General features: G+C 71.5%; 102 protein-coding genes, 1 tRNA gene and 1 pseudogene (1 of these 104 only partly in view). 67 read left to right on the top strand and 37 right to left on the bottom strand.

What is annotated here, in order from left to right:
- The 10 genes from ACIBCU_RS15420 to ACIBCU_RS15375 form a co-directional block, all read left to right on the top strand.
- Window positions 1-269: the 3' portion of an ATP-binding protein gene (locus tag ACIBCU_RS15420; RefSeq protein WP_362927173.1), read on the top strand. It extends 181 nt beyond the left edge of the window; only the last 269 of its 450 coding nucleotides appear in the window; its start codon lies off the left edge, out of view; it ends in the stop codon at window positions 267-269.
- A 365-nt stretch (window positions 270-634) separates the two neighbouring features.
- A complete protein-coding gene (locus tag ACIBCU_RS15415; protein ID WP_399231783.1) occupies window positions 635-3,088 on the top strand; it encodes a sodium-translocating pyrophosphatase in 2,454 nt (817 codons plus the stop codon).
- Window positions 3,089-3,367: 279 nt separating this feature from the next.
- Window positions 3,368-4,015 carry a small secreted protein gene (locus tag ACIBCU_RS15410; RefSeq protein ID WP_362927171.1) on the top strand — a complete coding sequence of 216 codons (648 nt, stop codon included), beginning with the start codon at window positions 3,368-3,370 and terminating at the stop codon, window positions 4,013-4,015.
- A gap of 175 nt (window positions 4,016-4,190) precedes the next feature.
- Window positions 4,191-5,696, top strand: coding sequence for a methyltransferase (locus ACIBCU_RS15405; protein WP_362927170.1), 1,506 nt, complete (start codon window positions 4,191-4,193; stop codon window positions 5,694-5,696).
- Window positions 5,697-5,969: 273 nt separating this feature from the next.
- The gene (locus ACIBCU_RS15400) at window positions 5,970-6,167 is read left to right on the top strand and encodes a hypothetical protein (protein ID WP_362927169.1); all 198 of its coding nucleotides are present in this window, start codon (window positions 5,970-5,972) and stop codon (window positions 6,165-6,167) included.
- Window positions 6,168-6,446: 279 nt separating this feature from the next.
- A complete protein-coding gene (gene topA / locus ACIBCU_RS15395) occupies window positions 6,447-9,314 on the top strand; it encodes a type I DNA topoisomerase (protein ID WP_399231780.1) in 2,868 nt (955 codons plus the stop codon).
- A gap of 202 nt (window positions 9,315-9,516) precedes the next feature.
- Window positions 9,517-12,630: a dTMP kinase gene (tmk, locus tag ACIBCU_RS15390; RefSeq protein WP_399231778.1), complete on the top strand. Its 3,114-nt coding sequence runs from the start codon at window positions 9,517-9,519 to the stop codon at window positions 12,628-12,630.
- A 115-nt stretch (window positions 12,631-12,745) separates the two neighbouring features.
- Complete coding sequence (locus tag ACIBCU_RS15385; RefSeq protein WP_362927166.1) at window positions 12,746-13,951, top strand: DNA polymerase III subunit delta'; 1,206 nt, start codon at window positions 12,746-12,748, stop codon at window positions 13,949-13,951.
- A gap of 107 nt (window positions 13,952-14,058) precedes the next feature.
- A complete protein-coding gene (locus ACIBCU_RS15380) occupies window positions 14,059-15,588 on the top strand; it encodes an alpha/beta hydrolase (RefSeq protein ID WP_362927165.1) in 1,530 nt (509 codons plus the stop codon).
- A gap of 98 nt (window positions 15,589-15,686) precedes the next feature.
- A tRNA-Thr gene (locus ACIBCU_RS15375) sits at window positions 15,687-15,760 on the top strand.
- 11 nt (window positions 15,761-15,771) lie between these two features.
- Here the strand turns inward: ACIBCU_RS15375 and ACIBCU_RS15370 are convergent.
- Window positions 15,772-15,954 carry a hypothetical protein gene (locus tag ACIBCU_RS15370; protein WP_399231775.1) on the bottom strand — a complete coding sequence of 61 codons (183 nt, stop codon included), beginning with the start codon at window positions 15,952-15,954 and terminating at the stop codon, window positions 15,772-15,774.
- Between ACIBCU_RS15370 and ACIBCU_RS15365 the strand changes: the two genes are divergently transcribed.
- The 3 genes from ACIBCU_RS15365 (at window position 15,946) to ACIBCU_RS15355 (ending at window position 17,845) form a co-directional block, all read left to right on the top strand.
- A complete protein-coding gene (locus ACIBCU_RS15365) occupies window positions 15,946-16,488 on the top strand; it encodes a hypothetical protein (protein WP_399231773.1) in 543 nt (180 codons plus the stop codon). The two genes, ACIBCU_RS15370 and ACIBCU_RS15365, sit on opposite strands and share 9 nt — an antisense overlap.
- Entirely contained in the window at window positions 16,481-17,344 is an 864-nt protein-coding gene (locus ACIBCU_RS15360; RefSeq protein ID WP_399231771.1) for a sulfurtransferase, read from the top strand. The genes ACIBCU_RS15365 and ACIBCU_RS15360 overlap by 8 nt, the downstream gene beginning before the upstream one ends.
- A gap of 147 nt (window positions 17,345-17,491) precedes the next feature.
- Window positions 17,492-17,845, top strand: a complete 354-nt coding sequence (locus ACIBCU_RS15355) for a hypothetical protein (protein ID WP_362927159.1) — start codon at window positions 17,492-17,494, stop codon at window positions 17,843-17,845.
- A gap of 11 nt (window positions 17,846-17,856) precedes the next feature.
- On the opposite strand, the gene ACIBCU_RS15350 is transcribed toward ACIBCU_RS15355, so the two are convergent.
- The gene (locus ACIBCU_RS15350) at window positions 17,857-20,331 is read right to left on the bottom strand and encodes an FtsX-like permease family protein (RefSeq protein WP_399231769.1); all 2,475 of its coding nucleotides are present in this window, start codon (window positions 20,329-20,331) and stop codon (window positions 17,857-17,859) included.
- Entirely contained in the window at window positions 20,325-21,065 is a 741-nt protein-coding gene (locus ACIBCU_RS15345) for an ABC transporter ATP-binding protein (protein ID WP_362927156.1), read from the bottom strand. Before ACIBCU_RS15345 ends, ACIBCU_RS15350 begins: the two co-directional genes overlap by 7 nt.
- A gap of 134 nt (window positions 21,066-21,199) precedes the next feature.
- Here ACIBCU_RS15345 and ACIBCU_RS15340 point away from each other — a divergent pair, with 134 nt between their 5' ends.
- Both ACIBCU_RS15340 and ACIBCU_RS15335 read left to right on the top strand, forming a co-directional pair.
- Window positions 21,200-22,489, top strand: coding sequence for a sensor domain-containing protein (locus ACIBCU_RS15340; RefSeq protein ID WP_362927155.1), 1,290 nt, complete (start codon window positions 21,200-21,202; stop codon window positions 22,487-22,489).
- A 7-nt stretch (window positions 22,490-22,496) separates the two neighbouring features.
- Window positions 22,497-23,141 (top strand): response regulator transcription factor, encoded by a 645-nt coding sequence (locus tag ACIBCU_RS15335; protein WP_362927154.1) that lies wholly within the window; start codon window positions 22,497-22,499, stop codon window positions 23,139-23,141.
- Window positions 23,142-23,181: 40 nt separating this feature from the next.
- Here ACIBCU_RS15335 and ACIBCU_RS15330 read toward each other — a convergent pair whose 3' ends face one another.
- Both ACIBCU_RS15330 and ACIBCU_RS15325 read right to left on the bottom strand, forming a co-directional pair.
- The gene (locus tag ACIBCU_RS15330; protein ID WP_362927153.1) at window positions 23,182-23,862 is read right to left on the bottom strand and encodes a phosphotransferase; all 681 of its coding nucleotides are present in this window, start codon (window positions 23,860-23,862) and stop codon (window positions 23,182-23,184) included.
- 43 nt (window positions 23,863-23,905) lie between these two features.
- Window positions 23,906-24,955, bottom strand: a complete 1,050-nt coding sequence (locus ACIBCU_RS15325) for a DUF2804 domain-containing protein (protein WP_362927152.1) — start codon at window positions 24,953-24,955, stop codon at window positions 23,906-23,908.
- A 299-nt stretch (window positions 24,956-25,254) separates the two neighbouring features.
- Here ACIBCU_RS15325 and ACIBCU_RS15320 point away from each other — a divergent pair.
- Window positions 25,255-25,493: pseudogene (locus ACIBCU_RS15320) on the top strand (carbohydrate-binding protein); the annotation flags it as partial.
- Between the two features lie 101 nt (window positions 25,494-25,594).
- Here the strand turns inward: ACIBCU_RS15320 and ACIBCU_RS15315 are convergent.
- Window positions 25,595-27,301: a bifunctional 3'-5' exonuclease/DNA polymerase gene (locus ACIBCU_RS15315; RefSeq protein WP_362927151.1), complete on the bottom strand. Its 1,707-nt coding sequence runs from the start codon at window positions 27,299-27,301 to the stop codon at window positions 25,595-25,597.
- 131 nt (window positions 27,302-27,432) lie between these two features.
- Here ACIBCU_RS15315 and ACIBCU_RS15310 point away from each other — a divergent pair, with 131 nt between their 5' ends.
- From ACIBCU_RS15310 to ACIBCU_RS15300, 3 genes are read left to right on the top strand one after another with little or no spacing between them, the layout of a single operon-like run.
- Window positions 27,433-28,362: an NADP-dependent oxidoreductase gene (locus tag ACIBCU_RS15310; RefSeq protein WP_362927150.1), complete on the top strand. Its 930-nt coding sequence runs from the start codon at window positions 27,433-27,435 to the stop codon at window positions 28,360-28,362.
- 39 nt (window positions 28,363-28,401) lie between these two features.
- Entirely contained in the window at window positions 28,402-29,577 is a 1,176-nt protein-coding gene (locus ACIBCU_RS15305) for a DUF2786 domain-containing protein (RefSeq protein ID WP_362927149.1), read from the top strand.
- A gap of 53 nt (window positions 29,578-29,630) precedes the next feature.
- Entirely contained in the window at window positions 29,631-31,712 is a 2,082-nt protein-coding gene (locus tag ACIBCU_RS15300; protein ID WP_399231764.1) for an FUSC family protein, read from the top strand.
- Between the two features lie 7 nt (window positions 31,713-31,719).
- On the opposite strand, the gene ACIBCU_RS15295 is transcribed toward ACIBCU_RS15300, so the two are convergent.
- The gene (locus ACIBCU_RS15295) at window positions 31,720-32,202 is read right to left on the bottom strand and encodes a hypothetical protein (protein WP_399231762.1); all 483 of its coding nucleotides are present in this window, start codon (window positions 32,200-32,202) and stop codon (window positions 31,720-31,722) included.
- Between the two features lie 276 nt (window positions 32,203-32,478).
- Between ACIBCU_RS15295 and ACIBCU_RS15290 the strand changes: the two genes are divergently transcribed.
- On the top strand, window positions 32,479-32,721 hold the full coding sequence (locus ACIBCU_RS15290) for a DUF397 domain-containing protein (protein WP_033296523.1): 243 nt from the start codon (window positions 32,479-32,481) through the stop codon (window positions 32,719-32,721).
- A gap of 100 nt (window positions 32,722-32,821) precedes the next feature.
- On the opposite strand, the gene ACIBCU_RS15285 is transcribed toward ACIBCU_RS15290, so the two are convergent.
- A complete protein-coding gene (locus ACIBCU_RS15285) occupies window positions 32,822-33,382 on the bottom strand; it encodes an ATP-binding protein (protein ID WP_399231761.1) in 561 nt (186 codons plus the stop codon).
- Between the two features lie 317 nt (window positions 33,383-33,699).
- Here ACIBCU_RS15285 and ACIBCU_RS15280 point away from each other — a divergent pair, with 317 nt between their 5' ends.
- The 5 genes from ACIBCU_RS15280 to ACIBCU_RS15260 all read left to right on the top strand — a co-directional run bounded on the left by ACIBCU_RS15280 (window position 33,700) and on the right by ACIBCU_RS15260 (window position 38,686).
- Window positions 33,700-34,584 carry a helix-turn-helix transcriptional regulator gene (locus ACIBCU_RS15280; protein ID WP_362927146.1) on the top strand — a complete coding sequence of 295 codons (885 nt, stop codon included), beginning with the start codon at window positions 33,700-33,702 and terminating at the stop codon, window positions 34,582-34,584.
- Window positions 34,585-34,638: 54 nt separating this feature from the next.
- On the top strand, window positions 34,639-36,096 hold the full coding sequence (locus ACIBCU_RS15275; protein WP_362927145.1) for an aldehyde dehydrogenase family protein: 1,458 nt from the start codon (window positions 34,639-34,641) through the stop codon (window positions 36,094-36,096).
- A gap of 97 nt (window positions 36,097-36,193) precedes the next feature.
- Complete coding sequence (locus tag ACIBCU_RS15270) at window positions 36,194-36,835, top strand: PadR family transcriptional regulator (RefSeq protein ID WP_362927144.1); 642 nt, start codon at window positions 36,194-36,196, stop codon at window positions 36,833-36,835.
- Between the two features lie 85 nt (window positions 36,836-36,920).
- Entirely contained in the window at window positions 36,921-37,883 is a 963-nt protein-coding gene (locus tag ACIBCU_RS15265; RefSeq protein WP_399231758.1) for an ATP-binding cassette domain-containing protein, read from the top strand.
- Entirely contained in the window at window positions 37,880-38,686 is an 807-nt protein-coding gene (locus ACIBCU_RS15260; protein ID WP_399231756.1) for an ABC transporter permease, read from the top strand. Before ACIBCU_RS15265 ends, ACIBCU_RS15260 begins: the two co-directional genes overlap by 4 nt.
- Before the next feature lie 2 nt (window positions 38,687-38,688).
- Here ACIBCU_RS15260 and ACIBCU_RS15255 read toward each other — a convergent pair whose 3' ends face one another.
- The 3 genes from ACIBCU_RS15255 to ACIBCU_RS15245 are packed head-to-tail and all read right to left on the bottom strand — an operon-like array spanning window position 38,689 to window position 41,149.
- Entirely contained in the window at window positions 38,689-40,113 is a 1,425-nt protein-coding gene (locus ACIBCU_RS15255; protein ID WP_362927141.1) for a glutamate decarboxylase, read from the bottom strand.
- An 11-nt stretch (window positions 40,114-40,124) separates the two neighbouring features.
- Window positions 40,125-40,748, bottom strand: a complete 624-nt coding sequence (wrbA, locus tag ACIBCU_RS15250; protein WP_362927140.1) for an NAD(P)H:quinone oxidoreductase — start codon at window positions 40,746-40,748, stop codon at window positions 40,125-40,127.
- A 35-nt stretch (window positions 40,749-40,783) separates the two neighbouring features.
- Window positions 40,784-41,149, bottom strand: a complete 366-nt coding sequence (locus ACIBCU_RS15245; protein WP_399231753.1) for a YbjQ family protein — start codon at window positions 41,147-41,149, stop codon at window positions 40,784-40,786.
- A gap of 149 nt (window positions 41,150-41,298) precedes the next feature.
- Between ACIBCU_RS15245 and ACIBCU_RS15240 the strand changes: the two genes are divergently transcribed.
- Window positions 41,299-42,654 (top strand): DedA family protein, encoded by a 1,356-nt coding sequence (locus ACIBCU_RS15240; protein WP_399231751.1) that lies wholly within the window; start codon window positions 41,299-41,301, stop codon window positions 42,652-42,654.
- 60 nt (window positions 42,655-42,714) lie between these two features.
- On the opposite strand, the gene ACIBCU_RS15235 is transcribed toward ACIBCU_RS15240, so the two are convergent.
- Window positions 42,715-44,424, bottom strand: coding sequence for a threonine/serine exporter family protein (locus ACIBCU_RS15235; RefSeq protein ID WP_362927138.1), 1,710 nt, complete (start codon window positions 44,422-44,424; stop codon window positions 42,715-42,717).
- 195 nt (window positions 44,425-44,619) lie between these two features.
- Complete coding sequence (locus ACIBCU_RS15230; RefSeq protein ID WP_362927137.1) at window positions 44,620-45,114, bottom strand: inorganic diphosphatase; 495 nt, start codon at window positions 45,112-45,114, stop codon at window positions 44,620-44,622.
- Between the two features lie 86 nt (window positions 45,115-45,200).
- Between ACIBCU_RS15230 and dacB the strand changes: the two genes are divergently transcribed.
- The 7 genes from dacB to ACIBCU_RS15195 all read left to right on the top strand — a co-directional run bounded on the left by dacB (window position 45,201) and on the right by ACIBCU_RS15195 (window position 53,146).
- The gene (gene dacB, locus ACIBCU_RS15225; protein WP_399231749.1) at window positions 45,201-46,688 is read left to right on the top strand and encodes a D-alanyl-D-alanine carboxypeptidase/D-alanyl-D-alanine-endopeptidase; all 1,488 of its coding nucleotides are present in this window, start codon (window positions 45,201-45,203) and stop codon (window positions 46,686-46,688) included.
- Between the two features lie 48 nt (window positions 46,689-46,736).
- Entirely contained in the window at window positions 46,737-47,882 is a 1,146-nt protein-coding gene (locus ACIBCU_RS15220) for a zinc-dependent metalloprotease (protein ID WP_399231747.1), read from the top strand.
- A gap of 189 nt (window positions 47,883-48,071) precedes the next feature.
- Window positions 48,072-49,145 (top strand): tRNA lysidine(34) synthetase TilS, encoded by a 1,074-nt coding sequence (tilS, locus tag ACIBCU_RS15215; protein WP_362927135.1) that lies wholly within the window; start codon window positions 48,072-48,074, stop codon window positions 49,143-49,145.
- Window positions 49,146-49,242: 97 nt separating this feature from the next.
- A complete protein-coding gene (hpt, locus tag ACIBCU_RS15210; RefSeq protein WP_014155504.1) occupies window positions 49,243-49,782 on the top strand; it encodes a hypoxanthine phosphoribosyltransferase in 540 nt (179 codons plus the stop codon).
- A gap of 229 nt (window positions 49,783-50,011) precedes the next feature.
- Window positions 50,012-52,060 (top strand): ATP-dependent zinc metalloprotease FtsH, encoded by a 2,049-nt coding sequence (gene ftsH / locus ACIBCU_RS15205; protein WP_362927134.1) that lies wholly within the window; start codon window positions 50,012-50,014, stop codon window positions 52,058-52,060.
- 181 nt (window positions 52,061-52,241) lie between these two features.
- The gene (folE, locus tag ACIBCU_RS15200; protein ID WP_362927133.1) at window positions 52,242-52,847 is read left to right on the top strand and encodes a GTP cyclohydrolase I FolE; all 606 of its coding nucleotides are present in this window, start codon (window positions 52,242-52,244) and stop codon (window positions 52,845-52,847) included.
- 14 nt (window positions 52,848-52,861) lie between these two features.
- Window positions 52,862-53,146 (top strand): hypothetical protein, encoded by a 285-nt coding sequence (locus ACIBCU_RS15195; RefSeq protein ID WP_399231744.1) that lies wholly within the window; start codon window positions 52,862-52,864, stop codon window positions 53,144-53,146.
- Between the two features lie 33 nt (window positions 53,147-53,179).
- Here ACIBCU_RS15195 and ACIBCU_RS15190 read toward each other — a convergent pair whose 3' ends face one another.
- The 6 genes from ACIBCU_RS15190 to ACIBCU_RS15165 all read right to left on the bottom strand — a co-directional run bounded on the left by ACIBCU_RS15190 (window position 53,180) and on the right by ACIBCU_RS15165 (window position 57,614).
- Window positions 53,180-53,665 (bottom strand): DUF3180 domain-containing protein, encoded by a 486-nt coding sequence (locus ACIBCU_RS15190; RefSeq protein ID WP_362927132.1) that lies wholly within the window; start codon window positions 53,663-53,665, stop codon window positions 53,180-53,182.
- A gap of 83 nt (window positions 53,666-53,748) precedes the next feature.
- Window positions 53,749-54,360 carry a 2-amino-4-hydroxy-6-hydroxymethyldihydropteridine diphosphokinase gene (gene folK / locus ACIBCU_RS15185; protein ID WP_362927131.1) on the bottom strand — a complete coding sequence of 204 codons (612 nt, stop codon included), beginning with the start codon at window positions 54,358-54,360 and terminating at the stop codon, window positions 53,749-53,751.
- The gene (gene folB, locus ACIBCU_RS15180; RefSeq protein ID WP_362927130.1) at window positions 54,357-54,716 is read right to left on the bottom strand and encodes a dihydroneopterin aldolase; all 360 of its coding nucleotides are present in this window, start codon (window positions 54,714-54,716) and stop codon (window positions 54,357-54,359) included. Before folB ends, folK begins: the two co-directional genes overlap by 4 nt.
- 193 nt (window positions 54,717-54,909) lie before the next feature.
- Window positions 54,910-55,392 carry a nuclear transport factor 2 family protein gene (locus ACIBCU_RS15175; RefSeq protein WP_362927129.1) on the bottom strand — a complete coding sequence of 161 codons (483 nt, stop codon included), beginning with the start codon at window positions 55,390-55,392 and terminating at the stop codon, window positions 54,910-54,912.
- The gene (gene folP, locus ACIBCU_RS15170; protein WP_362927376.1) at window positions 55,389-56,186 is read right to left on the bottom strand and encodes a dihydropteroate synthase; all 798 of its coding nucleotides are present in this window, start codon (window positions 56,184-56,186) and stop codon (window positions 55,389-55,391) included. Before folP ends, ACIBCU_RS15175 begins: the two co-directional genes overlap by 4 nt.
- Window positions 56,187-56,438: 252 nt before the next feature.
- Entirely contained in the window at window positions 56,439-57,614 is a 1,176-nt protein-coding gene (locus ACIBCU_RS15165) for an ABC transporter ATP-binding protein (RefSeq protein WP_399231741.1), read from the bottom strand.
- Window positions 57,615-57,755: 141 nt separating this feature from the next.
- Between ACIBCU_RS15165 and ACIBCU_RS15160 the strand changes: the two genes are divergently transcribed.
- From ACIBCU_RS15160 to ACIBCU_RS15145, 4 genes are all read left to right on the top strand, one after another.
- Window positions 57,756-58,475 carry an ABC transporter permease gene (locus tag ACIBCU_RS15160; RefSeq protein WP_362927126.1) on the top strand — a complete coding sequence of 240 codons (720 nt, stop codon included), beginning with the start codon at window positions 57,756-57,758 and terminating at the stop codon, window positions 58,473-58,475.
- A gap of 3 nt (window positions 58,476-58,478) precedes the next feature.
- Window positions 58,479-59,156, top strand: a complete 678-nt coding sequence (locus ACIBCU_RS15155) for an ABC transporter permease (RefSeq protein ID WP_362927125.1) — start codon at window positions 58,479-58,481, stop codon at window positions 59,154-59,156.
- Between the two features lie 53 nt (window positions 59,157-59,209).
- A complete protein-coding gene (locus ACIBCU_RS15150) occupies window positions 59,210-60,190 on the top strand; it encodes a glycine betaine ABC transporter substrate-binding protein (RefSeq protein ID WP_399231738.1) in 981 nt (326 codons plus the stop codon).
- A 126-nt stretch (window positions 60,191-60,316) separates the two neighbouring features.
- A complete protein-coding gene (locus ACIBCU_RS15145; RefSeq protein WP_399231736.1) occupies window positions 60,317-61,345 on the top strand; it encodes a hypothetical protein in 1,029 nt (342 codons plus the stop codon).
- A gap of 38 nt (window positions 61,346-61,383) precedes the next feature.
- Here ACIBCU_RS15145 and ACIBCU_RS15140 read toward each other — a convergent pair whose 3' ends face one another.
- Complete coding sequence (locus ACIBCU_RS15140) at window positions 61,384-62,526, bottom strand: NADH-quinone oxidoreductase subunit D (RefSeq protein ID WP_362927122.1); 1,143 nt, start codon at window positions 62,524-62,526, stop codon at window positions 61,384-61,386.
- Window positions 62,527-62,598: 72 nt separating this feature from the next.
- Complete coding sequence (locus tag ACIBCU_RS15135) at window positions 62,599-63,597, bottom strand: SAM-dependent methyltransferase (RefSeq protein ID WP_399231734.1); 999 nt, start codon at window positions 63,595-63,597, stop codon at window positions 62,599-62,601.
- Window positions 63,598-63,693: 96 nt separating this feature from the next.
- Between ACIBCU_RS15135 and ACIBCU_RS15130 the strand changes: the two genes are divergently transcribed.
- On the top strand, window positions 63,694-64,902 hold the full coding sequence (locus ACIBCU_RS15130; RefSeq protein WP_362927120.1) for a sensor histidine kinase: 1,209 nt from the start codon (window positions 63,694-63,696) through the stop codon (window positions 64,900-64,902).
- Window positions 64,903-64,921: 19 nt separating this feature from the next.
- Window positions 64,922-65,596 (top strand): response regulator transcription factor, encoded by a 675-nt coding sequence (locus ACIBCU_RS15125; protein ID WP_362927119.1) that lies wholly within the window; start codon window positions 64,922-64,924, stop codon window positions 65,594-65,596.
- A 54-nt stretch (window positions 65,597-65,650) separates the two neighbouring features.
- Here the strand turns inward: ACIBCU_RS15125 and ACIBCU_RS15120 are convergent, their stop codons facing one another.
- The gene (locus ACIBCU_RS15120; RefSeq protein WP_362927375.1) at window positions 65,651-66,763 is read right to left on the bottom strand and encodes a DUF5937 family protein; all 1,113 of its coding nucleotides are present in this window, start codon (window positions 66,761-66,763) and stop codon (window positions 65,651-65,653) included.
- A 104-nt stretch (window positions 66,764-66,867) separates the two neighbouring features.
- On the opposite strand from ACIBCU_RS15120, the gene ACIBCU_RS15115 reads away from it, so the two are divergent.
- Window positions 66,868-67,026: a hypothetical protein gene (locus tag ACIBCU_RS15115; RefSeq protein WP_399231731.1), complete on the top strand. Its 159-nt coding sequence runs from the start codon at window positions 66,868-66,870 to the stop codon at window positions 67,024-67,026.
- On the opposite strand, the gene ACIBCU_RS15110 is transcribed toward ACIBCU_RS15115, so the two are convergent.
- The gene (locus ACIBCU_RS15110; RefSeq protein ID WP_399231729.1) at window positions 67,017-68,183 is read right to left on the bottom strand and encodes a threonine aldolase family protein; all 1,167 of its coding nucleotides are present in this window, start codon (window positions 68,181-68,183) and stop codon (window positions 67,017-67,019) included. The two genes, ACIBCU_RS15115 and ACIBCU_RS15110, sit on opposite strands and share 10 nt — an antisense overlap.
- 169 nt (window positions 68,184-68,352) lie before the next feature.
- Between ACIBCU_RS15110 and ACIBCU_RS15105 the strand changes: the two genes are divergently transcribed.
- The 10 genes from ACIBCU_RS15105 (at window position 68,353) to ACIBCU_RS15060 (ending at window position 76,574) form a co-directional block, all read left to right on the top strand.
- Entirely contained in the window at window positions 68,353-69,327 is a 975-nt protein-coding gene (locus tag ACIBCU_RS15105; RefSeq protein WP_104786914.1) for a Rossmann-like and DUF2520 domain-containing protein, read from the top strand.
- Window positions 69,324-70,337 carry a pantoate--beta-alanine ligase gene (gene panC / locus ACIBCU_RS15100; RefSeq protein ID WP_362927114.1) on the top strand — a complete coding sequence of 338 codons (1,014 nt, stop codon included), beginning with the start codon at window positions 69,324-69,326 and terminating at the stop codon, window positions 70,335-70,337. The genes ACIBCU_RS15105 and panC overlap by 4 nt, the downstream gene beginning before the upstream one ends.
- Window positions 70,334-72,100 carry an L-aspartate oxidase gene (locus ACIBCU_RS15095; protein ID WP_362927113.1) on the top strand — a complete coding sequence of 589 codons (1,767 nt, stop codon included), beginning with the start codon at window positions 70,334-70,336 and terminating at the stop codon, window positions 72,098-72,100. Before panC ends, ACIBCU_RS15095 begins: the two co-directional genes overlap by 4 nt.
- 2 nt (window positions 72,101-72,102) lie before the next feature.
- Window positions 72,103-73,152: a carboxylating nicotinate-nucleotide diphosphorylase gene (nadC, locus tag ACIBCU_RS15090; RefSeq protein WP_399231726.1), complete on the top strand. Its 1,050-nt coding sequence runs from the start codon at window positions 72,103-72,105 to the stop codon at window positions 73,150-73,152.
- Window positions 73,152-73,949, top strand: a complete 798-nt coding sequence (locus ACIBCU_RS15085; protein WP_031091045.1) for a type III pantothenate kinase — start codon at window positions 73,152-73,154, stop codon at window positions 73,947-73,949. Before nadC ends, ACIBCU_RS15085 begins: the two co-directional genes overlap by 1 nt.
- Window positions 73,950-74,089: 140 nt before the next feature.
- Entirely contained in the window at window positions 74,090-74,686 is a 597-nt protein-coding gene (locus tag ACIBCU_RS15080) for a hypothetical protein (RefSeq protein ID WP_362927374.1), read from the top strand.
- Window positions 74,687-74,751: 65 nt separating this feature from the next.
- Window positions 74,752-74,931, top strand: a complete 180-nt coding sequence (locus ACIBCU_RS15075) for a hypothetical protein (RefSeq protein WP_104786906.1) — start codon at window positions 74,752-74,754, stop codon at window positions 74,929-74,931.
- Window positions 74,932-75,032: 101 nt separating this feature from the next.
- On the top strand, window positions 75,033-75,467 hold the full coding sequence (locus ACIBCU_RS15070) for a BlaI/MecI/CopY family transcriptional regulator (protein WP_362927111.1): 435 nt from the start codon (window positions 75,033-75,035) through the stop codon (window positions 75,465-75,467).
- A gap of 129 nt (window positions 75,468-75,596) precedes the next feature.
- Window positions 75,597-76,094 (top strand): amino-acid N-acetyltransferase, encoded by a 498-nt coding sequence (locus ACIBCU_RS15065; protein WP_104791746.1) that lies wholly within the window; start codon window positions 75,597-75,599, stop codon window positions 76,092-76,094.
- Window positions 76,095-76,238: 144 nt separating this feature from the next.
- A complete protein-coding gene (locus ACIBCU_RS15060; protein ID WP_362927110.1) occupies window positions 76,239-76,574 on the top strand; it encodes an Lsr2 family protein in 336 nt (111 codons plus the stop codon).
- Here the strand turns inward: ACIBCU_RS15060 and ACIBCU_RS15055 are convergent.
- Complete coding sequence (locus tag ACIBCU_RS15055) at window positions 76,553-77,137, bottom strand: SCO3374 family protein (RefSeq protein WP_362927109.1); 585 nt, start codon at window positions 77,135-77,137, stop codon at window positions 76,553-76,555. The genes ACIBCU_RS15060 and ACIBCU_RS15055 overlap by 22 nt on opposite strands.
- Before the next feature lie 429 nt (window positions 77,138-77,566).
- Here ACIBCU_RS15055 and ACIBCU_RS15050 point away from each other — a divergent pair, with 429 nt between their 5' ends.
- Window positions 77,567-80,092: an ATP-dependent Clp protease ATP-binding subunit gene (locus tag ACIBCU_RS15050; RefSeq protein ID WP_099173600.1), complete on the top strand. Its 2,526-nt coding sequence runs from the start codon at window positions 77,567-77,569 to the stop codon at window positions 80,090-80,092.
- A gap of 78 nt (window positions 80,093-80,170) precedes the next feature.
- On the opposite strand, the gene ACIBCU_RS15045 is transcribed toward ACIBCU_RS15050, so the two are convergent.
- Both ACIBCU_RS15045 and ACIBCU_RS15040 read right to left on the bottom strand, forming a co-directional pair.
- Window positions 80,171-83,431: an NACHT domain-containing protein gene (locus ACIBCU_RS15045; RefSeq protein WP_399231722.1), complete on the bottom strand. Its 3,261-nt coding sequence runs from the start codon at window positions 83,429-83,431 to the stop codon at window positions 80,171-80,173.
- Window positions 83,428-83,787, bottom strand: coding sequence for a trypco2 family protein (locus ACIBCU_RS15040; protein ID WP_399231720.1), 360 nt, complete (start codon window positions 83,785-83,787; stop codon window positions 83,428-83,430). Before ACIBCU_RS15040 ends, ACIBCU_RS15045 begins: the two co-directional genes overlap by 4 nt.
- A gap of 453 nt (window positions 83,788-84,240) precedes the next feature.
- Here ACIBCU_RS15040 and ACIBCU_RS15035 point away from each other — a divergent pair, with 453 nt between their 5' ends.
- On the top strand, window positions 84,241-84,963 hold the full coding sequence (locus ACIBCU_RS15035; RefSeq protein WP_362927107.1) for a M23 family metallopeptidase: 723 nt from the start codon (window positions 84,241-84,243) through the stop codon (window positions 84,961-84,963).
- 20 nt (window positions 84,964-84,983) lie between these two features.
- Here ACIBCU_RS15035 and ACIBCU_RS15030 read toward each other — a convergent pair whose 3' ends face one another.
- Window positions 84,984-85,568 carry a helix-turn-helix domain-containing protein gene (locus ACIBCU_RS15030; RefSeq protein ID WP_362927106.1) on the bottom strand — a complete coding sequence of 195 codons (585 nt, stop codon included), beginning with the start codon at window positions 85,566-85,568 and terminating at the stop codon, window positions 84,984-84,986.
- 136 nt (window positions 85,569-85,704) lie between these two features.
- On the opposite strand from ACIBCU_RS15030, the gene ACIBCU_RS15025 reads away from it, so the two are divergent.
- Complete coding sequence (locus tag ACIBCU_RS15025) at window positions 85,705-87,297, top strand: MDR family MFS transporter (RefSeq protein ID WP_399231718.1); 1,593 nt, start codon at window positions 85,705-85,707, stop codon at window positions 87,295-87,297.
- Between the two features lie 82 nt (window positions 87,298-87,379).
- Here the strand turns inward: ACIBCU_RS15025 and cseC are convergent, their stop codons facing one another.
- The 5 genes from cseC to ACIBCU_RS15000 form a co-directional block, all read right to left on the bottom strand.
- Entirely contained in the window at window positions 87,380-88,702 is a 1,323-nt protein-coding gene (gene cseC / locus ACIBCU_RS15020) for a two-component system sensor histidine kinase CseC (RefSeq protein WP_362927103.1), read from the bottom strand.
- Window positions 88,699-89,409 carry a two-component system response regulator CseB gene (gene cseB, locus ACIBCU_RS15015; protein ID WP_399231715.1) on the bottom strand — a complete coding sequence of 237 codons (711 nt, stop codon included), beginning with the start codon at window positions 89,407-89,409 and terminating at the stop codon, window positions 88,699-88,701. The genes cseC and cseB overlap by 4 nt, the downstream gene beginning before the upstream one ends.
- A gap of 12 nt (window positions 89,410-89,421) precedes the next feature.
- On the bottom strand, window positions 89,422-90,036 hold the full coding sequence (locus tag ACIBCU_RS15010) for a hypothetical protein (RefSeq protein ID WP_362927101.1): 615 nt from the start codon (window positions 90,034-90,036) through the stop codon (window positions 89,422-89,424).
- A gap of 71 nt (window positions 90,037-90,107) precedes the next feature.
- On the bottom strand, window positions 90,108-90,692 hold the full coding sequence (locus ACIBCU_RS15005) for a SigE family RNA polymerase sigma factor (protein WP_362927100.1): 585 nt from the start codon (window positions 90,690-90,692) through the stop codon (window positions 90,108-90,110).
- Window positions 90,693-90,875: 183 nt separating this feature from the next.
- A complete protein-coding gene (locus tag ACIBCU_RS15000) occupies window positions 90,876-91,778 on the bottom strand; it encodes an A/G-specific adenine glycosylase (protein WP_362927099.1) in 903 nt (300 codons plus the stop codon).
- Between the two features lie 262 nt (window positions 91,779-92,040).
- Here ACIBCU_RS15000 and ACIBCU_RS14995 point away from each other — a divergent pair, with 262 nt between their 5' ends.
- Complete coding sequence (locus ACIBCU_RS14995) at window positions 92,041-92,871, top strand: hypothetical protein (RefSeq protein ID WP_362927373.1); 831 nt, start codon at window positions 92,041-92,043, stop codon at window positions 92,869-92,871.
- A 176-nt stretch (window positions 92,872-93,047) separates the two neighbouring features.
- On the opposite strand, the gene disA is transcribed toward ACIBCU_RS14995, so the two are convergent.
- On the bottom strand, window positions 93,048-94,172 hold the full coding sequence (gene disA, locus ACIBCU_RS14990) for a DNA integrity scanning diadenylate cyclase DisA (protein ID WP_033296474.1): 1,125 nt from the start codon (window positions 94,170-94,172) through the stop codon (window positions 93,048-93,050).
- Window positions 94,173-94,252: 80 nt separating this feature from the next.
- Entirely contained in the window at window positions 94,253-95,665 is a 1,413-nt protein-coding gene (gene radA, locus ACIBCU_RS14985; RefSeq protein ID WP_399231712.1) for a DNA repair protein RadA, read from the bottom strand.
- Between the two features lie 135 nt (window positions 95,666-95,800).
- Here radA and ACIBCU_RS14980 point away from each other — a divergent pair, with 135 nt between their 5' ends.
- Entirely contained in the window at window positions 95,801-97,642 is a 1,842-nt protein-coding gene (locus tag ACIBCU_RS14980) for a hypothetical protein (protein WP_362927098.1), read from the top strand.
- 93 nt (window positions 97,643-97,735) lie between these two features.
- Here the strand turns inward: ACIBCU_RS14980 and ACIBCU_RS14975 are convergent, their stop codons facing one another.
- A complete protein-coding gene (locus ACIBCU_RS14975) occupies window positions 97,736-98,578 on the bottom strand; it encodes a hypothetical protein (protein WP_362927097.1) in 843 nt (280 codons plus the stop codon).
- A gap of 32 nt (window positions 98,579-98,610) precedes the next feature.
- Here ACIBCU_RS14975 and ACIBCU_RS14970 point away from each other — a divergent pair, with 32 nt between their 5' ends.
- The 5 genes from ACIBCU_RS14970 to ilvD all read left to right on the top strand — a co-directional run bounded on the left by ACIBCU_RS14970 (window position 98,611) and on the right by ilvD (window position 104,514).
- Window positions 98,611-99,558 (top strand): Ppx/GppA family phosphatase, encoded by a 948-nt coding sequence (locus ACIBCU_RS14970; RefSeq protein WP_399231709.1) that lies wholly within the window; start codon window positions 98,611-98,613, stop codon window positions 99,556-99,558.
- Window positions 99,559-99,654: 96 nt separating this feature from the next.
- Entirely contained in the window at window positions 99,655-100,467 is an 813-nt protein-coding gene (locus tag ACIBCU_RS14965; RefSeq protein ID WP_187355968.1) for a sugar phosphate isomerase/epimerase, read from the top strand.
- On the top strand, window positions 100,464-101,087 hold the full coding sequence (locus tag ACIBCU_RS14960; RefSeq protein WP_362927094.1) for a TetR family transcriptional regulator: 624 nt from the start codon (window positions 100,464-100,466) through the stop codon (window positions 101,085-101,087). The genes ACIBCU_RS14965 and ACIBCU_RS14960 overlap by 4 nt, the downstream gene beginning before the upstream one ends.
- A 154-nt stretch (window positions 101,088-101,241) precedes the next feature.
- Window positions 101,242-102,522, top strand: a complete 1,281-nt coding sequence (locus tag ACIBCU_RS14955) for a PQQ-binding-like beta-propeller repeat protein (protein WP_362927092.1) — start codon at window positions 101,242-101,244, stop codon at window positions 102,520-102,522.
- Between the two features lie 141 nt (window positions 102,523-102,663).
- Window positions 102,664-104,514, top strand: coding sequence for a dihydroxy-acid dehydratase (ilvD, locus tag ACIBCU_RS14950; protein WP_362927091.1), 1,851 nt, complete (start codon window positions 102,664-102,666; stop codon window positions 104,512-104,514).
- Window positions 104,515-104,544: 30 nt separating this feature from the next.
- Here ilvD and ACIBCU_RS14945 read toward each other — a convergent pair whose 3' ends face one another.
- Window positions 104,545-106,701 carry a PQQ-binding-like beta-propeller repeat protein gene (locus ACIBCU_RS14945; RefSeq protein WP_399232305.1) on the bottom strand — a complete coding sequence of 719 codons (2,157 nt, stop codon included), beginning with the start codon at window positions 106,699-106,701 and terminating at the stop codon, window positions 104,545-104,547.
- Between the two features lie 123 nt (window positions 106,702-106,824).
- Between ACIBCU_RS14945 and ACIBCU_RS14940 the strand changes: the two genes are divergently transcribed.
- From ACIBCU_RS14940 to proC, 6 genes are all read left to right on the top strand, one after another.
- Entirely contained in the window at window positions 106,825-107,157 is a 333-nt protein-coding gene (locus tag ACIBCU_RS14940) for an SH3 domain-containing protein (RefSeq protein ID WP_399231705.1), read from the top strand.
- A 34-nt stretch (window positions 107,158-107,191) separates the two neighbouring features.
- The gene (locus ACIBCU_RS14935; protein ID WP_362927088.1) at window positions 107,192-107,746 is read left to right on the top strand and encodes a hypothetical protein; all 555 of its coding nucleotides are present in this window, start codon (window positions 107,192-107,194) and stop codon (window positions 107,744-107,746) included.
- Window positions 107,747-107,797: 51 nt separating this feature from the next.
- Complete coding sequence (locus tag ACIBCU_RS14930; RefSeq protein WP_362927087.1) at window positions 107,798-108,568, top strand: methyltransferase domain-containing protein; 771 nt, start codon at window positions 107,798-107,800, stop codon at window positions 108,566-108,568.
- A 64-nt stretch (window positions 108,569-108,632) separates the two neighbouring features.
- A complete protein-coding gene (locus tag ACIBCU_RS14925) occupies window positions 108,633-109,424 on the top strand; it encodes an ABC transporter ATP-binding protein (RefSeq protein ID WP_399231702.1) in 792 nt (263 codons plus the stop codon).
- Entirely contained in the window at window positions 109,421-110,179 is a 759-nt protein-coding gene (locus tag ACIBCU_RS14920) for an ABC transporter permease (RefSeq protein ID WP_362927085.1), read from the top strand. The genes ACIBCU_RS14925 and ACIBCU_RS14920 overlap by 4 nt, the downstream gene beginning before the upstream one ends.
- Before the next feature lie 63 nt (window positions 110,180-110,242).
- Window positions 110,243-111,061 (top strand): pyrroline-5-carboxylate reductase, encoded by an 819-nt coding sequence (gene proC / locus ACIBCU_RS14915; RefSeq protein ID WP_362927372.1) that lies wholly within the window; start codon window positions 110,243-110,245, stop codon window positions 111,059-111,061.
- A 40-nt stretch (window positions 111,062-111,101) separates the two neighbouring features.
- Here proC and ACIBCU_RS14910 read toward each other — a convergent pair whose 3' ends face one another.
- On the bottom strand, window positions 111,102-111,683 hold the full coding sequence (locus tag ACIBCU_RS14910; protein WP_362927084.1) for a cysteine hydrolase family protein: 582 nt from the start codon (window positions 111,681-111,683) through the stop codon (window positions 111,102-111,104).
- Window positions 111,684-111,757: 74 nt separating this feature from the next.
- On the opposite strand from ACIBCU_RS14910, the gene ACIBCU_RS14905 reads away from it, so the two are divergent.
- Window positions 111,758-112,750, top strand: coding sequence for a GlxA family transcriptional regulator (locus ACIBCU_RS14905; RefSeq protein WP_399231699.1), 993 nt, complete (start codon window positions 111,758-111,760; stop codon window positions 112,748-112,750).
- Window positions 112,751-113,073 lie beyond the last annotated feature (323 nt).

Raw genomic sequence — 113,073 nt, 5'->3', positions numbered from 1 at the left:
CCCCGGTCACGGTCGTCCTGACCGAGGAGGAGAAAGCGTTCTCCATCGAGGTCGGCGACGGGCACGTCGCCCCGGGGAGCGACGCCTCGGTGACGGGAGCGCTCGGCGATGGAGGCCCGGACGAACCGGACACCGACGCCGACAGCGAGGACGAGATGGGCCTCGCGGTCATCAGCGGACTGGTCGACGACGTGGAAGTCCGCACGGGTGCGGACGGCGGAGTGATCCGCATGTCCTGGCCGACGACTCCCGCCGTAGTGCTTCCCTGAGCCCGCGCCGCCCCGCCCTGCCCCTGCCCTGGCCCACGGCCCTTGGCGCGGCCCCTGCTCTGCCCGGTGCCGCCCCCATCCCGCCGACGCCCCGTCCGCGTCGTCCGCACTCGTCGGGTGGCAGGTGTGATCACGTTTTCCGGCCCTGCTGAGCAGGGCCTTTTTATTTGCGCTTGATCAATGATCTACGGCAATTCCGTGTGTGCCATGCGTCTGCCCCATTACTGCATTCGGGTTCACGTGCGAGCGAGATCATTTGCCATTGGGCGGACGGAAGTCGATTTCATTGACCACCCACTGTTTTGATCAGGCTTCGCTCCCTACAATCCGTCCACGTCTTGAGCGCTCAGCGTCAAGGAGGACGTATGGCGGAGTTCTTCAACACCCCACTGGCAGAACTGACGCACGTTCCCGTACCTTCCGGCCGGTCCACCTCACTCGCAGCCGCAATACTCACCGACAGCAACAGGCTGATCGTCGTCGTCATCGCGGTCGTCGCCCTTGCCGCGCTGGTCGTGGCCCAGTTGCTCGTACGCCAGGTGCTGGCGGCGGGTGAAGGCACCGAACGCATGAAAGAGATCGCGGCGGCCGTCCAGGAAGGCGCGAATGCCTATCTGGCCCGGCAGCTGCGTACGGTCGGCATCTTCGCCGTCGTCGTGTTCTTCCTGCTCCTGCTGCTTCCGGCCGACAACTGGTCGCAGCGCGCGGGGCGCTCGCTGTTCTTCCTGGTGGGTGCGCTTTTCTCGGCGGCCACCGGATACATCGGTATGCGGCTCGCGGTACGCAGCAATGTGCGTGTGGCCGCCGCCGCGCGTGAGGCGACTCCAGCGGAAGGAGAACCGGAGAAAGATCTCACCACCGTTTCGCACAAAGCGATGAAGATCGCTTTTCGCACAGGTGGTGTGGTCGGCATGATCACGGTGGGCCTCGGCCTGCTCGGTGCTTCCTGCGTGGTGCTCGTCTACGCCGCCGACGCGCCCAAGGTGCTGGAGGGGTTCGGCCTCGGCGCCGCGCTGATCGCCATGTTCATGAGGGTCGGGGGCGGCATCTTCACCAAGGCCGCCGACGTGGGTGCCGACCTCGTGGGCAAGGTGGAGCAGGGCATCCCCGAGGACGACCCGCGCAACGCCGCCACCATCGCCGACAACGTGGGTGACAACGTCGGTGACTGCGCGGGCATGGCCGCCGACCTCTTCGAGTCGTACGCCGTGACGCTCGTGGCCGCGCTCATCCTGGGCAAGGCCGCCTTCGGCGACGCGGGGCTCGCCTTTCCGCTGATCGTCCCGGCGATCGGGGTGATCACGGCGATGATCGGGATCTTCGCGGTCGCCCCCCGGCGCGCGGACCGGAGCGGGATGAGCGCCATCAACCGCGGATTCTTCGTCTCCGCGGTGATCTCGCTCGCCCTCGTGGCCGTGGCCGTCTTCGTCTATCTGCCGTCCTCGTACGCCGGGCTGGACGGGGTCACCGACGACGCCATCTCCTCGCACGGCGGCGACCCGCGCGTCTTCGCCCTGGTCGCCGTGGCCATCGGGATTGTGCTCGCCGCACTGATCCAGCAGCTCACCGGCTACTTCACCGAGACCAGCCGGCGTCCCGTCCGGGACATCGGCAAGTCCTCGCTGACCGGCCCGGCCACCGTCGTGCTCGCGGGCATCTCCATCGGCATGGAGTCGGCCGTCTACACCGCGCTCCTGATCGGTCTCGGCGTCTACGGGGCGTTCCTGCTCGGCGGTACGTCGATCATGCTCGCGCTTTTCGCGGTCGCCCTGGCAGGGACCGGCCTCCTCACCACCGTGGGTGTCATCGTCGCGATGGACACCTTCGGCCCGGTCTCCGACAACGCCCAGGGCATCGCGGAGATGTCCGGGGACGTCACGGGTGCGGGAGCCCAGGTCCTCACCGACCTGGACGCCGTCGGCAACACCACCAAGGCCATCACCAAGGGCATCGCGATCGCCACAGCGGTCCTGGCCGCGGCCGCGCTCTTCGGCTCGTACCGGGACGCCATCGCCACCGCGGTCGACGATGTGGGGGCACGGGCGGGGGAGCTCGGGCTGAGCCTGGACATCTCGCAGCCGAACAACCTGGTCGGCCTGATCCTCGGCGCCGCGGTCGTCTTCCTCTTCTCCGGGCTGGCCATCAGCGCGGTCTCCCGTTCGGCGGGGGCCGTGGTCTACGAGGTGCGGCGGCAGTTCCGGGAGCACCCCGGGATCATGGACTACACGGAGAAGCCGGAGTACGGCCGTGTAGTCGACATCTGCACCAAGGACGCGCTGCGCGAGCTGGCCACGCCCGGGCTGCTCGCGGTCCTGGCGCCGATCGCGGTGGGTTTCACCCTGGGGGTCGGTGCCCTCGGCTCGTATCTCGCGGGCGCGATCGCCACGGGCACCCTGATGGCCGTCTTCCTCGCCAACTCCGGTGGCGCGTGGGACAACGCCAAGAAACTCGTCGAGGACGGCCACCACGGCGGCAAGGGCAGCGAGGCCCATGCCGCGACGGTCATCGGCGACACGGTCGGCGACCCGTTCAAGGACACGGCGGGCCCCGCCATCAACCCGCTCCTCAAGGTGATGAATCTCGTGGCACTCCTCATCGCCCCCGCGGTGGTGCAGTTCAGTTACGGGGACGACGCGAGTGCGGGCGTGCGGGCCCTGGTGGCCGTCATCGCCATCGTCGTCATCATCGGCGCCGTCTACGTGTCCAAGCGGCGGGGAATCGCCGTGGGTGAGAGCGACAGCGGTGGCCCGGGCGGCGACGGCGGTGACGACGGCGGGGGCGGCCCCGCCAAGTCCACCGACCCTGCGGCTGTTTCCTGACGCGAGAGGTCATGGGCGGAGCGGGCCCGTATCCGACACCCGCTCAGTACGGCGGCGGGCGGCGCGTTCTGATGCGCCGTCCGCCGACCCATGTCCCGGCGCCTCGCTGCCCGCAGGACGAGTCGGACATGTGTCCGAGGGGGCAGGTGAGTTGTATCTCCCTCGTTACCCTTGGTGCAAATGGCTGCAAAAGAATATATATCGGATGCCCGCCGCCTGATTGTCGCCCGCTTGGCGTGTAAGTTCCGGGGCCGAGAGCCTTGGAAGGGACCCAATCCGGTGAACAAGAAGCTTGCAGCCGCACTGTCCGGCGGTGCGGTACTCGTACTGACGCTGTCGGGCTGCAGCGACGACAGCGACAACAAGGTGAACGACTGGGCGAAGAAGGTCTGCGACCAGGTTCAGCCGCAGTTGCAGAAGATCGCGAACGCCAACGCCGCGATCCAGCAGCAGACGGCTGACAACAGCAAGCCCGCTGACGTCCAGAAGACCGACTCGGCCGCCTTCCAGCAGATCTCGGGGGCCTACAAGGCGCTGGGCGCGGCCGTGCAGTCGGCGGGTGCACCTCCCGTGGACGGCGGCGAGACCACCCAGAAGGAGGCCGTGAAGGAGCTCAACGCCTCCTCGGTGGCCTACGCGAATCTGAAGACGAAGGTCGACGCGCTCGACACGAAGGACCAGGCGAAGTTCGCCGACGGCCTCAAGGACATCGCCGACGAGCTGAACAAGATCAGCACCAACGGTGACCAGGCGCTGAAGAAGCTTCAGTCCGGCGAGGTCGGCTCCGCGATGGCCAAGCAGAAGGGCTGCCAGAAGCCGACAGCCTCGGCCCCGCCCGCCTCCGCTCCGTCCGCCCCGGCGTCGCCCTCTGAGAGCGAGAAGGCGAGCGACGAGAAGGCAGGCGACAAGGCGAGCGAGGAGTCGTAACGGCGGACAGCGCCGGACGAGGGCAGCGGCGCGCAGCCGTCGTGGCGGACGAGCGCCACCGCGAGCTGGCGTGACAGCGCGAAGCCCCCGTGGAGGAGTCCTCCTCGCAGCGGCCGGCCGTCCTCGTGGGCGCCCGGCCGCTGCCGTTGTCGGCGGGAGCGGACACAATGGGCGGGTGAGTACGTCCAGCCTTCCCGCATCCGACCGTGCCCCCCGGCTCCGCGAAGCCCTGATTGCCGCCGCCTTCACCGCCGACGGCCTCCTGGAACGCCTCGGCGCGCCCGCCTACACGGCGCTCGCCCGTAGCGAGACCGTCCCGGCGCTCCGGGCCACCCGCGGGGGCTCGCCGCTCGACACGCTGGTGCGGCTGTTCCTTCTGCAGCGCCCTGTTCCGGCCCCCGCGGCCGCCGCGGCCCTCCCGCTGGAGGAGTGCGTGGAGGACGGCTGGGTGGTCCACGAGGGCGACCTGGTCAGAGCGACCGTCGACGTGCGGCCCTACGGCGGGCCCGAGGGCCAGGACTGGTTCATCGTGTCCGACCTGGGATGCGCCGTCGGTGGGGCCGGCGGCATCGGCTCGCACGACGAGGGCGTCGTCCTCGGCGTCGGCGGTGCCTCCACCACGCTCGCGGGGATCACCGTGCGCAGGCCCGTGGCCTCCGCCCTCGATGTCGGTACGGGCTCCGGCATCCAGGCCCTGCACGCCGCCCAGCACGCCGTCAAGGTGACCGCCACGGACGTCAACCCGCGCGCCCTGGAATTCACCCGCCTCACCCTTGCGCTGTCCGGAGCCGCCCCCGCCGACCTGCGGGAAGGCTCCCTCTTCGAACCGGTCGGTGCGGAGACGTACGACCTGATCGTGTCCAACCCGCCCTTCGTCATCTCGCCCGGCGCCCGGCTGACCTACCGCGACGGCGGCATGGGCGGCGACGATCTGTGCCGGGCTCTCGTGCAGGAGGCCGGGGACCGGCTCAACGAGGGCGGATACGCGCAGTTCCTCGCCAACTGGCAGCACGTGGAGGGCGAGGAGTGGCAGGACCGGGTGCGCTCCTGGGTGCCCGCCGGCTGTGACGCCTGGATCGTGCAGCGCGAGGTGCAGGACGTCACGCAGTACGCCGAGCTGTGGCTGCGCGACAGCGGCGACCACCGCACCGAACCCGCCCTGTACACCGAGCGGTACGAGGCGTGGCTGGACGAGTTCGAGGCACGCAGCACCAAGGCCGTCGGCTTCGGCTGGATCACACTCCGGAAGTCCGCCGCGGCCGCCGCCGGGAATCCCTCGCTCGTCGCCGAGGAGTGGCCGCACTCGATCGAGCAGCCCCTCGGGCCCGCCGTCGAGGCCCATTTCGTACGGCAGGACTACCTGCGCGAGCACGACGACGCGGCGCTGCTCGCCGCGCGCTTCACCCTCGCCGAGGAGGTCGTACAGGAGCAGGTCGGGCTGCCCGGGGCGGAGGATCCCGAGCATGTGGTGCTGCGTCAGCACCGCGGTATGCGCCGGGCGACCAAGGTCGACGCCGTCGGGGCCGGGTTCGCGGGCGTGTGCGACGGATCGCTGCCCGCGGGGCGGATCCTGGACGCCATCGCCCAGCTGATGGCCGAGGACCCGGTGCTGCTGCGCGACCGCACCCCGCAGGCGATCCGGCTGCTGGTGGAGGAAGGCTTCCTGGACCCCGTGCGGTGACGCGGCCGCCGGGTCACCGGCTTCCCCGGTCCTCCGCCGCGCTCCGCTCCGTATGTCCGAGCCTCGCACTCCTGCGCTCAACACCCCTCTGACCAGGGCCTGCACATCTGCTCGCGCACCGTCCCGGTGCGGTGCGCGCATTCCGCTCACGGTCGTTCGCCGGGTGGCCGCACGGCGTTCATCCGGGGTTCGCGCCGAGGCCTTCCCGGCGTGGCAGCCTCCCCTCTGCCGAGGGCCGAGGCGCCCGCAGGCCCGAACGTGGGGGGTACGGACATGGAGAGTGTCACCGCGGTCTTCGCCGGTGCGGCCTTCGCGCTGTTCGGTGCCGCCCTCCTCGTCTGGACGGGGGCGCGAACGATCCAGCGCGCGCCGGTCGCGCTCGGTGTGAGCCCTGTCGCCTCCACCGCTCTCGCCACCCTCTTCGGCGTACTCTTCCTCGTCCTCGGCGTGTGGTGCTTCAGCCGCGTCTGATCCGCTTGTCCGGCGGGGCATCGGCCGCCGGCCGGCCGTCCCCGCAGGTTCCCCCGCAGGGCCGCGAAACCCGCAGGCGACAGCCGTGCGCGGAGCGGAGCGGGCGGTCCGGGCGGCAGGAATGGCGGAACTCGGGTTACCGTTCGAGTGGCCGTTGCGGGCTTTTGCCGTTTGACACGGGGGCGGGTTGTACCGTCACACTCCGCAGCGACAGCACCGCGGGCAGCGCAATACCGCTGCCCGGATGCCCACGAGTGCCGACCGGAGAGAAGAGCGAAGTTGTCCCCGACCAGCGAGACCGCAGGCCGCCGACTCGTCATTGTCGAGTCGCCTGCCAAGGCGAAGACGATCAAGGGCTATCTCGGCCCCGGATACGTCGTCGAGGCGAGCGTCGGGCACATCCGCGACCTGCCGAACGGCGCCGCCGAGGTGCCGGACGAGTACACCGGTGAGGTACGCCGCCTCGGCGTGGACGTCGAGAACGACTTCCAGCCGATCTACGTCGTCAATGCAGACAAGAAAGCCCAGGTCAGGAAGCTCAAGCAGCTCCTCGCCGAATCCGACGAACTCTTCCTCGCCACCGATGAGGACCGCGAGGGCGAAGCCATCGCGTGGCACCTGCAGGAAGTCCTCAAGCCCAAGGTCCCGGTCCACCGGATGGTCTTCCACGAGATCACCAAGGACGCGATCAGGGCCGCCGTCGCCAACCCGCGCGAGCTCAACCAGCGCATGGTCGACGCCCAGGAGACCCGCCGTATCCTCGACCGCCTCTACGGCTACGAGGTCTCGCCGGTCCTGTGGAAGAAGGTCATGCCGCGGCTCTCCGCGGGCCGTGTCCAGTCGGTCGCCACCCGCCTCGTCGTCGAGCGGGAGCGCGAGCGCATCGCCTTCCGTTCCGCCGGGTACTGGGACCTGACCGGCACCTTCGCCACCGGACGCACTGGTGACGCCTCCGACCCCTCGACGCTCACCGCCCGCCTCAGCGCGGTCGACGGGCGCCGTATCGCCCAGGGCCGCGACTTCGGTCCCGACGGGCAGCTCAAGCAGGGCTCCGCCCAGACGCTGCACCTGGACGAGACCAACGCCCGCGCCCTGGCCGCGGCGCTCGCCGACTCCGCGTTCGCGGTCCGCTCCGTCGAGTCGAAGCCGTACCGCCGCTCGCCGTACGCGCCCTTCCGCACGACGACCCTCCAGCAGGAGGCGAGCCGGAAGCTGGGCTTCGGGGCCAAGGCCACGATGCAGGTGGCGCAGAAGCTGTACGAGAACGGCTTCATCACCTATATGCGTACGGACTCCACGACCCTCTCGGACACCGCGGTCTCCGCGGCCCGGGCGCAGGTCACGCAGCTGTACGGTGCGAACTACCTGCCCGACAAGCCGCGCACCTACGCCGGCAAGGTCAAGAACGCGCAGGAGGCCCACGAGGCGATCCGCCCCTCCGGCGAACGCTTCCGCACCCCGGCCGAGACCGGCCTCACCGGCGACCAGTTCCGGCTCTACGAGCTGATCTGGAAGCGGACCGTCGCCTCCCAGATGAAGGACGCCACGGGTAACTCCGTGACCGTGAAGATCGGTGGCCGGGCGAGTGACGGCCGTGACGCCGAGTTCTCCGCGTCCGGCAAGACGATCACCTTCCACGGCTTCATGAAGGCGTACGTCGAGGGCGCGGACGACCCGAACGCCGAGCTGGACGACCGTGAGCGCCGTCTGCCGCAGGTCGCCGAGGGCGACGCGCTGACCGCCGACGAGGTCACGGTCGACGGGCACGCCACCAAGCCGCCGGCCCGCTACACCGAGGCCTCGCTGGTCAAGGAGCTCGAAGAGCGCGAGATCGGCCGTCCGTCGACGTACGCCTCGATCATCGGGACGATCCTGGACCGCGGCTACGTGTTCAAGAAGGGCACGGCCCTGGTGCCGTCGTTCCTCTCGTTCGCCGTGGTCAACCTGCTGGAGAAGCACTTCGGCCGGCTCGTCGACTACGACTTCACCGCCCGCATGGAGGACGACCTCGACCGCATCGCGCGGGGCGAGGCCCAGTCCGTGCCGTGGCTGAGGCACTTCTACTTCGGCACGGGTGACGACACGACCGGCGCGGGCGCGGCATCCGCCGCGGGCAACGGCGACGGGGACCACCTCGGTGGCCTGAAGGAGCTCGTCACCGACCTGGGCGCCATCGACGCCCGGGAGATCTCCTCGTTCCCCGTCGGGAACGACATCAAGCTGCGGGTCGGCCGGTACGGCCCGTACATCGAGCGGGGCGAGAAGGACACGGAGGAGCACCAGCGCGCCGACGTGCCGGACGACCTGGCGCCCGATGAGCTGACCGTGGAGCACGCGGAGGAGCTGCTGGCAGCTCCGAGCGGTGACCACGAACTCGGCACCGACCCCGAGAGCGGCCACGAGATCATCGCGAAGCTCGGACGCTACGGCCCGTACGTCACCGAGGTGCTGCCCGAGGGCACCCCGAAGACGGGCAAGAACGCGGTGAAGCCGCGTACCGCGTCACTCTTCAAGTCGATGTCGCTCGATACGGTGACGCTGGCCGACGCGCTCAAGCTGATGTCCCTGCCGAGGGTCGTCGGGGAGGACGCCGAGGGCGTCGAGATCACCGCGCAGAACGGCCGCTACGGTCCGTACCTCAAGAAGGGCACGGACTCGCGGTCGCTGACCTCCGAGGACCAGCTCTTCGACATCACCCTCGAAGAGGCGCTGGCGATCTACGCCCAGCCGAAGCAGCGCGGGCGGGCCGCCGCCAAGCCGCCGCTGAAGGAGCTGGGCACGGACCCCGTGAGCGGGGCCCCTGTGGTCGTGAAGGACGGCCGCTTCGGCGCGTACGTCACCGACGGCGAGACGAACGCGACGCTGCGGACCGACGACAGCGTCGAGGACATCACGCCGGAGCGCGGCTACGAGCTGCTCGCCGAGAAGCGGGCCAAGGGGCCGGCGAAGAAGAAGACGGCGAAGAAGGCTCCGGCCAAGAAGGCGACCGCGAAGAAGGCGACGGCGGCGAAGAAGACGACCGCCAAGAAGGCCACCGCAACCAAGACGACGGCCGCGAAGAAGACGACCGCCGCCAAGAAGGCACCGGCGAAGAAGGCGACCGCCGCGGCGAAGAAGACCGCTTCGGCCGCGTCCGAGGAGAGCTGACCGCGGGCTGATCGCGGGCTGAGCTGCCGGCGCTCGGCTGCGGGAGCCACGAGGAGCAGGCGGTCAGGCGTGCACGTACGCCGGAAGGGCCGGGGGAGACCCGGCCCTTCCGGCGTTGTCGCGAGGTGCGGACGGCGTTCCCGTTGGGCATATGTTCGGACGCGCCCCCCGGGCACCGCACCGCTCCCGATAGGCTGGGCGGATGACGCGAGCCGAGCAGCCACCGGTCGTGAGCCCCACCTCCGACACACTTGCCGCAGACTCACGCGAGCGCGCCGTACGAGCCCTGTTGCGTGTTCCCCCGCTCAGGCGGTTGTGGAGCGCCCAGCTCGTCGGCAGTATCGGCGATTCACTCGCCCTTCTTGTGCTTGTGCTGTTGTCGCTGCAGGCGGCGGTCCTCGAGGGCTCCTTCGGGGCCGGATACCGCGGGGCGGCCTTTGCCGTCGCCGCCGTGTTCGGTGCCCGGATTCTTTCCACCGTGCTCTTCGGAGCCGTACTACTGGGACCTCTGACGGCGCTCACGGCGCCCGGCGGGCCGATCGACCGGCGCTGGCTGATGATCGGGGCGGACGCGCTGCGGCTCGCTGTGCTGGTCGTGGCGCCCCTGTGGATCGACTGGATGCCGGACAAGGCACTCATGATGATCCTGATCACCGTCTTCGTGGCAGGCGTCGGCGAACGGCTGTGGGCGGTGGCCAAGGAGAGCGCGGCTCCCGCGCTGCTTCCCGCCCCGCCCCCGGAGGGCGCCGCCGTGCGCCCGCTGCCGGACCACCTCGACGCCCTCCGCAGGCTCTCCCTGCGGACGAACTTCCTGTCGGTCCCCGCGGCCGCGGTCGTGCTGGTGGTCGCCGCGCTGATCGGTGAACTGCTGGGCACCGGCTTCGACTGGTTCTCCTTCCACCAGGCCGCCCTCGGTTCCTACATCGCGGCGGGGCTCTTCTCCGCCTCGGTCGCGACGCTGTACTTCCTCGAGATTCCGGCCACGCAGACGCCCCGCCCGCGCTCGCCCCTGGAGGGCCTGCGCCGGCCGGCCACCGGAACGGGGTCCGACAAGGGCCGCACCGGGAGCATCCCGCTGGTCGTCGCCGCGTGCTCCGCGGTCGCCGGGGCCATCGCCGCCGCGGCGGGCGTCTCCGTGCTGCACGCCGCCGACCTCGGTGGCGGACCCGCCACCTTCGGCCTGCTGATCCTGGCTCTGACCGGTGGCACCGCGCTCGGTATCCGTACGGCGCGGAAGGTGCTGCCCGCCCTGTCGCGCCGCCGGCTGCTGGCCCTGGCGGTCGCTGTCACGGGCGTGGCGCTCCTCGCGCTCGGCCTGGTGCCCGACACCGCCACCGGGCTGCTGATCGCGCTGCTCGCCGGTTACGCGGCGGGGGTCGCCGCCAACATCGGGCATGCGGTCATCGACCAGGAGACGGAGGCGTTCCGGCAGGCCAGGGCCACCGAGCACCTCCAGGCCGTGGTCCGGGTGCTGGTCGCGCTCGGCGCGGTGGGCGGACCGCTGCTCGCCGCCGCCATCGGACGGCACCGCCTGGGGTCCGGTGACTTCGTCTTCGCGCACGGTGGCGCGGCCTTCACGCTGATGCTCGTCGGCGCGCTGCTGCTGCCCGTCGCGGTGATCGTCCTCGCCAGGACCGACGACCGTGCCGGTGTGCCGCTCCGCCGCGACCTGCGTGAGGCGCTGCGCGGTGGCGACCCCGCCGTCGCGCCCGCGGCGAACGGTTTCTTCCTCGTCCTGGAGGGCGGCGACGGAGCCGGCAAGTCCACCCAGGTCGAGGCGCTCGCCGAATGGATCCGCGCCAAGGGCCACGAGGTCGTCGTGACGCGCGAGCCGGGGGCGACCCCGGTCGGCAAGCGCCTGCGGTCGATCCTGCTGGACGTTTCGTCGGCCGGTCTGTCGAACCGGGCCGAGGCGCTGCTGTACGCCGCCGACCGAGCCGAGCACGTGGACTCGGTCGTCCGCCCGGCACTGGAGCGCGGCGCGATCGTGATCTCCGACCGCTACATCGACTCCTCCGTGGCCTACCAGGGCGCGGGCCGGGACCTCGCCCCGACCGAGATCGCCCGGATCTCGCGCTGGGCGACGAGTGGGCTCGTACCGCACCTGACGGTCCTTCTGGACGTCGACCCGGAGACGGCACGGGAACGCTTCACCGAGGCGCCCGACCGGCTGGAGTCCGAGCCGGCCGAATTCCACACCCGGGTGCGGTCCGGTTTCCTCACCCTCGCGGCGGCCGACCCGGCCCGCTACCTGGTGGTGGACGCCGGGCAGGAGCCGGAAGCGATCACCACGGTCGTACGCCACCGGCTCGACCGGCTGCTCCCGCTCTCCGAGGCTGAGATCAAGGCCCAGGAAGAGGCACGCAGGGCCGCCGAGGAGGAAGCCCGGCGCAAGGCCGAGGAAGAGGCCGCACGCAAGGCCGAGGAGGAGCGGCTGGAGCGCGAGCGGCAGGCTCAGCTCGCCAAGCTCCGCGCCGAGGAGGAGGAGCGCAGGCGCCGCGAGGAGGAAGAGGCGCGGCAGCGCGAGGCCGAACGGCAGGCGGAGGAGGCACGGCAGCGTGCCGAGGAGGCCCGCCGCCGCGCGGAGGAGGAGCGGGCCCGTCTCGAGGCCGAGGAGCGGGCGCGCGAGGCCGAGCAGGAGCGGCTGCGCCTGCAGGCCCAGGAGGAGGCGCGGCTGCGCAAGGAGGCGGAGGAACTGCGCCTGGAGAAGCAGCGCAAGGCGGAGGAGGCGCTGGTGCGGGCCGAGGAGGCCCGCCGCCGTGCCGAGGCCGAGGCTGCTGCCCGGGCGGAGGAGGCAGCTGCGGCCGCCGCCGCGGAGCGTTCCCAGGAGTCCGGCTCCGGGTCCACCGGGCCGTCCGTGCCGGACAACGAGCTCACCGTCCCGACTCCGGTCGTGAACCCGAACGAGATCACGCAGCCCGTGCCGGTCGCCCGGCCGGACCGCCCTACGCCCGAGGCGGACGAGACGACTGTCCTGCCGCCGGTGCGTGACGCGGACGAGACGGCTGTCCTGCCGCCCGTGCGCGACGGGAACCCGTCGGACCGGGTTCCGCCGGGCGTCTTCCGCGACGAGCGCGGGGCCTCCCGCCCCGAGAGCGAGAACGAGCGCACGCGTGAACTGCCCCAGATCAGCGACGACCCGCAGGCGGGACCGGCGGCTCAGGGCGCTTCCGGCCGCCAGAAGCGCCCGCGTCCCGACTGGGCCGAGGAGACGCCGCTCGACGATCTGCCGTCCCTGGCAGACGAACTGCTCGGCGGCAACGACGACGACGACCAGGGCGGCTCCGGACGGGGCGGGCGCCGGCCCCGCCGCTGACGGACGGACGCCGGGCGGGGGCACGGAACGCCGGGACTGTCGGACCCTTCCCGCACAATAGGGAGGCGCCGGGGTTCCGGCGTTCCAGCACCACACCACCGGAAGGGCGGTGACCATGACCGTTTGGGACGACCTGGTCGGACAGGACCGGGTGCAGGAGCAGCTCGGTGCCGCCGCCCGGGACGCCGATGTCCTGGTCACCGCCATCTCCGAGGGCGAGCCGGTGCCCCCCGGCTCGAAGATGACGCATGCCTGGCTGTTCACGGGCCCGCCCGGCTCGGGCCGGTCCACCGCCGCCCGCGCCTTCGCCGCCGCGCTCCAGTGCACCAGCCCCGACCGGGCTCTGGGCGGGGCTCCCGGCTGCGGATTCTGCGACGGCTGCCACACGGCCCTGATCGGGACCCACGCCGACGTCGAGGTGATCCGGACGGATCTGCTCTCGATCGGTGTGAAGGAGACCCGTGAGCTCGTCCGCCGTGCCCAGCTGTCCCCAGCCGTGGGCCGCTGGCAGGTCATCGTCATGGAGGACGCCGACCGCCTCACCGAGGGCGCGGGCAACGTCCTGCTGAAGGCGGTGGAGGAGCCCGCGCCCCGCACGGTGTGGATGCTCTGCGCGCCCTCCCTCGAGGACGTGCTGCCCACGATCCGCTCCCGCTGCCGTCACCTCACGCTGCGTACGCCTCCGGTCGACGCCGTGGCCGATGTGCTGATCAGGCGGGACGGCATCGACCCCGAGCGTGCCGCGTCGGCCGCCCGTGCCACGCAGGGGCACATCGGCCGGGCGCGCCGGCTGGCCACGGACGAGCGGGCGCGTGCGCGCCGCGCCGCCGTGCTCAAGCTCCCGCTGCGTGTCCATGACGTCGGCGGCTGCCTCAAGGCGGCCCAGGAGCTGATCGATACGGCGACCGACGACGCCAAACAGGTCGCCGAGGAGGTCGACGTCAAGGAGACGGACGACCTGAAGGCGGCGCTCGGCGGCGTGGCGGGGGGCCGGATGCCTCGCGGGACGGCGGGTGCGATGAAGGACCTGGAGGACAGGCAGAAACGCCGCAGGACGCGTACGCAGCGCGACAGCCTGGACCTCGCGCTCAGCGAGCTCACCGGCTTCTACCGCGATGTGCTGGCACTCCAGCTCGGTTCCCGGATCGCCCTCGCCAACACCGACGTCCGGGACTCCCTCGACCGGATCGCCGAGTCGTCCACCCCCGAGCGCACCCTGCGCCGGATAGAGGCCGTGATCGCCTGCCGCCGCGCCCTCGACCGCAACGTCGCGCCGCTGCTGGCCGTGGAGGCCATGGCGGTCGCGCTCCGGGCGGGCTGAGTCCGGCGTCCCCGCGTGGCGCGTTCACGGGTGCGCACGGGCCGGGTGAATTCACCCGTATGAGCAGGGAATCGGTTGAGTCGTCACACGGCGGCTACGCTCCGGGGATGGACACCAGGCGCCTGCTCCGCATCTTCGCCACCGCGCTCGGCACTGCCGGCCTCCTCGTCTCCGGCTGCAGCAGCGGAAGTTCGGCGCCGAGCGCGTCGGCGACGGGATCGGCCGCCACCGAGGAACTCGAGCCCTACTACGGGCAGAAGCTGCGCTGGCGGGACTGCGGCGTGGAGGGCTTCCAGTGCACCACGATGAAGGCCCCGCTCGACTACGCGAAGCCCGACGGCGGGGACGTCAAGCTGGCCGTCTCACGCAAGAAGGCCACCGGACCGGGCAAACGGATCGGTTCGCTCCTGGTCAATCCGGGCGGCCCCGGCGGCTCGGCCGTCGGCTACCTCCAGGGATACGCCGCCGTCGGCTACCACGCCCCGGTCCGCGCCCGGTACGACATGGTGGCCATCGACCCGCGCGGAGTGGCCCGCAGCGAACCGGTCGAGTGCCTCACCGGCAAGGAGATGGACGCCTACACGCAGGTCGACCAGACTCCGGACGACGAGGGCGAGATCAGCGAGCTGAACAAGTCCTTCAAGAAGTTCGCCGACGGCTGCGCGAAGCGCTCCGGCAAGATCCTTCCGCATGTGTCCACGGTCGAGACGGCGCGTGACATGGACATCCTGCGGTCCCTGCTCGGCGACGAGAAGCTGAACTACGTCGGCGCCTCGTACGGCACGTTCCTCGGTGCGACCTACGCCGATCTGTTCCCCGCCCGGGCGGGGCGTCTCGTCCTGGACGGGGCGATGGACCCCTCGCTCCCCGCGGTCGACATCAACCGCGATCAGACCGCCGGTTTCGAGACGGCCTTCCAGTCGTTCGCCGCGGACTGTGTGAAGCAGGCCGACTGCCCGCTCGGCACCACGTCCACCGCGTCCGCGGCGACCGCCCTGAAGAAGCTCTTCGCCGATCTGGACTCCGAGCCCGTGCCGACCGGCGAGACCCGGAAGCTGACCGAGTCCCTGGCGACCACGGGCGTGATCGCCGCCATGTACGACGAGGCCGCCTGGCCCCAGCTCCGCGAGGCCGTCGCCTCGGCTCAGCGCGGTGACGGCTCCGGCCTCCTCGCCCTGGCCGACAGCTACTACGAGCGCGAACCGAGCGGCAAGTACGCCAATCTGATGTTCGCCAACGCCGCCGTGAACTGCCTCGACCTGGCCCCCGCCTTCGCCGGCCCCGCAGAGGCGGAGAAGGCGGTCCCGGAATTCGAGAAGGCGTCCCCGGTCTTCGGCAGGGGCTTCGCCTGGGCCGCGCTGAACTGCGGATCCTGGCCCGTGGACCCCACCGGCACCCCGCACCGCACCGAGGCTGAGGGCGCCGCCCCGATCGTCGTGGTCGGCACCACCCGGGACCCGGCCACCCCGTACAAGTGGGCCGAGTCCCTCGCGGAGCAGCTCTCCTCCGGCACTTTGCTGACCTACGAGGGCGACGGACACACGGCGTACGGCCGGGGCAGCGACTGCGTCGACACGGCGATCAACACCTACCTGCTGGACGGCACGCCGCCCAAGGACGGTAAGAAGTGCACCTGACCTGCGGATACGGCAGCGGCGCCGGGCGGTACGGAGCACCCCTGGAAACTGTGTAGACTTGGCGTCGCTGCTGACCGCACCATGGTGCGACAGAGCGTGCCGCCTTAGCTCAGTTGGCCAGAGCAACGCACTCGTAATGCGTAGGTCTCGGGTTCGAATCCCGAAGGCGGCTCTGTGGAAGCCTCAGGACTCACTCGCCGTGACCTGGGGCTTTTGCTTTTGCTGGATGCCGCCACTGTGCCGGTCGTGGGTCGCCGCGCTGTTCGTGGTCTCACTCCTGCGCCGGGGGATGAGGAAGGTCGCCAGCATTCCGAGCGCCAGCAGTGCGGCACAGATGTAGCCGTTGATCTGGATCGCGTGGGACATGGCGTCACGGGCGGCCCCGGCGGCCGCTTCCGTCTCCGGGTTCGTGAGGACGAGGACGCACTGCTGCGAGCCCTGGGCGTGATCGAGGCCAGCCGGGCCGCGTGGCAGGTGGAGCTGCGGACGTATGCGGCGGCGCGGGCGGAGGCGAAACGCCGCGGCGTTCGCACCCCGGGCCCCCGCGAGCGCAATCCGAACAGTCCGGAGTACTGGTACGGGGCACGGCGTGAGGCGGCCCTGCACGCCGTGGGTCATTGGCGCGTACGGCTGCGGAGTGCGGGGCTCACCGGTGAGCTGAGCCGCACCGTGGATCTCTGTGCCGCCGACTGCCTGGAGAGCGGGGGCGTGCAGGGCGAGCGGGAGCGAGCGCGTCTGGCAGCCTGCGCCGATGCGCTGGAGCGACGCATGGAGCCGCCCGTCCACCGGGATGACGCGGCCACGTATTTTCATCACCGCGATCTGCTGCGCGTGCTGAGGCTGATAGGCATGGCGGCGCGAACCGATGACGGGGACCAGGGGGCGGACGGGCATGACTGAAGGTGTGGCAACTGCGGATGGCGCGGGAAGTCTGCCCGGGCCGCTCGTCGGTCCCGAATGGCTCGCGGTGCGGCTGGCGGCCCGTGGGCTCGTGGTCCTCGACGCCTCCGTGGGTGTGCACCGCGCGACGGAGATGCGGATCCCCGGGGCGCGGCGCTTCGACATCGACGGGGTGATGTCCGACCACGCCGTGCCACTGCCGCACACGATGCCCGGTGCCCGGCGCTTCACCGAGGAGATGCGCGCCCTGGGCGTCGACGGCACCGACACCGTCGTCGTCTATGACACCGCCGGTGTCTACTCCAGTGCCCGCGCCTGGTGGATGCTGCGCGCCATGGGCTTGGGCCGGGTGGCGGTGCTCGATGGCGGCATGCCCGCGTGGACCGCGGCCGGGCTGCCGGTGGAGGAGGGCGGTGCGCCCGGAGGCACCGGGCGCACCGGTGACTTCACCGCCCGCCCCCGTGAGGGGATGCTGGTCGGCAGCGGTGCGGTGGCGGCCGCCCTGGCGGACCCGGGATCGGCTGTCCTCGACGCACGCACCCGGGAGCGCTTCGCCGGTTCGGTGGCCGAGCCCCGGCCGGGGCTCCGGCGGGGCCACATGCCGGGGGCGCTGAACCTGCCGTTCGGGGAGATCCAGCGTGACGGCCGGCTGCTCCCGGCCCGGGAACTGCGCGCGGTGTTCGGCGCGTTGCTCGGGGAGCGGGAACGCCTGGTCGTCAGCTGCGGCTCGGGCGTCACCGCCTGCGTCCTCGCGCTGGGCGCCGAACTCGCCGGATACAGCGAGGTATCCGTGTACGACGGATCGTGGAGCGAGTGGGGCCGCCCGTCCGAACTCCCGGTCACGGCGGGCGCGTAGGAAGGCTCTTGCGCGCGAGTGCCCAGAGGGTGGCCGCCGAGGATGAGTGCCGTGGCCCGTGGGCCTGAGTACGCACGCGCATGCCGCGGGGAGCCGTCCCCCGCAGAGTGGAGGCACGTACTCCGCAGTGCTGAAAGGCAGCCGCGCATGTTCCCCGCACTCCCCGCTCCCGCCTCCACGGCGCCCGCGCCCCGCCCTCGCCCCGCCACGACGGGCCAGGTCTTCCTGGTCGCCCTGATCTGGTCCGTGCCCCTCGCCGCGCTGTTCTTCCTCGCGTTCCTGGTGCTGATGGTGTCGGTGTGGAGCGCTGCCTCCGGTGAGTCCCCCGTGTCGTTCCTGCTGGGCGCGGCCGGGGTGCTCGCCGCGGGAGCGGCCGTACTGACCGGCCTGTACCGCTCCCCTCCGTTGCGCCGCATGACCCCGATGGGCCGGCTGGCCCTGCTCGGCGCGATGGTGTGGCCGTTCCCGGTGGTCACCCTGGCGTACGCGCTCAACGGCTGACCGGCACCGGGTCACTCCCGGGCGCCCGCCACCTCCACCGGCCTCGTTCGCAGTGCCACGAGCGCGGGCAGTACGGCGGAGACCGCGGCCGCGAGGGCGCACGCGGCCAGGACGGAGAGGAGGGCGGTCCACGGGACGGCAACCGGGGAGCTCACCGAGAGGAGCTCCAGGGCGCTCTTCACCCCCAGCAGGTTCAGCCCGGCCACCGCCCCTCCCAGGACCGCGCCCACCGCCACGACCACCAGCGCCTCGACCGCCACCAGCCGGAGCACCTGCGGTTTCGTGGCCCCGGTGAGGCGGAGCACCGCCAGGTCGCGTACCCGGTCGGAGGTGGCCATGACCAGGGTGTTCGCCAGGGCGATCCCCGTGTACAGAAGGGCGATGCCCAGGATGAGCAGCAGGCCCGCCCGGGTGTTGCCACCGGTGCGCGGGTGGTGGGCGGCCACCCACGCGTCGCGTGTCATGACCGGGGTGCCGGTGTCCCGCCCGGCCTTCACCAGGAGGGCCTGGACGGCTGAACGGTCGGCCCCCTCACGGAGCTTGATGTCGATGCGGTCGATGGCGGCCCCGGCCGCGTTCGCGGGGGTCACGTACACCCCGTTGCTTCCGGTGCCGGTCCGCATCACGGCCGCGACGCGGAGCGACACCTCACGGCCGTCGCCGAGCCAGACGCGCACGTGCCGGCCCACCGTCCGTGTCTCCCACTCCTCGTTGACGACGATGGAGTCGTCGTCCAGGTCCGTGATCCGGCCGGCGACGAGGGGCAGGCGTGCGGTCGCCGCCAGGGTGGCCGGCTCCGCCGCCCGTGCCTCCGACCTGATGAGCGCGGTGCCTTCTTCGAGGACGGCGACCCCGGTGGAGCGGGAGGCACCGGCCACGGCCCCGGGCACGCTCCGTACGCGCTGCACGAAGCGCGGGTCCAGTGGGCCGTCACCGCCGGCCACGTAGTCCGCGCCGGAGACCGAGGCCGCTTCGGTGGCCTTGGCCTCGTTGACCGTGGCGACGGTGCCCAGCAGCGAGCCCGTCAGGGCGACGGTGATCATGACGGGTGCGGCGACCGCGGCGGTGCGGCGCACGGCGGTGGACGCGTTCTGCCGGGCCAGCAGGCCGGTGGCGCCCGGCAGCCGGGCGGGGAGCCAGGTGAGCAGGCGCGTCATCGGACGCACCGCGAGTGGCGAGAGCAGCGCGCAGCCGACGATGATCCACATGGGCTGCAGGATGTATGTCTTCCGTTTGAGTACGTCCCCGGGGTCGGTCAGCAGGGACCAGCCCAGCAGCCCGAGACCGGTCAGCAGGACGGCTGCGCCCAGCAGCAGGCGGCCCGGCGGCATCCTTCCGGCGTCCACGGCCGCGTCGCGGAGCGCCTCCACGGGGCGGATCCGGCCCGCGCGGTGGGAGGAGGCGGCGGCCCCGGCGAGCGCCACGGCCAGGCCGGTCCAGAAGGCGGTGTGCAGCGGCCACGTCGCGTCGCCGATGGCGAACCAGGCCGGGGCGAGGCCCCCGTCGGCCAGCCGGCCCGCCAGCACGGGTGCGGCGGTGTCACCCAGCAGACATCCGGCGGCCGAGGCCAGGGCGCCGATCACGAGCGCCTCCATGACGACCGTGCGCCGCACCTGACCGGGTGTGGCGCCCGCCGTGCGGAGCAGCCCGAACTCCCTTCTGCGCTGGGCCACCGCGAAGGAGAACGTCGAGGCGACGACGAAGACCGAGACGAAACCGGTGATACCGGCCGCCGTGCCGAGCAGCGCGTTGACGGCGGTCAGGGCCTCACTGTCCCGGTCGGGATCGGCGTCCGCCCGGCGCCGGTCGTCGCCGGTCAGGACACTCATGCCGGGATAGGTTCCGGTCAACTGCCGTACGGCGCCCGCGTCGGCGTGCACGGCCACCGCGTCGACGGCGGGGTGGATGCGGGCGGCCTCGGCGTCGCTGAAGAACACCGCTGTCTCGAAGCCGGCGTCCGCCACCGTGCCGACGACCGTCCGTGTTCCCGTGCCGGACGTGGAACCGGGGACGGCGACTTGGACCCGGTCACCGGCCCGGATGCCCGCACCCGCGTGCGCCGTCACGACGACCTCGTCCGCCGCGGCCGGCGCCCGGCCGGAGGTGACGCGGTAGGGGGTGGCGGCGGCGACGGACCACGGATGTCCCACGGCCCCCTCGCCGGCCAGACGGACGGGGAACGTACGGTCCTCCGCCGTCGGCCCCAGCGCGGAGAGCCCGTCGGCCAGGCGCTGCGGCACCGGCCGGGGGTCGGTGAGCCGGGCCGTACGCGCCCCGATCGATGTGGCGACCCGGAGGGTGTCCGACGGCGCCACCACGACCGGTGCCGCGGCGAAGCGTTCCGGGGCGCGTTCCGGGGCGTCGAAGGTGGCCGCGAGTGCCAGCCCGGTCATGGCGATCAGCCCGACGCCCAGGGCGAGTGCGACGAAGGAGCCGACGAAGGTGACCCAGCGGGTCCGCATCGAGCGCAGGGCGGAGATCAGCACGGGGCCACCGCCAGGGCGGTCATGCGCGCGGCGATCTCCCCGGCGGCCGGGTCCCGCAGCTCGTCCCGTATCGATCCGTCGGCCAGGAACACCACACGGTCCGCGTAGGAGGCGGCCACCGGGTCGTGCGTCACCATGATCACCGTCTGGCCGCCGTCGGCCATCGACCGCAGCAGCCCCAGGACCTCCTGGCCCGTACGGGAATCGAGCGCCCCGGTCGGTTCGTCGCCGAACAGGACCTCGGGCCGGGTGACCAAGGCCCGTGCCAGGGCGACGCGTTGCTGCTGCCCGCCGGAGAGCTCGGTGGGCCGGTGGCGGGCCCGGGAGCCGAGGCCGACCCGCTCCAGCACCTCGCGTACCTCCGCGCGCCGGGGTCTGCGGCCCGCGAGCCGGAGCGGAAGCGCCACATTCTGCTCGGCGGTGAGGGCCGGCAGCAGGTTGAAGGCCTGGAAGACGAATCCGATCCGCTCGCGGCGCAGCAGCGTGAGCCTCCGCTCGCTCAGCCCGGTCATCTCCGTGTCCCCGAGGAACACCCGGCCGGACGTGGGCCGGTCGAGGCCGGCCGTGCACTGGAGGAGCGTCGACTTCCCCGAACCTGACGGTCCCATGATCGCGGTGAAGGAGCCCCGGGGGATGGTGAGGCTGACTCCGTCCAGCGCGGTGACCGCGTCGGCGGCCTTCCCGAAGGACCGGGTGAGGGTGTCGAGCCGTACGGCTGCGGGTCGTTGATTCATGGGGTCAACCCAACCGGCGGCGCCCGCCGCCCACATCGCAGTGAGGAGGAGTCCTGGGGGTGGAGTCAGCTCCACCCCCGGCCCCCCGCCCACCGGGTGGTGGTGACCGGTCCGCGCTGTCTACGGTGCGGTCCATGAGCTCACTCACCCTCCGGCAGGCCCTCGTGCGGCGCCGTTATCTCCTCGGCGCCTGGCCGTGGCGCGCGGCGCTCTACCTGCTGAGCAGCGTCCCGGCGGGGCTGGCCCTCCTCGTGTCCGTCCTGCTGCTGGCCGTGGTGGGCGGCGCCCTGACCCTGGTGCTCATCGGCCTGCCGCTGCTGCTGACGCTCGCCCTCATCGGCATCCCGGTGGCCGCGGCCGAACGCCGCAGGCTACGGCTGATCGACCCCGTCCCCCTCGGTGATCCGCACCGAGCGCCGGCGCGCGCCGGTCTGCCGGCATGGCTCCGTACGCGGCTCCGGGAGCGGGCCACCTGGCGGGAGTTCGGGTACGCGCTGCTGTTCGCCGGGGTGCTCTGGCCGCTGGAGGGCCTGCTCGTCGGGGGCGTACTGGCGGTCTGCGGCGGGCTGCTGGCGACGCCGGTCGTCATGGCGGCGGTCACCGGCGGCGAGGAGGTGCGCGTACTGAAGCTCTATCTGGCCGACTCGTACCCGCAGGCTTTCGCGCTTGCCCTGCTCGGGCTGGTTCTGCTGCCGTTCCTGGCCTATCCGCTCGGGTGGGCGGCGGTGGCGCGCGCGGCACTGACCCGGGCGCTGCTGTCCTCGGCGGCCGACGGGCTCGACGCCCGCATCGAGGAGCTGGGCCGCTCCCGGATGCGGCTGGTGGACGCCTTCGAGGCGGAGCGCCGCCGGATCGAGCGCGATCTGCACGACGGGGCGCAGCAGCGGCTCGTCGCCCTCTCGATGACGCTCGGACTGGCCAGGCTGGAGAGCCCGGCCGAACCGCTGGGCGGACTGCTGGCCAAGGCGCACGAGGAAGCGGGGGAAGCCCTGGTGGAGATCAGGGAACTCATCCGGGGCATCCACCCCCAGGTCCTCACCGACCGGGGGCTGGCCGCGGCGGTCGAGGACGTCGCCGACCGCTCGGCCGTACCCGTCGATGTGGACCTCGACATACCCGATCGGCTGCCCCAGCCGGTGGAGACCGCCGTGTACTTCGCCCTCTGCGAGGCGCTGGCCAACGTGGCCAAGCACAGCGGGGCGGACCGGGCGTGGGTGACGGGCCGGGACGACGGCGAGCGGCTGACCGTCGAGGTGCGGGACGACGGGGCCGGAGGCGCGGCGACCACCGGAGGGACCGGGCTCCAGGGGGTCGCCGACCGGCTCTCCGTGCTGGACGGACGGCTGCTACTGTCCAGCCCGGCCGGGGGGCCGACGGTGCTCCGGCTGGACGTCCCCCGGGCCCCTGCTCACCTGGTCGAATGAGGGTTGGATGCTGCGCATCGTGCTGGCCGAGGACAGTGTGCTCCTGAGGGAGGGCCTCGTCGGCCTGCTGGAGAGGTTCGGCCACCAGGTGGTGGCATCGGTCGGCACCGCCGGCGAACTCACCGCGGCCGTCGCCGAACACGGCCCGGACATCGTGGTGACGGATGTGCGGATGCCGCCCGGCTTCTCCGACGAGGGCCTCCGCGCCGCCGTGGCCCTGCGGGAGACCCGGCCCCGGCTGCCCGTTCTGGTCCTCAGCCAGTACGTCCAGCGGGCCTACGCCGAGGAGTTGCTCGACTCCTGCGACGGCGAGGGGGTGGGCTACCTCCTCAAGGAACGTGTCGGAAAGGTGGAGGAGTTCGTCGACGCGCTCCAGCGGGTCGCCGAGGGCGGGACGGTCGTCGACCCGGAAGTGGTGCGTCAGCTCCTGAGGCACCGGCGTGACCCGTTGTCGCGGCTGACCGCGCGGGAGCGGGAGGTGCTGGCCCTGATGGCGGAGGGCCGGTCGAACGCCTCGGTGGCCGAGGCGCTGACGGTCAGTGAGGGCACGGTCAGCAAGCACTTCGGCTCGATCCTCACCAAGCTGGACCTGTCCCTGACCGACGCGACGAACCGCCGGGTCCTCGCGGTGCTGGCCTACCTGCGGAAGTGACCCGCTCCCGGACGCCGGTGGGCTGCCGGCAGGAGCGCCGTCAGCCCGCCAGTGAGGCGACCAGCTCCGCCGCCTCGTCCAGCACCGCCGTCTCCTGCGCGGTGAGCTGCGGGTCCGCCGCGCGCAGGGCGGTGGCGCGGGCGAGGGCGTCGGCGGGCAGACCGCCGTCGTCCGCGAACAGGGAGAGCAGCGCCGCCAGCAGTTCCCGGAGCCGAGCGCCGGCAGGGAACGACGGATCGAGGGCGACCTGGGCCAGGATCACCGATGTCATGGCCCGGTCCAGGGCGGGCGGCCCCTCGCCGGCCGTCAGCCAGTCGATCACCATGGCGCCGTCGGGGGTCATGACGACGTTCTCCGGGTGCAGGTCCAGGTGGAGGATCCGGTCCTCGGGGTCCTGGGAGAGCCGTGGAGGGATCGCGTGCAGCTCCCGCAGGAGCCGCGCCAGCAGCTCCGCGCCCTCGCCCTCGGTGACGGCGCCCGTCACGAGCGCCTCGGCCAGCGTCGGCCCGGTCAGCCGTTGCATCACCAGATCCGCGGGATGCGCCTCCTCGGCCGGCGGACCGATGCGGGGGACGGGGTAGCCCGAGGCCGAGAGGTACGACATCACGGCCAGTTCACCGGTGGCGTCGATGCCGTCGCGGTAGCGGCGCAGGACCCAGGGGCCGTCGAGTGCGTACACGTCGGCGGTGCGTCCCGAGCCCAGGAGTGGGCCTATATGCATGAGGGGAAACCTACCCGCGCCGTCGCGCCCGGGGGAGGGGGAGTCACCAGCGCATGTGAACGTCCTCGGCCCAGCCCAGCAGCTGCTCCACGGCGATCTCGGCCCCGTCGTCGGTACGGATCCTGCCGTTGTAGTGCCCGAAACGCTGGTCGGTGCGGTTGGCGATCAGACCGACGTCCGTGTGCACGGCCCGGTTGTGGAACGGGGTGAACGTCAGGTCCACCTGGCCGGACGAGGGCGCACGGAGGGTCCAGGGGGCCAGTGGGTCGGAGACGGACCACTGCCAGTCCAGCTCCTCGCCGATCTTGGTGAGCCGGCCGTCCACACAGAGGCCGTTCTCGGTGGAGCCGGTGCCTTCCGTCCAGCGTCCGCCGAACTGGAGGCCGACCGTGTGCCCGTCCGTACGGCCGGACGCGGCGCCCCAGTTCCAGTCGACCGTACGCGGCCAGCGCCCGCGGCCGTGGTCCAGGACGGCCCAGGTGTCCTCCCCGCCGAACCTCAGGAGATCGTTGCCGATCCGCACCCGGCCGGAGGCGGGGAGCGCGGTGTGCTTGGAGGTGTACTGGAAGCGCTGTGCGCTCCACGGCACGACCACGGAGAGAGACTCGTGTCCTTCCGGCCGCGACACCAGGAGGCCGACCTCCAGCGGCAGCCGCTCCGGGGTCAGACAGCGGGCCCGGAGCCTCGTGCCGGCGTTCTCGTCACGGATCTCGATGCGCACCTTGCCGCCGGTCGGGCGGGCGGGGCCGACGACCACGTCCTCGGAGCCCGGGGCCCCGGCGACGGTGTCGGGGAGGTGGACGCCCCGGCCGGCGGGGACGATCGAGGAGCACTCGAACTCGCGCCCTCCGGGGCCGAATTCCAGCACGTAGAGCGTGTTCAGCGCCAGGAAGTCGAGGTCGCTCACGGTCAGGGCCACCAGATGGGTGGGCGTGGTCACGCACCAGTACTCCCACCGCTTCGTCCTGCCCCAGCCCCGCAGATTGGCCCGGTGCAGCGGCTTCCTGGACCAGCCGACCGCCGCCGGGTTCAGGCCGCCGTCGGACAGACAGAGGTCGACGGGCTCGGTGATCTCGTGCTCGTGCGTCGCCATGGCCGGAGCCTATAGCGGTGCGACGCCCTGCCCCGGCACGGCTCCGGCGCGCCCCAGACGCGGTGGTAGGGGGCGGACGGGATCTCCTGTCCAGGGCCCGCGCGCGGCTACTTTTTCGGCAGTTCGCCACCCGGGTTCCGCTGCCCCGGAGCCCGACGCCCCCCGCACACAAGGAGAGTGACGTGGAGACGACCGTGCTCCGCAGACGCGCGTTCGCCGCAGGAGCCGCCGCCGTGGCGGTGGGCGCGCTCGCCCTCGCCGGTCTGACCGGTGTCGCCCCGGCCGACCGGGCCGGCGCGGGGTCCGGGCGGCAGGGCACCGTCGGCTTCGTGCTCGATGCCGCCCAGCAGCCGGACCCGACCGATCCGCCCACCGACCCGCCGACCGGTCCGCGCCGGGCGGCACCTGGACGGCGGGAACCTCCTACCGGGCCGGTGACCGGGTGACCCCCGACGGCGTCTCCTTCCGCTGTCTGCAGGCATACTCGGCCATCGACGGATGGGAACCGGCGCTGGTCCCCGCGCTGTGGGAGCGCGGGTGGACACGCGGCAGCGGCCCGGACCGGGACTCCGTCCCCGGCCCGGGCTTCCGGCCGTCGCCGTCCGGGGCGGCCCTTCACAGGTGTCGCCGTCGACGCCGCTACTTCGCGTCCGAATAGCGCTCGACGACCGCCGTGCTGAACGGGAACCGCACCGGTGTCTCCCCGAACGTGACGCGGCCCGCCAGCTCCCCGGCCTCGCGGATCGCCTCCACCACCGCGGGCGCCTCCCCGGCGGGGCAGTGCACGATCACCTCGTCGTGCTGGAAGAACACCAGCTCCGCCCGCATCCCCGCGGCGGTGAGCCTCTGCCGGAGCGCCGCAAGGAGCAGCAGTGCCCAGTCCGCCGCGCTTCCCTGCACCACGAAGTTGCGGGTGAAGCGGCCCCGTGCCCGGGCGTTCGGCGAGGCATAGCCCGGGGTGAAGCCGTATGTGCCGGTGCTCTCCCCGGCCGGCGGCTCCTCGCTCTCCTGCGGGATGCCGGCCTCCCCGTCCTCTCCCGCCCCGGCGGCGGGCGGGCTCGTGCGTCCCAGCCAGGTGCGGACGAGGCGGCCGTCCTCGCCGGCCTTCGCCGCGTCGTCGACGTAGGCGACGGCGTGCGGGAACCGCCGCCGCAGCGCCGCCAGGTTCTTCAGGCCGTCGCCCGAGGTCTGCCCGTAGATCGCGCCCAGCAGCGCGATCTTGGCGTGGTCGCGGTCGCCGTGGAACGCCCGGTCGGACAGGGCCTTGTAGAGGTCGCCCTCGTGTCCGGCCACCTCCATCAGCCCCCGGTCGCGGGAGATCGCGGCCAGCACCCGGGGCTCCATCTGGTCGGCGTCCGCCACCACCAGCCGCCAGCCCTCGTCGGCGACGACCGCCTGGCGTATCACCTTGGGGATCTGCAGCGCCCCGCCGCCGTTGGTCGTCCAGCGCCCGCTGACCGTGCCTCCCGGCTGGTACTCGGGGCGGAAGCGGCCCTCGCGCACCCAGTCCTGGAGCCAGCTCCAGCCGTGGGCCGTCCAGACGCGGTACAGCTTCTTGTAGCGGATCAGCGGCTCCACCGCCGGGTGGTCGAGCTCCTCCAGCTCCCACCGCCGGGTCGACCTGACCTTGATCCCGGCCTGCGCGAACGCCTTCACGACATCGGCCGGCAGGTCGGGCCGCACCCGTCTGCCGAAGGCGGCCGACACCTCCTCCGCGGCCTCGGCCAGTCTCCGGGGCTCGCCGCCGCCCGCGTAGCGCTCGCCGAGCAGGTCGTCCAGCACCTCTCGGTGCACATCGGCGCGCCAGGGGAGCCCGGATCTGTTCATCTCGGCGGCGACCAGCATGCCCGCGGATTCGGCGGCCGTGAGCAGCCGCATCCTGCCGGGGTGCTCCGTCGCCTCATGACGGCGCAGCTGCTCGGCGTAGACCTCGAGCAGCGCTTCGAAGGGCAGATCGGTGCCGGAGCGCGGCTCGAAGAGGGAGGACTGGGAGCCAGGCTCCGCCGAGCGGGGCGGCGGATCGGGCGGCACCGGCGCACGGCGCAGCCGGGCCCAGGCCGCCGCCGCGGAGCGGGGCTCCCCGAGCCGTCCCTCGTGGCCGAGCAGCAGCAGCTCGGCGCACTCGATGTCGTAGCAGCGATCGACCCGCACGCCCGCGGCGAGCAGCCGGGGGTAGATCCCCGCGGTCGAGCGCCAGACCCAGCGGGCCACCTCGGGCCGGGAGCGGACGGACTCGGCGAGGTCGGGCTCGGCCAGGACGGGACCGGCGGGCAGGCCCTCGCGCGTCAGCGGCGCGAGGAGTGCGCCGCCCCCTTCCGCGGTGGCCAGAGCCCAACGTTCGGTCATGGGCCGAGTCTTGCACCCGGCACTGACAGCGGGTCCGGCTCACCGGGCGGGCGGGCCCGACTGCCGCGAGGATCGGAGTGAGGTGCGCGCGGCGCGCACCGGGACCACGGCAGGCGGCGGAGGAGACGGTGATGGAAGCGATCGTGTACGAGGAGTTCGGCGGGCCCGAGGTCCTGCGTCCGGCCCGGGTCGAGGACGTCCACGCCGGACCCGGGCAGATCCGGGTGGCGGTCAGGGCCGCCGGGGTCAATCCGATCGACCACAAGATCCGCAACGGCTGGATGGAGGCCGCGTTCCCCACCCCGCTGCCCGCCACACCCGGCAGCGAGTTCGCCGGAGTCGTCGACGAGACCGGCGACGGTGTCACGGAGTTCACGGTCGGCGACGAGGTCCTCGGCCGGAGCACGACCGGCGCGTACGCGGAGTACGTCCTGGCCGACGTGGGATCCGTCGCGCCCAAGCCCGAGGGGCTGGGCTGGGCGGAGGCTGCGGCACTGCCCGTGGCGACCGCGACCGCCGCCCGGGTGCTCGACGAGCTCGCGGTGGCCGCGGGCGAGACCCTGCTGGTGCACGGGGCGTCCGGTGCGGTCGGTTCCGCCGCCGTCCAGATGGCCGCCGCCCGGGGTGCCACTGTCATCGGGACCGCCTCACCGGCCAACCACGACTATCTGCGGGTGCTCGGCGCGGTCCCGGTGGCGTACGGGCAAGGGCTGGTGGGCCGGGTACGGGAGGCCGCGCCGCAGGGTGTGGACGCCGTGTTCGACGTGGCGGGCAGGGGCGCGCTTGCGGACTCGGTCGAGCTGCGCGGCGGTACGGCCGACCGGGTCGCCACCATCGCCGACCCGGACGCGGCCCACTACGGGGTGGCCTTCTCGGCGGGCGGCGGGAGCGGTCCCGACGAGGGCAGGCGGCTCGCGGAGTACGCGGAGGCGGCGGCGGTGGGCGCTCTGCGGGTCCCCGTCGAGCAGACCTTCGCGCTCGGTGATGCGGCGCGGGCCCAGGAACTGAGCGAGGCCGGACACGTGCGGGGAAAGCTCGTCCTGCTTCCCGGGGGACACTGAGCGCCCGGCCGCCCGAGAGACAGCCCTTACGCTGGCACGATGGAATCGGTGATCGACCGGGCGTGTGCCGCGGCCCTGTATTCGGACGGCGACGCGGGCCTGGACACCGGCGCCTCCCTCCTCGCCGCAAACCCGTCCGCCGACGAGGAGCTGCACCGGCGTGGCCAGGAGTTCGTGCGGCGCGCCTGGACGCGCGGCTGGCAGCCCGCCGATGTCGTACGGACCGTCCGCCGCGAGCTGGACGAGGACGGCGCCGCGCTCGCCTCCGCACTGATCACGGGGGAGACGGCGGGCTACGCCCGGCTGCCCCCGCGCTGGGCGGACCAGCTCGCCGCCATGCCCGCCCCGGCGCCGCGCAACCGGCCCGACCGCTTCACGTACGCCTCCGCGCTCCTGGAGCTGTACCGCCTGCTGCTGCGGCTCCCCGTCGTCGAGCCGGTCGGGCCGGTGCCCGGCACGGCCGCCGACGCTCCGCACCGGCCGCCGGCGCACGGTGAACCGCGCATGCTCACCAGGATCCGGGCGCTGCTCGCCAAGGCGGAGGCGACCGGCTTCCCGGAGGAGGCCGAGGCGCTCACCACCAAGGCGCAGGAGCTGATGGCCCGGCACAGCATCGACGAGGCGCTCCTCGCCGCGCGTACGCACAGTGCCGACACCCCGGGGGCCGTCCGGATCGGGGTCGACGCCCCGTACGAGAGCGCCAAGGCCGTCCTGCTCGACTCCGTCGCCTCGGCGAACCGCTGCCGTGCCGTCTGGAACAGCGACCTCGGCTTCACCACGGTCGTGGGCTTCGAGCCGGACCTGGAGGCGGTGGAACTGCTCTTCACCTCTCTGCTGGTGCAGGGCACCGCGGCGATGACGAAGGCGGAGGCCGGACAGCGGGCCGGCGGGCGCAAGCGGACCAAGACCTTCCGGCAGTCCTTCCTGATGGCGTACGCCCAGCGCCTGGGCAGCCGGCTCGCGGCGGACACCGAGCGGGTCACCGCCGCGGCCGGCTCGGAGGCCGGCGCGGAAGGCCGCGACGGTGACGCCGGTGCCCTGCTGCCGGTCCTGGCGGCCCGGGACGTCGCCGTGACCGACACGGCGGAGCAGATGTTCCCGAGGACCACCACGACCCGGCTGCGCGGGGCGACCGACGCGGAGGGCTGGAACCACGGCACGGCCGCGGCCGACCGGGCCCGGATGGGCGGAGGAGGGCCGGAAATCCGCCGTTAGGTCGGCGGAGCGGCATAAGTCGGGGTTGTCCGTCATCCGGCTAGGCTCGGTCCATGAGCTGGCTCCGGGCGCTGAAGGAGACCGCCCGCTCGGGGCTGACGATCGAGCGGCGGCGCCTCGAACCGCTCATCGCGTTGCGTGGCGCCGCGGGCCTCGCGCTCGTCGTCGGGGTGAGCCTGGTGCTCTTCGGCCCGGTGATCGCCGCCGGCTCCGCGTTCGGCGCCTACCAGGCGGCCATCGCCACCTTCCAGCGGAGCTGGCGCCCGCGGCCCGTGCTCGCGCTGGTCTCCGGAGCCAGTCTGGCCGTGTCGACGTTCGTCGGCTACGTCACCGTCTCCCACACCCTGCTGTTCCTGGCCCTGCTGCTCCTCTGGACGTTCAGCTCCGGGCTGGCCTGGGCGGCGGGCCCGACGGGCGGCATCATCGCGGGCTCCAACGTCGCGATCATGCTGGTCACGATCACCCTGCCCACCTCTGTCGCCGACGCCGCCGCCCACGCGGCGATGATGGCGTTCGGGGGGCTCGTCCAGGCGGCGCTGATCGTGCTGTTCCCGGTCCGCAGGTGGGGAGCCCAGCGCGACGCGCTCGCCGACGCCCTGGAGGGTGAGGCCGACTACGCCCGCAGGCTGCGGCACGACCCGGTGGCGCCCTTCGACCCCGTGCCGCTGATGACCGCGCGCAACGCCGCCGCCGTCACCCCTCGCCAGGCCCGGCGCCGTCCCGCCGACCTGCACGGCGCGCGCGGCGTCGCCGAACGGCTGCGGCCGGTCCTCGCCTCGCTTGCGGACCCCGCCCTGGGAGTGCCGGCCGAGGGCCCCGAACGCTACTGGGCGCGGGAGATCCTCGGCGCCGCCGGATCCCTGCTCGACTCCGCCGCACGGGCGGTACGCACAGGCGACCCGGTGCGGCTGGACGAGACGGCGCTCTCGGTGCTGAAGTCCCCCGACACCGAGGTGATCCTCACCGGCCCGCCCCACAGGGCCGCCGACCGGCTCACCTCGCTGCTCGCCGACGTCATCGAGATCGCCGAGGGGACCGGCACGGACGACAGGACGCCCGGGGAGCCGCTCGTCTCGCACCGCCGCCGGCCCACTCTGCTGAAGCTGGTCCCCGTCGTCCTCCTCTCCATGCGCCGCGAACTGCGCCGGGGTTCGACGATCCTGCGCCACGCGGAACGGGTCTCGGTGGTGACCGCGGCGGGCTACCTCATCGGGCTGGCGCTGCCGTTCGGACACGGTTACTGGGCGCCCATGACCGCCGTGATGGTGATGCGCCCGGAGTTCACCCATACGTACTCGCGGTCCGTGGGCCGTTTCATGGGCACGGTGCTCGGCGTCGCCGTCGCCACCGGCATCGTGCAGGTCGCGCACCCGAACGCGGAGCTCTCCGCCGTGCTCGCCGTCCTCTGCGCCGCGCTGATGTACCTGCTGATGCGCACCGGATACGCGGTCGGCCAGGTCTGTGCCTCCGCCTACGTCGTCTTCCTGCTCGGGATGGCGGGCGACGACTGGTCCCAGACGGTGCCGGAGCGGGTCGTGCTGACCCTCCTGGGCGGTCTGCTCGCGATGGTGTCGTACGCCATCTACCCGGCCTGGGAGACCCCGCGGCTGCGCGACCGGCTCGCCACCTGGGTGATCACGGACGGGCGTTACGCGGCGACGGTCCTCGACCGGTACGCCGATCCCGCGTCCAGGACCCTGGAGGAGGTGCGCACCACCCTCCTCACCACCCGGGAGGCCCGCGTCGCCTGGCAGGAGGCGCTGGAGACGGCCCAGCACGAACCCGTACGCCACCGGGGCATCTCCCGCACCTCGGCTGCGGACGCCCAGGACGCGCTCGCCCAGTTCGGCCGCGTCGCGATGCTCATGGAGGCTCACCTGCCCGCCGCCTCCGCCACCCCCGTACCCGAGGCCGCCGGGCTGGCCGACGCGCTGCGCCGGGCCACCGAGGAGGGCGCGAAGGCGGTGCGGGAACGCCGCGTCCCGGACTGGGCTCCGGTCAGGGAGGCGCTGGCGCGCCGCGACGCCGCCGAGGGGCCGCCGCCCGACTCCTTCGTGCGGAACGGGGCCACCCTGCTGCTCCGTGCCCTGGAGGACTTCTCACGGGCACTGGAGATCGGCAGCGGGCGGGCCTGAGGCGGCGTCAGGGAGCGGGGATCTCCGGCAGGCCCGTGGGCAGCGCGGAGAGGTCGGTCCTGGACAGGGTGTCCTCGGCCCCGGTGTCCCAGGAGATGACGAGCTTCTTGCCGTCGTTGGACTCGACGGACCCCATCGTGCGGCCGGTGTTCCCGTCGAGGCACTTCAACGCGAGCATCACCTCGCCCATGTCCTTCACCTCGCCCTGGCAGACGTGCCGCCCGGCCGAGAGAGCCGCCTTGCCCGAGGCGACCGACAGCGTGACGGGCCCGCCGTCGGCCGTGCCCGTCCAGGTGCCCTCCAGCGCCGCGGCGTCCGCACCCCCGGAGCCGCCCTCCTCGCTGCCGGTTCCAGAGGACGCGGCCTGCTCGGAGCTCGATCCGGTGTCCGGGGCCTTGTCACCGGCGGGATCGTCACTGCCGCAGGCGTTCACGGCGAACACGACGACGAGACCGGCAGCAAGAGCGACGGAGCGCGGAAACCTGTCCATATGTGAGTTCCCCCTTGTGGATTCACTGCCGAAAGACGCGCCAAGCTACCAGGGGTGAAGAGAACAACTCGGGTAAGTGGGAGCCGAATTGGCGTGCCGTTCGTCTGTTCCTCATAGAGGTGGGGAACGGGTGAACAGACGGCCGGACGGATGGGGGTGAAACTGTAATCGCGCGCGCACCCGGCGTGCACGTGCATCTGCTCATGCATTGGCATATGAACACAGCTATGATCCGAGCTAGTTGACACTTGCACCTTGCAACTCGGGGAGCGTCCTGTGCACCACGTGTACAACGGCATGGCGGCCACAGAGCTTCGCGGGGTCGTCTGGCAGAAGAGCAGACACAGCAACTCCCAGGGATCATGCGTGGAGTTCGCGAAACTGCCCGGCGGAAATGTGGCGATGCGGAACTCGCGTCACCCCGACGGGCCCGCGCTGGTCTATACGCCGGCGGAGATCGAGGCGCTGCTGCTGGGCGTCAAGGACGGGGAGTTCGACCACCTGGCCGCGGGCGGCTGAGCGCACGGAACGCTGCGGCCGGGCGTACGGCGGCGCGATCGGGGAACCCCGCGAGCCGCCGCCCGGGCGCACGCCGGTATGCCCCCGGGCGGCGCCGTAACTACAGGCTGTCGGGGAACGCGTCGACCGGGACGGGGCGCTCCGTCGTCGTGTGGTCCGTCAGCCGGAACAGGGCCCAGACCACCTTCCCGAACCTTCCGTCGGGCGGAGTGTCGCCGGCCGGCACGGGCGAGGGGTGCCAGCCCCAGCAGTCGCTGAACGACTCGACGAGGAACAGGCCCCGGCCGGACTCGGCCGAATCCGGCGCCTCGCCCGCGACCGGCCCCTTCTCGCTGGGATCGCGCACCGCGCACACCAGGCGCGAGGACCAGCGCATCAGATGCAGCCGTACGGAGGAGTCCTGCCGCTCCCGCGCCGTATCGGCCGGAAGGGCGTGCCGCAGCGCGTTGGTGACCAGCTCGGACACGACCAGGGCGACATCGTCGAAGCGGTCGCCCAGGTCCCAGGAGTTCAGCGTCGTACGGGTGAACCTCCGTGCACCGCCCACCGCTTCGTACCGAGCCGGAAGCGTGCAGGAGGCCGAGCCCGCGACCGCCGAGGGGTCGATGGGCGGAAGCCCCTGCCGTAACGGCTCGAGCATCGTCGATCCATTCGTCCCCATGCGAGGCACTCCCGGGATTCGCGGCTGTAGCGGCACTGCTTCTGGCGGGCACTGCGGGTACAGCGGCACAACACGAACGAGCACGCAGGTGCGCGGGGACCATGGTTCCGAATGCGCACGGCAGATGCAAGGGCAGATGCACGTGCACGCGCGCGGTCTGCCCGGTAGCGTGCCGGTTCGAGTTATTTCTTCCGCTTCACAGTTTTGAAGCTTTCGGAAAGTCTTGCCATTTCTGTAATCGAATGAGTACGGGGTGAAGCGTTTTGGTGGCAGAATCCGCCTCCGGGGTTCGGGGGGACCCCGAAGTACGGGAAGCGATGGGGAGGGCTGGGAAGCCGGTGTCGGCAGGCGAGTCGAGTGGTTCTGTGGTGCGGCGCATCCTCCTGGGCTCACAGCTCAGGCGCCTGCGCGAGTCGCGGGGCATCACCCGTGAGGCGGCCGGCTACTCCATCCGTGCCTCCGAATCGAAGATCAGCCGCATGGAGTTGGGACGGGTGAGCTTCAAGGCCAGGGACGTCGAGGACCTGCTCACGCTGTACGGAGTCACGGACGAGGCGGAGCGGGACTCGCTCCTCGGTCTGGCCCGTGAGGCCAATGTGGCGGGCTGGTGGCACAGTTACGGCGATGTGCTGCCCGGCTGGTTCCAGACGTATATCGGACTGGAAGGGGCGGCCTCGCTCATCCGGATCTACGAAGTCCAGTTCGTCCACGGGCTGTTGCAGACCGAGGAGTACGCCCATGCCGTCGTCGCGCGCGGCATGCCCCGTGCCCCGGCCGCCGAGATCGACCGCAGGGTCGCGCTGCGCCTGGCGCGGCAGAAGGCGCTGGTCTCCGAGAGTGCCCCGCGCTTCCACGCCGTGCTCGACGAGGCGGCCCTGCGTCGTCCGTACGGCGGGCGCGAGGTGATGCGTGCGCAATTGCGGCATCTGATCGATATGTCGGAGCAGCCGAATATCACTCTCCAGGTGATGCCCTTCAGCTTCGGCGGTCATGCCGGTGAGAGTGGGGCATTCACGATGCTGCGTTTTCCGGAATCCGATCTGTCGGACATCGTCTATCTGGAGCAGCTGACAAGTGCGCTCTATCTGGACAAGGCCGAAGAAGTCGCCCAGTACGAAAAGGCCATGGTCCGGCTTCATGAGGACAGTCCGGGCCCGGAGGAGAGCCGGGATCTTCTCCGGGGACTCCTTCAACTGACGTGATTCGCCAGTACGATGAGTGACCGACAGGAGTCTGCGCCTGCAGTAAGGGATTGCATGTCCTTCCCCAGTGAACTGGCACGCCAGTACATCGACGGCGAGTGGCTGACCGGCAACGGTGCGTGGGACATCATTGATTTCAATCCTTACAACGGCGAGAAACTCTGCTCCGTCACGGTGGCCACCGCAGCGGAAGTCGACCTTGCCTACCGGGCCGCCGAACGCGCGCAGCGGGAATGGGCGGTGGCCGGTTCTTATGCGCGGCGGACGGTTCTGGAGAACGCCGTGCGGCTCGTCGGGGAGCGCTGCGACGAAATCACCGCGCTGATCATCGATGAGCTCGGTGGCACCCGGGCGAGGGCCGAATTCGAGGTGCGGACCGCTCAGGAGTTCCTGCGCGAGGCGGCGGGACAGACGATGCGTCCGTCGGCGCAGCTGCTGCCCTCGGTCGCCGACGGCAAGGAGAACCGCGTCTACCGGCTGCCCGTCGGGGTCATCGGTGTGATCAGTGCGTTCAATTTCCCTTTCCTGGTGACGATGAAGACCGTCGCCCCCGCGCTCGCACTCGGCAACGCGGTCGTGGTGAAGCCCCATCAGAACGCCCCGATCGCCGGCGGGAGCCTGGTCGCCCGGATCTTCGAGGACGCGGGGTTGCCCCCGGGCCTCCTCAACGTCCTGATCACCGACAGCGCCGAGATCGGCGACTCCTTCATCCAGCACCCCGTGCCCAAGGTGATCTCGTTCAGCGGTTCGGACCGGGTCGGCCGTCATGTCGCCGCCGTGGCCGCCGGGCTGTTCAAGCGGACCATCCTCGAACTGAGCGGCAACAGCGCCCTGGTCGTGCTGGAGGACGCCGACCTCGACCACGCGGTCCGGGCAGCCGTCTACAGCCGCTTCCTGTTCCAGGGCCAGGTCAGCATGGCCGCCAACCGCATCCTGGTGGACCGGTCCGTGGAGGAGGAGTTCACCGGGCGGTTCACCGCCGCGGTGTCCGCCCTCGTCTCAGGGGATCCACGCGACCCCGGCACCCGTATCGGGCCGGTCGTCGACGCGTTCCAGGCCGAGGCGCTCACCGCACTGGTCGACGGGGCGATCGAGGCCGGTGCCACCGCCCTCGTGCGGGGCCGCACACGCGGCAACCTCGTCGAGCCGACCGTGCTGACCGGCCTGCCGGAGGGATCGCCGCTGCTGGAGCAAGAGATCTTCGGGCCCGTGGCGCTCCTGGTGCCGTTCGACGGCGAGGACGACGCCGTCCGCATCGTCAACGACAGCCCCTACGGGCTGAGCGGCGCCGTCCACACGGCGGACGCGGAGCGCGGGGTGCGGTTCGCCCGGCGCATCAGGGGCGGGATGTTCCATGTGAACGGCGCGACCGTGCAGGACGATCCTGCGGTCGCGTTCGGGGGCGAGAAGCGGTCCGGCATGGGACGGCTGAACGGCGAGGCCGCCGTGGAGGCGTTCACCACCCGGAAGTGGATCTCGGTGCAGCACGGGCGAACGGTCTTCCCCTTCTGACCCCCTCTCCGACGCGCCGACCGAGGACAGGGCCCGACCTGATGGGCCCGAAAAGGCGGGCTACCCTGGTCAAAGTTGACTACAAAGGGTGGGTGGTATGTCGGCGATCCGTCTCCTGGTCCTGGGTGCCGTGCGCCAGCACGGCCGCGCGCACGGCTATCAGGTGCGCAACGACCTGGAGTACTGGGGCGCCCACGAGTGGTCCAACGCCAAGCCCGGGTCGATCTACCACGCACTCAAGCAGATGGCGAAGCAGGGACTGCTCCTCGCCCACGAGGTCGCCCCGTCCACGGCCGGCGGCCCGCCCCGCACCGAGTACGAGATCACCGGCCGCGGCACCCAGGAGTTCTTCACCCTGCTGCGGTCCTCGCTGACCTCGTACGACCAGAGCGTGGACGTGCTCTCCGCCGGCATCGGCTTCATCGTCGACCTGGAGCGGGCCGAGGCGGTGGCGCTCCTGCGGGAGCGTGTCGCTGCCATCGAGGGCTGGCGGGCCTCGGTCACGGAGCACTACACGCCGGAGGGCGGCCCGGAGTCGCTCGGGCACATCGGCGAGATCATGAACATGTGGGTGCACTCGGCGGACGCGGGGGCCGAGTGGACCCGTGGCCTGATCGCACGGATCGAGGCAGGGGCGTACACCTTCGCGGGTGAGGGCGAACCCTTCGTCGGAGTGCTCGCGAAAGGGCAGGAGAATCCCTTCGCAACAGGTGTCGCAGACCCCGGGGATCGCCACTGATCAAGTTTGACGAATCGCTTCGGCGGGTTTACCTTCGCCTTGCTAGTCAAGTTTGACTACATGGAGTGGAGGGGTGGTGGGCACCGTGAGCGACGCGATCGTCGTCGAAGGAGTGCACAAACGGTATGGAGTCAAGCGCGCCCTGGACGGCCTCGACCTCGCCGTCCGCCGCGGAACGGTCCACGGGGTGCTCGGCCCCAACGGGGCGGGCAAGACCACAGCCGTACGTGTGCTGACGACCCTGCTGCGCCACGACGAGGGCCGGGCGGAGGTGGCGGGGTTCGACGTGCGGTCCGACGCGGCCGAGGTCAGGCGGCGGATCGGGCTGCTCGGCCAGCACGCGGCGGTCGACGAGGAGCTCGGCGGCCGGCAGAACCTGGAGATGTTCGGCCGGCTCTACCACCTGGGCGCCCGCCGGGCCGGCCTGCGTGCCGACGAACTGCTGGAGCGGTTCGGGCTCGCGGACACCGGGCGCAAGGCGGTCAAGCAGTACAGCGGCGGCATGCGGCGCCGCCTCGACCTGGCCGCGTCCCTGATCACCGACCCGGAGGTGCTCTTCCTGGACGAGCCGACGACCGGTCTCGACCCGCGGGGACGAGCCGAGGTGTGGAGCGCCGTGCGGTCGCTGACCGTCGGCGGCACCACCGTCCTGCTGACCACGCAGTACCTGGAGGAGGCGGACCAGCTGGCCGACCGGATCTCGGTGATCGACGACGGCAGGGTCATCGCGGAGGGCACGGCCGACCGGCTGAAGGCGATGGTCGGCGGTGACCGCATCGACGTCGTCGTGCGCGGTGCGGACCGGCTGGCCGAGGCGGCCGCGCTGCTCGGCGAGGGGGTGACCGTCGACGAGGACCGGCGGCGGCTCCGCGCACCCGCCCCGGACCGCATGCGGGCCCTGGCCCGGACCGTGCGGGCGCTTGAGGAGGCGGGCATCGAGGCGGAGGACATCGCGGTGCGCCGTCCCACGCTGGACGAGGTCTTCCTCTCCCTCACCGGCGCCGGCGGCGAGGCCCACGCACCCATGGACACGGAGGTGGCCGCATGAGTACGGCGACGGCGGGACCGGGACGCATCGGCTGGGCGCTGGCCGACTCCTGGACGATGACACGGCGCGAACTGGCGCACTGGGCGCGGCAGCCGGTACAGATGGTCGTCGGTCTTGTCTTCCCGGTGATGCTGCTCCTGATGTTCAACTACCTGGTCGGCGGCGGGAGCGGGGTCGACGGGGACAACACCGAATTCCTGGTGCCCGGCATGCTCGCGCTCACCATGGCCTTCGGCCTGGAAGGCACGATGCTGGCGGTCACCCAGGACCTGAACAAGGGCGTCATCGACCGGTTCCGTTCCATGCCGATGGTCTCGGGCGCGGTCCTGGTCGGGCGGAGCGCCGCCGACATGCTCCAGTCGGTGGCCGCGCTCGCCGTGATGACCGGAGTCGGGTACGCCCTCGGCTGGCGCTGGCACAACGGCACGGCCGCCGCGCTGGCCGCGCTGGGGCTGCTGCTCCTGCTCCGGTTCGCGATGCTGTGGATCGGCATCCAGCTCGCGATGGTGGCGGGCAGGCCGGAGATGGTGCAGGCCGTGCAGATCCTGGTCTGGCCGGTGGGCTTCCTCTCCAACGTCTTCGCCTCGCCGGAGTCGATGCCGGGCTGGCTGGGCGCGGCCGTCGAGTGGAACCCGATGTCGGCCACGGCGACAGCGGTGCGCGGCCTGTTCGGCAACCCGGGCGGCGCGTCCGGCTCCTGGGCCGCCGAACACGCCGAACTCCTCGCGGTGCTCTGGCCGGTGGCGCTGATCGCGGTGTTCTTCCCCCTGGCGGTGAGAAGGTTCGCGCGGCTCAGCCGCTGACCCTAGTGGTGAAAAGCGGTCTGCACTCCCGGGTTACGGTTCAACGGGTGCGGCTGGGCGCGCAGTTCGGGCAGGAGCCCGCGCAGGTCTTCCAGCAGCAGTTCCGCGAGGTCCGAGGAGAAGCCGTTGCGGCAGACCACACGCAGCACGGAGAGGTCCTGGCGGTTGGCGGGGAAGGTGTAGGCGGGCACCAGCCAGCCGCGCTCCCGCAGCCGCCTGGACACGTCGAAGACGTCGTACGCCTTCACTTCGGGCTTCGTCGTCACGGCGAACACCGGGAGTTCGTCGCCCCGGGTCAGAAGCCGGAAGTCGTCCAGGGACTCGAACTCACCGGCGAGCCGTCCCGCGATGTCCCGGGACGCCTGCTGAACGGCCCGGTAACCCTCCCGGCCCAGCCGCAGGAACGTGTAGTACTGCGCGACCACCTGCGCGCCGGGCCGGGAGAAGTTCAGCGCGAAGGTCGGCATGTCGCCGCCCAGGTAGTTGACCCGGAAGACCAGCTCCTCGGGCAGCTCGGACGGTGAACGCCACAGGGCCCAGCCCACGCCCGGGTAGACCAGGCCGTACTTGTGCCCCGAGGTGTTGATCGAGGCCACCCTGGGGAGCCGGAAGTCCCACACCAGGTCCGGGTCGAGGAACGGCGCCACCATCGCCCCGGACGCCCCGTCCACATGGACCGGGATGTCGAGTCCGGTGCGCTCCTGGAGGTCGTCCAGCGCCGCGCACAGCTCCGCGATCGGCTCGTACGAACCGTCGAAGGTGGAGCCGAGGATCCCGACCACGCCGATGGTGTTCTCGTCGCACAGCTCGGCGGCCGCCTGCGGGTCCAGGTGGAAGCGTTCGCCGTCCATCGGGACCTGGCGGGGCTCCACCTCCCAGAACGTGCAGAACTTATCCCAGCAGACCTGCACATTGACGCCCATCACCAGATTGGGCCGGGCGGACGCCGGATAGCGGTCGGAGTTCCTGGCGGACCAGCGGCGCTTCAGCGCCATCCCCGCCAGCATGCAGGCCTCGCTGGAGCCCGTGGTCGAGCAGCCCACCGTGGCCGCCGGGTCGGGGGCGTTCCAGAGGTCGGCGAGCATCGCCACGCATCGCCGCTCCAGCTCGGCGGTGCGCGGGTACTCGTCCTTGTCGATCATGTTCTTGTCCCGGCACTCGCCCATCAGCACACCGGCCTGGGGCTCCATCCAGGTGGTGACGAAGGTCGCGAGATTGAGCCGGGAGTTCCCGTCGAGCATCAGCTCGTCGTGGACGAGCCGGTAGGCCGTCGAAGGCGGCAGCGGGCCCTCCGGGAGGCGGTGCGTCGGAGGCGCCGCGACCATCGGAGCGGTCGGGTCGGCCTCTCCGAAGAACGGGTTGAGGGCGAGTCTGCGGTGCTCGTCGGACGGAGCGGCCCCGCCGTGCGAACCCTTGTGGAGTGGCATGGAAGGACTCCTCAGTTCTCGGCCGCGAGTCCGGCCTTGATGGCCCGGGTGAATTTCACGACGCGCTCGGCCTGGACCCGCGCGGCGGTCAGGGTCTGCTCGGCGACCGGGATGTCGCCCTGTCCCGAGACATGGGAGGTGCCGTACGGATTGCCGTCCACGAATTTCGTGGCGTCCGTGTAGCCGGGCGGGACCAGGATGCCGCCGAAGTGGCAGACGGTGTTGTACAGCGCCAGCAGGGTGGACTCCTGGCCGCCGTGCGTGGTGCTGCTGGCGGTGAAACCGCTGTAGACCTTGTCGGCCAGCTTCCCCGCCTGCCAGAGGCCGCCCAGCGTGTCGAGGAACTGCTTGAGCTGGGCGGTGACATTGCCGTACCTGGTGGGTGTACCGAAGATCACCGCGTCCGCCCAGATCATGTCGTCCGGCGAGACCTCGGCGATTCCGGCGGTCGCCTTCGCGTGCTCGGCCCAGACCGGGTTGGAGTTGATGGCCGCCTGGGGGGCCAGCTCGGCCGCCTTGCGCAGCCGTACCTGTGCGCCGGCGTTCTCGGCGTCCTGCGCGACGGCCTTGGCGATCGTGGAGACGGTGCCGGTGGAGGAGTAGTAGACGACTGCGACATTGACGGGCGTGGGCATACGGGGCCTCCGGGAGAGGGGGGAGAGGGAGCCGGTCAGGACCTGCTGATCACGGCCGCCGTGCCGTAGGCGCAGACCTCGGTGCCCACGTCCGCCGCCTCGCTCACGTCGAACCGCATCATCAGCACCGCGTTCGCGCCACGCGCCTGGGCCTGGTCGACGAGCCGCTCCATCGCCTGGTTGCGGGTCTCGACGAGCGTCTTGGTCAGCCCCTTCAGCTCGCCGCCGATCATCGACTTCAGACCGGCACCGATCTGGCTGCCCAGGTGACGGGAGCGGACCGTGAGCCCGAACACCTCGCCGATGACCTGCGTCACCTGATGTCCGGGTACGTCGTTCGTGGTGACGACCAGGACGTCCGCCTGGGGTGTCTGTCCGCCGCCGTAGTCCTCGATGCTCATGATGTGGCACCTCCTGCGGAAAGCTTTGCCCCGGTTCGTTCCGCGCGCATCCTTGCTTACGCCAGTGGAACCCAGGCGTCCGCCACAGCGTTGATAGCTTGGGGCGGCCACGCAGCCGCGCACATCGACCAACCCTGGAGCCCGGACCCTTGAATACGCTTGCGCTCGGCCCGAGCTGGCTGGACCCGGATTATCTGCTCAACACCTTCGGGCTGCCCGGCCTCCTGCTGATCGTGTTCGCCGAGTCCGGGCTGCTGATCGGCTTCTTCCTTCCCGGCGACTCCCTGCTGTTCACCACGGGTCTGCTGGTGACGACGGGTGACCTGAAGCACCCCCTGTGGCTGGTCTGCCTCCTGATCGCCCTGGCGGCGATCATCGGTGACCAGGTCGGCTATCTCTTCGGACGCAAGGTGGGGCCGGCGCTCTTCAAGCGCCCGGACTCCCGTCTCTTCAAGCAGGAGAACGTCGAGAAGGCCCACGACTTCTTCGAGAAGTACGGCCCGAAGTCGCTGGTGCTGGCCCGCTTCGTGCCCGTCGTCCGGACCTTCACGCCGATCATCGCCGGTGTGAGCCGGATGGACTACCGCTCGTTCATCACGTTCAACATCATCGGCGGCGTGCTCTGGGGCGTCGGCGTGACGCTGCTCGGCGCGGTCCTCGGCAAGATCGATTTCGTGCACGAGAACATCGAGATGATCCTCATCCTGATCGTGCTGATCTCCGTGGTGCCGATCGCGATCGAGTTCCTGCGGGCGCGCAGCAAGTCGAAGAAGGAAGCCGCGGCGCGCGAGGGGGACGACGACGGCCCCTCGAACGGCGGGCCCGCGGCCGGCCCCCACGGCGGAGCGGACGACGACGGCCAGGGCCCTGCCGCCTACCGGTACACCGGCGACCAGCCGGCCCCGTACGGCACCGGCCAGGGCGCGCAGTACGGCAACGGCCAGTACGGCGGCCAGGGCGCCCAGTACGGCGGCGGTCAGTACGGCACGCAGCAGGGCGGCAACGGCCAGTACGGCGGCCAGGAGGCCCCGTACGGCGCTCAGTACGGCACGCACCAGGGTGGCGGCGGTCGGTACGGCGGCGACCAGGGTGGCCAGTACGGCGGCGCGCAGGGCGGTCAGTACGGCGGCGACCAGGGCGGTCAGTACGGCGGCGTGCAGGGCGGCCAGTACGGCACGGACCAGGGCGGCCAGTACGGCGGGCAGTACAACGGCGGCCAGAGTGGTCGGTACGGCGGCCAGGGCGGCCAGTACGGAGCCGGTCAGTACGGCGCCGCGGACCAGGCCGGTCAGTACGGCGCCGCCGACCAGGCCGGTCAGTACGGCAACGACCAGGCCGGTCAGTACGGCAGCGCCCAGGCCGCCCCGTACAACGGCGGGTACGGCGGCGGGCAGCAGCCCGGCCCGTACGCCGACGGCGGACCCTACGGTGAGCGACCCGCGGCCGGCCCGGACGACAACCAGGAGGACGACCCGGGTCAGTACGGGTGGCAGAACAGGCGCTGACCCCCCGAGCGCACCGACGGCGCCCCGGTCCCCCTGAGGGGGCGGGGCGCCGCGCGTGTGTCAGAAGCCGCGGGTCCGCTTGGCCGCCCGGCGGGACGCGCCCTCGACCGCGCCCGGCACCCGCATGAAGAGCCGGGAGATCTCGCTTCCCAGGTTGACCCCGATGGCGATCGCCAACGCCGTGGCGACCGCCGTGGAGAGGGAGGCGAGACCGGTGTCCACCTCGTTCTGCGCGACGCCCAGCAGACCGAAGTAGGTGGCCGAACCGGGCAGCAGCGGGCCGATCGCGGCCGTGATGTAGGGCAGCGACGAGCTGTAGTGGTAGCGCGAGAACAGCTGGCCGAACAGCCCCACCAGACCGGCCGCCACCGCCGTGGCAGCCACCGGCGAGATGCCGCCCTCGCGGGCCATCGCCCCGTAGATGACCCAGGCCACGCCCCCGTTGAGGGTCACCGCCAGCACCGTGGAACGCTCCTGCTGGAGCAGGATGGCGAACGCCAGCGTCAGGGTCATCGAGACCAGGATCTGGAGCACCGGCCGGTCGTTGGCCACGAACCGGGCCTCAGGGTTGAGCTCGGCACCGAGCTGGACGCCGAGGTAGAGCATCAGCAGCACGCCCGCCACGATGCCGATGAAGAAGTACATGACCTCCAGGAGCCGGGCTCCCGCGGTGATGTAGTAGCCGGTCAGGCCGTCCTGCACCCCGGCGACGAGAGCCCTTCCGGGCAGCAGCGCGAACAGTCCACCGGTGATCACCGCGGAGGGCCGCACATCCGTCGAATGGGTGAGGGTCAGAGCGATGCCCATCGCGGCGGGGGGCATGGCCGCCACCGTGAACTGGTAGAACTCGGGAAGCCCGCGCCCGGCGCAGAGCCAGGCCAGCCGGTCGCCGAGCATCGCGCCCGCCGCCGCCACGATGAAGACCAGCACACCACCGCCGACCAGCACCGATGCCGAGCCGGCGAGCAGACCCGCGGCGGCCGTCAGCACCCAGCCCGGGTACGGATGCCGGTTACGGCGGATCTCGGCGAGGCGCCGGTAGGCCTCCTCCAGCGAGACCTCGACGTGCTCCGCCGTGGTGATGTCGTCGATCAGCCGGAACACGGCCGCCAGCCGCGTGTAGTCGGTGCCCCGGCGCCGCACGGTGCGGCTGGCCGTCACGGGGTCGTCCACCAGTGACGGCTGGTACGAGATGGACAGCAGCGTGAAGGTGACCGTCGGCTCGCTGCGGTCGAGGCCGTACGACCGCGTCACGGCGAACATCGCGGCCTCGACGTCCTCGGCGCCCTCGCCGCCCGCGAGCAGCAGCTCCCCGATACGCAGCGTCAGGTCGAGGACGCGCGGGACCGCGGGCCCCGAGTCGTCGGTCCTCTGCACACTCTCGGGCGCCGGACGCTCCGTCACCGGCATGCGCAGCATCGTGCGCATCCGGTCCTGCCAGGGGGCTTCCTTGGTCAGCCGGACCATCGGAATGCCGTGCGCGGGAGTGAACGCCGGCGGATGCTGCTGCGCGTCGTACCCGCTCGGCGGGACGAAGGCCGACGAGAGCGTGTCGGAGCCCGGCCCGCCCCCCGGCCCGGAAGCGGAACCAGGCCCGGACGACGCCGTCGGATCGGTGTGCAGACCGGCCGGAAGGGCGAATTCCGATGTCGGATGGTCGTCCTCGGACGGGGCCGCGGGCTGCTCCACACCGGCCGGCGGGACGAAGGCGCTGCGCGCCTCGTCGGACTGGGGCTTCTGGTCCTCGGGACCGCCCTGTTCCGCCACCACTCGACCTCGTTCCTCCGCGACCGCTCGTTACGGGAGCGCTTCTGCCCAGTATGTGCACGGACATGGGCCGCCACACGCAACGGGCGGCGCACCGGTGAAGGTGCGCCGCCCGTTGTCCGTACGACTGGCTGGACCGGTCGGCCCATGCGCCGCGATCCGCGCCGTCCCGCCCGTGGGCGGAACCGTGGGATTACGTCAGTGCTTCTCGCCCTGCGCCTCGAGGCGCTTGTAGGAGGCCTCGATCTCGGCCTCGGCCTCGGTGCGGCCGACCCAGTCGGCGCCTTCGACGGACTTGCCGGGCTCCAGGTCCTTGTAGACCTCGAAGAAGTGCTGGATCTCCAGGCGGTCGAACTCCGACACGTGGTGGATGTCGCGCAGGTGCTCCACCCGGGGGTCGGACGCCGGGACGCACAGCAGCTTGTCGTCGCCGCCGGCCTCGTCCGTCATCCGGAACATGCCGATGGCGCGGCACTTGATGAGGCAGCCGGGGAACGTCGGCTCCTCGAGGATGACCAGCGCGTCCAGCGGGTCGCCGTCCTCGCCGAGGGTGTTCTCGACGAAACCGTAGTCCGCGGGGTAGCTGGTCGAGGTGAAGAGTCGACGGTCCAGACGGATCCGACCGGTCTCGTGGTCCACCTCGTACTTGTTCCGCGAACCCTTCGGAATCTCGATAACGACGTCGAACTCCACGGGTGGCTCCTCCATGATCAACACATACGACTGGTGGTTAAGTGTCCCTCACGCAGATGAGTGCTCGCGAAAGGGGCTGGTCAACGGTGGCCGAGCCGGTGGAGAAACCGACGGACGGACCGTTGAACAGGTGGGGCAAGTGGAAAGTCCCGAAGTACGTGAAGCGTGGGAGCGGACGGGTCGACCTCCGGCTCGTCGCAGGCTCCGCGGTGCTCGGCCTGGTGGTCGCCGCCGGTGCCGTCCTGGCCACCGGTCCCTGGGACTCCGGTCAGCGTAAGGCCGAGCGGGACCGGGTGGCCGCCCTGCAGCGCGCGGGTGGCGCACATCACGACGGGACCACGCCGGACGGTCCGGAGCCCGCAGCCAGCGCGCCGGCCGTCCTGAGAGCCCTCGGCGCCACGGGCGGCACCACCACGGCCCCCGCGGGCGCGAGCGGCCTGGACGCCGCCCTCACGCCCCTGCTGGACGCGCCCGCACTCGGCTCCGTACGCACCGCCGTGGTCGTCGACGCGGCCACCGGCAAGCAGCTGTACGCGCGGGGGGCGGGGACGCCCATGACCCCCGCGTCCACGGTGAAGATCGCGACGGCCGCCGCCGCGCTCTCCGCGCTCGGCCCCGCCCACCGCATCGCGACGACGGTCAGGCTGTCCCCGGACTCCCGGACGCTCACTCTCGTCGGCGGGGGCGACCCCACCCTGGACAAGGCGGCCCTGCGCTCCCTGGCGGCCGACACGGCGCGCTCCCTGCGCGACGCCGGTGCCGGGCCCGTGCGGCTGGTCTACGACGCGTCGCGCTACTCCGGCCCGGCACTCCACCCCATCGGCCCCAACGAGAACATCGCGCCCGTCAGCGCGCTCATGGCCGACGAGGGCCGCCTGGACAGGAGCGACCGGGGGCCGGCCCCCCGTACGGACGACCCGGCGGGTGACGCCGCGCGCACCTTCGCGGACCTCCTCGACGACGCCGGTGTCGCCACCCGGTCCGCCCCCGCGTCCGGACGGGCTCCGGCCAAGGCGCGAACGGTGGCGACGCATCTGTCGAAGCCCCTCTCCGCCCTGGTCGAGCGGGCCTTGACCAACAGCGACAACGACATCGCCGAGGCGCTGGCACGGCAGACCGCGCTGAAGGCCGGGGAGCCCGCCTCGTTCGCCGGGAGCCGCCGCGCAGTCACCGCCCGGCTGACGTCGCTCGGCCTGCCCCTGGGCGGCGCCCGGCTCGCCGACGGCAGCGGTCTCGACCGCGCGGACAAGGTGACGGCGGGGCTCCTGGCCCGGCTGCTCGCGCTCGCCGCCGGCCCCGACCACCCGGAGCTCCGCCCCGTACTCACCGGTCTGCCGGTCGCCGGATTCAGCGGCACGCTCGGCGACCGCTACACCGCGACGTCCCCGGCGACCGGCCTGATCAGGGCCAAGACGGGCACCCTCACCGGGGTGAACAGTCTCGCCGGAACCGCGGTCGACGCACAGGGCCGGCTGCTCGCCTTCGCCTTCCTGGCCGCGGGCACCACATCGGCCGACGACGCGGAAGCCTCTCTCGACACCCTCGCCACCACGCTCACCCAGGGCACCCGGTGAGCGGCTGACACCCCACCACGGGGCGACCACCTCACGTACGGTTGACGCATGACGAGCATCGGTGGTGCCGAGATGGTCGACTGGAATCTCGCGGTCGCGACTGCGACCCGGTTCGTACGGCCGGGTCCCGAGATCAGCCGTGAGGAGGCCCGCGCCGTCGTCGCGGAGCTCCGGCGGCATGCCAAGGCCTCGGAGGAGCACGTCCGTTCGTTCACCCGGATGATCCCGGAGGGACACGAACCCGAGGACACCCCGGTCCTGGTCGTCGACCGGGCCGGCTGGATCCGGGCCAATGTGGCGGGCTTCCGTGAGCTGCTGCGTCCCCTGCTCGGGAAGATGCAGGAACGCCGCGGCAGCGGGCCCGGCAACGCCGTGCTCGGCGCGGTCGGCGGCAAGGTGACCGGTGTCGAACTGGGCATGCTGCTGTCGTTCCTGGCCTCCCGGGTCCTCGGACAGTACGAGACCTTCGCCCCCGCCACCCGGGAGCTGCCCGCGTCCTCGAAGGGGGGCGGCAGGCTGCTGCTGGTGGCCCCCAACATCGTCCACGTCGAACGCGAACTAGAGGTCGACCCGCACGACTTCAGGCTCTGGGTGGCTCTCCACGAGGAGACGCACCGTACCCAGTTCACGGGGGTCCCCTGGCTCCGCGACCATCTGCAGGGCGAAATCCAGTCGTTCCTCGACGAGACCGACGTCGACCCGATGACCGTGCTCGAACGCCTCCGCGAGGCCGCGCAGGCCTTCTCGGGAGGCAGCCGCCCCGAGGGCGAACGGGGGGAGGAGGGCGACGACGGCGGGCGCAGCCTCGTGGAGATCGTCCAGACGCCCTCCCAGCGCGAGATCCTGGGCCGTCTCACCGCGGTGATGTCCCTGCTCGAAGGGCACGCGGACTTCGTGATGGACGGGGTGGGCCCCGAAGTGGTGGGCTCCGTCGCCGAGATCCGGGAGAAGTTCCAGCAGCGCAGGGCGCGTGGCGCGAGCCGGCTGGACCTGGCGCTGCGCAAGCTCCTGGGGCTCGACGCCAAGCTCCGGCAGTACCGCGACGGCGAGAAGTTCGTCCGGGCCGTCGTGGACGAGGTCGGTATGGACGGCTTCAACCGGGTGTGGACCTCACCCAACACCCTTCCCACCAAGGCCGAGATCGCCGCACCGGCGGACTGGGTGGCGAGGGTGCACCGTAAGGCAGACTCGTGATCTTGGGCGTTCCGGTGGCACGGGATTGCCTCTCCAATCACCCATCCGAGGGACCATAAGGGCATGGGAAGGCGTGCAATGCTCGATGAACAGCTTGGCTCTGTCACCATCGACGCACTCTGAGTGACGGGATTCCGTCCCGCGCACTCGGAGGCACCCCCCCAAAACTTCACCCGAAGGGCACCGGACATGGGTCCCCATCCTGCGGTCGCGGCGATACGCCTGGCGGTCCGCCGCGTACTCCACGACGTCGTCACCGAATACAACCGTCACACCGAACAGGCCGCATGCGGCGAGCTCGCCGAAGCGGGGGCGGGCGGGCGGCGTTCCGCGCTTCCCGATCGGCCGGACACCCCGCTGGTGCTCGTCGCATGCTCCGGGGGCGCCGACTCCATGGCCCTCGCCTCCGCCCTCGCCTTCGAGTCGCGCAAGCTTCCCGTCCGCGCCGGCGGCATCACCGTCGACCACAACCTCCAGCCCGGCTCCGGACTCCGCGCCCACGAGGTCGTCGCCCGTCTCACCGAGATGCACCTCGACCCGGTCGAGGCGGTCGCCGTGCGGGTAGGCCGCGACGGCGGCCCCGAGGCCGCCGCCCGCGACGCCCGTTACGCCGCCCTGGACGACGCCGCGGAGCGCCACGGCGCCGCCGCCGTACTCCTCGGCCACACCCGAGACGACCAGGCCGAGACCGTCCTGCTGGGCCTCGCCCGCGGTTCGGGTATCCGTTCGCTGTCCGGGATGGCCGCGGCGTCGGGCCCCGCCGGCCGCTACCGCCGCCCGTTCCTCCAGCTCGACCGGCAGACCGCCCGCAAGGCCTGCCTGGTCCAGTCGATCCCCGTCTGGGACGACCCCCACAACATCGACCCCGCCTACACCCGCTCCCGGCTGCGCCACGAGGGCCTGCCCGCCCTGGAGAAGGCGCTGGGCAAGGGGGTCGTGGAAGCCCTCGCCCGTACGGCACAGCTCTCCCGCGACGACGCGGACGCCCTCGACACCTGGGCCGCCGAGGCCGCGCGCTCGGTCCGGGACGACGACGGGCGTCTGGAGTGCGCCAAGCTCTCCGTCCTGCCGCCCGCGGTGCGCCGCCGGGTGCTGCGCCGGGCCGTGATCGACGCCGGTTCCCCCGCCGGTTCGCTCTTCGCGCGCCACATCGAGGAAGTCGACCGGCTCATCACCGGCTGGCGGGGCCAGGGCGCCATCAACCTGCCCGGCCGCGTCGAGGTGCGGCGGCAGGGTGGCAGACTGGTGATTCGGCAGAGCTGAAGCGCAAGCGGCTGAAGTGCAGGCGAAACGCCGGTCCGGCCCGGGGAAGAGTCCGGCCGGCAGGGCAGAGAAAGAGACGCGGGTGAACGAGAAGGACATGGGCACCGACCTTCAGTCGGTGCTCCTCACCAAGGAAGAGATCGACGCGAAGCTCGTCGAGCTGGCAGCGAAGATCGACGCGGAGTACGCGGGCAAGGACCTGCTCATCGTCGGCGTGCTCAAGGGCGCGGTGATGGTCATGGCGGACCTGGCCCGCGCGCTGTCCACCCCCGTCACCATGGACTGGATGGCCGTCTCGTCGTACGGGGCCGGCACACAGTCCTCGGGCGTCGTCCGGATCCTCAAGGACCTCGACACCGACATCAAGGGCAAGCACGTCCTGATCGTCGAGGACATCATCGACTCCGGCCTGACGCTGTCCTGGCTGCTGACCAACCTCGGCTCGCGTGAACCCGCGAGCCTGGAGGTCTGCACGCTGCTCCGTAAGCCGGATGCCGCGAAGGTCGCGATCGACGTGAAGTGGGTCGGCTTCGACATCCCCAACGAGTTCGTCGTCGGCTACGGGCTGGACTACGCGGAGAAGTACCGCAACCTCCCCTTCGTCGGTACGCTCGCGCCTCACGTCTACGGCGGCTGAGGCAACCGCCCCGACAGGAACCGGCGGCACCGGCGGCACCCGGCCGAACCCGGCCGGAGTCCCGGGAACCCTCGTGGCGTTCGGGCCGTTGGAGCCTTCGAAGACGGGTTTGCCGGACCTCCCCTGCGGTCACGGGTGACAATGCTGGGGTACCGTCCGAAGAACAGTCTTTTCTCACAGCAGCATTTACCTACGGGCAGGAGGGACGGGGCGACTTCGCTCCGTATGGATGGACGTGAAGCGATACTTCCGTGGGCCGGTCATGTGGATCGTGCTGGCCGTCCTCGCCGTGGTCGTGTTGATGCAGGTCGTCGGCTCGTCCGGCGGCTACAAGACGGTGGACACCGGCAAGGTGATCCAGGCGATCAGTAAGAACCAGGTGGAGCAGGCCAAGCTCACCACCGGTGACGAACAGATCCTGAAGATCGAGCTGAAGGACAAGGAAAAGCTCGAGGGCGAGTCCGGCAGCAAGTTCCAGGCGAGCTACATCGGCAACCAGGGTGTCGAGCTGGCCGACACGCTGCAGAAGAAGTTCGAGAGCGGTGACATCGAGAAGGGTTACACCGTCTCGCCGTCGAAGCAGTCCCCGTTCGTGTCGATCCTTCTCTCCCTGCTGCCCTTCGTCCTGATCGTGGTCGTGTTCCTGTTTCTGATGAATCAGATGCAGGGCGGCGGCTCCAAGGTCATGCAGTTCGGCAAGTCCAAGGCCAAGCTGATCACCAAGGACACGCCGAAGACGACGTTCGCCGACGTGGCGGGGTCGGACGAGGCCGTCGAGGAACTCTACGAGATCAAGGAATTCCTCCAGGAGCCGGCGAAGTTCCAGGCCGTCGGCGCCAAGATCCCCAAGGGTGTCCTGCTCTACGGGCCGCCCGGTACGGGTAAGACGCTGCTCGCTCGCGCCGTCGCAGGCGAGGCGGGCGTTCCGTTCTACTCGATCTCCGGTTCCGACTTCGTCGAGATGTTCGTCGGCGTCGGTGCCTCCCGGGTGCGTGACCTCTTCGAGCAGGCCAAGGCGAACGCTCCGGCGATCGTCTTCGTCGACGAGATCGACGCCGTCGGACGGCACCGCGGTGCCGGCATGGGCGGCGGTCACGACGAGCGCGAGCAGACGCTCAACCAGCTGCTCGTCGAGATGGACGGCTTCGACGTGAAGGGCGGCGTCATCCTGATCGCCGCCACGAACCGGCCGGACATCCTGGACCCGGCGCTGCTGCGTCCCGGACGCTTCGACCGGCAGATCGCCGTCGACAGGCCGGACATGCAGGGCCGCCTCGAGATCCTCAAGGTGCACCAGAAGGGCAAGCCGGTCGCGGAGGACGTCGACCTCAACGCGGTCGCGCGTCGTACGCCCGGCTTCACCGGTGCCGACCTGTCGAACGTGCTGAACGAAGCGGCGCTCCTCACGGCGCGCAGCAACAAGAAGCTGATCGACAACCACATGCTCGATGAAGCCATCGACCGCGTCGTGGCGGGCCCGCAGAAGCGGACCCGGATCATGTCCGAGAAGGAAAAGAAGATCACCGCGTACCACGAGGGCGGACACGCCCTGGTCGCGGCGGCCTCACCCCAGTCGGACCCGGTCCACAAGATCACGATTCTCTCCCGAGGCCGTGCCCTCGGTTACACGATGGTGCTCCCGGAAGAGGACAAGTACTCCACGACGCGCAACGAGATGCTCGACCAGCTGGCGTACATGCTGGGCGGGCGCGCGGCCGAGGAGCTGGTCTTCCACGACCCGACGACCGGTGCTGCGAACGACATCGAGAAGGCCACCGCCACGGCCCGCGCGATGGTCACGCAGTACGGCATGACCGAGCGTCTCGGTGCGATCAAGTTCGGTGGAGACAACACCGAGCCGTTCGTGGGCCGGGAGATGGGCCATCAGCGCGACTACTCGGAAGAGGTCGCGGCGCTCGTCGACGAAGAGGTCAAGAAGCTCATCGAGACCGCGCACAACGACGCGTGGGAAATTCTCGTCGAGAACCGCGACATCCTCGACGCCCTGGTCCTCGAGCTTCTCGAGAAGGAGACGCTCGGCAAGGAGCAGATCGCCGAGATCTTCGCCCCGATCGTGAAGCGCCCGGCTCGCCCGGCGTGGACCGGTTCCGCCCGGCGTACCCCGTCGACGCGTCCGCCCGTGCTCTCTCCCAAGGAGCTCGCCCTCACCAACGGCACTGCCAATGGTTCGGGTACTCCGGAGATCGCTCCGACGGACATCACGAAGAACACCGGCACCTCCACGGAGGCGCTCCCCGAGGATCGCCCCGAGAGCTAGCCCCTGCCCGACCTGGTGTGGCCCCTGTCCCGGGGGCTCCACCAGGCCCGGAATGGATGCCGCGCCCCCCAGGTTCTAGCCTGTGGGGGCGCGGCTTTTCCGTATGCCTGCGTTGCCTGCCGAATTTCAGTGAGGTCCGGGCGGGCCCGCGCATGTGACTGCACAGAGGAACGAGGCACAGATGACCGACCCGGTGACGCTCGGCGGGCAGGGCTCGATCGGCGTATTCGACGAGAAGCGGGCCGAGTCGGCCGTACGGGAGCTCCTCATCGCCGTGGGGGAGGACCCTGACCGTGAGGGGCTGCGGGAGACCCCGGGCCGGGTGGCGCGGGCGTACAAGGAGATATTCGCCGGCCTCCACCAGGAGCCCGAGGACGTCCTGACGACGACGTTCGATCTCGGCCACGACGAGATGGTGCTGGTGAAGGACATCGAGGTGTTCAGCACCTGTGAGCACCACCTGGTGCCGTTCCACGGTGTCGCGCACGTCGGCTACATCCCGGCGACGAGTGGCAAGATCACGGGACTGTCGAAGCTGGCCCGGCTGGTCGACGTCTACGCCCGACGGCCGCAGGTCCAGGAGCGGCTCACCACGCAGATCGCCGACTCCCTGATGGCGATCCTGGAGCCGCGCGGGGTCATCGTCGTCGTCGAGTGCGAGCACATGTGCATGTCGATGCGGGGGATCCGCAAGCCCGGAGCCAAGACGATCACGTCCGCCGTCCGCGGCCAGCTGCGCGACCCCGCCACGCGGGCCGAGGCGATGAGCCTCATCATGGCGCGCTAGGCGTTCACCTCGGGGTGGCGGGGACGACGCGGTGGTACGAGCCGCTTTCCGGCCGCCCGGCCGACGCGAGACCCCTGAACGGGTCGGCCGACCGGTACGTCTCCCCGTACGCCTGGCTCCAGGTCTTCGAGTCGCCCGAGCACGCCGGCCGGACGCTGGTGAATCTGGTGGTCGCGGATCTGGACCGGGCGCTCTCGGACCTCGCGGGCCGGGGGATCACGGCCGGGGAGACCCGGCCCGGCTCCCGGGGGTGCGGTTCGCCGCCGTGCACGACCCCGACGGCAACCGGGTCACCCTGATCGAGAACCCGGCGGCCGACCAGGGCCGGGCCCTTAGGCGGCCTGGGCCGTGTTCCTGTCGTCGTCGCCGTCCTCCGGGAGGCGGCAGACGCGCTCCAGGAACAGGGCGGCCGCTATGACGCCGATGCCTGCCAGCACGGCCGCGCCCGCGTAGATGGCCTGATCCCGACGGGGCGGGACGTCCAGGGAGCCGAGCAGGAAGACGCCCGTGCCGCCGTACATCCCCGCCACGAGCGCGGCGACCAGCGCGCTCGCCTGGCCGAAGACCACGGCGCGCGCCGCCATCATGGGTTCCACGCCTTTCGCCCCCGGGCGGCGCTCCCGCTGCGCGCGCAGCCGTGCCCGGATCGACAGAGCCGTGGCGAGCAGGACGACGGCGATCACGGCCAGCACGATGGGCGCGGCGAGCGGCACGCTCGGCAGTGTCCCCAGGGAGTCCCAGAGGCGGGCCCCACCCCAGGACAGCACGCCGGCTCCGGCGAAGAGTCCGGCCAGGAGCCCGAGCCGTAGTTGCTTCACCGAGAGTGCCGCCTTTCGTCGCCGTTGCCCGTGTCAGTCGCCCGTGTCGGCCGACCGTGACCGGTCGTCCTTGAGCCTAACGACTACTCGGGGAGACGGAGTTCCAGGTCGGGCCGGGGAAGCACTCCCTCGCGGCCGACACCGGCCAGCAGGTCGGCGACGGGGCCGGCGCCGGGGAGCTGGGCCTCCGGGTCCACGTCGTGCCACGGAGCGAGGACGAAGGCGCGCTCACGGGCGCGCGGGTGCGGGAGGGTCAGCAGGGGGTCGTCGGAGACCACGTCGGCGTACGACACGATGTCGACGTCGATGGTGCGCGGTCCCCAGCGCTCCTCGCGGACGCGGTCGAAGGCCTCCTCGATGGCCTGGCCGCGCTCCAGCAGCGAGGACGGGGGCAGAGTCGTCTTCACGATGATCACCGCGTTGAAGTACGAGGGCTGGGAGCCGGGCTCGATGCCCCAGGGCTCCGTCTCGTAGACGGGGGAGACCGCTTTGACCCGGAGGCCGGGGGTGTCCTCCAGGGCGTCGATGGCGCCCTGGAGCGTCTCCAGCCGGTTGCCGAGATTGGAGCCGAGGGAGATCACGGCCCGTTTCGGGTTGGAGAGGGTGACGTCTGCCGCGTCGACCTGCTCGACCACTGCGGCGGGAACCGGCTGTACGGTCGGGTCGCTCTGCCCCTCGGTGGAAAATGCAGTCATGCTCGGCTCCGGGTGATGGTGATGGTCACGTCGTCGAAGGGGACGGTGATCGGGGCGTCCGGCTTGTGGACGACGACCTCGACCTCCTGGACCCCTTCGTGCTTGAGGCACTGCTGCGCGATGCGTTCCGCGAGGGTCTCGATCAGATCGACGGGCTCACCCTTGACGACATCGACGACCTCTTCCGCCACCACGCCGTAGTGCACGGTCTTCGACAGGTCGTCGGCGGCTGCCGCGGGGCGGGTGTCGAGGCCGAGCACCAGGTCCACGATGAAGGTCTGGCCTTCTGCCCGCTCCCGGGGGAAGACACCGTGGTGCCCACGGGCCTTGAGGCCGCGCAGCGCGACACGATCCACGCGAATCACTCCTGCTGTTCGTCGTCTCTGGAGGCACCTGGCCGCGTGCGGGCGGTGCGGTGCCGTCTTTCGAATCTACCCGCGAGCACCGACACAGCCCGCCCGCGGGTGCGCGGACCGGCCCGGCAGGGGGTTGGTAGCCGCGTATACCCCGTGATCGGGGGGCCCAATCCCCGCAATCCGCTCCGTCCGCTCAGGCAGTAGGTTCTTCGTCCTCTTCCTCACCGGTTTCCGCCAGTACGGGGGAGCCGTGGTGGGACCAGAGCTTCCAGCCGTCCGGTGTGCGCCGGAACACATTGGTGGCGACGACGAGCTGGCCGACGAGCGGGCCGAGCGAGTTTCCCTCCTCCGCAGGGCCACCGCTGAGGATGTTCTCGGTGCAGGTCACCAGGGCGGTGTCGCCGGTCATGGCGACCCCGACATCGGTGAGGAAGAACTGGATGTACTCCGTGTTCGCCATGATCAGCGCATAGCTCCGCAGCACCTCGCCGCGGCCCGTGAGCACCGGCCAGCCCGGGTGGACGCAGGACACCGTGAGGTCCTCGCCGGGAAGCCACAGCCCGGAGAGTCCGTCGAGGTCGCCGCGTTCCATCGCCTCGTAGAACGCGGTGTTGGCCTGCTCGACCGCCGCGATGTCGGCGGCTGCCTCCTCGTGCTCGTTCCGCGGGGCGCTCACGCGGCTCCCTCGACGGCGCGGGCGACCCGCACCGCGTCCGCCGTCGCCCGTACCGCGTGCACCCGGACCGCCCAGGCGCCCGCGGCCGCGGAGAGCGCGGAGACCGCGGCCGTCGCGGCGTCCCGCTCGCGGGCGGGCGGCGGGGCCGCGCCCTCACCGGCCAGGACATGGCCGAGGAACCGCTTGCGGGAGGCGGCGACGAGCAGGGGCCTGCCCAGATCGCGGAGGCGGTCGAGGTGCGCGACCAGCGCGAGGTCCTGGGCGGCGTTCTTGGCGAAGCCCAGCCCGGGGTCGATCACCAGCTTCTCGGGGTCCACCCCGCCCTCGATCACGGCCTCCATGCGCTCCTGGAGCTCCGCCACGACTTCGCCGACGACGTCCCCGTAGACCGCGCGGCTGTTCATCGACTCGCTGAAGCCGCGCCAGTGCATGACGACGAACGGCACTCCGGCGTCGGCCACAACCCGGATCATGTCCGGGTCGGCGAGGCCACCGCTCACGTCGTTGACCAGGACCGCGCCGGCCGCGACGGACTGCTCGGCGACGCCGGCCCGCATGGTGTCCACGGAGATCGTGACCCCCTCGGAGGCCAGTCCGCGCACCACGGGGATCACCCGGCGCAGCTCCTCGGCCTCGTCCACCCTGCTCGCGCCCGGGCGGGTCGACTCGCCGCCGACGTCGATCAGATCCGCTCCTTCGGCCACCAGTTCGAGGCCGTGCTTGATCGCCGCCGTGGTGTCGAACCAGTGGCCTCCGTCGGAGAAGGAGTCGGGCGTCACATTGACGACCCCCATGACCGCACAGCGGTCCCACTCCGGGAAACCCCGCACCGTGCCCCGCCCTCGCAACGTACTCATGCGCCCAGCCTAGGCCGTGTCCGAGAGGTCCCGCCCGGCCCGTGGCGCCCGGTACGCACATCGGCGGACGCCGCCGAACCTGCCGGCCGCGTCCCATACGGGGCGGTTGCGAGGCCCCGGCCGGGGGCCCGCGCCTCGGGATCCGCCCGCACCGTGTTCAGCCGGACGGACGGCGGGGCGCGGGTGCGCTCAGGGGGAACCGACGCCCGCCACGGTCTCCACGGCGACCTCGGCGCGCGGCACGTCCTGTGCGTCCGCGTCGATCGAGCGGCGCAGGGCCTCATGGAGGCGGGCAGGGGTGAGCACGCCCAGGAAGCGTCCGGTGGCCTCCTTGTCGATGACGGCGATCCAGCCCGCGTCGTGCTGCAGCATCGTGGAGAAGGCCTGCTTGAGCGGCGCGCCGAGCGGGAGCCAGGCCTCCATGCGCCGGGCGTGTTCACGGACCGTGCCCTTGGCCGTCGCGCCGTCGCCCGCCGGGATCCAGCCGTGCAGATTGTCCTGGCTGTCGAGGACGACCGCCCAGCGCGCGCCGTCCGCCCGCAGCCGCTCGGTCGCCTTCGCCAGCGGATCGTCGAGATGGACGACCGGCGGCTGGTCCAGGTCGCTCTCTTCGATGGGCGTGACCGAGAGCCGCTTCAGGCCGCGGTCCGCCCCGACGAAATCGGCGACGTACGGCGTGGCCGGAGCGCCGAGCACCGTGGCCGGGGTGTCGAACTGCTCGACGCGGCCGTGCCCGTACACCGCGATCCTGTCGCCGAGACGGACGGCTTCCTCGATGTCATGGGTGACGAACAGCACGGTCTTGCGGACCTGCGCCTGCAGTTTCAGGAATTCGGTCTGCAGCCTTTCCCTGACGACCGGATCGACCGCGCCGAAAGGCTCGTCCATCAACAGAACCGGGGGGTCGGCCGCCAGGGCCCGTGCCACGCCGACGCGTTGGCGCTGACCGCCGGAAAGCTGCTCGGGATAGCGGCCGCCATAAACGGAGGGATCCAGTCCGACGAGATCCAGCAGTTCAGCCGCGCGTCGCCTGCCCTTTTCCCGTCCCCAGCCGAGGAGGTGGGGAACGGTCGCGGTGTTCTCAAGGACCGTCTTGTGCGGGAACAGCCCGACCTGCTGGATCACATAGCCGATACGCCGGCGGAGCCGGACGGGGTCGATGGTGGATATGTCGTCCCCGTCGAGGAATATCCGGCCCTCGGTCGGTTCGGTCAGGCGGTTCACCATTTTCATGGTGGTCGTCTTGCCGCAGCCGGAAGGCCCGACGAGCGTGACCAGTTCACCCTCGGCGACCTCGAAGGAAAGGTCGTCGACGGCGGTGGTGCCGTCCTCGTACCGCTTGGTGACGTGCTCGAAACGGATCATGATTCCCCATTGTGACGCGGGTTCTGTGAAGGCCATGTTGCCGGAATACGACAGCCTCGGCGATTGTCGGTGGTCGGGGATAGGGTCACCCAGGACCGGACCCGGGGTGGAATCGCGAGGGCAAACAGGAGGTGGGGGCGGATGGCCGAGCAGAACTGCCTGGTGGCGAACGACTGGATCTGCGGAGAGTATCTGCGCTCCCGCAGCCATGAGTTGACCGAAGCGACCGTCCAGCACGTCTGGATCACCGCGGTCTCCGTGCTGATAGGGCTCGTGGTGGCATTCCCGCTCGCACTGCTCGCGCGCCGCGGCCGGCATTTCGCGGGCCCGGTGCTGGGCCTGACGACCGTGCTCTACACCGTGCCGTCGCTGGCGATGTTCTCGCTGCTGCTGCCGCTCTTCGGCCTGTCGGCTGCGCTCGTCGTCACCGGCCTGGTCCTCTACTCGCTGACCGTCCTCGTACGCAACATCCTGGCGGGGCTCGAAGCGGTCCCGCAGGAGGCCAGGGAAGCCGCCGAGGGCATGGGGTACGGGCCCGTCCGGCTCCTCTGGGAGGTCGAACTCCCCCTCGCGCTGCCCGCCCTGATGGCCGGGCTGCGGATCGCCACGGTGTCGACGGTCGCGCTGACGACGGTCGGCTCGCTCGTCGGCAAGGGCGGCCTCGGCAATCTCATCGAGGACGCGCTGCCGAGCTTCTTCAAGGCGCAGGTGCTCACCGCGTCCGTGCTCTGCGTGCTGCTCGCGGTGGCGGCGGATCTCCTGCTGCTCGGCGTGCAACGCCTGCTCACGCCCTGGACCCGGATACGGATGCCCGCCGGGGCATCCGCCGGGGCGGGCATCGCGAAGACGGAGGCGGTCTGATCCATGGGAGTCGTCGGGGAGGCGTGGACCTGGCTGACCACGGGAGCCAACTGGTCGGGGGACGGCGGGGCGGGGCACCGGCTTGCCGAGCATCTGTACGTCAGCGGGATCGCCCTCGCGGCGGCCTGCCTCATCGCCCTGCCCGTCGCCCTGTATCTCGGGCACGTGGGTAAGGGGGGCGGCCTCGCCGTCAACATCTCCAACGTGGGGCGCGCGGTCCCGGTGTTCGCGGTGCTGGCCCTGTTCATGATGACGCCCCTGCGTAACTCCGGCTACCTGCCCACGGTCATCGCCCTGGTGTTGTTCGCCGTGCCCCCACTGCTGACCAACGCCTACGTCGGGATGACGGAGGTGGACCGGTCGGTGCGGGAGGCCGCGCGGGGCATGGGGATGTCCGGCCCACAGCTCTTCCTGCGGGTCGAACTCCCGCTCGCGTACCCGATGATCATGACCGGCCTCCGGTCCGCCGCCGTCCAGGTGGTGGCCACCGCCTCGATCGCCGCGATGGTCGGTCTCGGCGGCCTGGGCCGGATCATCACCGCCGGGTTCAACACCTACGACACCGCTCAGGTCTTCGCCGGGGCCGTGCTGGTCGCCCTCCTGGCCCTGGTGGTGGAGGGCGTTCTCGTGGCGCTGGACCGGCTGCTCTCGCCCCTGCGCCGCCGCCGGACGGTGGTATGAGCGCGCTGACTCTGCGGACTGTGCACACCATTTTTTTTCGGACGGAGAACAACATGAGCAGGACCTCGCGCATAGCGGGTGCGGTCATCGGAGCGGTCGCGCTGGCAGGGTCGCTCGCCGCCTGCGGCGGCGACAGCCTGGAGAAGGAGAAGAGCGGCTCGGACACGGGTGCCGGCGCCGGTTCCGAGAAGGGGTCGCTCGTCGTGGGCGCGGCCGGCTTCACCGAGTCCAAGGTGCTCGCCGAGCTGTACGCCCAGGTCCTGGGCGGCGCCGGGTACGACACGTCGGTCACCACGGTGAAGAACCGCGAACTCTACGAGCCCTCGCTGGAGAAGGGCGAGATAGACGTCGTCCCGGAATACGCGGCGACCCTCGCGGAATTCCTCAACGCCAAGGTCAACGGAGCGAAGGAGGCGGAGGCGAAGCCGGTCGCCTCGGGTGACGTGGCGGCCACCGTCACCGCACTGGAGAAGCTCGCCACCCCGCTCGGACTGAAGGTCCTGCCGGCGGGGAAGGCGGTCGACCAGAACGCCTTCGCGGTGTCCAAGGAATTCGCCGAGAAGAACAGTCTCAAGACGCTTTCCGATCTCGGCTCCTCGAAGATCAAGGTGAAGATCGCGGCGGGCGACGAGTGCGAGGTGCGCCCGTTCTGCGCGCCCGGCCTGAAGAAGACGTACGGCATCGACGTCACCGGGATCGACCCCAAGGGCGTCGGCACGCCGCAGTCCAAGCAGGCAGTCAAGGACGGTGAGGACCAGCTGGTCCTCACGACCACCACGGACGCGGTGCTCGACTCCTACGGGCTGGTGTTCCTGGAGGACGACAAGAAGCTGCAGAACGCGGACAACGTCCTTCCGGTTCTCAATGCCAAGGACGCGGGCGCGCCGGAGATCACGGAAGCGCTCGGGAAGCTCACCGACGTACTCACCACGGAGGACCTCGCGGAACTCAACCGCAAGGTCGACGCGGAGCGCGCCAAGCCCGCCGATGCGGCCGGGGACTATCTCCGGTCGAAGGGTCTGATCAAGAAGTAAAAAGGCATGTCCGAGGGCCACTTGGGAGGCCCGCCCGACCCGGACCGGCGGCCCTTAGGTAACCGGCGGGGAACAGATTGCCGGGCGGTCTCCCAAGTGACTCGTACGCACGGTAAATTTCGGGCCATGCCACGAGGACGCCACCGCCATTCACCGCCCCTCCACAGAATCCTGCCTCCCGCCGTGGTGGCCGGAGTGCCGGTCGTCTGTGCCGCCGGTGCCTGGCTCCTCGGGGAACCCCTGCCGCTGCGCGTCCTGGTGGCCGTGACGGCGGCTGTGGCTGTCACCGGTGCCTGGCTGATGCGCAGCTGGGACAGGGCGGCGGGTCTGCGTGTCGCGGAGCTGAACCGCGCCCGGGCGAGCGACGAGTGGAAGACCGAGGAGCGCATAGCCGAACTCGAGGCGGACCTCGAGGAATCCAGGGAACTGCGCACCCGGCTGGAGACCAAGCTGCGCCGCAAGCGCGTGGAGCTCGCCGGGCTGCGTGGCGAACACGCCGCGCTGCTGCGCCGGTACGCCAACGCCGAGACGGAGCGGGCCAGTGCCCTGGAGGGCCGCAGGCAGCTCGCCATCGAGGCTTCCGCACCGCGCGAGCTGCTGCCCGCCCCTTCCACACCGACTCCGGGCGCCTATCTGCGGGCCGCACAGGCCCTGCAGGACCTGGGCCGCAACGCCGCGCTCCAGGAGGCGCGCCGCACGGCCGAGCCGGCCCGGCAGCGCGACATCGCCGAGCGCTCGGTCGAACAGGACCCGGAGGGCGACGGCCCGAAGGGGAAGCACGCGGCGGTCGCCGGAGCGGGTGACCTCCAGCACCGCCGTCCGCAGGCCGGCCCGACCGCACCGCAGCTGTCCCCCGCAGCCGTGCGCCCGCCCCGCGCCGTACCCGCGGCATCCGCCGTCGTCCCGTACGCCGCCGCGCGCCGCGACCTCGTCCCGCGGGGGAGCTTCGACTTCTTCGGCACGCAGAAGGCGAACGCCGCGATCGAGTCCGTGCAGAACGAGGACCTCGCGGACGTGGTGGGCGAGGAGGCTCTGGCGGCGCACCGTACGGGCACGGCCGAGAACCGGGCCGTCGGCAAGGTCATCGACCTGACGGCGCACGACGAGACGGAGCAGCTGGACGTCGTCGAGCTGCGCAGCGCGATCTCCTCGTAGCGGGAGGGCCCGTTCCGGGTGGGCCCGCGCGGCTGGGGCTACTTGTCGATGTCCCCGACGACGAAGAAGAGCGAGCCCAGGATCGCGACCATGTCGGCGACGAGCGTCCCCGGCAGCAGCTCGGTGAGCGCCTGGATGTTGTTGAACGAGGCGGACCGCAGCTTCAGCCGGTACGGGGTCTTCTCGCCCGTGGACACGAGGTAGTAGCCGTTGATCCCGAGCGGGTTCTCGGTCCACGCGTAGGTGTGGCCCTCCGGCGCCTTCAGCACCTTGGGCAGCCGCTGGTTGATGGGCCCGGGCGGCAGGTCGGCCATCCGGTCCAGGCACGCGTCGGCGAGGTCCAGGGCGTTGTGCGTCTGCTCCAGGAGGCACTCGAAACGGGCCAGGCAGTCGCCCTCGGTCCGGGTGACGACCTCGAGCGTGTCCCGCAGTTCCCCGTAGGCGAGATACGGCTCGTCGCGCCGCAGGTCGAAGTCGACACCCGAGGCCCTGGCGATCGGCCCGGACACCCCGTACGCGTGCACGGCCTCGGCGGACAGCACGCCCACCCCGCGGGTGCGGCCCCGGAAGATCTCGTTGCCGAGCACCAGCCGGTCGTAGACGTCCATCCGTGAACGCACGGACGCCACCGCGTCCCGGGCCCGGCCGAGCCATCCCGCGGGCAGGTCCTCCTTGAGGCCGCCGACCCGGTTGAACATGTAGTGCATCCGGCCGCCGGAGACCTCCTCCATCGCGGCCTGGAGCTCCTCGCGCTCGCGGAACGCGTGGAACATCGGGGTGATCCCGCCGAGTTCGAGGGGGTAGGAGCCGAGGAACATCAGGTGGTTGAGTACCCGGTTCAGCTCGGCGAGCAGCGTCCTCGTCCAGACGGCGCGCTCAGGGACCTCCATGCCGAGCATCCGCTCGACGGCCATGACGACCCCGAGCTCGTTGGAGAACGCCGACAGCCAGTCGTGGCGGTTGGCGAGCATGATGATCTGCCGGTAGTCCCTGGCCTCGAAGAGCTTCTCGGCGCCCCGGTGCATATAGCCGATGACGGGCTCGGCCTGCTGGATCCGCTCGCCGTCCAGGACGAGCCGCAGCCGGAGCACACCGTGGGTGGAGGGATGCTGCGGACCGATGTTCAGCACCATGTCGGTGCTCTCCGCCGCGCCGCCGATGCCGATCGTCGTCTCCGTCATGCGGGACAGTATCCCCCTTCCCGATCCGGACCCCCTTCGCGGTCCAGGGCCCCTTTCACGGTCCGGCCCTCTTCACCGACCGGCGCCCTCTTCACGGTCCGGGACCCGATGCCGCAGCCAGCCGAAGTCGCCCAGCCCGCCCCGCGCCGTAAGCTCCGCCGCCTCCCCGGCCGAGGCGAGCGCCCGGACGTAGCCGACGGGATCGGCCGACGCCCGTGCCAGCGGCGGGCGTTCGCCGCTGATCCCCAGCTCCCGCAGCGCCGTCCGCTGGTCGAGGAGCTCGGCCACGCCGTCCGCCGCCACTGCGCAGGCGTCCAGGGCCACGTGCGAGGTGAGGTCGCAGCTCCCGTCGGGCACGGGGGGCACCTCACGGCCTCCGCGGAACCCGGTCAGTGTCCCGAACGGCGGCCTCGACGCCCGTACATGCGCGTAGTCGACCGCCACCGCGGTCCCGGCGGCCACCGACGCGACGGCGCCCGCCCAGGCCTCGTCGCGCGGCCTCCCGATCTCGGCACGGTCGCCGGGCCGTGACAACGGCCACCAGCGGCTCAGCCACCGGGCGTCCGCCCCGGTCACCGGATCGCCGAGCCGCTCGGTGCCGTCGGCCCTCCGCACGAGGACGTAGCGGGGCACGCCGTCGGCGTCGGCCTCGGCGATGTCCGTCGGGACGTTGTCCAGCCATTCGTTGGCGAACAGAAGCCCTCGCACACCCTGCGGGGGCCGGGCGCACCACTCGATGTCCGGGTCCAGGTCCGGCGGGCGCGCGGCGAGCTCCACGGCGTACGCCCGTACGGTCAGGCCGGGGGCCAGGGCCTCGTCCCGCAGTGCCGCCAGCACTCCGGTCAACAGCTCGCCGCGGCCCGCTCCCACGTCCACGAGGTCCAGCGAGTCCGTCCCCAGCTCCCGTGCCGTGCCGGCCAGCAGCCGGGCGACGGCGGTGGCGAACAGAGGGGAGGCGTGCACCGAGGTACGGAAATGGCCCGCGGGGCCCTCCGGGCGCCGGTAGAAGCCCTCTTCCCCGTACAAAGCGGTCTCGGCGGCTTCCCGCCAGCGGCACCAGTCATACGTCACATAGGCAAGTCTCCACCTTGGGGAGTACGGTCCCAGGATCCGGATCGGCCCTCCGGCTGACCCGGGCACCGATCAGCCGTCCCTACGCTGGGTAATGTGCAGCGCTTCTACGATTTCATCCGCAGACACCCGACGGGCGTCGACATCCTCTGGGCTGTCCTCCTCCTCGGGTTCTCCGGCGTGTCCATCGTGGCCGACCAGGTCGGCGGCGGTCGGGAGCGCGTCGCCGCGGTGCCGATCGCGGTCGGGCTGTGCGCCGTGGTCGCGCTGCGCCGCCGCGCGCCGGAGAAGATGCTGCTGCTCGCGATCCTGATGGGGCTCGCCCAGCTCCTGTTCGGGGTGCGGCCGGACGTGGCGGACTTCGCCCTGCTGGTGATCACGTACACCGTGGCCACGGTGGGGGAGCGCTGGGCGTCCCGGCTCGCCCTCGGATGCAGCCTGGCCGCCGCGGGGATCTCGCGGCTGCGCTGGCAGGACGACGCCCCCACGGGCGGCTGGGGACAGACCGTCGGCTACGTCGTCATCATGACCGTGCCCTTCGTCCTGGCCTGGGTGCTCGGCGATTCCATACGCACCCGGCGGGCCTACTTCAGCCAGCTGGAGGAGCGGGCCGCCCGGCTGGAGCGGGAGCGCGAGGCGCAGTCGAAGGTCGCCGTCGCCGCCGAACGGGCCCGTATCGCCCGCGAACTGCACGACGTCGTCGCGCACAACGTCTCGGTGATGGTGGTCCAGGCCGACGGCGCCGCGTATGTCATGGACTCGTCCCCCGACCAGGCCCGGCAGGCCCTGGAGACCATCTCCGGCACCGGACGCCAGGCGCTCGCCGAGATGCGGCGGCTGCTCGGAGTGCTCAGGACCGGTGATTCCCCGGAGAGCGGGGAGTACGTCCCCCAGCCCGACGTCGAGCAGATCGAGGAGCTCGTCGGCAAGGTCAGGGAGACCGGCCTCGCGGTGGACTTCAAGATCGAGGGCACTCCGCGTCCGCTGCCGAGCGGGGTCGAGCTGACCGCGTACCGCATCGTCCAGGAGGCGCTCACCAACACCCGTAAGCACGGGGGCCCCGACGCCGGGGCGAGCGTGCGGCTGGTCTACTTCGACGACGGTCTCGGCCTGCTGGTCGAGGACGACGGCCGCGGCGCCCCGCACGAGCTCTACGAGGACGGCGGCGCTGACGGAGCGGGTCAGGGAATGATCGGTATGCGGGAGCGGGTCGGCATGGTCGGCGGCACGCTGGACGCGGGCCCGCGCCAGGGCGGCGGCTTCCGGATCAGCGCGCTGCTTCCGCTCAAGCCGGCCAACCAGTGACAGAAGGACAGGACACCTCATGGCCATCCGCGTAATGCTCGTCGACGACCAGGTGCTGCTGCGCACCGGCTTCCGGATGGTGCTCGCCGCCCAGCCGGACATGGAGGTCGTCGCGGAGGCGGGCGACGGGGCCGAGGCGATCGAGGTCCTGCGGTCCACGGCCGTCGACGTCGTGCTGATGGACGTACGCATGCCGCGGCTGGACGGCGTCGAGGCGACCCGGCGCATCTGCGCGCGGACCGAACCGCCGAAGGTGCTGATCCTGACCACCTTCGACCTGGACGAGTATGCCTTCTCCGGTCTGAAGGCGGGCGCCAGCGGTTTCATGCTCAAGGACGTGCCGCCGGGCGAGCTGCTCTCCGCCATCCGCGCGGTGCACAGCGGCGACGCCGTGGTGGCCCCGTCGACGACCCGCAGGCTGCTCGACCGGTTCTCGCCGATGCTGCCCAGCGGCAAGAAGGAACCCCAGCACAAGCATGTCGAGAAGCTGACCGAGCGCGAGCGCGAAGTGATGCTGCTCGTCGCGCAGGGGTTGTCGAACGGCGAGATCGCGGCCCGTCTGGTGCTGTCCGAGGCGACCGTGAAGACCCACGTGGGCCGCATCCTCACCAAACTCGGCCTGCGCGACCGGGTCCAGGTCGTCGTCCTCGCGTACGAGACGGGGCTGGTGCGGGCCGGCGGCGGGACGGGCTGACCGCTCCTCAGCAGGCCGTCCGGACAAGGGAGTCGGCCGGAAACCCCGCGCGGTTCACCGCAGTACGCCCTCCAGGAAGTCGCTGCCCAGGCGTGCCACGACCGTCAGGTCCAGCGAGTGCAGGACGTACCGGCCGCGCCGGCGGGTGGTGACCAGGCCGGCCTTCTTGAGCAGCGCCAGGTGGCGGGAGACCTCGGGAGGCGTGATGCCGTGCGAGTCGGCGAGTTCACCGGTGGTGTACGGCGAGCGGGCCAGGTTGCGGCAGAGCCTCATCCGCATGGGGTGGGCCAGCGCCTCCATCCGGAGCTGGAGCAGCTCGACGGAGGCGGGGGAGGGCAGCTCGGGGCGGTGCACCGGGTAGTGGATCACCGGGCGCCAGCCGGGAGCGTGCAGCACCATCAGATGCGGCCAGCCGAAGCTGGTCGGGATGAGGGTGAGGCCGGTGCCGGCCGCCGATCCCGTGGCCTCGGTCCGGCCCGTGGTCAGCTTGTCGGCGCTGATCCTGCCGGTCCTCTCGTCCAGCGAGAGGGCCGCAGAGACCGCGCCCAGAGCCGCGCCTACGCCCTTGTGCCGCAGCACCTCGGTCTTGTGCCGGGCGTCGGCGACCAGCTGGACCTGGGTTCGCCGCCAGGTGTCGGCGAAGAAGGCCTGGTCGCAGTCCTCGAAGAGGCGCCGGACCCAGCCGCGCACGGAGCCGGGGTCGGCCAGCAGCTGCCGGGTGAAGTCGAGCTGCTTCGGTCCCCTGGCCGCCGCCATGTCGAGAGCGCGGGCCCGCATCCCGGCGTCGGTGAGCGGCGAGGGCGCTCCCGTTCCGTAAAGGCTCGCACAGGTGAACTCCAGGGCGGCCGAGACGAACCGCTCGTCGTCGAGCCTGTCCAGGATGTCCAGGTCCTCGGCGAGGGTCGAGCCGGTCCTGCCGTCCCCGCCGCGGACACCGGCGAACGGCATGAAGACGTCGGAGAAGGTGTTCCGCCACAGGAACTCCGCCTCGTGGAGCCGGTCCGCGAGGTCCGGTTCCAGGGCCGCGGAGGTCGCGGTCGCCCAGCCGTGCAGTCCGGGGTGGTGGCCGGGCTCGGAGAGCGCATGGAGGGCGAGCCCCAGCTCGGCGAGAGGGGAGGTCTCGAAAACGATGCGCTCAGGAGGCAGGCCGGCGATGTCGATGTGCACACTCACCCCTCCATAGTGCGGGGTGCGGGTGCGGGGGCCGTCGTCACTTGACTGCGGCCGTCAATCCACGGGCGGGCCCGCCGGGCCGGGGTCAGGCTGGATTCATGGACACCGTTCAGCAGCACATGCTCGACAGCTACCGCGCCGCGCAGCACGGTGAGGGCCCGCCCCCGCCGCCCGGCGCGCACGACCGGGAGGTCCTGCGCACCATCCGCAGGCGCATCCGTGTCTGGACGGCCGCGCGCCGCCCGCCCTACTCCTGAGGTGACGCCTCCTCCTGGAGCCGCGCCACGAAATCCGCCACCGCTTCCCGTACGTCGCCGGCCGTCCACTCCAGCCCCTGCGCCGTCACTGTGACCTCGGTGAACGAGAGTCCCGGCGGCCCGGCCGGAGCCGCGAACCAGCGGCGGAAGAGCGTCACGCCCGTCTCCTCGGCCTGCCGCACCGACGCCTCGTCCAGCACGTCCGCGGCGTAGGGCAGCCAGACCTGGAACTGGTGCGTGTGCGGCGGCTCGGGGTGCACCCGGAACCACGGCACCGCCGATCCGGCGAAGCCGTCCGCCAGAGCACCGGCGACCTCCTTCGCGTGCGCCACGTACGACGGCAGCCTCGGCAGCTCCCGCTCCAGGCCCAGCAGGGCGGAGAGGGCGGCCGGGTACTGCTGGAAGACCTGGCCGCCGTACATGTGGCGCCAGGTCCTCGCCTCCTCGATCAGGGACTCGGAGCCCGCGAGCACCGCTCCGGACAGCCCGTCCAGGGACTTGTAGAACGACACGTAGACACTGTCGGCGAGGGCCGCGATCTCCGGCAGGCCGCGCCCGAAGTGCGACGTGCACTCCCACAGGCGCGCCCCGTCCAGATGCACCACCGCGTCCCGCTCCCGTGCGGCGGCCACGGCGGCCTCCAGCTCCTCCCAGGAGGGCAGGACGAAGCCGGCGTCACGCAGCGGCAGCTCCAGCATCAGCGTGCCGAACGGCTCGGGGACGTCCCGGATCTCGTCCGCCGTGGGCTGCCGGGGCTCGGCCGTCGGATGCACCGTACGCAGTCCGCTCACCGAGGTGAGCGCTCCGCGCTCGTGCACCTCCGGATGGGAGAGGGGGTGCAGTGCCACGGCCGGAATGCCCGTGCGCCCCGCCCAGCAGCGCAGCGCGACCTGCTGGGCCATCGTCCCGGTCGGGAAGAACGCGGCGGCCTCCATGCCCAGCAGGCCGGCCGTGCGCCGCTCGGCCTCCGCGACGACCCCGCCGCCGTAGACGTCCGTCCAGTCGGCCAGGTCGTGGACCGTGCCTGCGTCGGCGGCCAGGGCGGCCAGCCGGCCGGCGAGCGTGTGGTCCGCGGACATCCGCGCCAGCACCTTTCCGGACCGCTGCCACGCGGTCAGCCTGCGGTGTCGCTGCTTCTGCTCCTCGGTGTCTCCCATGGGACGATCATCACCCGGACCGCTGACGGCGCCCATCCCGGGTTCTCCCCCGCCAGAAGTTATCCACAGGCTGTGGATGGACGGCCGGGGTGCGTGACGAAACGCTGGCGTAGCATGCAGAGGAATCGTCCGGTACCCCCCGCGGACTGGAACGGAAGGCCATCGCCGCGTGAACGCATCAGTTTCCAAGGAAGCCCTCGACGCGAGGGACCGCCCCGCCCGTCTCACCGTCGGCGTGGTCGGCGCGGGACGGGTCGGCCCCGCCCTCGCCGCCTCGCTGCAGCTCGCCGGGCACCGCCCGGTCGCGGTGTCGGGCGTCTCCGACGCATCCGTGCGCCGGGCCGCCGCACTGCTCCCCGACGTCCCCCTGGTCACCCCCGCCGAGGTCCTCGCACGCGCCGAGCTCGTGCTGCTGACCGTCCCCGACGACGCCCTGCCCGGCCTGGTCGAGGGCCTCGCCGAGACCGGCGCCGTGCGACCGGGCCAGCTGCTCGTCCACACCTCCGGCCGGTACGGCACGAAGGTGCTCGACCCCGCGCTGCGGGCCGGCGCCCTCCCGCTCGCCCTGCATCCGGCGATGACCTTCACCGGCAGTTCCGTCGACGTACAGCGGCTGGCGGGCTGCTCCTTCGGGGTGACCGCCCCCGAGGAGCTCAGGCTCGCCGCGGAGGCGCTCGTCATCGAGATGGGCGGCGAGCCGGAGTGGATCGCCGAGGAGTCCCGGCCGCTCTACCACGCGGCGCTCGCCCTCGGGGCGAACCACCTGGTCACCCTCGTCGCGCAGTCCATGGACCTGCTCCGCAAGGCCGGCGTGGGCGCGCCCGACCGGATGCTCGGCCCCCTGCTCGGGGCCGCGCTCGACAACGCCCTGCGCTCCGGTGACGCGGCACTGACCGGCCCCGTCGCCCGCGGCGACGCGGGGACGGTGTCCGCGCACATCCGCGAGCTGCGCGCCCACGCGCCGCAGACGGTGGCCGGATATCTCGCCATGGCGCGCGCCACGGCCGACCGGGCCCTCGACCACGGACTGCTCAAGCCGGAGTTCGCGGAGGACCTCCTCGGCGTCCTGTCCGACAGCAACGCCGTGAACGGAACGAACGGAACACACGGTCCGGACGCATCCGGGCCGGGGGAGAAGCGATGAACACCGCACCCGCCACCCTGCTGCGCTCCACCGCGGAGCTGGAGGCCCTCGGCCGGGCCGCCGGGACACGCCGCGCCGTCGTGATGACGATGGGCGCGCTGCACGACGGCCACGCCACGCTGATCCGCGCCGCGCGGGCCGCCGCAGGGCCCGACGGCCAGGTCGTGGTCACCGTCTTCGTCAACCCGCTCCAGTTCGGCGAGGCCGCCGACCTCGACCGCTACCCCCGCACCCTGGAGGCCGACCTCGCCGTCGCCTCGGAGGCCGGTGCCGACGCGGTCTTCGCCCCCTCCGTGGACGAGGTCTACCCCGGGGGCGAGCCGCAGGTCAGGATCGTCGCCGGCGCCATGGGCGAGCGGCTGGAAGGCGCCGCCCGTCCCGGGCACTTCGACGGCATGCTCACCGTCGTCGCCAAGCTCCTGCACCTCACCCGGCCGGACGCGGCGTTCTTCGGGCAGAAGGACGTCCAGCAGCTGGCGCTGGTCCGCCGCATGGTGCGCGATCTCAACTTCGGCACCGACATCGTCGCGGTGCCGACCGTCCGCGACCCCGACGGCCTGGCGCTCTCCAGCCGCAACCGCTTCCTCTCCGCCGAGGAGCGACGGACCGCGCTGGCCCTGCCCAGGGCCCTGTTCGCCGCCCGTGACCGGCTGGTCGCCCAGCAGACGCTGCACGCCCGCGCCCGGACGGTCCCCGAGCGCGAGGGCCGCGCCGCCGCCCTGAACCAGCTCGGAGAGGTCCGTGCGGCCGCGGACACCCAGGCCGTGGCGCTGGCCCGGCCGACCGTCGCGCCCGCGGCGGTGCTGGCCGCCGCCCGGGCCGTCCTGGACGAGGCGGCGGAGGAAGCGGTGCCGCTCGCCCTGGACTACGTGGCGCTCGTGGACCCGGCGGACTTCACCGAGGTGCCCGACGACCGCGTCAGCGGCGAGGCGGTCCTCGTCGTCGCGGCGCGGGTGGGAGCCACCCGCCTCATCGACAACATCCCGCTGACCCTCGGAGCCCTCACGTGACCGGAATACGGCTGACCGCCCCCGCCCCCGGCTGGGCCATCGACGCGGACGTCGTCGTGGTCGGCTCCGGCGTGGCCGGTCTCACCACCGCACTGCGCTGCGCCGCGGCCGGCCTCGCGACCGTGGTCGTCACCAAGGCCCGCCTCGACGACGGCTCGACCCGCTGGGCGCAGGGCGGCATCGCCGCCGCGCTCGGCGAGGGCGACACCCCCGAGCAGCACCTCGACGACACCCTGGTCGCCGGGGCCGGCCTCTGCGACGAGACGGCCGTGCGCGCCCTGGTCACCGAGGGCCCCGACGCCGTACGCCGGCTGATCGACACCGGGGCGCACTTCGACACCACCGACACCGGCGCGATCGCCCTGACCCGTGAGGGCGGCCACCACCGCCGCCGTATCGCGCACGCGGGGGGCGACGCGACCGGTGCCGAGATCTCCCGCGCCCTGGTCGAGGCGGTCCGTTCGGCCGCCCTGCGCATCATCGAGAACGCCCTGGTCCTGGACCTGATCACGGACGCCGAAGGCCGTACGGAGGGCGTCACCCTGCACGTCATGGGCGAGGGCCAGCACGACGGCGTGGGCGCCGTCCACGCCCCGGCCGTGGTGCTCGCCACCGGTGGCATGGGCCAGGTCTTCTCCGCCACCACCAACCCGCCGGTCTCCACGGGCGACGGGGTGGCGCTCGCGCTGCGGGCGGGCGCCGAGGTATCCGACCTCGAATTCGTGCAATTCCATCCGACCGTCCTGTTTCTCGGCACCGGCTCCGAGGGCCAGCAGCCGCTCGTGTCCGAGGCGGTACGGGGCGAGGGCGCCCACCTCGTCGACGCCTCCGGCACCCGCTTCATGCTCGGGCAGCACGAGCTGGCCGAGCTGGCCCCCCGCGACATCGTCGCCAAGGCCATCACCCGCCAGATGCACCTCCGGGGCACCGAGAACATGTATCTCGACGCCCGCCACTTCGGCGCCGAGATGTGGGAGAAGCGCTTCCCGACGATCCTCGCCGCCTGCCGCGCGCACGGCATCGACCCCGTCACCCGGCCGATCCCGGTGGCCCCCGCCGCGCACTACGCCTCGGGCGGTGTCCGCACCGACCTCCGGGGCCGTACGACGGTGCCCGGCCTGTACGCCTGCGGAGAGGTCGCCTGCACGGGGGTGCACGGTGCGAACCGGCTGGCCTCCAACTCCCTGCTGGAGGGCCTGGTCTTCGCCGAGCGCATCGCGGCTGACATCGTGGACGGCCCCAGGACCGATTCCGGGGCCGCCTCCCGGCGCACCCCCGCGAAGGAGCCCGCCGCGGCCCACACCGTCCCGCTGCTCACCGCGGAGTCGCGGACCGCGATCCAGCGGATCATGAGCAGGGGTGCCGGGGTGATCCGCTCCGCCGGCAGCCTCGCCACCGCGGCCGGGGAGCTGGAGTCGCTCCAGCGCGCCGCGGCCGCCGCCGAGGAGGACGGCGCGAAGGACGCCGTACCCGGGGTGGACGCGTGGGAGGCCACGAACCTTCTCCTGGTCTCGCAGGTGCTGGTCGCCGCCGCGCGGGAGCGCGAGGAGACCCGCGGCTGCCACTGGCGCGAGGACCGTCCCGAGCGCGACGACGACGTCTGGCGCCGCCACCTGGTCGTCCGCGTCGACCCGCCCCTGCGGCCCGTCGTCCGCACGACGGACACTTCCGCGTTCCCGCCCGTACGTCCCGGAGACCCGGCAGACTCCGCACTGCCTGCAGGCCTCCCGAACCGCCCCGCCGACGCCCCCGAGGAGCCGTAACCGTGAGCACGCCCGAAGAGAATCCGCGCCCCACACCTGTGGACGTACCGCTGATCCACATCGGCGCCCCCGCCGAGTCCGGTGGTGGCTGCGGCGACGGCTGCGGCTGCGGTGACGGCTACGACCCCGACGGCCTGGAGTGCGGCCTCGACCCCGCCCTGGCCCAGCTGCTGGCGGAGGCCGGACTGGACCCGGTGCAGGTCGAGGACATCGCCCACGTCGCGATCGAGGAGGACCTCGACGGAGGCGAGGACGTCACCACCGTGGCGACCGTCCCGGAGGACTCCGTCGCGACCGGCGACTTCACCGCGCGTGAGGCCGGCGTCGTCGCGGGCCTGCGCGTCGCCGAGGCCGTCCTCTCCATCGTCTGTACCGACGAGTTCGAGGTCGAGCGCCACGTCGAGGACGGCGACCGCGTCGCGCCCGGCCAGAAGCTGCTCACGGTGACCACGCGCACCCGTGACCTGCTCACCGGCGAGCGCAGCGCGCTCAACCTCCTGTGCAGGCTCTCCGGCATCGCGACGGCGACCCGTGCCTGGGCCGACGTGCTCGAGGGCACGAAGGCCGAGGTCCGCGACACCCGCAAGACCACTCCGGGGCTGCGCGCCCTGGAGAAGTACGCCGTGCGCTGCGGCGGCGGGGTCAACCACCGCATGTCGCTCGTGGACGCGGCACTGGTCAAGGACAACCACGTGATCGCGGCGGGCGGCGTCGCCGAGGCGTTCCAGCGGGTCAGGAAGGCGTACCCGGAGCTCGCGATCGAGGTCGAGGTGGACACCCTGGAGCAGGTCCGCGAGGTGCTCGAAGCGGGAGCCGACCTGATCCTGCTGGACAACTTCACCCCGACGGCGACCGCCGAGGCGGTCGCGCTCGTCGGCGGCCGTGCGGTGCTGGAGTCCTCGGGCCGGCTCACCCTCGACTCCGCCCGCGCCTACGCCGAGGCCGGCGTCGACTACCTGGCGGTCGGCGCGCTCACGCACTCCTCCCCGATCCTCGACATCGGCCTGGACTTCCGTGACACCGCGGCAGGGACCGACGGGGCCGACGCCTGATGCTGCTCACCATCGACGTGGGCAACTCCCACACCGTCCTCGGCCTGTTCGACGGCGAGGAGATCGTCGAGCACTGGCGGATCTCCACCGACGCCCGCCGTACCGCCGACGAGCTCGCCGTCCTGCTCCAGGGACTGATGGGCATGCATCCGCTGCTCGGCGTCGAGCTCGGCGACGGCATCGAGGGCATCGCGATCTGCTCGACCGTCCCCGCCGTTCTGCACGAGCTCCGCGAGGTCACCCGCCGCTATTACGGCGATGTCCCCGCGGTCCTCGTGGAGCCGGGCGTGAAGACCGGCGTCCCGGTCCTCACCGACAACCCGAAGGAGGTCGGCGCGGACCGCATCATCAACGCGGTCGCCGCGGTCGAGCTCTACGGCGGCCCGGCCATCGTCGTCGACCTGGGCACGGCCACGACCTTCGACGCGGTCTCCGCGCGCGGCGAGTACACGGGCGGGGTGATCGCGCCGGGCATCGAGATCTCCGTGGAGGCGCTCGGAGTGAAGGGCGCCCAGCTCCGCAAGATCGAGCTGGCGCGGCCCCGCAGCGTCATCGGCAAGAACACCGTCGAGGCCATGCAGTCCGGCATCGTCTACGGATTCGCGGGCCAGATCGACGGTGTGGTCGAGCGCATGAAGAAGGAGCTGGCGGCCGACCCCGACGAGGTCACCGTCATCGCGACCGGCGGCCTTGCTCCGATGGTGTTGGGTGAGTCCTCCGTCATCGACGAGCACGAGCCCTGGCTGACCCTCATCGGGCTGCGCCTCGTGTACGAGCGGAACATCGCCCGGATGTAGGGCGCGCCCGCGACCACCTGCGGGAACGACTCGGCGGCGCGGAGCACGGCGCCGCGCCGCCGAGCGGTTGGTTAAGCCGATTTTGTCCATTTAGCACGTATTGTCGCTTCATGCCCACGCCCTACGGATCACGCGGCGGCATGGCGTTCAGCGCGGACGAGCTCCGGGTGCTCCGACGTGCTCTCGCCAACGCCCTCCACCCCACGCCCCTGCCGGAAGAGGATGTCCAGGACTGTCTGCGCCTCGCGGGCAGCGTGGACGAGGTGGTGAGCGAGGCGGGCCGGCTGCGCGCCTTCCTCCTCGCCGATCTCGCCCGCTACCGCGACGCGCTCCCCGGCTCGCTCAGCGGCTATCTGGAGCTCCTCCAGGACGCCCTGGCGGCCGGCTACGACCCCCGCCCGGACGATCTCGCGGCCTTGCGTGCTCTGCGCGCCGGGCCGGTCGCGGCGGCCCTGCTGGAGCGCTGCCAGGTGCTGGCCGAGCGCTCGGTGCGGGCGCGCCTCGCCGGTCGCGCGGTGCCCATGACGACGCCCGCGCCGCGCGGCAGGCTACTGGCCCTGCGAGGCGGCCTGTCGGCGGCCAAGGAGCCCGAGCGGCCCCGGACCCCGTCGCGGCCGGCCGAGCCGGCCCGCCCGCCGGCCCCGGGCGAGCGCCCGATGCCGAAGCCGTCCGAGGTCTTCCCGCCCCGCCGCCGGCCGGCTCCGGCTCCGCCGGCGGAGGAACGAGCCGTGTCCTGAGGCGCCGACGCGCCTGAGGGGTGCCCGGGAGTGGCCGGAATGCCGGGCTCGCTACCCTGGACGGCATGGACTACGTATCCGCGCTCGTTCCCCCCGTGGTGATGGCCGTCTTCTTCATCGGCCTCGTCAGGACGATCATCAAGAGCCAGGGCGGCCCGAACAAGGCCAAGGAGGACGCCGCGGTGGACGCGGCGCTCGCCCGCGCCGAATCGGCCCGGCAGGCTCCGAGGCCCGAGGGCGCCTGACCCGGGCCCGAGCATGAAGGGCGCACGGCTCCCCGGAGCCGTGCGCCCTTTTTTCGTCCCTGAATTATCCCATTCCAGACATCTAGCACTAAGGTGACGCTGTGCCTCGCCAATTGGGAGAGCTGGAAGACACCGTGATGACACGGGTCTGGCAATGGAACCGCCCGGTCACCGTGCGGGAAGTTCTCGAGGACCTTCAACAGGAACGGTCCATCGCGTACACGACCGTCATGACGGTAATGGACAATCTCCATCAGAAGGGCTGGGTACGCCGGGAAGTGGATGGCCGGGCATATCGATATACGGCCGTCTCCACCCGCGCCGCATACGCGGCCGCACTGATGAACGAAGCATGGTCGCAGAGTGACAACCCCGCGGCCGCACTGGTCGCGTTCTTCGGCATGATGTCCGCGGAGCAGCGCGAAGCTCTCCGGGATGCGATGCGCGTCGTGGCGCCCACCTTCCCCGAACCGGCCGAGAGCCGGCCCGATGACGGGGCCCCGGCCGATGAGGCGCCGCCGGAGAGCGGGCGATAGCGTCGGGGGATGTCCCCAGAGCAGTCGCAGACCGAGCACCCTACCGAGACGCAAACCGGAGATCGTACCGGTCCGGAAACGGGATCTCGCGCAGATGTTCATACCGGCCCGTCGGTAAATAGACCGGCCATCACCGTCCGCCGCGCCAGGACCAGTGATGTGGCGTCCGTCCGCGGACTCCTTGACGGCTACGTCTCCGAAGGCATCCTGCTCGACAAAGCGACGGTGACGCTTTACGAGGACATCCAGGAGTTCTGGGTCGCCGAACGCGACGAGGACGCCCGTGTCATCGGCTGCGGCGCACTCCACGTGATGTGGGAAGACCTCGCCGAAGTGCGCACTCTCGCCGTCGACCACGCCATCAAGGGCGCCGGAGTCGGGCACCAGGTCCTGGACAAGCTCTTGCAGACCGCGCGCTGGCTCGGTGTCCGCCGGGTTTTCTGTCTCACGTTCGAAGTCGACTTCTTCGCCGCGCACGGCTTCACCGAGATCGGAGAGACGCCGGTCGACGGAGATGTCTACAGCGAGCTGCTGCGTTCCTATGACGAGGGTGTCGCCGAGTTCCTGGGTCTCGAACGAGTGAAGCCGAACACCTTGGGCAACAGCCGGATGCTTCTGCACCTGTGAACGGCGGAAGATGCCGGAACCCTATGTCCGAATCGCGCATGTTTCCCGCGCTCTTGCGCTCCTGAACCTCTCCCAGGGGTTTGTGTTTTCCGGGGAAAAGCGGTTTCCTTTCCGCGTACTGCATTTTCGATGAAAGGAAATCCGGTGGCACAGAAGGTTCAGGTCCTTCTTGTTGATGACCTCGACGGAGTCGAGGCGGACGAGACCGTGACGTTCGCTCTGGATGGCAAGACGTACGAGATCGACCTCACCACGACCAACGCGGACAAGCTCCGTGGTCTTCTTGAGCCGTACACCAAGAGCGGACGCCGCACCGGCGGCCGTGCCGCGACCGGCCGTGGCAAGGGCCGCGCCGTTACCGGTGGCAACAAGGACACGGCCGAGATCCGTAGGTGGGCGCGCGAGAACGGCCACAACGTGAATGACCGCGGCCGCGTTCCCGCCGAGATCCGTGAGGCTTACGAGAAGGCGAACGGCTGACCTGTCGGCCGATGGGTCCACAGGTGCGTCCGGGCATGAGCGAGTCTGGCCCGGTGGCATTCCGTCGCCGCCGCGTCCACGAGTCGTACGAGGTCGGGAGCATCCCCACCGCTGCTCCCGAGGCCGCCGAGGGCCGGGAGTGACCGTTCCACCTCCTGGCGCGATCCGGGGGGCCGCAGCCAGACCGCGGTCCCCGGCGAGCCCACCGCCCCGCCGGGCGGCACCGGGGCAGTGATGTGCCCACCCGTGCCGAGGGCGGACAGGTCGAGGGCGATTCCGCCCCACTCCAGCCAGTCCAGCAGACCCGGCAGTTCGTCTGCGCTGCCCGTTGCCACCAGCAGCCGCATCCGCTGCCCCGCCAGCGCCACCGGGCCGGTGCGCCCGACCCGGCGCAGCACCGCGTGCCCCGCCGAGGCGGGCAGCTCCAGGACGTCGAAGCGCAGCCCCGTCAGCAGCCGGACCGGCGATGTGTCCGTCGTGGCCCAGTCGAGTTCACGGGCGTACCACTGAGCGCGGTCGCCGGATTCCGGCGACGAGCGGGGAGGCGGGACGAGGAAAGCCATGTCCGATGAACCGCCGAACGGACCCCGGAGTTACGCACCGTCCATGATCGACTGCTCTGCGTGTGCGACAGGGGGGCGTGCGGAAGCCCCCGGCGGCGCGAAGTTGTTCGCCCGTAGCGGAGGAAACGGGGGTGCGCCGCATGGACTGTCAGTGAGTGCGGGTAAGACATCCCTAGTGGGAAGGGGCGACACGCGGGCAAAAACGTCTCACGTTCGCCATCGGCGTACTGGCGAAAGGGCTATCTGCCTGGCCTGCGGGAACATCGTCTCGCACCATCGGGTTGGAGCAGTTGTCGGCGTTCGGGGCAGGAGGCCATCGACGGGTGTCGGCAGTTGAAATGAGCGGTCCCCGCTTGCGGGACTAAGCTGCGGAAGGACAGGGAGGGGACCGACCCCTTACTGCCTGACCGCTCTGAGGAGCGATTAACGATGTTCGAGAGGTTCACCGACCGCGCGCGGCGGGTTGTCGTCCTGGCTCAGGAAGAAGCCCGGATGCTCAACCACAACTACATCGGCACCGAGCACATCCTCCTGGGCCTGATCCACGAGGGTGAGGGTGTCGCCGCTAAGGCCCTGGAGAGCCTCGGGATTTCGCTCGAGGCGGTCCGCCAGCAGGTGGAGGAGATCATCGGTCAGGGCCAGCAGGCCCCGTCCGGGCACATCCCCTTCACTCCCCGGGCCAAGAAGGTCCTGGAGCTGTCGCTCCGCGAGGCTCTTCAGCTCGGCCACAACTACATCGGCACCGAGCACATCCTGCTCGGCCTGATCCGCGAGGGCGAGGGCGTCGCGGCCCAGGTCCTCGTGAAGCTGGGCGCCGACCTGAACCGGGTGCGGCAGCAGGTCATCCAGCTGCTCTCCGGGTACTCGGGAGGCAAGGAGGCGGCCACTGCGGGCGGCCCCGCGGAGGGCACGCCCTCCACTTCCCTGGTGCTCGACCAGTTCGGCCGGAATCTCACCCAGGCCGCTCGTGAGTCCAAGCTCGACCCGGTCATCGGGCGCGAGAAGGAGATCGAGCGGGTCATGCAGGTGCTGTCCCGCCGTACCAAGAACAACCCGGTTCTCATCGGCGAGCCCGGCGTCGGCAAGACGGCGGTCGTCGAGGGCCTGGCCCAGGCCATCGTCAAGGGCGAGGTGCCCGAGACCCTCAAGGACAAGCACCTCTACACCCTGGACCTCGGCGCCCTGGTGGCGGGTTCCCGCTACCGAGGTGACTTCGAGGAGCGCCTGAAGAAGGTCCTCAAGGAGATCCGCACCCGCGGCGACATCATCCTGTTCATCGACGAGCTCCACACCCTGGTGGGTGCGGGCGCCGCCGAGGGCGCGATCGACGCGGCGAGCATCCTCAAGCCCATGCTGGCGCGAGGCGAGCTCCAGACCATCGGTGCCACGACGCTCGACGAGTACCGCAAGCACCTGGAGAAGGACGCAGCGCTCGAGCGCCGCTTCCAGCCCATCCAGGTCGCGGAGCCGTCGCTGCCGCACACCATCGAGATCCTCAAGGGTCTGCGCGACCGTTACGAGGCCCACCACAGGGTCTCCATCACGGACGAGGCGCTGGTCCAGGCCGCCACCCTGGCCGACCGCTACATCTCGGACCGCTTCCTGCCGGACAAGGCGATCGACCTGATCGACGAGGCCGGCTCCCGGATGCGCATCCGCCGGATGACCGCGCCGCCGGACCTCCGCGAGTTCGACGAGAAGATCGCGGGCGTCCGCCGTGACAAGGAGTCGGCGATCGACTCCCAGGACTTCGAGAAGGCAGCTTCGCTCCGCGACAAGGAGAAGCAGCTGCTGGCGGCGAAGACCAAGCGGGAGAAGGAGTGGAAGGCCGGCGACATGGACGTCGTCGCCGAGGTCGACGGCGAGCTCATCGCCGAAGTCCTCGCGACCGCCACCGGCATCCCCGTCTTCAAGCTGACCGAGGAGGAGTCCTCGCGTCTGCTGCGCATGGAGGACGAGCTCCACAAGCGCGTCATCGGCCAGAAGGACGCCATCAAGGCCCTCTCGCAGGCGATCCGCCGTACGCGAGCCGGTCTGAAGGACCCGAAGCGCCCCGGTGGCTCGTTCATCTTCGCCGGTCCGTCCGGTGTCGGTAAGACGGAGCTCTCCAAGACGCTCGCCGAATTCCTCTTCGGCGACGAGGACGCGCTGATCTCCCTCGACATGTCGGAGTTCAGCGAGAAGCACACGGTTTCCCGCCTCTTCGGTTCGCCCCCCGGTTACGTGGGCTACGAAGAGGGTGGCCAGCTCACCGAGAAGGTGCGCCGCAAGCCGTTCTCCGTCGTCCTCTTCGACGAGGTCGAGAAGGCCCACCCCGATATCTTCAATTCCCTGCTCCAGATTCTGGAAGACGGTCGTCTGACCGACTCCCAGGGCCGGGTCGTGGACTTCAAGAACACGGTCATCATCATGACGACCAACCTCGGGACCAGGGACATCTCGAAGGGCTTCAACCTGGGCTTCGCCGCCCAGGGCGACGTCAAGACGAACTACGAGCGCATGAAGGTCAAGGTCAACGACGAGCTCAAGCAGCACTTCCGGCCTGAGTTCCTCAACCGTGTCGACGACACGGTGGTCTTCCACCAGCTCACCGAGGAAGACATCATCCAGATCGTCGACCTCATGGTCGCCAAGGTGGATGAGCGTCTGAAGGACCGCGACATGGGCATCGAGCTGAGTGCCGAGGCCAAGTCGCTCCTCGCGAAGAAGGGCTACGACCCCGTGATGGGTGCCCGGCCGCTGCGCCGGACGATCCAGCGCGAGATCGAGGACATCCTCTCGGAGAAGATCCTCTTCGGCGAGCTGCGTCCCGGTCACATCGTGGTCGTGGGCACCGAGGGCGAAGGGGACGAGAAGAAGTTCTCGTTCCGCGGCGAGGAGAAGTCGGCTCTGCCCGACGTCCCGCCGATCGAGCAGGCAGCGGGCGGCGGCCCGAACCTGACGAAGGAGGCGTAGGGCGCGTAGCGCCTCAGCGTCGACAGGGGCTGCCCCGGACCGGTTTCGGTCCGGGGCAGCCCCTTTTCCGTCCCGGCTTCACAGCCGTCTCACGTCGAGGCCCTCCGCCCCGGCCACCTGGGTGCTGCCGGTGATGGTGATGCTGAGCCCGGACAGGTCCCGCAGCGGCGAGAGGTCGACGACCGGGGCTTCCGGTGGCCAGGACGTCTCCGATGCCCGCGACATCGACAGAGTCAGTTCGCGCAGTGACGGGAAGGCCGGCGGCAGCTGTTCGAGGCGGTCCGTGGTGAAGGACGTCGGGCTGAGGCGGGACAGTGAGAGCGCCGTCACGGACGGTGCCGAGCCTTTGCCGGTGAGATCGGGCAGGACCGGGAGCGTCATGCCGAGCTCCGTCACCTGAGGGGCCGCGCGGAGCGCCGCGAGGAGGGGCCCGATCGCCAGTGCCTCACCACCCAGCTCCAGAGACCTCAGCCGGGGCCAGCCGTCGAAGGAGTCCACCTCGAAACGGTCGTCGGTGTGGACGCTCAGGTGGACCACACCTGGCTGGGGCGGCAGGATGCTGAGCCGCTCCACGGCGAGGTCCGAGAGTGAGACGAAGCGGAGCCGGGGATTCGAGCCGAGAGAGGCGAGCGTGGGTGCAGTCAGCGGGGCGCCGCGCAGTGTCAGGTTCGCCAGGCTGTCGAGAAGGGACAGCGGACCCAGGTCGCGCACCCCCGGGGACGCGTGGACGAAGAAGTCGGTGAGCCGGTCGGAGCTGTCCGCCAGGAACGACAGATCCGTCAGGCAGGCGTTGGAGCGGATCCAGATCTGACGTGGATGCATGCCATGGAGGGCCGTACGGAGCTCGGGCTCCGGCAGATCCCCGACGAGGTCCAGGTAGTCGGCGGCGGGCAGACGGTGCAGGGCGGCCAGCTGTTCCCTGTTCCTGACCCGCACCCGCAGGCGGGTCAGATCGAGCTGGGTGAGGACCTCGGACGCGTAAGTCGCGGCCGGGTAGCGCTCCCAGGCGTTCATCAGCGCTTGGCCGAGCGCCGGGGTGGCGAGAGCCCAGTCCCGTGCGTGCGGGACGGCGTCGGCTCCGCCGATGTGGCTGATGAGGTCCACGACATGTTCCGCGGTGCGTCCTTCGTCCTCCTCGGCTTGGTCCCGGGGGTGAGGCAGAAAGGCCAGCGCGTCCGGACCCATACGGGCCAGCAGCCCCACCCTCACCGAGTTGCGGGGCGGGAACAGGGCCGCTGTCGTGCGCCGGACGCGATCGGCCGTCGTGGCGTCCAGCCAGGCGGCGTGCTGGGCGCAGAGCGCCGCGAGGACGTGGAGCTCGGCTCGGGCGAGGGAACTGGTCTGAGCGGCGGAATCGATCAGCCCGTGCACCAGGACAGGTAGCTGACGGCGTCCGCAGTGGCCGGCGGCGAGCAGGATGACGTCCTGCCACTGTCCGTCGTGGGCATGTTGCAGCAGCTCGTTGAGATGGTCGTCCTCGACGAGTTCCTTGGCGGCCAGGAAGTCCTGGAAGGTGCGGTGGGCGAACTGGTAGGTGTGGTACGAGCGTTCCTGGAGCAGGCCGCTGCGGTTCAGCAGATGGGTCAGGACGGTCTCCGCCGAGCCCAGTGCCCGTACGCGTCCCATTCCTGTCAGGGTGCGGGTCACCTGGTGCAAAGCCTGTTCGCGGGAGAATTCCGCCTGGCCCTCCCGCACGAGCCAGGTCGCTATGCGCTGGAGCAGCTGGGTCTGTTCCTCCACGTCCAGCGAGATGCCCTCGGGGCTGTCGATCCTGCGGCGTTCGTCGCGGTTGCCGAGCAGCATGTCCAGTGACGAGTTGTAGAGCTTCCAGCGGGTGGCGGGGAGGCTGCCGTTACGTCGGCGGTGCAGGGCACAGATCACGGCGCAGAGCAGAGGAGTGCGCGCGAGATCGCTCAGCGCAGCGTTCTCGGCGAACTGTCGGGCGAGGTCGCGCTCGAGCTCGGCCAGTGCCTCGTGGTCGTCGCTCTCCAGCCGGGCCGCCTGATGCCACGAGGTCACGAACGACTGGATGTCCTCGTTCCGCATCGGCAGCAGCCGGAGTTCCTCGAAACCCTCGGAGCTGAGCCAGTCCGGTTCCACGGCGAGCGGGCGGACGGTGGCGAGGCAGCGCGTCTCCGGGTAGCGGCGCAGTAGCTGGGAGAGCCACGCGTGGGCCTGCTCGCGGTCCTCCGGCGGCACCTCGTCCAGGCCGTCGACCAGCAGGAGCGCCCTGCCCGCCTCCAGCACACGGCCCGCCCACCCTTCCGGGGCCCGGTCGACCGCCAGTCCGGCGGCGTCCGACAGCTGGGCGGGGCCGGGAAAAGTGCTGCCCCGGGCGCGCACCGTCCGTAGCGGGACCACGAAGGGGATCAGCCCGTTCAGCGGCTCCAGCGCGCCACTGAGGGTGTGGGCCGATGTATGGGCGGCCAGCCACCAGAGCAGCGTGGTCTTCCCGGCGCCCGCATCGCCCCGGAGCAGGACCCGGGGGCGGTCGGCGAGGAGCGCGTCCACACGTTGACGGCCCGGTGCCTGGGCCGACGAGGACTGGGACTGCGCCTCCAGGCTCAGATAGGCCGTGTCCAGGTCCCACTCCGAGTCGTGCCGGCCCAGCTCGTCCAGCCCGAAGATCTTCGTACGCCGGTACGCGGCCCCGATGGAGGCCGCGTACTCCTCCTCGTACCGGAGGTCCCGCGGGAAGTGCCCGTGGACCTTCTCGTGGCGGAGCCGGGGGCCGCTCTGTTCGTAGACCAGCCGGAACGGCTTCGCCGTCACCACAGGGCCGAGCGGTACGCATTCGACCCGTCTGCCGCCCCGCTGCCGGGGGATCTGGCGGGCGATCCCGAGCAGGACGTCCCCCGCGAAGACGGGGCCGCCGGAGAGCCCCGCGAGCACGGACGGTGCCTGGTCGGACCGGATGACCGGGGGCCCGTCGAGGTCGCAGACCAGCAGGTTGCGCATCCGGCCTGCCATGGGCAGGACCGTCGCGGTGTACTGGTCCGCCTCCGCGTGCTTCTCGGCGCCGTACCGCTGGATGTGGGGGAACCCGGTGATCTCGCATTCGGTCAGCGCCTGCCTGGTGTCCACCAGGCCGAGCCGGGCCGGGCCCACCGGAAGGACCGGGCTCGCGGTCTGGAGCAGGGCGGCGTCGAGGTCGTGGTCGATCCAGGCCACCGTCGCCGGGACCGGGCCGGTGACGTCCGGGTGCGCGAGGTGGCACCCGTTGCTGCTCTTGACCACATGGGCGCAGGTCAGCACCAGCCGGTCGGTGAGCAGCACCCCGCTGCCCTGGAGGGCGCCGGAGACGACGACCGTGCGGTCCGCCGGCTGCAGCGCTCTCACGACCCTGCCGTGCCGCTGTCACCGAAGTGCGCGGTGCTCCCCGCCTCCTCGTCCCCGATCTCCCATGCCTCACCGGTCACGGCGTTGTGCGGGGTCAGGGTGAAGCCGACCTTGTGCGTGCGGCCGGTGGAGCGCGAGGTGTCGGCGCCCGCCTCGACGACCCAGGCCTTCACCTTGCCGCCCGCCTTGTGCTCCCTGCGGAGTTCGAGGGTGAACTCCATCTGGATGTCGCCGACGGAGAAGGCGAGGGGCCTGCCGGTGGCCCGGGCCGCGGCGTCGACGAGCTGGTTGCGGATCGACTCGACGGCGTCGGCGAGCTCGATGCCGTCGAGGTCATGGGTGGTGTCGTCGTCCATCTGTCCCCCCGGGGTTCTGGGCGTGTGCCCGGACAGCGTAGCCAGGGCGGGGGCCGAAGGTCCCGAAACGGGCAGGCTTCCGGCCCGCCGGCGGTGACAAGGCGCACAGGCCCTCGGAGGCCTACTAGGCACCTTCGGAGAAGTCGGGGTGGGCGGCCGTGGGACCTTCGGCCCACCCGTGAGGAGCCTTTCGGCGTTTGGGTGAATATGACCGTATTGCTGGTTCATGTCCCGGAAGGGTGCCTTTGGGGCTGGGGTTAAACCTGCTTCGCGAAAAATAACCCGAGTGATCGTCCGCGGTCTCCGGGTGGGTGGCCGCGATGAATTCCCACCCACTCGGCTACGGCTTTTGATCGTAGATGGGGTGTTTGAGTGTTGTCGGGGGTGCGGGTTACCAAGGTGGAGCAAGCCCGGTCGAGCACCGGGTCCAGTCACCCCGGAGGTTCTCCCCGCATGTCGAAGCGCGTTACGTTCCAGCACTCCCGCCGCCCGTCCATGCCCCGCGTCAGTGGCGCCGTCGTGGCCGCCGGCCTGGGTGCGTCGATGGTGTTCGGTGCGGGCGCGGCGTTCGCGTCCGGCACGACGGGCACCGCGGACACCGCGGCCCTCGCCGGCGCGGCCACCGCGGACTCCGTCGCCCAGCAGGCGACCGCCCAGAGCAAGGCCGCCGCGAAGGCGAAGGCCGACAAGGCCGAGAAGGCCGAGGCCGACAAGAAGGCGGCCGCGAAGAAGAAGGCCGCGGCCAAGAAGAAGGCCGCCTCGTGGGAGGCCCCGGTCGACCACTACGTCCTGAGCGCCAGCTACGGCACCGGCGGCGACCGCTGGGCCCACAAGCACTCCGGCCAGGACTTCGCGGTGCCGATCGGCACCAAGGTCGAGGCCGCGCACACCGGCCGGGTGGTCAAGGCCGGCCCGAACGGCGGCGGCGACGGTCCCGCGTACGGCAACGCCATCGTGATCAAGCACGCCAACGGCAAGTACTCGCAGTACGCGCACCTGTCGAAGATCGAGGTCAACGTCGGTGACCGTGTGAAGACGGGCGACGAGATCGCCAGGTCCGGCAACACCGGTAACTCCAGCGGCCCGCACCTCCACTTCGAGATCCGCACCTCGCCCGACTACGGTTCTGCGCTGAACCCGGTCTCGTACCTGAAGTCCGTGCACGTCAAGATCTGACGCACGACTCCCCGTAGCCGCTAAGCGGCGGGCCCCGGGTCATGGGCCCTGGTCACCAGCTCGACGGCGACCTCGAGAGCAGCCTTGCGCTTCTCGTCGGGGTCGCCTTCGGCGTCTTTGAGGGCCATCATCCCGGCATGCATCGCGAAGAGCGCGGTGAAGCAGCGCACCTGATCGGTGAGCGGGGCGTCGGGATCCTTGATCAGATCCACCAGGGCCAGGACCCGGTGCTTCATGGTGTGGCCGATGCTGAGCTCGCGCACCGTCGCCTGGTTCTCCTGCATGAAGACGAAGAGCGGCGCCGCCGCCTTGAGCGCCTCGCTGTAGCGGACCAGGATCTCCTTCTTCGTCTCCAGGGTGCGCGGCTGCCCCTGGCCCCAGGCGACGATCTCCTCCACAGGCCTGTTCAGATCCTCGAAGATGCTGACGAGGATGTCTTCCTTGGTCTTGAAGTGGTAGTAGAGCGCCGCCTTGGTGACATGCAACTGCTCGGCGATCTCGCGGAGCGAGGTCTTCTCGTAACCCTGCTCGGCGAAGAGCTTCAGAGCGACGTCCTGGATGCGCTGGCGGGTGTTGCCCCGGCGCGGCTGCGGCGTGCTGCTCATTCGACTCTCCCGATAACTTACTTGACGCCCGGCTAGTTAGGGTCTACTTTTCCTCAGTGTAGCCAACTAGCCGGGCGGCAAGTAAGTGCCGGATCGGCGGCAGACGGGGCATCAGGGGATCAGGGGAGCGGACGGTATGGCGGAACTCAAGAAAGCGACGGCGGGCGGGAAAGCGGAACCACAGCCGCGCAGTGTCCGGGTGGTGGTCCTCGCGCTGATGATCGCGATGCTGCTGGCCATGCTCGACAACCTGATCGTGGGCACCGCGATGCCCACCATCGTCGGCGATCTGGGCGGAATGGAGCACCTGTCCTGGGTGGTCACCGCCTACACCCTGGCCACCGCGGCCTCCACGCCCATCTGGGGCAAGCTCGGCGACATGTACGGACGCAAGGGCATCTTCCTCACGTCCATCGTGATCTTCCTGATCGGCTCGGTGCTGAGCGGAATGTCCCAGGACATGAGCCAGCTGATCGGATTCCGGGCCGTCCAGGGCCTCGGAGCGGGTGGCCTCATGGTGGGCGTCATGGCCATCATCGGCGATCTCGTACCGCCCCGGGAGCGCGGCAAGTACCAGGGCATGATGGCCGGCGTGATGGCGATCGCCATGATCGGCGGACCGCTGGTCGGCGGCACCATCACCGACCACCTGGGCTGGCGCTGGAGCTTCTACATCAATCTGCCCCTCGGCGCCGTCGCGCTCGCCATGGTCACCGCCGTGCTGCACCTCCCCCGCAAGGAGCGCCGGAAGGCGAAGGTCGACTACCTGGGCGCCGCGCTCCTCACCGTCGGCATCACCGCGATCGTGCTGGTCACCACCTGGGGCGGTACGGAGTACGCCTGGGGCTCAGCCGTGATCATGGAGCTCATCGCGCTCGGCGTCGCCTCCCTCGTCGGCTTCCTCTTCGTCGAGACGAAGGCCGCCGAACCGATCGTCCCGCTCCACATCTTCCGCAACCGCAACTTCACCCTCATGTCCCTGGTCGGCTTCATGGCGGGCTTCGTGATGTTCGGCGCGGTGCTCTTCCTGCCGCTGTTCCAGCAGTCGGTCCAGGGCGCGTCCGCGACCAACTCCGGACTGCTGCTCCTGCCCATGCTGCTCGCGATGATGATCGTCTCGCTGGTCGCCGGCCGGATCACCACCAGCACCGGCAAGTACAAGATCTTCCCGATCGTGGGCAGCATCCTGATGGTCGCCGGTCTGTTCCTGCTCTCCGTCATGGACACCGGCACCACGCGCCTGACGTCCGGCATCTACATGGCGGTGCTCGGTGCGGGCATGGGCTTCCTGATGCAGATCACGATGCTCGTCGCCCAGAACAGCGTCGAGCTCAAGGACATGGGCGTGGCCTCGTCCACGACCACGCTCTTCCGCACGCTCGGCAGCTCCTTCGGTGTCGCGATCATGGGCGCCCTGTTCACCGGCCGTGTGCAGGACGAGATGGCGGCACGCGGCGGCGGGGGAGCCACCGAGAGGTCCGCACAGCTGGACGCGGCGAGCCTGGCGAAGCTGCCGGCCGCGATGCGTGAGGCGTACGAGTACGCGGTGGCCTCCGGCACCCACATCGCCTTCCTGGTGGGCGGCTCGGTCGCGGTGGTGGCCCTCGTGGCGGCGCTGTTCGTCAAGGAGGTCCCGTTGCGCGGCACCGCGATGCCGGACGCTCCCTCGGACGGTGACGGGTCGGCGCCCGCCCGGCCCGCGGCGGCCAAGGCGCCGCAGAGCGCCTGAGCGGCCCCTGACAGGGGTGGGCCCCGGAGACGCCTCGTCCCCGGGGCCCACCCCTCTCCCGTCAGCCCGGTTCCGCGTACCGTCAGCCCGATTCCGCCTGCCGCAGGACGGGGAAACTTCCGGTGTTCGTCGGCGCGTGTTCGGGCAGCCACAGCACGGCGACCGCACCGCCGGTGTCCCCGCTCCCGGCGGGCCCCGCGTTGCGGAACGTCAGCCTCGCCCCCAGCACCCGCGCCTGCCCCGCGGCGATGGTCAGCCCCAGGCCGTGGCCGCGCCCGGACCTGTCGCTGCTCCCGGTACGGAACCGGCTCGGCCCCTCCCGCAGCAGCGCCTCGGGGAACCCGGGCCCGTGATCGCGGACCCGCACCACCCGGCCCTCGACCGTGACCTCGACCGGGGCCGCCCCGTGCTTGGCGGCGTTCCCCAGCAGATTGCCCAGGATGCGTTCCAGCCGCCGCGGATCCGTGGACACCCAGGACTCGTGCACCACCCGGACCGTGATCTCCGGATCGAGCAGCCGGACCCGCCGGCTGACGAATTCGCCGAGCTGCAGCTCCTGGAGCTCGGCACGCTCCGAGGCGCCGTCCAGCGTGGCCACCTCCAGGACGTCCTCGACCAGGGTCCGCATCGCCTGCGCCCGGTCCCGTACGAGCTCCGTGGGCCGTCCCGGGGGGAGCAGCTCGGCCGCCGTGAGCAGCCCGGTCACCGGGGTGCGCAGCTCGTGCGCGATGTCGGCGGTGACCCGGCGCTCCGCCTCGATCCGCTCGTTCAGCGCGTCCGTGAGCGCGTCCACCGCCCGGGCCAGCTCGTCGGTCTCGTCCCGTACGACCCCGCCGACCGCCTCCCGTACGCGTACCTCCGTATGGCCCTGGGCGACCTTGCCGGCCGCTGCGGCCGCTTTGCGGAGCCTCCGGGACAGCTGGCCGCCGATCAGGACGCCCAGCGCGCAGCCGCCGAAGACGACCGAGACCGAGCCGATGATCAGGGCCCTGTCCAGGTCGCCCATGACCGTGGCGCTGCGGTCGGCGAAGCGCGTGTGCAGGGACAGGACGTCGCCGTTGGCCAGGGGGACGGCCGCCCAGACGTCGGGCACCCCGTCGTCGTACTCGTCGACATGGGTGGCGCGCCTGTTGTCCTGGATCTGGCTGCGCAGGCTCTCGGGCAGCGACGGGTCGTTGATCTTGGCGCCGAACTTCGGCGACGGCTTCTGCGTGTTCGTCGCCTCGTACAGCCGCTGGGCGAACAGCAGTCGCTCCAGCTGCACCTCGCGCGCGTTCTCCAGCATCGAGACACGGGCCGCGTTGTGGACGACGAGGCTCAGCGCCAGCGCGATGAGCGCGCCGACCGCGGCGATCGCGATGCTGATCTTCCAGCGGACCCCGGTCCGCAGCGCCAGCCGCCTCATGCGCGCAGCTTGTAGCCGAAGCCGCGGACCGTCTCGATCCGGTCCTGCCCGATCTTGGTGCGCAGCCGCTGCACATGGACGTCGACGACGCGGGTGTCCCCGCCCCAGCCGTAGTCCCAGACCCGCTCCAGCAGCCTGTCCCGGGAGAGCACGGTGCCGGGCGCCGAGGAGAACTCCAGCAGCAGCCGCATCTCCGTCGGTGTCAGACCCACGTGCGCGCCCCCTCGGCGTACCTCCATGCCCTCCGTGTCGATCTCCACGTCGCCGAAGACCAGCACACCGCTCGCCTGGTCCTGCGCGCCACCGGTCCCGTCGGGCGCCCCGCCCGAGCCGGCGGCGTGGCCGAAGCGCCGCAGCACGGCGCGGATGCGGGCGACGAGCACCGCCCCGTCGAACGGCTTGGTGACGTAGTCGTCGGCCCCCGCCTCCAGGCCGAGCACCACATCGATCGCGTCGGCGCGCGCCGACAGCATGATCACGGGCACGGTCGACTCGTCGCGGATGCGCCGGCACAGGCTGACGCCGTCGAGGCCCGGCACCATCACATCCAGCAGCGCGATGTCCGGACGGTCCGCCCGGAAGGACTCCAGGCCCAGCAGGCCGTCGGGCACCGCGGTGACCGTGAAGCCGACCCGCTCCAGTGCGAGCTGGGTGGCCTCACGGATGACGTCGTCGTCCTCGACGAAGAGGACATGGGTATCGGCCATGGCGGGCGGCTCTCAGTTCTGCGCCGTCTGCGGTGCGGGGAGAGCGCCCTCCCCGCTGCCGACGGCCCGGTTGAAATCGTTGTGCACCCGGTCGGTCTCGGTGAACCGGCTCGCGGTCCAGTGGTACGTGATGACGTCCTCGCCCGAGGGGTACGTGACCGAGTCCTTCGACCCGTACACCTGCGTCGTCACGACCAGGTCACCCCGGTCGATGGTGCCGTACACCGCGGGCACCTCGGCGGCGAAGACGTTCCCGTACGTACCGTCTGCCTGCCGCTGGTAGACATACGTCCCGACTCCCACCGAATCACCGCAGGTCATCACGTTGACCACGACATCGGTCTCCGCGCCGCCGGTGAGCGAGCCGTACGAGGTGTCGACCGGATACTCGTCCCCGGTGCAGGGCTTCAGGTCGTCCTTGAGCTGTCGGCTCACCTTCGGGTCGCTCTTGACGAGCATCACGGCGTTCACCCGCGGGGAGGGCTTCGCCGTCCCGCTGGGCCCCGCCGCGCTCGACGGCGTGGCCCGGGCGACCTGCTGGGTGCTCGCCGGTCCCTCGTCACGCGTGCCCGTGCCTCCGGCGGAACAGCCGGCGCACAACAGCCCGAAGGCGGCGAGCCCGGCCACCGCCGTGCTCCCCGCCGCGAGGCCGCCCCGGAGTCTCCCGCAGCCGGCCCTCGTGCCCCCTCTGCTGCCCGTCAGGCCGCGCACCGCTCCCGCCCCCGCTCGTCATGACGCCTGTTCCGCTGCGAGGGTATCCGCGCCGGTGTCTCCTCGGCCTCGCGGCTCCGGGCCGCACGGTCCTCCAGCTCCTGGCGCAGACGCGCCAGGGCACGGTGCAGCGTGCTCTTCACCGTGCCGGCGGACATGCCGAGCGCCGCGGCCGTCTCCTCCGTGCTCATCTGCTCCCAGTGTCGCAGCACGACGACGCTGCGCTGCTTCGGAGCCAGCACCCCGAGGACGTCCATGAGCAGGGCGCGGTCGGCACGCTGCTCGGCGCCGTCGTCGACGCTCGCGTCGGGGAGCTGCTCGGTGGGGACCTCGTCGAGCTTGCGGGCCCGCCACCACTCCGTACGCGTGTTGATCATGACGCGGCGCAGATAGGCGTCGGCGAGGGACTTGTCGGCGATGCCGTCCCAGCGGCCGAAGGTGCGGACCAGGGCGGTCTGGAGCAGGTCCTGCGCGTCCACGGGATCGGGGACGAGCCGACGGGCACTGCGCAGCAGCGCGTCCTGTCGGGTCCGTACGTACTCCTCGAAACCGAGCACCTCGCCCTGAGCCATTACAACCGCCTCCGTCCCCGTGGATCCCCGTGTACCGCCGTCGGCCGGATGGTCCCGTCGCCGACGTCCGGTGACGTTACGGAGGCGTTGTCACGAGGGTGTGCGGAGCAGCCGTAGGCGGACGCACGGCTGTCCATCGGTTGTGTAACAGCCGCTGGACAGCCCGGGTCCGCCGGAGCGTCGTCAGGTCAGGGGCAGCCGGTACCGGCCGTTCGCCAGGGGCTCGACCAGGCCGTCTGCCACGAGCCCGTCCAGGGCACGCGCCCGCTGCACGGGCTCCTCCCACACCGAGTCCAGCGCCGACTGCGGCACCGGTGTGACCGCGTCCCGCAGCACCGCGAGCAGCCGCCCCCTGACCTGCCGGTCCGTGCCGGCGTAGGTCTGGCCGCGGCGCGGCGGACCCTGGTGGGCGGGCTTTCCCGCCAGCCGCCAGGCGCACTGCCCGGCGATCGGGCAGCGCGTGCAGTCCTCGTTCTTCGCGGTGCACACGAGTGCGCCCAGTTCCATCGTGGCCGCCGCCCAGCTCGCGGCGCGCTCGTCCTCCTCCGGGAGCAGTGCGCGGGCGAGCTTGCGCTCGGCCGCGGTGGTCGCGTTCGGCGGGTACTGGATGCCGGTGGCGGCCCGGGCGAACACCCTGCGGACGTTCGTGTCCAGCACGGCGTGACGCTGCCCGTACGCGAACGAGGCCACGGCCGCGGCCGTGTACTCCCCGATCCCGGGCAGTGCGAGCAGCTGGCCGTGCTCGCTCGGCACGTCGCCGCCGTGGCGTTCCGTTATCGCCTGCGCGGCCCCGTGCAGCCGGAGCGCGCGCCGGGGGTAGCCGAGCCGGCCCCAGGCGCGGACGGCTTCGCCCGGTGCGTCGACGGCCAGGTCGGCCGGGCGCGGCCAGCGGGCCATCCACTGCTCGTAGACCGGGAGGACTCTGTTCACCGGGGTCTGCTGCAGCATGAACTCGCTCACCATCACACCCCAGGCACCCGCATCGGGGCGGCGCCAGGGCAGATCGCGCGCGTGCTGCTCGAACCACCCGATAACGGGGGCATGGAGGGAGGCGGGGGGCGTCTGTGTCGAAGTCGTGGCAGTCATCGCACCCACGATCCTGGCACGGAAGACGGGACATCGGGCACGGCTGCAGGGGTGTCGGCCCGGCGGAGCGCTCAGGGAGTGATAACGCCACCCGTTCTGACCCTTCGCGCGGGGCGGACGGGGGCCGAGCCGGTGCAAAGCGGATGGAAGCGCCCCGGTAACGGCCGCTCCATGATGATGATCAGGAAAACTTGTCGATCAGAGCGGCGGTTGGGGGCCGGAGTTGGCGTGGATCTCTCGTACAGTTCGGTCCGTGGGTTCTATGCGCAATCCGGTCGGGCCGCTTCCCTCCAGCATCTACTGGCGTCGGAGAACAGTAGCGGTGCTGGTGATCGCGCTGCTCGCGGCGCTGATCGCGTGGGCCGTCACCTCGGGTGGCGGCAGCGGAGGCGGACAGGACGACGGGAAGCCCGGAGGCTCCGGCCCCGCCCCGTCCATCACCCCCGGGCCTTCGAGTTCCGGCCCGGTCACCGGCCAACCCCCAGGCGGACGCGACGAGTCGGACGACTCCGGTACGGACGCGGGCTCCGGGGCGAGCGGCGGGAGCACCGGGACGGGAACGGGTGGCGCCGGGGGATCGGACACCGGCGGGGACACGGGCGCGGACACCACGGGATCGGGTGGCTCCGCGTCGGGCGCGGGAACCGGCGGCAGCACGGCTGGTCAGCAGGTACCCGCCGGATCACCGCTCCCCAACTGCACGCCCTCCGTGCTGCAGTTGAGCCTGAAGACGGAGATCAGCTTCGGGCCCGACGACAAGCCGAAGTTCCGGCTGAGCGCCAGGAACACCTCGGCTGCCGACTGCAAGGCCGACTTCGGCCCGAAGAACGCCGTGCTCACGATCACCGGGGCCGGCGAGGACGACGAGCAGGTGTGGTCCTCCAAGGACTGCCCGAAGCCCGGCGGCGCCTTCTTCCTGAGGGTCCCGGCGGGAACGACGGTCGTCCACACCGTGGAGTGGGACCGCAAGGGGAGCGCGCCCTCGTGCGCGACACCGCCCGTCCGGTCCGCGGGCCCGGGGACCTACCTGCTGGAGGCCAAGGTCCCGGGTGAGACCGTCCAGCGCGCCTCGTTCGTCCTGGCCAAGGACTGACGGCGGCGGCCGGTCCCCACCGGGAACGAACGCCACCGGTCCCCACCGGGAACGAACGCCATCGGTCCTGACCGGCAACGAACGCCATCGGTCCTGACCGGCAACGAACGCCACCGGGCCCCGCCGGAACGCTTGTCCGGCGGGGCCCGGTGTGGTGGTGGTCCGGACGGACGGTCCTAGACGTACCGCTCCAGGATCGAGGACTCCGCGAGCCGCGAGAGCCCCTCCCGGACGCTCCTGGCCCGCGCCTCGCCGACTCCGTCCACGGCCTGGAGGTCGTCCACGCTCGCGGCGAGCAGCTTCTGCAGGCCGCCGAAGTGCTCCACCAGCCGCTCGATGATCGCCCCGGGCAGCCGCGGCACCTTCGCCAGCAGCCGGAATCCGCGCGGGGAGACCGCCGAGTCCAGAGTCTCCGGCGAGCCGCTGTAACCCAGTGCCCGTGCCACCACGGGAAGTTCGAGCAGCTCGGTGTGGGTGAGCGTGTCCAGCTCGGCCAGTGCCTCCGCGACCGTACGGGACCGCTTCGCGGTGGGCTCGGGCACGTAGTCCCGTACGACCAGCTCCCGCTCCGGCTCCACGCCCGCGATCAACTCGTCCAGCTGGAGCGAGAGAAGGCGGCCGTCGGTGCCCAGCTCCACGACGTACTCGGCGATTTCGGTCGCGATGCGGCGCACCATCTCCAGCCGCTGCGAGACCGCCGTCACGTCCCGGACCGTGACCAGGTCCTCGATCTCCAGCGCGGAGAGCGTCCCGGCGACCTCGTCCAGCCGGAGCTTGTACCGCTCCAGGGTGGCGAGCGCCTGGTTGGCGCGGGACAGGATCGCGGAGGACTCCTCCAGGACCCGCCGCTCCCCGTCCACGTACAGCGCGATCAGGCGCATCGACTGGGAGACCGACACCACGGGGAAGCCGCAGGCCTTGGAGACCCGGTCCGCCGTGCGGTGGCGGGTGCCCGTCTCCTCGGTGGGGATGGAGGCGTCCGGGACCAGCTGCACACCGGCCCGGAGGATCTTGGTCATGTCCTTGTCGAGGATCATCGCGCCGTCCAGCTTGCACAGTTCGCGCAGGCGCGTCGCGGCGAAATCCACGTCGAGCACGAAACCGCCGGTGCACATGGATTCGACGGTTCTGTCCATGCCGAGGACGATCAGTCCGCCGGTGTTGCCGCGGAGGATGCGCTCCAGGCCGTCGCGGAGGGCCGTCCCTGGCGCGACCGCGCTCAACGAGGCGCGCATCAGCGCCTCGTTCCCCGTGCCTTGGCCGGACTTTCCGGGCGATGCTGCCCGGTCGTTGGCTGCCACTGCACTCCTCCGGTCACAGGTCGGCGGTGCCCTTGCGTCCCTCGTACCGTTCGTACGGGCGGGCGAGACCAGGGCAAAGTCTACCGGCGTGCGCCGTCCTCCTGTGGTCCGTCCGGCCGAGAGCGGCGGGGAAGGACTCTCAGAGCGTCGCCCATGTCGGCCACTTCTGTGACCTTCATACCGGCCGGAACCTGTCCCGGGTCCCTCGGAACCAGGGCGTGCTTGAACCCGAGACGGTACGCCTCCGCCAGCCTGCGCTGGACCCCGGTCACCCTTCTGACCTCCCCGGCGAGGCCCACTTCACCGATCGCGACCAGGTTTTTCGGGAGCGGTGTGTCGCTCGCCGCGCTGGCGAGTGCCAGGGCGATGGCGAGGTCCGCGGCCGGTTCGGTGAGCTTCACGCCGCCCACCGTCGCGCTGTAGATGTCCCGCTTGCCGAGGGCGCTGATCCGGCCCCGCTGTTCGAGAACGGCCAGCATCATCGAGACACGGGAGGTCTCCAGGCCGGAGGTGGTGCGCCGGGGCGAAGGGATCTGCGAGTCGACCGTCAGCGCCTGCACCTCGGCGACGAGCGGCCGCTTGCCCTCCAGGGTGACCGTCAGACAGGTGCCGGGGACGGGCTCGTCACGGCGGGTGAGGAAGAGCCCGGAGGGGTCGGCCAGGCCCGTGATGCCCTCGTCGTGCAGCTCGAAGCAGCCGACCTCGTCCGTGGCGCCGTACCGGTTCTTGACGCCTCGCACGAGCCGGAGGCGTGCGTGCCGGTCGCCCTCGAAGGACAGCACCACGTCGACCAGGTGCTCCAGGAGGCGGGGTCCCGCGATCGCGCCGTCCTTGGTCACATGGCCCACCAGGAGCGTCGACATGCCGCGCTCCTTGGAGGCCCTGATGAGCGCGCCCGCGACCTCGCGGACCTGGGCCATGCCACCGGGCGCGCCGTCGATCTCCGGCGAGGCGACGGTCTGTACGGAGTCGAGGACGAGGAGGGACGGCTTGACCGCTTCCAGATGCCCCAGGACCGCCGACAGGTCGGTCTCGGCGGCCAGATACAGGTGGTCGTTGATCGCCCGGATGCGGTCGGCCCGCATCCGCACCTGGCTGGCGGACTCCTCGGCCGTGACGTAGAGGGTGCGGTGGTCGTCGCTCGCCGCCTTGGCGGCCACGTCCAGCAGCAGCGTCGACTTGCCGACGCCCGGCTCGCCCGCGAGCAGCACGACGGCGCCGGGGACGAGCCCCCCGCCGAGCACGCGGTCCAGCTCTCCGACCCCGGTCGAGCGGGCGGTGGCCTGCCGGCTGTCGACCTGGCCGATCGGCACCGCGGCGGTGGAGACCCGGCCGGCCGCCGTCGTGCGGACCGCGGGGGCGCCGCCGAACTCCTCGACCGTCCCCCAGGCCTGGCACTCGGGGCAGCGGCCGAGCCATTTGGCCGTCGTCCAGCCGCATTCGGTGCAGCGGTAGGACGGGCGGTCCTTCGCGGATTTCGTACGGGCAGCCATGGCGCCACCGTATAGGTGGGGTCTGACAGCTCCGGCCGTGGGCACTGTGGTCGAACATGTGCCCGATGCGCCAATTTTGATGGAATCCGGGATTCCTGTCCCCTTTCGAGGGAGACCGTCACCCGTAAGGATTAAATGCAGGAAAGTGCGGTCAGGGTTCCGCCCCTATCTGCCTACGGTCGCCCCGTGACGAGCAGCAGGCTGGAGACCCCCACACACCCCACCGACGCACACCGGGCGCACCGCCGTGCGGCCCGTCCTTCGGCGCAGCGACCGTCCGCACGGTACGAGCCGTATCTCGACGGCCTGTTCACCTACTGCCTCTCCGTGCTCTGCGATCACGAGGCGGCCACCGAGGCGCTCGGCTCGGTCCTGGCCATCGCCGAGCGGCAGGGCGGCCGGTGCCCCGCGGCCGAGGAGGAACGTAAATCCTGGCTGTACGCCCTGGCCAGATGGACCTGCCTCCGGGCGCTCACCGAGCAGCGCCGGGGCCGCCAGGCACACCGGCGCACGCCGCCCGCCCCGCGCACCGCACCCCACGAGGGCGCCCGCGCGTCCCGTCGCCGGTCCGCCCACGGCGCACCGGAGGAGGCCATCGCCCCCGGCTGCTCCACGGAGTCCCCGGTGGCCGAGGCGCGCCGGCGTGAACTCGCGCAGCTGGCCTGGCCCGAGGCCGCGGGCACCACCCCCGAGCAGCGCGAGGCGCTGGAGCTCGCCGTGCGCCACGGGCTCACCCCGCGCGCCGTCGCCGCCGTCCTCGGACTCGACCCCGGCAGCGCCCGGGAGCTCCTGGCGGGCGCGGCCTGCGAGGTGGAGCGCACCCGCGCCGCCCTCGCCGTCGTGGAGACGGGCGACTGCCCCTCCGTCGCGCGGCTCACCGGCGCCCATCAGGTGCTGCTCTCGGCGGCCCTGCGCCGGGAGCTCGTCCGGCACGTCGACGACTGCCCCCGCTGCCGCCGCGCCGCCGAGCGGGCCGGGGCGGCCGGCCCCTGGCCCGGCGCGACGGTCGCCCCGGCCGCCGCACTGCCGGTCGTGGAGGCGCCCCGCCCGTCGGTGCACGTCGCCCTGACCCACGCCCGGCGCTCCCGGTCCGGTGCCCCGCGCTTCGGCCGGACCGGCTTCCCGCTGGACCCCAAGGACCACGCCGCGCGCCGGGACCGGCTGCGCGCCCGGGTCGTGACCACGACGGTCGTCGCGACCGTCGTCGCCGCCCCGGTCATCGCCCTCTGGGCCGCCTACCGAGGTGCGCCGCTGACCGGCGAGGGCCGCGACACATCGGTCACGGCGACGGACGTGGAGGGCGAACCGAGTCCCGACGGCGATCCGTACGACCGTTACGAGAACGCGGGGAACGCCCGCCCCGACGGGCACGACGGCTTCGAGGAGGGCGCCGGCAGCCCGGACGTCTCGGCCGAGGTCATCAGCGCCGGCAGCCCGGACGGGGCGGCCTCGCTCGCGGTCTCGGCCCGCTCGTCCGGCAGCCGTACGACGATCACCCTGACCGCGACCGGCGACGAGGCCGTCGTCTGGTCGGCCCGGGCGGACGCCCCGTGGCTGCGCCTCAGCCGTACGTCCGGCACGGTCGCGCCGGGCCGGAGCGTCAGCCTCCATGTGTTCGTGAACAGCGCGGCCGAGCCCCGGGGCCCGTGGAGCGCCCGTGTCCTGTTCGCCCCGTCGGGGTCCGTGGTCGCGATCACCGGCTACGGGGCCACGGCCCCACGCCCCGGAAGCCCGCGGCCGTCACCGGATCCGTCGTCCGGGACCCCGAGCCCCGCCCCGTCCTCCCCGGCCCCGTCGGAGCCGACCCCCGACCCCACGGCGCCCACGGACCCCACCGATCCGCCGGACCCGACGCCCACGCCGACGGATCCGCCCACCGACGGACCGGGCTCTCCCGGTCCCACCCCCTCACCGTCCGGCGGCTCCACCGCGCCCGACCCGACGGAGCCGGGCGAGCCCTCCGGGCCCGTCGGCTGACACGGACGGCGCCCCGGTTCGCGGCGGAACGTTCGTGCGCCGCACACCAGGACGCCGTCGAGGAGACGGAAGCCGCCCCCGGAGGGGCCTGCCTCAGGCCGGATCGGCCGGATGCGGCGCCATCGGCAGCAGCGACGCCAGCCGCTGCTCGCAGAGCTCGACCAGCCGGTCGTAGGCCTCCTTGCCCATCAGCTCGGTGAGCTCGGGCCGGTACGACACATAGACCGGGTCACCGGCCCCGTGCGCGGACGTCGCCGAGGTGCACCACCAGTGCAGATCGTGACCGCCCGGGCCCCAGCCCCGGCGGTCGTACTCCCCGATGGAGATCTGGAGCACGCGCGTGTCGTCGGGCCGTTCGATCCAGTCGTACGTACGGCGGACCGGCAGCTGCCAGCACACGTCCGGCTTGGTCTCCAGCGGCTCCTTGCCCTCCTTGAGGGCCAGGATGTGCAGGGAACAGCCCATGCCGCCCGCGAACCCGGGGCGGTTCTGGAAGATGCAGGAGCCCTCCCAGCGCCGCGTCTGGCGCTCGCCGTCCTCGTCGACACCGACCCAGCCGGTCTCGGTGCCGACGTCGTGGAACTGCCACAGCTCCGGTGTGAGCCGCGCCACGTGCCCGGCGACCCGCTTCTCGTCGTCCTCGTCCGAGAAGTGCGCGCCCAGCGTGCAGCAGCCGTCGTCCGCGCGGCCCGCCTGGATTCCCTGGCAGCCGCTGCCGAAGATGCAGGTCCACCTGGACGTCAGCCAGGTCAGGTCACAGCGGAAGACCTGCTCGTCGTCGGCGGGATCGGGGAATTCCACCCAGGCCCGCGCGAAGTCGAGCCCCTTCTCGTCGGGGCCGTCCGGCCCGGCCGCCTCCCGCTGCCGCATCTCCTGCGTCGGCTTCTGCTTCTTCTTCGTGGCTTTGTCCGGCTTCGCCTTTTTCGTCTTTGGCACGTGCCCAGAGTAAGCCGCAGTAGCGTGCCCGTATGAGACTCGGAGTCCTCGACGTGGGGTCGAACACGGTGCATCTGCTGGTGGTCGACGCGCATCCCGGCGCCCGCCCGCTGCCCGCACACTCGCACAAGGCGGAATTGCGGCTCGCCGAACTCCTCGACCCGGAGGGGGCGATCGGCCCCGAGGGGGTCGACCGTCTCGTGACGACCGTGGCCGACGCCCTCCAGGCGGCCGAGGACAAGGGGTGCGAGGACGTGCTGGCGTTCGCCACCTCCGCCGTGCGTGAGGCGGGCAACGCGGACCAGGTGCTGGCCCGGGTGCGGGACGAGACCGGTGTCTCCCTCGCCGTCCTCAGCGGCGAGGAGGAGGCACGGCTGACGTTCCTGGCGGCGCGCCGCTGGTTCGGCTGGTCCGCGGGCAAGCTGCTGGTCCTCGACATCGGCGGCGGTTCGCTGGAGGTCGGCTACGGGATGGACGAGGAGCCCGACGCCGCGGTCTCGTTGCCGTTCGGCGCCGGCCGGCTCACCGCCGCCTGGCTCCCGGGCGATCCGCCGGACGCCACGGCCGTGAAGGCACTGCGCCGCCATGTCCGCGCCGGTATCGCCCGTACGGTCGGCGAGTTCACCCGGCTGGGGCCGCCCGACCGCGTCGTCGGCACCTCCAAGACCTTCCGGCAGCTCGCCAGGATCACGGGCGCCGCCCGCTCCGCCGAGGGGCTCTACGTGCAGCGCGTCCTCACCCGCAAGGCCCTGGAGGAGTGGGTGCCGAAGCTGTCGGCGATGCCCGTCGAGCAGCGGGGAAATCTGCCCGGGGTCACCGAGGGACGCGCCGCTCAGCTCCTGGCGGGTGCGCTCGTCGCCGAGGGTGCGATGGACCTGTTCGGGGTCGAGGAGCTGGAGATCTGCCCCTGGGCGCTGCGCGAGGGAGTCATCCTGCGCCGGCTCGACCATCTGCCCGCGGAGCAGGCCGCCCTGGCCTGATCCCGGCGGGCGCCCCTCATGGGCCTCGTCACTTTCAGCCGGGCTCCCTCGGACTCGCGTACCGCGGGCCCGTACCCTGTCCACGTGGCAGAACCAGTGGTGCGCATCCCGGATGCGAAGGTCGCCCTGTCGACGGCTTCCGTCTATCCGGAGTCGACGGCGACGGCCTTCGAGATCGCCGCGCGCCTGGGCTACGACGGTGTCGAGGTCATGGTCTGGACCGACCCCGTCAGCCAGGACATCGAGGCGCTGCAGCGGCTTTCGGACTATCACCAGGTGCCGATCCTGGCCGTGCACGCGCCCTGTCTCCTGATCACCCAGCGGGTCTGGTCCACCGACCCGTGGGTGAAGCTCCAGCGGGCCAGGGCGGCGGCGGAGAAGCTCGGCGCCTCGACGGTGGTCGTCCACCCGCCGTTCCGGTGGCAGCGGAACTACGCCCGGGACTTCGTCTCCGGCATCTGGCGCATGGCGGACGAGACCGACGTGCGCTTCGCGGTGGAGAACATGTACCCGTGGCGCTACCGGGACCGCGAGATGCTCGCGTACGCCCCCGCCTGGGACGTCAGCAACGACGACTACCGGCACTTCACCGTGGACCTCTCGCACACCTCGACCGCGCGCACCGACAGCCTCGCCATGGTGGACCGGATGGGCGACCGGCTCGCCCATGTCCACCTCGCCGACGGCAAGGGCTCCGGCAAGGACGAGCACCTCGTGCCCGGCCGGGGCGACCAGCCGTGCGCGGAGCTGCTGGAGCGGCTGGCCCGTACCGGCTTCGACGGCCATGTGGTCATCGAGGTCAACACCCGCCGTGCCATGTCCTCGGCCGAGCGTGAGGCCGATCTCGCGGAGGCGCTCGCCTTCACCCGGCTCCATCTGGCGTCGTCGGCGCGGACGCCCCGCCCGTGACCCCGGGTGCCGACGGCCCGTCGCCCCGGCGCCGGGGCCGCCCCTCCCGTACGGCGGGCGCCACCGGCCCCGACGCCAGGACCCGGATCCTGGAGGCGGCCCGCGAGGAGTTCGCCGAACGCGGCTACGACAAGACGTCGGTCCGGGGCATCGCCAGGGCGGCGGACGTCGACGCGGCCCTGGTCCACCACTACTTCGGTACGAAGGACGAGGTCTTCGCCGCGGCCATCGAGCTCTCCTTCGAGCCCGCGCTCGTCATCCCCACGATCCTGGGCGGCCCCTCGGAGGACCTGGGGGAGCGGCTGGCCCGGTATTTCATCGGCGTATGGGAGAACCCCGTCTCCAGGGCACCGCTCCTGGCGATCCTCCGCTCCGCGCTCACGCACGAGGCGGCGGCGAAGGTGCTGCGCGGCTTCGTCCTGCGCCGCCTGCTGGAGCGGATCGCGGCGGAGCTGGACGTGCCCGACCCGACCTTCCGCGCCGAGCTCGCCGCCTCGCACATGATCGGTATCGCGATCCTGCGCTACGTCATCCGGGCGGAGCCCCTGGCATCCACTGACCCGGAGAAGATCATCGCGATGGTGGCGCCCACGCTCCAGCGGTATCTGTGCGACGGCTGACCCGGGTCCTGCCTGTGTGACGGCTGTGCCGGTCCCATCACAACGATGTCGCGAGTCGGTACCGGCACCGGCCGTGGCCGGATCCGGATGGTTGGCTGTCCGGGATCATGCGGGCCGACGTACACGGCGTGCACAACGGGCGGGGGAGACGATCATGAACGAGTCGATCAGAGGCGGGCACGGACAGGACGGGCCGCCGGAGGGCGGCAGGGGCGCCACCGTGCCGCGCAGACGGCTCCTGCGGCTGGCCGGCGCGGGACTCGGCCTGGTGCTGGCCGGAGCGGTGACGACCGCGTGCGGGCCGGAGGAGGCCGACGCCTCCGGCGGCAACACCGGGGGCCCGAAGCCCGGCGGGAGCGGCAAGGGCGGCGGGGACGCGTTCACGACCCCGCCCGCAGGTACCGCCCCGCGCGCCCTGTGGCAGGAGAAGACCGACGTGGGCACCCTCGGCAACCACGAGGTGCTCGCCGTCGTGGGCGATGTCGTGCTGGTCGCCGGCGACCCCCTGGTGGGCCGGGACCTCGCCACCGGCAAGAAGCTGTGGTCGCTGCCGGGCGCCGCCCAGCCGGGTGCGCGGCTGATCATGGGCGGGGACACGCTCTACCTGGCCAGCGGCGAGTACGACGGCGATCTCGTGGGTCTCGACCCGGCCACGGGCAAGGAGACGTGGCGCAGCCGCCTGGAGGGGCGGTACAACCAGCCCCGGCCCATCGGCGCCGACACCGAACGCGTGTACGTGATCGCGGGCATCCTGGAGAAGGACCTCAGCTCCCGGACCAATGTGATCGCCGCCATCGACGTCCGTACCGGCAAGGCCGTCTGGAGCGAGAAGCGGGACACCGGGACCGACGAGTCCGGGCTCACCTCCGCGGTGCTCGGCGACCGCCTCGTCTACACCGACCTCCGCAAGAACCTGACCGTCCGCGACACCGCGACCGGGCGGCAGCTGTGGACGAAGAAGATCAGCAGGGCCAACTTCGAGAGGATCGCCGTCCACGACGGAGCGGTGGTCGTCTCGGACGGGCGGCACCTGAGGTCCTTCGGAGTGGACGACGGCACCGAGCGCTGGGCGCTGGAGACCGAGGAGTTCGACACCTTCAACGGGCCGACCGTCCTCGAAGGGGTGATCTACGCCTCGGACAGCGCCCACGCCCTGTGGGCCGTCGACCCCGCCGACGGCAGGAAGCTGTGGCACAACGCCGACGACCTGCGCGAGGTATCGGTCCCGCTCCAGTTCGCCAGGGTGGGGGAGACTCTGTACGGGGCGACGGAGTTCGGCAAGGACGGCGGCGTCCAGGCGTACGGCGCGCGGGACGGCAAACTCCGATGGACCTTCGGCGACGGCGCGGGCACGGAGCAGTGGTACGTGGTCTCCGGCGGCAAGCGGCTGGCCGCGCTGCACGCCGAACGCCTGATGGCGCTGCCGGCGGTGTGACGCGAGGGGCGGGGCCGGCGGGAAGGCTTCGTCCGACCACCCGTTGAGCATCACATCCCGCATTACGGACACCTTGTCCAGATCTTGGCACGGGGGGCGTACGCTCGGAGGCAGTCTTTTCTGTCGAAGGAGCGAGAGACGATGCCCCAGCTGAGGTCCCGCACTGTCACCCACGGCCGCAACATGGCGGGCGCCCGCGCCCTTATGCGGGCGTCCGGCGTAGCCAGCGAGGACATCGGCAAGCCGATCATCGCGGTCGCCAACTCCTTCACCGAGTTCGTCCCGGGCCACACCCACCTCGCCCCGGTCGGCCGGATCGTCTCCGAGGCGATCAAGGCTGCGGGAGCGGTGCCCCGCGAGTTCAACACGATCGCGGTGGACGACGGCATCGCGATGGGCCACGGCGGCATGCTCTACAGCCTGCCCTCCCGTGACCTCATCGCGGACAGCGTCGAGTACATGGTCGAGGCCCACTGCGCCGACGCCCTGATCTGCATCTCCAACTGCGACAAGATCACCCCCGGGATGCTGATGGCCGCGATGCGCCTCAACATCCCCACGGTGTTCGTCTCCGGCGGTCCGATGGAGGCCGGCAAGGCCACCCTCGTCGACGGCACGGTCCGCAAGCTCGACCTGGTCAACGCGATCAGCGACGCGGTCGACGAGAGCATCTCCGACGAGGACATCCTCCGCATCGAGGAGAACGCCTGCCCCACCTGCGGCAGCTGCTCCGGCATGTTCACGGCCAACTCGATGAACTGCCTGACCGAGGTGCTCGGCCTCTCGCTCCCCGGCAACGGCTCCGTCCTCGCCACGCACACCGCCCGCAGGGCGCTGTACGAGAACGCGGGCCGCACGGTCGTCGAGATCACCAAGCGCTACTACGAGCAGGACGACGAGACCGTCCTGCCGCGGGCCATCGGCACCCGCGCCGCGTTCGACAACGCCATGGCGCTCGACATCGCCATGGGCGGCTCGACCAACACGATCCTGCACCTGCTCGCCGCGGCCGAGGAGGCCGAGCTGGCGTACAACCTCGACGACATCAACGAGGTCTCGCGCCGCGTGCCCTGTCTGTCGAAGGTCGCCCCCAACGTCGCCCCCGGCGGCACGTACTACATGGAGGACGTCCACCGGGCGGGCGGCATCCCCGCCCTCCTCGGCGAGCTGCACCGTGGCGGTCTGCTCAACGAGGACGTGCACTCGGTCCACTCCGACACCCTCGCCGAGTGGCTGAAGACCTGGGACATCCGCGGCGGCTCCCCGTCGCCCGAGGCCGTCGAGCTCTGGCACGCCGCCCCGGGCTGCGTCCGCAGCGCCACCGCCTTCTCGCAGTCCGAGCGCTGGGACACCCTGGACCTGGACGCCGCGGGCGGCTGCATCCGCGACATGGAGCACGCGTACTCCAAGGACGGCGGCCTGGCGGTCCTCAAGGGCAACCTCGCCGTGGACGGCTGCGTCGTGAAGACGGCGGGCGTCGACGAGTCGATCTGGACCTTCGAGGGACCGGCCGTCGTCTGCGAGTCGCAGGAGGACGCCGTCGACAAGATCCTCCGTAAGGAGATCAAGGACGGCGACGTCGTCGTCATCCGCTACGAGGGCCCGCGCGGCGGCCCCGGCATGCAGGAGATGCTCTACCCGACGTCCTTCCTGAAGGGCCGCGGTCTCGGCAAGACCTGCGCGCTCGTCACCGACGGACGGTTCTCCGGCGGCACGTCGGGCCTGTCCATCGGCCACGCCTCGCCCGAGGCGGCGTCCGGCGGCACGATCGCACTGGTCGAGGACGGGGACCGGATCCGGATCGACATCCCGAACCGTTCGATCGAGCTGCTTGTCCCGGACACCGAGCTCGCCACCCGCCGCGAGGCACTGAACGGCGTGTACGCGCCGAAGAACCGCGACCGCAAGGTCTCGGCAGCCCTGCGCGCCTACGCGGCGATGGCCACGAGCGCCGACCGCGGCGCGGTCCGCGACGTCACCAAGCTCGGCTGACCCCCGGCTCCCCCGGCCCCGTCCCTGGTCTCACCAGTGGGCGGGGTCGTCCGCGTCCACGGCGAAGACGGACCCGTCCGGCGCGGTGCCGATGACGCTCCGGCCCAGGACGACGGGGGCGGGCAGGGACGACGCGTGGCTGAGCTTCCCGTCCCTCAGCCGGGGGCCCGTCTGGCCGAGCAGTGTCCCGCTCTCCGTGTCGACGGCGAGCAGCCGCCCGTCCGCGGCGGAGAAGTAGAGCCGGCCGCCCGCTCCGATGACCGGTGCCGAGGTCGTGCTGACGGCCGTCTCCAGCCGCCACCGCTCGGCCCGCCCGGCGCCCGGGCGGACGTCGACGGCCAGCAGTGTTCCGCCGCGCTCCAGGAGCAGGGCCGTGTCCCCGTCCACCACGGTCTCCGGTCCGTTCATCCGGAAGGGCAGCGCGATGCGGGTCGCGCTCGGCAGCACCGGGTCGTAGCGGACGAGCCCGGTGGTCTGCGCCTTCTCGTTCATCGACGTGAGCAGGAGCGCCCCGTCCGACGTCCCGGCGGGGGTGAGCATCCCGTCCAGCCTGCGCTGCCAGGCCGTCTCGCCGGTCTTCGCACCGATGGCCGTGACCAGGGTGGTGGACCCCTCCGCCGAGCTCTCGAAGGCGTAAGCGAGGCCGGTCCGTGGTTCGTGGAGCGCATAGCCCGGGCTCACATGTCCCGGGACGGCGCGCCGCCACCGGGATGCGCCGGTCGCCGCGTCGAGTGCCTGGAGCGTCCCGTCCTGGCGGACCGTCAGCAGGGTGTCCCCGGCCGGGAAGGGGGTGTCGAGGTACGCGGAGAGATCCTTGCTCCAGAGCTGAGTGCCCTCACCCGGTGAGTACGCCCGGACCTCTTCGCCCGCCACGACCGTGTAGGCCACGCTCCCGGACACCGCGCCCGCGGGGCTCGGGCCCCCGGATCCCTTCGACGCCGTGTCCCGGTGCGACCAGACCGGCCGGCCGTCCGACGGATCCAGCCGGACCGTGCCGTAGCCGGCGGAGACGCAGTACAGCTCCGCGGCTGCCCCCGTGGCGCACGACGGTGTCGAGCCGCCCCGCGACATCAGCGGTGTCTGCCACGGTACGGAGGCCGCCGCGCCCCCCTTCTTCGCGCCGGTCCCCGCCTCCGGCGCTCCGGAGCCGCCCCCGGCCCCGGCCGCCCAGAGGCCTCCGGCCACCAGCACCGCCGCCGCGGCGACGACCGCGGTGCCGTACCGCTTGCGACGGTCCTTCCCCGCCCCCGCGCCGGACGGCAGCCCATGCGCAGCCCGCACATGCGTCGTGCCCGCGTCCGCGTCCACGGACTCGGCGGCCACCGGCTTGCGCTGGACGGGTATGAAGGCGGCCGCCTCGTACGACGGAGGGTGCAGCGCGGCCATGATCTCGTCCGGGGTGGGGCGCTCACCGGGATCCTTGGCGAGGCAACGCCCCACCAGCGGCGCGAGATCCGCCGGCACCCCGGCCAGGTCGGCCTCGTCGTGCACCACCTGGTAGGCCACGAGGTACGGGCTGTCCGAGTCGAAGGGCCCCCGCCCCGTCGCCGCGTGGACCAGGACCGCCCCCAGCGCGAACACGTCCGCCGCCGGACCGACCTCGCGGGGCCGCTGGAACTGCTCGGGCGCCATGTACGGCGGCGAGCCGATCAGCTTGCCCGTCTCCGTGCGGAGATCACTGTCGTACGGCCGGGAGATACCGAAGTCGATGACCTTGGGCCCGGAGTCGGGGAGCAGCACGTTGCTCGGCTTGAGATCCCGGTGGATGACACCGGCACGGTGGATGTCGCGCAGTGCCTCGGCGAGCCCGGCCGTGAGCCTGCGGAGTTCGGCGGGGCTCATCGGCCCGTTCCGCTTCACCTGCGCGGCGAGCGTCGGGCCGGGGACGTACAGGGTGGCCATCCAGGGCAGTGCCGCCCCCGGATCGGCATCCACCACCGGCGCGGTGAACGCACCGCTCACCAGCCGGGCGGCCGCGACCTCCTGCCGGAAACGCGCCCTGAACTCCGGGTCCGCGGCGTGCTGGCGGTGCACCACCTTCACCGCGAGCTGCAACCCGGAGGGAGAGCGCGCCAGGTGTACGACACCCATGCCGCCCGCTCCGAGACATGCTTCGAGCCGGTACTGCCCGGCGTACTCAGGATGCTCCGCTTCCGGATGTGATCCGGTCCCTCGCAGCGGCGGCATCGCCCACCCCCGTGTGTTCGTGCGCAAGCGCGACGCACGGAGCCTAGTCGATGGTGCGTGCGAGGAGCGTGGGGCTTGTTAGCCTGCGCGTCACACGCATCGCTTTCAACGGGGGAGGCCCTCATGGGTGTTGAAGAGAACGCCGTCGGCACAGTCACCACGGACGAGTCGGACGCCGCGGGGGAGGTGACGACGCTCGCCGCGGGCACCGTCGTCTACCCGATCGCTCCCGGCTACCGAGTCAACGTCCGCAGGGGTCCCGGAACGCAGTACGGGATCGTCCGGACGCTGCCGTACGGGATGAGCGTCCCGGTGTACTGCCAGAAGCCGGGGGAGCAGGTGTCCGGTCCGTACGGAACCTCGAACCTCTGGGACAACATCGCCAACGGGCAGTTCGTGTCCGACGCCTACGTCAAGACAGGCAGTGACGGCTACATCGCTCCGCGCTGCGACTGACGGAAGAGGCACGCGTCCGGGGATAATCGATTCCGTGAGCGAGAACAGCGAAGCCCCCGGAACGCCCTCGGCCGCGCCTTCGGGCCCCACCGCACCAGGGCCGCAGCCCGAACCCCTCCGCTTCTTCGGCACGACCTGGGTCGGCCACGACGGGGGGTACGGGCTGCGGCGCGTGGGCGCCACCGTCGGCTCGCTCGTCGCGGCCGTGGCCGGGTGCTTCGTCCTGCGCTTCGCCTACCAGGGCCTGGAGATCGCCGAGGTCGGCAGCCTCGTCGGCATGCTCGTCGTCCTGATGTTCGCGGTCTGCAGCGCCATCGCCTTCCGCAAGACCTGGGAGGGCTTCACCCGCCGCCCCGCAGACCCGTCCCATGAGGACAGGCTGCGCGGCCTGAAGTCGATCGGCTTCATCGGCTCGCTGCTCGCCTACTTCATCCGCTCCTTCCAGGAGGCACCGGGCGAGAAGCTGCGGCGCACGGAGTACGAGACGGCGCTCGCCCAGTACGCGAAGCGCCGCTCCTCGCGGACCGGCAACCCGGCGGCCCGCAAGGGTGCCAAGGGTGCCCAAGGAAAGCGCGCCGGGCGCAGGTAGAGCTGACGCGTTCCACGCCCGCGTGCGCCGGAGTGCGTGCACGATGAACGCATGACCGCATCGACGCCCCGCGCCCTTTCCTTCGACAGCGCCGCCGCCCAGTACGCCGCCGCACGCCCCGGCTATCCGCCCGTACTCCTGGACACGGTCGAGGAGCTGGCCGGCCGTCCCCTCAAGGGCGCCCGCACCGTCGACATCGGCGCGGGAACGGGCATCGCCACCCGCTTGCTGTACGCCCGGGGCGCCCTGGTCACCGCCGTCGAGCCGGGCCCCGGCATGGCGGGAGAGCTGCGCCGGTCGCTGCCGTCGGTCCCCGTGGTCCGGGGCGACGGCAACCGCCTCCCCCTCGCCACCGCGTCGGCCGACCTGGTCACCTACGCACAGTCCTGGCACTGGACCGACCCTGCCCTGTCCCTCCCCGAAGCGCTCCGCGTACTGCGGCCCGGGGGTGCGCTGGCGCTCTGGTGGAACGTCGCCGACGAATCCGTCCGCTGGATCGCCGACCAGGACACCCGGCTGCGCCGCCACTTCGGCACGGACGACAGCGCCCACGGCACCCCGGGCGGTGCCGGCTCGCGGAACCTCGGGCAGCTGTCCGGCGGCGAGTTCACGCAGCGGCTGTTGCCGTGGTCCCGGACCGTGCCGGTCGACCTGCATCTCGCCAACCTCGCCAGCCACTCCGCGTTCCTCGTGCGCGGCGACGCCGGAGAGGCGTCCACCCGCCGGTTCCTGGACGAGGAGCGCGGGCAGCTGGCCGCCGTGTTCCCCGACGGCACGGTCGAGGAGCGGTACGTGGTCGAAGTCGCCCTGCTGATCCGCTGACAGCCCGGTCCGGGCGTGCCGCCTCCCTTGACGCGGCGCCTCCGGCAGGGTCAATATTCATCGCATGATGAATTCCCGGCGTACCACGGACGCGGGGGCCGTCGAGGCACGCGCCCTCACCGTCGTACGAGGAGACCGCACCGTCCTGCGCGGCCTCGACTTCACCGTCGAGCCGGGCAGGATCACCGGCCTCCTCGGCCCGTCCGGTTGCGGCAAGTCCACGCTCATGCGGGCCGTCGTCGGCACCCAGGGCAAGGTCACGGGCACACTCGACGTCCTCGGCCGCGCCGCCGGCCACCCCTCCCTGCGGGCCCGCGTCGGCTACGTGACGCAGGCCCCGTCGGTCTACACGGACCTCACCGTGCGGCAGAACCTGGACTACTTCGCGGCCGTGCTCCGGCCGGGCCGCGCCCACCGGACCGACCGCGCGGAAGCCGTCACCCGCGCCATCGGCGACGTCGACCTCACCAGCCACGCCGACGCACTGGCCGGCACCCTCTCCGGCGGCCAGCTCAGCCGCGTCTCCCTCGCCGTCGCCCTGCTCGACACCCCCGAACTCCTGGTCCTCGACGAGCCGACCGTCGGCCTCGACCCCGTGCTGCGCCGTGATCTGTGGGACCTCTTCCACACCCTCGCCGCCGACCGGGGCACCACGATCCTCGTCTCCTCCCACGTCATGGACGAGGCCGAACGCTGCCACCGGCTGCTGCTCATGCGCGAGGGAGCGATCCTCGCCGACAACACCCCCGACGCCCTCCGCATCCGTACCGGCTCCGCCACCGTCGAAGAGGCGTTTCTCCACCTCGTGGACGAGGCCGCCGCGGACGAGGCCGCCCGTCAGGAGACGACCCGATGAGCACAGACGCCCCCGCACTCTCCCCGGCCCGCACCCTCGCCACCGCAGGACGCGTGCTGCGCCAGCTCCGCCACGACCCCCGCACCATCGCGCTCCTGCTGATCGTCCCGGTCCTGATGATCACGCTGCTGCGCTACGTCTTCGACGCGGACGCGGGGACCTTCGACGCCATCGGCGCCTCGCTGCTCGGCATCTTCCCGCTGATCACGATGTTCCTGGTGACCTCGATCGCCACCCTCCGCGAACGCACCTCCGGCACCCTCGAACGCCTCCTCGCCATGCCCCTCGGCAAGGGCGACCTGATCGCCGGATACGCGCTGGCGTTCGGGACCGTCGCCGTAGCCCAGTCGCTCCTGGCCACCGCGATGTCCGTCTGGGTCCTCGGCCTGGACGTCGTCGGGTCCCCCTGGCTGCTGCTCCTGGTCGCCCTGCTCGACGCGCTCCTCGGCACGGCGCTCGGCCTCTTCGTCTCGGCCTTCGCCGCCTCGGAGTTCCAGGCGGTCCAGTTCATGCCCGCCGTGATCTTCCCGCAGCTGCTGCTGTGCGGACTGTTCACACCGCGGGACCGGATGCACCCCGCCCTCGAGGCCGTCTCCGACGTCCTGCCGATGTCGTACGCCGTCGACGGGATGAACCAGGTCCTCACCCATACCGACATCACCGCCGACTTCTACCGCGACATCCTGATCGTCGCCGGCTGCGCCCTGCTGGTCCTCTGTCTCGGCGCCGCCACCCTCCGCCGCCGCACCGCCTGACGGCGCGGTGCGAGGATGGCGGCCAACGACGAGCACCGCGTACCGCGCGCCGCCACCCGGAGGATGAACCGCATGACCCAGACAGTCGCAGTCCTCGGTACAGGAAAGATCGGCGAGGCCCTGCTCAGCGGCATGATCCGGGCCGGCTGGAAAGCCCGCGACCTGCTGGTGACCACCCGCACCACCGAGCGCGCCGAGAAGCTCCGCGCCCGTTACGGCGTCGAGCCCGTCACCAACGCCGAGGCCGCCAAGAACGCCGACATCCTCATCCTCGCGGTCAAGCCCCAGGACATGGGCAGGCTCCTCGACGAGCTCGCCCCGCACGTCACCGCCGACCGGCTCGTCATCAGCGCAGCCGCGGGCATCACGACCGGTTTCATCGAGGACCGCCTCGCCGCCGGCACCCCGGTCGTACGCGTCATGCCGAACACCCCCGTCCTGGTCGACGAGGGCATGTCCGTCATCTCCGCCGGCAGCCACGCCACCGCCGAGCACCTCGACCACGCCGAGGCGATCTTCGGCGGCGTCGGCAAGACGCTCCGGGTCCCGGAGTCCCAGCAGGACGCGGCCACCGCGCTCTCCGGCTCGGGACCCGCGTACTTCTACTTCCTCGTCGAGGCGATGACCGACGCCGGCATCCTGCTCGGCCTGCCCCGCGCCCAGGCCCACGATCTGATCGTCCAGGCCGCCATCGGCGCGGCGGTCATGCTCCGGGACAGCGGCGAACACCCGGTCAAGCTCCGCGAGGCCGTCACCAGCCCTGCCGGCACGACCATCAGCGCCATCCGCGAACTGGAGAACCACGGCGTACGGGCCGCCCTCATCGCCGCGCTCGAAGCGGCCCGGGACCGGAGCCGGGAGCTGGCGACCGGCAACGGCTGACCTGCCGGGCCGGGCGCCCTGGCGGGAAGTGGCCGGCCGGCTACTTCACCGCGGCCACCAGCTCCTCGCTGCGCACCACCCTCGCGAACCCACCGCCGTGCAACGTCACGGCGGTGGCCCGCGACAGCTCCTGCGCACTCAGCCGCCAGCCCCACGGCCCCACCGCGTCGAAGGTGTACGTCGCGTCGAGGGCGAAAAGCACCTCGTAGCCGAGATTGCCGCCCATGCGTGCCGTCGTCTCCGCACACATATTCGTCTGGATCCCTGCCACCACGATCTGCCGCACCCCGGTCTCACGCAGCCAGGCATCGAGATCGGGAGTCCCGTAGAACGCGGAGTTCACCGACTTCGTCAGGAACAACTCCGGCCCCAGGCCCTTTCCGCGCCGTTCCTCGACGTACTCCTTGAACGCGTTCCCCGAATACCCCTCCCGCAGTGGCGAGTCCTCCTTGGGCGAGTCGTGCCGCACGAAGACGACGGGCCGGCCGGTCGCCTGCCAGGCGTCGATCAGCGCCGCGATGTTCCGGTCCGCCTCCGGGTTGTCACGCGGTCCCCAGTACTCCTCCTCGAACCCCTGCTGCACATCGACGACCACCAGCGCTGCGTTCTCCGCGATCTCCATACGCACCACTCTCCTCCCGGCGACGGTCCGCCCACAGAAGCGGGAAAGTCATCGATCGATGGTTTACTGCCACGGTGCCCACCCCGCCGGACCGCCCCTGCCGCATAGCCCTGGTCGCCTTTCCCGGAATCCGCGCCTTCGACGTCTCCGTCATCACGGAGGTCTGGGGGGTGGATCGCACCGACCGCGGTGTGCCCGCCTTCGAGCTGCGGCGTGTGGCGAGCGACCCGACGCCCGTCCAGCTCCGGGGAGGACTGTCCCTCAACCCCGACCGCACCCTGGCCTGGCTGGCCCGCGCGGACCTGATCGTGGTCCCCGGACTCGACGACCACGTGACGCCCGCACCCGAGCCGGTGCTCGACGCACTGCGCCGCGCCCATACCCGGGGCACTCCCCTCGCGGCGCTCTGCGGCGGAGCTTTCACGCTCGCTCAGGCCGGGCTCCTGGACGGCCGGAGGGCTGTCACCCATTGGAACCTCACCGAGCTGCTCAAGGCGGAGCATCCCCGGGTGACCGTGATGCGGGACGCCCTCTTCCTCCACCAGGACAACATCTGGACCTCGGCAGGCACCGCCGCCGGGATCGACCTCTGCCTGCACCTGGTGCGGACGACCCATGGAGCCGAGGCAGCTGCGACGATCGCGCGTTCGATGGTCACGGCTCCTTTCCGCACAGGAACCCAGGCGCAGTTCATCGAGCACCCGACGCCCCGCGCGGACCGTGACGCGGACGCACTCGCCGAGGCCCGCGCCCATGCGCTGGCCCATCTGGCGGAACCGCACACGGTGACCGGGCTCGCCGCCCGGGCCGGCATGTCCGCCCGGACCTTCGCCCGCCACTTCCAGGCCACCACCGGTACGACGCCGATGCGCTGGCTGATCGCACAGCGCATCGCCGCAGCCCAGAAGCTGTTGGAACGGACCGACCTGCCGGTCCCGGAGGTGGCCCGGCGCGCAGGGTTCGGCAGCGAGATCACGATGCGCCAGCACTTCGCGACGCACCTGGCCACCAGCCCGCGCGACTACAGGCTGGCGTTCCATCACAGAGGCGGGCAGGACGAGGGTTGACACGTCCTGCCCCGATCCGTAGTGTGCTCCGAGTTGTCCGACGTGAGCGCCGACCCCGGTCGGTCCCCGGACAGCCATTCCGCAGTAACCACTCGAAACGAACGACGTCTGTCGTGCGTTAATGCGTGCACACGTGCGAAATGAGGAATCAGCGTTCGAAGGTGGCCCGATTAGCGTCGGGGCCGGGGATTCCGCTAAAGTCTCACTCGTCGGAACGGCCCAAGGGTCGGGAAGGCAAACCCCGCTGACTGGGAATCAGGCCCGAAAGGATCTGATAGAGTCGGACTCGCCGGAAAGGGAAACGCGAAAGCGAAGAACTGGAA

Source organism: Streptomyces sp. NPDC051064, from assembly GCF_044455985.1.
Classification (GTDB): domain Bacteria; phylum Actinomycetota; class Actinomycetes; order Streptomycetales; family Streptomycetaceae; genus Streptomyces.
The sequence above is the reverse complement of the archived record's forward strand: the minus strand, read 5'-3'. Positions and strand labels throughout refer to the sequence as shown.

What these genes read in the sequence shown, in the direction of transcription:
- folK (WP_362927131.1), bottom strand. Translation starts at nt 54,360, where the DNA reads ATGACTGCATTTTCCACCGAGGGGCAGAGCGACCCGACCGTACAGCCG.
- ACIBCU_RS15330 (WP_362927153.1), bottom strand. Translation starts at nt 23,862, where the DNA reads ATGCATATAGGCCCACTCCTGGGCTCGGGACGCACCGCCGACGTGTAC.
- ACIBCU_RS15345 (WP_362927156.1), bottom strand. Translation starts at nt 21,065, where the DNA reads ATGAATCAACGACCCGCAGCCGTACGGCTCGACACCCTCACCCGGTCC.
- ilvD (WP_362927091.1), top strand. Translation starts at nt 102,664, where the DNA reads ATGCCCCAGCTGAGGTCCCGCACTGTCACCCACGGCCGCAACATGGCG.
- ACIBCU_RS15125 (WP_362927119.1), top strand. Translation starts at nt 64,922, where the DNA reads ATGGCCATCCGCGTAATGCTCGTCGACGACCAGGTGCTGCTGCGCACC.
- ACIBCU_RS15145 (WP_399231736.1), top strand. Translation starts at nt 60,317, where the DNA reads ATGCCACGAGGACGCCACCGCCATTCACCGCCCCTCCACAGAATCCTG.
- ACIBCU_RS14955 (WP_362927092.1), top strand. Translation starts at nt 101,242, where the DNA reads ATGAACGAGTCGATCAGAGGCGGGCACGGACAGGACGGGCCGCCGGAG.
- ACIBCU_RS15370 (WP_399231775.1), bottom strand. Translation starts at nt 15,954, where the DNA reads ATGTCCCACGCGATCCAGATCAACGGCTACATCTGTGCCGCACTGCTG.
- ACIBCU_RS15415 (WP_399231783.1), top strand. Translation starts at nt 635, where the DNA reads ATGGCGGAGTTCTTCAACACCCCACTGGCAGAACTGACGCACGTTCCC.
- ACIBCU_RS14940 (WP_399231705.1), top strand. Translation starts at nt 106,825, where the DNA reads ATGGGTGTTGAAGAGAACGCCGTCGGCACAGTCACCACGGACGAGTCG.
- cseB (WP_399231715.1), bottom strand. Translation starts at nt 89,409, where the DNA reads ATGGCCGATACCCATGTCCTCTTCGTCGAGGACGACGACGTCATCCGT.
- ACIBCU_RS15115 (WP_399231731.1), top strand. Translation starts at nt 66,868, where the DNA reads ATGGACACCGTTCAGCAGCACATGCTCGACAGCTACCGCGCCGCGCAG.
- ACIBCU_RS15165 (WP_399231741.1), bottom strand. Translation starts at nt 57,614, where the DNA reads ATGATCCGTTTCGAGCACGTCACCAAGCGGTACGAGGACGGCACCACC.
- ACIBCU_RS15050 (WP_099173600.1), top strand. Translation starts at nt 77,567, where the DNA reads ATGTTCGAGAGGTTCACCGACCGCGCGCGGCGGGTTGTCGTCCTGGCT.
- ACIBCU_RS15055 (WP_362927109.1), bottom strand. Translation starts at nt 77,137, where the DNA reads ATGGCTTTCCTCGTCCCGCCTCCCCGCTCGTCGCCGGAATCCGGCGAC.
- ACIBCU_RS14980 (WP_362927098.1), top strand. Translation starts at nt 95,801, where the DNA reads ATGCAGGAAAGTGCGGTCAGGGTTCCGCCCCTATCTGCCTACGGTCGC.
- ACIBCU_RS15325 (WP_362927152.1), bottom strand. Translation starts at nt 24,955, where the DNA reads ATGGCGACGCACGAGCACGAGATCACCGAGCCCGTCGACCTCTGTCTG.
- hpt (WP_014155504.1), top strand. Translation starts at nt 49,243, where the DNA reads ATGGGCACCGACCTTCAGTCGGTGCTCCTCACCAAGGAAGAGATCGAC.
- ACIBCU_RS15260 (WP_399231756.1), top strand. Translation starts at nt 37,880, where the DNA reads ATGAGTACGGCGACGGCGGGACCGGGACGCATCGGCTGGGCGCTGGCC.
- ACIBCU_RS15005 (WP_362927100.1), bottom strand. Translation starts at nt 90,692, where the DNA reads ATGGCTCAGGGCGAGGTGCTCGGTTTCGAGGAGTACGTACGGACCCGA.
- ACIBCU_RS15300 (WP_399231764.1), top strand. Translation starts at nt 29,631, where the DNA reads ATGAGCTGGCTCCGGGCGCTGAAGGAGACCGCCCGCTCGGGGCTGACG.
- panC (WP_362927114.1), top strand. Translation starts at nt 69,324, where the DNA reads ATGAACACCGCACCCGCCACCCTGCTGCGCTCCACCGCGGAGCTGGAG.
- ACIBCU_RS14910 (WP_362927084.1), bottom strand. Translation starts at nt 111,683, where the DNA reads ATGGAGATCGCGGAGAACGCAGCGCTGGTGGTCGTCGATGTGCAGCAG.
- ACIBCU_RS14920 (WP_362927085.1), top strand. Translation starts at nt 109,421, where the DNA reads ATGAGCACAGACGCCCCCGCACTCTCCCCGGCCCGCACCCTCGCCACC.
- ACIBCU_RS15140 (WP_362927122.1), bottom strand. Translation starts at nt 62,526, where the DNA reads ATGACGGAGACGACGATCGGCATCGGCGGCGCGGCGGAGAGCACCGAC.
- ACIBCU_RS15285 (WP_399231761.1), bottom strand. Translation starts at nt 33,382, where the DNA reads ATGGGGACGAATGGATCGACGATGCTCGAGCCGTTACGGCAGGGGCTT.
- ACIBCU_RS15080 (WP_362927374.1), top strand. Translation starts at nt 74,090, where the DNA reads ATGGCGTTCAGCGCGGACGAGCTCCGGGTGCTCCGACGTGCTCTCGCC.
- ACIBCU_RS15355 (WP_362927159.1), top strand. Translation starts at nt 17,492, where the DNA reads ATGTTCCCCGCACTCCCCGCTCCCGCCTCCACGGCGCCCGCGCCCCGC.
- ACIBCU_RS15385 (WP_362927166.1), top strand. Translation starts at nt 12,746, where the DNA reads ATGACCGTTTGGGACGACCTGGTCGGACAGGACCGGGTGCAGGAGCAG.
- wrbA (WP_362927140.1), bottom strand. Translation starts at nt 40,748, where the DNA reads ATGCCCACGCCCGTCAATGTCGCAGTCGTCTACTACTCCTCCACCGGC.
- ACIBCU_RS15275 (WP_362927145.1), top strand. Translation starts at nt 34,639, where the DNA reads ATGTCCTTCCCCAGTGAACTGGCACGCCAGTACATCGACGGCGAGTGG.
- ACIBCU_RS15085 (WP_031091045.1), top strand. Translation starts at nt 73,152, where the DNA reads ATGCTGCTCACCATCGACGTGGGCAACTCCCACACCGTCCTCGGCCTG.
- ACIBCU_RS15400 (WP_362927169.1), top strand. Translation starts at nt 5,970, where the DNA reads ATGGAGAGTGTCACCGCGGTCTTCGCCGGTGCGGCCTTCGCGCTGTTC.
- folP (WP_362927376.1), bottom strand. Translation starts at nt 56,186, where the DNA reads ATGGGGGTCGTCAATGTGACGCCCGACTCCTTCTCCGACGGAGGCCAC.
- ACIBCU_RS15305 (WP_362927149.1), top strand. Translation starts at nt 28,402, where the DNA reads ATGGAATCGGTGATCGACCGGGCGTGTGCCGCGGCCCTGTATTCGGAC.
- ACIBCU_RS15245 (WP_399231753.1), bottom strand. Translation starts at nt 41,149, where the DNA reads ATGAGCATCGAGGACTACGGCGGCGGACAGACACCCCAGGCGGACGTC.
- cseC (WP_362927103.1), bottom strand. Translation starts at nt 88,702, where the DNA reads ATGAGGCGGCTGGCGCTGCGGACCGGGGTCCGCTGGAAGATCAGCATC.
- ACIBCU_RS14945 (WP_399232305.1), bottom strand. Translation starts at nt 106,701, where the DNA reads ATGCCGCCGCTGCGAGGGACCGGATCACATCCGGAAGCGGAGCATCCT.
- ACIBCU_RS15000 (WP_362927099.1), bottom strand. Translation starts at nt 91,778, where the DNA reads ATGACTGCCACGACTTCGACACAGACGCCCCCCGCCTCCCTCCATGCC.
- folE (WP_362927133.1), top strand. Translation starts at nt 52,242, where the DNA reads ATGACCGACCCGGTGACGCTCGGCGGGCAGGGCTCGATCGGCGTATTC.
- ACIBCU_RS15340 (WP_362927155.1), top strand. Translation starts at nt 21,200, where the DNA reads ATGAGCTCACTCACCCTCCGGCAGGCCCTCGTGCGGCGCCGTTATCTC.
- ACIBCU_RS15030 (WP_362927106.1), bottom strand. Translation starts at nt 85,568, where the DNA reads ATGAGCAGCACGCCGCAGCCGCGCCGGGGCAACACCCGCCAGCGCATC.
- ACIBCU_RS15040 (WP_399231720.1), bottom strand. Translation starts at nt 83,787, where the DNA reads ATGGACGACGACACCACCCATGACCTCGACGGCATCGAGCTCGCCGAC.
- radA (WP_399231712.1), bottom strand. Translation starts at nt 95,665, where the DNA reads ATGGCTGCCCGTACGAAATCCGCGAAGGACCGCCCGTCCTACCGCTGC.
- ACIBCU_RS15035 (WP_362927107.1), top strand. Translation starts at nt 84,241, where the DNA reads ATGTCGAAGCGCGTTACGTTCCAGCACTCCCGCCGCCCGTCCATGCCC.
- ftsH (WP_362927134.1), top strand. Translation starts at nt 50,012, where the DNA reads ATGGACGTGAAGCGATACTTCCGTGGGCCGGTCATGTGGATCGTGCTG.
- ACIBCU_RS15150 (WP_399231738.1), top strand. Translation starts at nt 59,210, where the DNA reads ATGAGCAGGACCTCGCGCATAGCGGGTGCGGTCATCGGAGCGGTCGCG.
- ACIBCU_RS15335 (WP_362927154.1), top strand. Translation starts at nt 22,497, where the DNA reads ATGCTGCGCATCGTGCTGGCCGAGGACAGTGTGCTCCTGAGGGAGGGC.
- ACIBCU_RS15155 (WP_362927125.1), top strand. Translation starts at nt 58,479, where the DNA reads ATGGGAGTCGTCGGGGAGGCGTGGACCTGGCTGACCACGGGAGCCAAC.
- ACIBCU_RS14930 (WP_362927087.1), top strand. Translation starts at nt 107,798, where the DNA reads ATGACCGCATCGACGCCCCGCGCCCTTTCCTTCGACAGCGCCGCCGCC.
- tmk (WP_399231778.1), top strand. Translation starts at nt 9,517, where the DNA reads ATGACGCGAGCCGAGCAGCCACCGGTCGTGAGCCCCACCTCCGACACA.
- ACIBCU_RS15270 (WP_362927144.1), top strand. Translation starts at nt 36,194, where the DNA reads ATGTCGGCGATCCGTCTCCTGGTCCTGGGTGCCGTGCGCCAGCACGGC.
- proC (WP_362927372.1), top strand. Translation starts at nt 110,243, where the DNA reads ATGAACCGCATGACCCAGACAGTCGCAGTCCTCGGTACAGGAAAGATC.
- ACIBCU_RS15025 (WP_399231718.1), top strand. Translation starts at nt 85,705, where the DNA reads ATGGCGGAACTCAAGAAAGCGACGGCGGGCGGGAAAGCGGAACCACAG.
- ACIBCU_RS15075 (WP_104786906.1), top strand. Translation starts at nt 74,752, where the DNA reads ATGGACTACGTATCCGCGCTCGTTCCCCCCGTGGTGATGGCCGTCTTC.
- ACIBCU_RS15295 (WP_399231762.1), bottom strand. Translation starts at nt 32,202, where the DNA reads ATGGACAGGTTTCCGCGCTCCGTCGCTCTTGCTGCCGGTCTCGTCGTC.
- tilS (WP_362927135.1), top strand. Translation starts at nt 48,072, where the DNA reads ATGGGTCCCCATCCTGCGGTCGCGGCGATACGCCTGGCGGTCCGCCGC.
- ACIBCU_RS14995 (WP_362927373.1), top strand. Translation starts at nt 92,041, where the DNA reads ATGCGCAATCCGGTCGGGCCGCTTCCCTCCAGCATCTACTGGCGTCGG.
- ACIBCU_RS15315 (WP_362927151.1), bottom strand. Translation starts at nt 27,301, where the DNA reads ATGACCGAACGTTGGGCTCTGGCCACCGCGGAAGGGGGCGGCGCACTC.
- ACIBCU_RS15110 (WP_399231729.1), bottom strand. Translation starts at nt 68,183, where the DNA reads ATGGGAGACACCGAGGAGCAGAAGCAGCGACACCGCAGGCTGACCGCG.
- ACIBCU_RS15255 (WP_362927141.1), bottom strand. Translation starts at nt 40,113, where the DNA reads ATGCCACTCCACAAGGGTTCGCACGGCGGGGCCGCTCCGTCCGACGAG.
- ACIBCU_RS15360 (WP_399231771.1), top strand. Translation starts at nt 16,481, where the DNA reads ATGACTGAAGGTGTGGCAACTGCGGATGGCGCGGGAAGTCTGCCCGGG.
- ACIBCU_RS15380 (WP_362927165.1), top strand. Translation starts at nt 14,059, where the DNA reads ATGGACACCAGGCGCCTGCTCCGCATCTTCGCCACCGCGCTCGGCACT.
- ACIBCU_RS15280 (WP_362927146.1), top strand. Translation starts at nt 33,700, where the DNA reads ATGGGGAGGGCTGGGAAGCCGGTGTCGGCAGGCGAGTCGAGTGGTTCT.
- ACIBCU_RS15310 (WP_362927150.1), top strand. Translation starts at nt 27,433, where the DNA reads ATGGAAGCGATCGTGTACGAGGAGTTCGGCGGGCCCGAGGTCCTGCGT.
- ACIBCU_RS15220 (WP_399231747.1), top strand. Translation starts at nt 46,737, where the DNA reads ATGACGAGCATCGGTGGTGCCGAGATGGTCGACTGGAATCTCGCGGTC.
- ACIBCU_RS14970 (WP_399231709.1), top strand. Translation starts at nt 98,611, where the DNA reads ATGAGACTCGGAGTCCTCGACGTGGGGTCGAACACGGTGCATCTGCTG.
- ACIBCU_RS15160 (WP_362927126.1), top strand. Translation starts at nt 57,756, where the DNA reads ATGGCCGAGCAGAACTGCCTGGTGGCGAACGACTGGATCTGCGGAGAG.
- ACIBCU_RS14925 (WP_399231702.1), top strand. Translation starts at nt 108,633, where the DNA reads ATGATGAATTCCCGGCGTACCACGGACGCGGGGGCCGTCGAGGCACGC.